The organism is Pantoea sp. WMus005 (genome assembly GCF_013415305.1).
Taxonomy (GTDB): Bacteria; Pseudomonadota; Gammaproteobacteria; order Enterobacterales; family Enterobacteriaceae; genus Pantoea; species Pantoea rara.
Window position 1 is genome coordinate 344909 of record NZ_JACBXU010000004.1, and the last position, 93173, is coordinate 438081.

The following is a 93173-nucleotide window of genomic DNA, read 5'->3' on the forward strand; positions in this document are numbered from 1 at the left end:
TCCCAGAAAGCGCCCTGACGCATTGCCCGCGCCCATCATCACGTCTGCGCCGTAGGTGGAGTCGCTCTGATTGATGGTGAATTTACGTGCCAGAATAATCAGGTAGCCAATCGCCACACCGATCACCAGTCCGGTCGCCAGCGAGGCCGCAAAATTCGCCACCGGAAAGACGATGCCTGCACCCAGCAGCAGGGCCGGAACGCCCAGCCCGACGCCGGTCTGAATTGCCCCGCCGATATCCAGAATGCCCACCAGTGAGCCTTCGATGATGCGGGCGAACAGGAAGCTGGCACCAAAGGCGGCGACCGCGCCGTAGACGCCGGTTTCCATGCCTGCACGCAGCATCGATACAAACGCCACTTCGTTAAACGCGCCAATGCCATAGAGGTAGTACATGTGGGTCCCGGCAAAGACACCAGAGGAGAGCAGGCCAACAAAGATCGGGAAAGACCAGTCGGCGTACCAGAAGCCTTTATTTTCGTTCATCGCATCGCCTCTTATTTACCGCTGACTGAGTTGTGGATCATGTCGAGCCAGCCGGGAATGCCGAGCTGGAAGGACTGCAGCAGCTTCATGTCAAAACCCCGGAAGAAGGCGCTCAGCACAAACAGCAGCACGATGGCGGCCATCATCACTTTGGTGACCCGGTTCCAGCCGCTCTCTTCCACGCCTTTACCGATCAGGATACCCAGCACCAGTCCAGGCACAGCATTGCCCATGATCAGCTGCGCCAGACCGCCAAAAATGGTGGCCCAGAAGCCTGACTTTTTGCCAGCATCAATTGCCGCCAGCCAGAAGATCACTGGCATCACCGTGTTCACCAGCAGGTTTGCGGCGGGCACCAGTACTTTGACCGCCGTAACCTGCAGCGCAGCCGGAACCGCCGAGGCAGTGGAGTTGAGGAAGGCGACCACGATCATGCCGATGATGCCGCAGGCGATGGCCATTTTTTTAGGGTCATGCAGCGTCTCAGCCACATTGCGATTCTTCACCATCAATGCGGCCGCACCCCAGTTTGGAATGATGCGATGATCCACATCCTGCGTGAATGAACCGGCGGCGACAGACGATGCCCAGGCATTGAAAAAGAAGCCAAGACCAAAGGAGAAGTGGGAGGCCGGATCGCCTTCGCACGAGTTCAGCTCGCCCAGTGTACGAAAGGCGCCCATGCCCTGAGTGGTTGGCGCGTGAAACATGCGTGCAGCGCCCGCACCGACGCCAACCCCAACCAGCCCGCCAATAATCAACGACTTAAACAAAATGATTAAAAACATGTTGTTGTACCTTGTTGTCGTTTTTACCCGTCCTGCCTCAGCCGCCCCATTGCCCCGCCTGACTGCCGCGCGATCGCGACAGCTGAGAATCGGGCAGACGGCTGGCTGATATGAACAGGCTCTGTTTTAGGATGCCGCCGTGAACGTCACCTGTTCGGTGTCGAAAACGGTGACGCTGACGGTGATCTCCAGCGTGACACTGAAGTTCCGCCGCTGGCGCGCCAGAAAGAAGAAGAGAAACTTCTCGGTTTTGACGCTCTCCTGCGCGCGCAGCACCCGGACATCCTGAGGTTCAATGCGCAGCAGGATTTTTTGCGTTGCGCGCAGAACCTGGTTCTGCACCCGACTCAGGGCATCGGCGAAGGCTTTCGCTTTGGTGTCGCCTTTGCCCTCGACCGTCACCTGAGTAACGTATTGTTCTTTCATAATCAGCTGCCGTGCTTCTTGTTCCAGGCCTGCACCAGCCGCTCACCTAACTCTTCTTTATCCATAAAGCCGAAGCCCAGCACCGTGGCACCTTCATTAATGGCGGTGACGCCTTCGTCGACAGAGCGCATGCCATGCTTAGCTTTGTAGCCATATTTGTTCTGCGCGGTGATAGCGCCTGCGCCGCCGCTGCCGCAGAACGAGATGCCGAAATCGGCGTTCTCTGCCTTCATCACGTCGCCCAGTTTCATGTCAGCGGCCACACCTGGCACCACGACGGCACGGCCACCCGCTTTTTCGATGCCCGCCGCCACTTTCTGGCCTTTACCTAAACGATCACCAATCACGACTGTTACCATCTTGTGTTCCTCTTTAGTTGTTTGATCGCGCGACTTCAATATGCACTGACAGCAGCCAGGCCTCTTCGCGGGGGAGATTGCCAAACAGATCGACGACCTGCTGTGCCAGCGCGACCGTTTCCGGTGGAATATCCTCGAACAGATCCGCTTCCACTTCCGGCAGCGGCTCGCCGGTCAGCGATCGCGACGCCATGGCACCGACATGCGATTGCAGCATCTGCTGCTGAACCGCATTGGGCTGAATGCCATGCTGCTGATAGATCGCCGCAATCTGCGTCATCACGCTGTCAGCCAGCTGCTGCACTTTCTCCGGTGGCGCTTCATACACCGGGACGCCGTTATTGCTCACCTTGCTACTCCTGTTAAACCGGATAATTCGCGTTAGAAACACATTAACGGTCATCGCCCCGGCTGTGCAGAGTCAACATTTCCAGCAGCAAGTGGAAATTGACGTGAAGGTTGTGCGTCAGATCGCAGGCTGCACACTTAGTGCGACACACGTCGCATAATGCGCAAAATGAGGGATTTATCGGTGTCAGGTGGTGATGTTGTGCGGCGACAGGCGCAGCGCGTTGATATTCAGGGCGCGGTGATAAGCAGAAGTGATGGTAAAAAACCGCCGGTCAGGCTGACCGGCGATCTGATTAACGGAATTTCTTATGGTTGGTATTGCGGATGTCATCAAATTTGGCCGCTTCGCGCTTTGCGCCATCCACGTTGTTGGCTTTCGCCAGCGCGCTGACCACGTCGATCTGTGCAATGAGTGAGTCGAGACCCGCGTGATAATCTTTGACCTGCGCGCTGTCAGCAGGCTGACCTTCCAGCTTATCTGGCGTCGATTTTTTAGCATCCTGCGCCGCGGCACGCATTTTAGTTAACGCCTGCTGCATCTCCTGCGCATCGTCACTTTTCTTGACGATTTTCAGGTTCGCATTCAGCGTGTCCATATCCTGCTCCAGATCCGCCGCATAGAGGCTGACGCTGGAGAACAACAGAGAAGCCGACAACATTGCAATCACATGCTTACGCATCATTACTTCCTTTTTATTGTGATGAAAAAAAAGCAGCCAACAGGCTGCTTCAGGAATCCATCTTATTGTCCCGCTATCTTCATCTCAGGCAGTAACACGGAACCGCACTGGATATTGCTACGGGTTTCAATATCGTCACCAATGGTCACCATGTTGCGCCACATCTCTTTGAGATTTCCGGCGATAGTGACTTCGCTGACCGGGTACTGAATAACGCCATTCTCGACCCAGAAACCAGCAGCCCCGCGTGAGTAATCACCGGTAATGGCGCTGACGCCCTGGCCCATCAGCTCGGTCACCACTAATCCGGTGCCCATCTGCTTCAGCAGCGCCTCAAAGCTGTGGCCCTGACCCGCGATGCGCCAGTTATGGATGCCGCCAGCGTGGCCTGTGCTGGTCAGGCCCAGTTTACGGGCTGAATAGCTGGTCAACAGCCAGGTCTGCAGTACGCCATCTTTAATGATGTCACGCGCCTGAGTCCGCACGCCTTCGCTGTCGAATGGCGTAGAGGCCAGTCCTTTCAGCAGATGCGGCTGTTCATTGATGGTAAGCCACTCCGGCAGAATCTGCTGACCCATTGAATCCAGCAGGAAGGTCGATTTACGGTACACGCTGCCACCGCTGATCGCGCCAACCAGATGACCAAATAAGCCGGTCGCCACTTCAGAAGCAAAAATTACCGGGGCTTTCATGGTCGGCAGTTTACGCGGGGCCAGACGGGAGAGCGTGCGGCGTGCGCACTCTGCACCTACCCATTCCGGGCTTTTCAGATCTTCAAACGCGCGGCCAATGGTATAGGCGTAATCGCGCTCCATGTTGCCATCCTGCTCGGCAATGACGCTGCTGGAGAGCGAGTGACGGCTTGAGCAGTAGCTCTGCAACATACCGTGGCTGTTGCCAAAGACTTTGATGCCGACGTGGCTGTTAAAACTGCCACCTTCGGTGTTAGTAATCCGTTTGTCTGCACGCAGCGACGCCTGTTCCGCCTGTGCCGCCAGTTCAATGGCGCGGTCAGCATCAATCTCCCATGGATGATAAAGATCCAGGTCCGGCGCATCATAGGCCAGCAGCTCCGCGTCGGCCGGGCCAGCAAACGGATCGGGCGAGGTGTAGCGCGCAATATCAATCGCCGCCTGCACGGTACGTTTGATCGCGTCCGGGCTGAGGTCAGTCGATGAGGCGCTGCCTTTACGATTCTGATGATAAACGGTGATGCCCAGCGCACCGTCGCTGTTGAATTCGACGTTTTCCACTTCGCCATAGCGGGTGCTGACCCCAATGCCGGTGGTTTTACTGACGGCCACTTCCGCGCTGTCAGTGCCTGCTTTAGCCAGTTCAAGTGCCTGCGAAATGGCCTGCTCCAGTACTTTTCGCTGTTCTGCAACCTGAGTAGATACGTTCATCGACCTGCCCATAATCTTATATGTGAATGATTTGAGTCTATCAGAGTCAGAGAACAATTTCGCAGTCACCCGATAAACTGGTAGGATTACCCTCTTTTTTTTGGGAGCCCGGAAATGACCAAACAGCCCGATGAGTGGCTCGACGATGTGCCAGATAATGACGAAGAAGAAGATGAAGAGATTATCTGGGTCAGTAAGAGTGAAATTAAACGCGATGCAGAAGAGTTAAAGCGCCTGGGTGCCGAACTGGTTGATCTGGGTAAAAACTCGCTGGACAAAATCCCGCTGGATGAGCGCCTGCGTACCGAAGTTGAACTGGCGCAGCGCATCAAAAAAGAGGGTCGCCGCCGTCAGCTGCAGCTGATCGGTAAACTGCTGCGAGGTATTGATGTGGAGCCGATCCGCGTTGCGCTGGATAAGCTCAATAATCGCCATAACCAGCAGGTTGCGCTGTTCCATAAACTGGAAATGCTGCGCGATCGTCTGATTGAACAGGGCGATGAGGCAATGGGCGACGTGATTGCGCTTTACCCTGAAGCCGATCGTCAGCAGTTGCGCAGCATGATCCGTAACGCGCAGAAAGAGAAAGCGGGCAGCAAGCCGCCGAAGTCTGCCCGTCAGATTTTCCAGTACCTGCGCGAACTGGCCGAAGCGAAGTAATGCCATGGCGGGCAGCCTCGCCCGCCTCCCGGCAGAGCATTTACCGATAGATGTAGAGAATACCGGTGCGCAGCCGCAGCTGGCGTTGACTCGACGTGGCAGACCGTCCGATATCGCCAAAGGTGACGTAAGGCACCCAGACGCGACCGTTGCCAGTCGCATAATCGAACTGTAACGCCTGTTCGTAGTCATCATGTTTACTGGCAAACAGTTTCGCATCCGCGTGCTTATACACCAGCTTATAAGTGGTGGTCAGCCGATCGCTTTTATTCCGCAGATAGAGATCAAATCGGTTGGTAGTACGATGACGGTCAGTATCATAATAATCAATACCACCGGTGCGACATCGATCCTCATGCGCATAATCCGTCAGCTCAAGGCGATATAATTCGCCGACAGACCAGCGGTCATTAATTTTATACCAGGGTGCCACACCAAACGTCCATTCGGTGCGCGAGGAGTTGCCGATAGTCAACGGTGGCCGTCGCCAGCGCTGCGGTCGCGTTAAACAACAACGTGGCACCCGGTAAAAAGGGTAATGACTTATTATTTCCCATAACAACATCCTTATTAGTGGCAATCAGGGCAATGCATTAGCCAGGCTTATTTTATTAACCTGTCGTTAACTTATATTTAAAATTCGCATGAATATAAGATTGCACTTAAATAAACCTGTAAGTGATTCTTTTAACGCCTCAGAATTTATTTAAGCAGCAACTGAGATGATGCTAAAAATAAACAGCAAGAGGGGCCTTTCGGTTTCAGACACTAACAGGAGAAACAGGGCAATAACGGGAAGAGTGAACAGATCGAACTCAAAATATGCTGCATTAATTCAGGGAATAACTTTTAAAAAAAAAAGCGCCCGATGTGGGCGCCCTTGATATCAGGCCAGCCTGTCCAGCAGCTTCTGGTGAATGCCACCAAACCCGCCGTTGCTCATGACCAGAATCGTGTCGCCTGGTTGCGCGGCTTTCGCCACCATCTCTACCAGAGTATCGATATCTGCACTCCAGTGCGCTGGCGGAATACACGCTTCTGCCACGTCTGAAACCTGCCACGGAATATGGTGCGGCTGGAACAGGAAGACTTCATCCGCACGCGCCAGTGACGGCGCCAGATCGTTTTTACTGACACCCATCTTCATCGTGTTGGAGCGGGGCTCCAGCACAGCCAGGATGCGCGCTCTGCCGCCAACTTTGCTGCGCAGAGCCGCCAGCGTCGCCAGAATTGCGGTCGGATGGTGAGCAAAGTCATCATAGACTTTGATGCTGTTAACCTCGCCGCGCAGCTCCAGCCGGCGACGTGCATTGATAAAGGTGTTGAGTGCCTGGCCAGCATCTTCCGGCTTCACACCCACATGCCGCGCGGCAGCAATCGCCATCAATCCATTATGCATGTTGTGTTCGCCAACCAGCGACCAGTTCACTTCCCCGACTTTTTCGCCGTCGAGCCAGATTTCCCAGTGAGACGCATCGTTGGTCAGCTTCTTCGCCTGCCAGCGTCCGTGCTCGCCAACGCTTTCCTGTTCGCTCCAGCAACCCATCGCCATCACCTGTTTGAGGTTAGGATCATGTTCCGGCAACATGATCTTGCCCTGCCCCGGCACGATCCGCACCAGATGATGGAACTGCTTCTGGATCGCCCGCAGATCATCAAAGATGTCGGCGTGATCAAACTCAAGGTTGTTGAGGATCAGGGTGCGTGGGCAGTAATGGACAAACTTGGAACGCTTGTCGAAAAACGCGCAGTCGTACTCATCCGCTTCAATCACGAAGAATGGACTTTTTCCTAATTTTGCCGAGACATCGAAGTTTCCAGGCACACCCCCAATAATGAAGCCGGGTTCAAGGCCGCAGGCCTCGAGAATCCACGCTGCCATGCCTGCTGTGGTGGTTTTGCCGTGGGTTCCGGCCACGGCCAGCACCCAGCGATCGCGCAGCACGAAATCGTGCAGCCATTGCGGGCCAGAGAGGTAAGGAATGTTGCGTTCCAGCACCGCTTCCACACAAGGGTTACCCCGCGTCATCGCATTGCCGATGATGACTAAGTCAGGCTCCGGATCGAGTTGACTGGCATCATAACCTTCTGTTAATTCAATGCCTTGCTGTTCGAGCAGGGTACTCATTGGCGGGTAAACGTTGGCGTCTGAACCGGTCACCTGATGACCAAGTGAACGAGCCAGCATCGCCAGACCGCCCATAAAAGTGCCACAAATCCCGAGGATGTGAATGCGCATAACATGATCCATTACTCAAAAGTTCGGCGCACAGTGTAACGCTGGTCGCAGACGGAAGAAACGGATTAGGACTATGGTTTTTGAAGTTCATTCGGCTAAACTGCGTACGCATCCGTTGGCAGACTGTTACGCGTGCTGCCACTCCATCGAAGATTCAGGGAATGTGTTATGAAAACGTTGGGCGAATTTATCGTCGAGAAGCAGCACGACTTTCCGCACGCCACAGGTGAACTGACGGCGCTGATTTCAGCTATCAAGCTGGGTGCCAAAATTATCCACCGCGACATCAATAAAGCCGGTTTAGTGGATATCCTTGGTGCCAGCGGCGTCGAGAATATTCAGGGTGAGCAGCAGATGAAACTGGATCTGTTTGCTAACGAAAAACTGAAGGCAGCACTGAAAGCACGTGGCATCGTCGCCGGTATCGCTTCTGAGGAAGAAGACGAGTTCGTTATCTTTGAAGGTGAGGAAAACGGTAAGTACGTGGTGTTAATGGATCCACTGGATGGTTCTTCTAACATCGACGTTAACGTTTCCGTCGGCACCATTTTCTCTATTTATCATCGCGTCAGTGAACCTGGCACGCCAGTGGTTGAAGCGGACTTCATGCAGCCGGGCAACAAGCAGGTTGCGGCAGGTTACGTGGTCTACGGCTCATCCACCATGATGGTTTACACCACCGGTGCAGGCGTGCATGCGTTTACTTACGATCCGTCACTGGGTGTGTTCTGCCTCAGTCACGAACGTATGACCTATCCACCAACCGGTTACACCTATTCGATCAACGAAGGTAACTACATTCGTTTCCCGCAGGGTGTGAAGAAATATCTGAAGTTCTGTCAGGAAGAGGATCTGCCAACGCATCGTCCTTATACCTCACGTTACATCGGCTCGCTGGTTGCGGATTTCCATCGTAACCTGCTGAAAGGCGGCATCTACCTCTACCCAAGCACCGCCAGCCATCCTCAGGGTAAGCTGCGTCTGCTGTATGAGTGCAACCCGATGGCGTTCCTGGCCGAGCAGGCGGGGGGTAAAGCCACCGACGGTCAGAAACGTATTCTGGATATTCCACCGGTTACGCTGCATCAGCGTTGCCCGTTCTACTGCGGTAATGAGGCAATGGTGAACGACGTTGAGCGTTTCCTGGCTGAGTTCCCGGATTGCCGCCAGGGTTAATCCGGTAGTGGTATAAAAAGAGATATAAAAAGGGGCGCGATTTCGCGCCCCTTTTGTTTTTACGCCGTCTGTAATCTGAACTGCGCCATGGTTGCCTGAAGCTGGTCGGATTGTGCTTCCAGCGACTGAGTCGCAGCGGTTGCCTGTTCCACCAGCGCGGCGTTCTGCTGCGCCGCCGCATCCATTTGTGTGACGGCCAGATTGACCTGCTCAATGCCACGACTCTGCTCATCGGAGGCCATTGAGATCTCTTTCATCAGTGCCGTAACGCGCATCACTTCGCCAGAAATCTCATCCATGGTTTCCCCGGCGCGCGTCGCCATCTCGGTGCCCTCTTTGACCCGCGACTGCGAATCACTGATCAGCGTGCGGATCTCTTTGGCGGCGTTAGCACTGCGCTGTGCCAGCGTGCGCACTTCATTTGCCACTACCGCAAAACCACGGCCCTGCTCGCCTGCTCGCGCCGCTTCCACGGCAGCGTTGAGCGCCAGGATGTTGGTCTGGAAGGCAATGCCGTCAATCACGCTAAGAATGTCGCCGATGCGATTGGCGCTGTCGGTAATCTCATTCATTTTTTCCATCACGTAGCTGACCACCTCAGCGCCGCGATCGGCGGTCTCAGAGACCGCGCTAGCCAGCTGATTCGCCTGCTGAGCATTCGTGGCGTTAAGGCGCACCGTGGCCGTAAGCTGCTCCATGCTGGCCGCCGTCTGCTCCAGCGAGGCGGCGGACTCTTCGGTGCGCTGCGACAGATTGACGTTACCGGCTGCCAGTTCACGGCTGCCGATGTCTATCTGCATACTCGCTTCGCGCACCTGATTCACCGAAGTGCGCAACGACTGCTGCATCCCGCTCAGGGCATGATTAAGCCGACCCAGCTCATTGTTGCTGGACGGTGGCAGCGCCTGCGACAGATCGCCCGCCGCGATTCGCTCAAGATGGACAATCGCCAGGTTCAGCGGCTGCAGCAGCATCCGGCGCAGAAGTTGCCAGGCGAGCACCAGCAACAGCAGGGTTAACACTCCCGCCACGGCGATCAGGATTTTCATTTTGGTTTCGTTGTAGGCCGCCTCTGCCAGCTGAGCCTGGGTGATCTGATCGGCCAGCTGACTGAAGTCATTGACCGCTTTATCGTAACTGGCCGCCAGTGTCGCCAGGTTGCCTTCCAGCAGCTGGTAATATTCGTCAGTATATTGCTTGTCCAGCGCGTCCATCATCGGTTTGATGCCCTGGTCGAGGTAGGCTTTATAACTGGCTGAAACTGCATCCGCCAGCATTTTGCCGTGCGCCGTCACCGTTCCGGCGTCCACAAAACGCTTCAGGTTTTTCTGCGATGACACCACATCCGCCTGCGACAGTTTTGTGACTGCCGCGCCCTCTTCCAGCATACCAATTTCAATTTTACGTACCGCCAGCGCCGCGTTAGCGCGGGCCCGCATCAGATCCGAATTGCTCTTATACAGACTGTTCAGCTCGATCCCCTGAATGCGGTTGATCACATCCAGCGAGCGATTTCCTTTATTGATTGCCACGATACCCATCAAACTCACCGCCAACAGCAGCAGTGTCATGAATGCCAGCAATGCCAGCAACCCCGTGCGAAGTGATAACTGTTTCATCCTGATAGTTTCCGTATATGTGAAAAGGCGAATTTCAAGCGGCCCTAAAGCGGAGAAATTATCGGCAGTAACGGTCCGAAACTTTAACGCTGATTAGTGTTAACAACTTGATCATCACAGAAACATCCATCAAGCTGATCGCCGCCCTTGCGTTATCCGGAGAAAAGAATGAAACCAGGATTGTTTCTGATGTTGCTCTGCCTCAGCACATCGGCGCTGGCAGAGGACATGCCATCAGACGCCTCGCCTGATCGTTGCCTCAATAATGCCTCGACCACTCTTGCCATGAACCAGTGCTACGCGGCGGCAAACAAGGTCTGGGATCAGGAGATGAATAAGCAGTACAGCAAGCTGATGAAAACACTCTCCGGCGAACCGAAAAACAAACTTCGTGCCGCTCAGCGTGCCTGGCTGCGCTACCGCGACAGCTGGCTTGAGGCGAGCCGCAGTCAGTTTAGTTCTCAGGGAACGCTGGGTAGCGTAGCTCTGAGCGCCCAGAGTCTGAGCCTGGTGCGTAATCAGGCGCTGATGCTGCAGTCATGGGCTGCAGGCAGTTGTGGGAACCCCGATGACTGCTGATCGATAACGGGCTTTTGCACTGGCGGAAGTCAGTGCGTTCAATAACCTTCAGGGAGAAACCATGGCTGCTTACGCCTCGACCCTTATTCTGATCGGCCTCGCCGTACTGAGTTATTTCGTTCACAACAATGCGGTCACCATCTCCATTCTGGTGCTGCTGGCGATTAAAATAACCCCGCTGGCCCGGTTCTTCCCCTATGTCGAAAAACAGGGCATTACCTTAGGCATTATTATTCTTACCGTGGCGGTAATGGCTCCGCTGGCCAGCGGCTCACTGCCCGCCTCCGCTCTGATCAAATCCTTTGCCAACTGGAAGTCGATTGTGGCGATTCTGGTGGGGATTTTTGTGGCCTGGCTGGGCGGTCGTGGCGTGAACTTTATGAGTGTGCAGCCTTCGGTAATCGGGGGGTTGCTGATTGGTACAGTGATTGGGGTGGCGTTCTTCCGGGGCGTGCCGGTAGGGCCACTGATTGCCGCAGGCATTGTTTCGCTGTTGGTAGCGGCGAAGTAACGTTTGGGCGCATTCCGAAACGCCAAAAAGGGGGCATACATTCAGAGTCAGTTGGCTATAATAGCCGACACTCAACATACGACTACTGAAGGAATGCCAGATGAGTTTGAACCAGGTGCCAGCAGGTAAAGACCTGCCAGAAGATATCTACGTTGTCATTGAGATCCCAGCGAACGCTGATCCGATCAAATATGAAGTTGATAAAGAGTCTGGTGCCCTGTTTGTAGACCGTTTCATGTCTACCGCCATGTTCTATCCGTGCAACTACGGCTACATCAACCATACCCTTTCTCTGGATGGTGATCCGGTTGACGTACTGGTTCCGACCCCGTATCCGCTGGTCCCAGGCTCAGTGATCCGCTGCCGTCCGGTTGGCGTGCTGAAAATGACCGACGAGTCTGGCGAAGATGCCAAACTGGTTGCCGTTCCGCACACCAAGCTGTCCAAAGAGTACGATCACATCAAAGATGTGAACGACCTGCCAGAACTGCTGCGTGCACAGATCACCCACTTCTTTGAACACTACAAAGATCTGGAAAAAGGCAAATGGGTGAAAGTGGATGGCTGGGATAACGCCGAAGCCGCCAAAGCTGAAATCATCTCCTCTTACGAGCGCGCACAGAAGAAGTAATTCTGCTGCCGGTTTGTGAGTCGAAAAAAAAACACCGTCCAACTGGACGGTGTTTTTGTTCAGGCCTCTGGCTCCTCATCACGCTTTAGCCAGTCACCACTCATAATGCGCTGGCGTCCTGCCACTGAGCGTTGATAGACATAAAGCCATGCACTGCCAAACGGCGTCTGAGTCAGAAAACGTTTGTACTCTCCCCCTTTGGTGCGAAGCGCATCCAGCTCCGCAAGGGTTGAGGCATCAATGCGGTACACCTCACAATGTACCGCTCCATTGCCCTCTATGACGCCGGGATAATGGCCCAGACTGTAAAGCTCAAAGCCGTCAATCTGGTGATCACCCAGCCACTGCGCATTGGTCATCCAGTGACTGTTTCCCTGTTTGCGCCGTAAACTGCCGTAGACAATTATTCGCATTGCTAAAACTCAAACTGATAGAGCAAATCGAGAGCCTGATCCACACCGGACACGGCTTCCAGATAGAGCTTAGGCATCAGGCGGTAACGCAAGGTTAACGTCGCCAGTGAATCAAATATGCCAACACCGTATTTTACCTGCAGACCCGGTAGCACATAGCCGCTGACCTGCACCTGCTGACTGTCGCCAACACCGGCAGTATCCACGGCGAGATTGCTGACACCGAAGGTCTCCCCGATTTTACCCACAACCTGCCCACTTTGTGCAACCCCTAAGCCAACAAGTGCCGAAGTCAGTGCGTTACTGTCGCCGTCTTTGCCCAATCCCTGACCACGCAGCAGGTAAGAAAGCGCTTCCTGTTGCGACATCGCCGGATCGGAGAAGACTTCCGCTTTCGGTTCATCGGCAAGACCGGTGACGCGCAGACCCGCCGTGACGCCATCTTCCGTCGCATCCGGGTTACGGATGGCTTCCAGATTAACGTAAGGCTGATCCGGCGGACCGGCAAACTGCAGCTCGCCTTTACGCACGATCAGATCCTGACCATAAGCGTGGAAACGACCGGACGGAATGTTGATCTGACCGTTTAAGCCAAGTCCTGACTTATCCTGCACCATTTTCAGATCGCCATTCAGCTTCGCTTTCAGGCCAAACGCAGAGAGCCGCACATCGTTGCCGACGTGGATGACCAGATTACTGTTAATCGGAATCGAGGCAGTTTGCGGTGCAATCGGCTTCAGCTGTTTATCCAGCATCACCTCATCCGACGAGACGCCAGTGGCGCTTTCCGGCACGTCCTGCACCGTGATGCGTGCCCAGGGAATATCGACGCTGCCGTCCAGGTTAAAGGCGGCTGGCGTTGCTTCAAACACCAGATCCGGCGAGACATCCATGCGCACCATCGGCGGCACGGTCACGCGAACCCGGCTGCCCTTCGCTGCAATGCGCGCACGCCAGTTATCAAGCTGGCTCCAGTCTGCGTTACCGCTGAGGTTGATGTTGCCCTGTGCAGTCTGCACCAGCCCGTTCAGCGTGGAGCTCATGCCATTGAACACCAGATTCAGGTTAGCGGCAGTGAGATCGACCGGCATAAAGTTGCCATCCACATCAACCCCCGTCAGGCCAAGCTGACCAAACACCTGCGGCTGCTGTACGCTGCCACCCAGGCGCAGACTGCTGTTCAGGCTGCCTTTGATCTTCTCGCCCTGCATCAGCGCTGGATTGATCATCGCCAGCGAGATATTGCGGATGTTGACGTTACCGCCCAGCGTGCGGCGGTTTTGTGGATCGTCGATCTGCACGTTGCCATCCAGCTGCCCGTTTTTGGCGATGCGGATCAGCCAGTCGAGCTTAGCGCGTCCGTTTTGCAGCGCGGCATTAAGGTTCAGCGTGTCGAAAACGATCGGCAGGCTATTACCCTGCACATCCTGCACCACTTTCACGCCGTTGCCTTTCAGCGCCACGGCGCCGGTCGGCAGGCCACCGTCTGCGGTCCAGTTAACGCGCACGTCGCCGCTGAACAGGCCGCTGAGCTGGGTCGCTTCCGGCATAAATGGCCTGGCCATTGCCAGGTCAAAGCGGTTCAGCACCACATGCGCATGACCTGCCGGACCCGCTTCAACCGGTTCCGGCACACAGAGCTGCGCATTGGGGTTCTGCCAGCAGTGCGGCCCGATGGTCGCCGTCTGGCTACTGTTGAGATAGTCGATGGCCATGGCACGGGTCAGACGCCACTCGCCAACGGGGGTATCAAAGTGGGTATCGTTCAGGGAGCCTTTCCAGCGCCCGGCCTGACGATCAAAGCTGCCGTTCAGCGCCAGCTGACCTGAGACCGGTTTACCCTGCACATTAAGCTTCAGCTGATGCTGATGCTCATTGCCGTCCGCATTCAGCGTTAGCAGACTGATGTTCAGCGCATCCTGCTTCAGTTGCTCGACACGCAGTTGCAGTTTACCCGCCACCTGTTCGCCGGAACGGACGTCGCCATTCAGCGTGACGCGATTAATCTGCATCTGCTGCCAGCGCAGACCACGGGCATTGAGATCGGCCAGCAGCTGCGGTGCCTTCAGGGTGCCACGCGCTTTAATGGTGCCGTTGACGACACCGCCCAGACCTGGCAGCGCATTGTCGAGCTGTGGCGCGTCGATGCTGGCATCAAGATCCAGACTGTCGCCCAGCGCGCCTTTGACATCCAGATGGTTGCGTCCCAGCGCCAGTTTAATGCCCGGCACTGTCCACTGGTTGTAGCTGTTACCGGTCAGGGAGCCATCAGCCGTCACGGCATTCTGCTTCACGTTTCCTTTCAGCTGAAGTTGCGGCACGCTCAGTTGCCAGGTACCACCATACAGGCTGCCGCGGGTAGTGATTTTGCCATCCAGCCGCGCGGGCCAGTCGGGGTACTGTTTAGCCGTATTGATCCCCGCCAGCGTCAGTTCACTGCGCCAGCTGATTGCTTTGCTCCAGTCCACCAGCGCGGTGAGATCGATATTGCCCTGCAGCGCGGCCACGCGCAGGCGATCGAGGCTGAACTGCTCAACGTTGCCTTTACCCGTCAGCGAGAGAGTAGCCGGTGGCACAGATTCGCCCTTCACGGCGGTCTGCAGTGACATCACATAGTCAGTGGCTTTGCCTTTGAACTGATAGTCCAGGTTATCGGCCTGATACTGTATCGGCCCGGTTAATGGCCAGCGCAGCTGCGGACTGGTTAGCTGCAGTGACAGCGGCAGTCCCGCAACCGCCAGCTGGGTCGTCCCATCCAGTTGCGCATTCACCGGACCTGAAAGATTCAGGCCCAGCTTCAGCTCGTCGCGCATCGCGCCATTAAGTTTCAGCGCCAGCTTCTCGCCCTTAATCGGATCGGTATTGACCGTGCCGTTCAGGGAGAAATCGACCGGCCAGTTATCTGCCAGCGTCGCCTGACCGCTACCCTTCAGGTTGCCAAGATTCGAGTCCACTTCCAGCGTCGTCAGTTGCATCTGACGGTCGGCGGTTCTGGCTTTTAACAGTAACCGGCTGACGGAGATATCCGTGTCGCCGGTAATGCGCAGCTGTTCACCCAGAACCTGCTGCACGTCAATATCCAGCGGCAGACGGAAATCGGGCAGTGCAGGCAGCAGCGGTTGTGCAAACATCGCATGCAACGTTTCGCCCAGCGGTTTCTCGTCCGGATGCGGCTGCTGCACTTTCGGATCGACCACCTCGTCATTCACCACTTTCGCCGCTTTCGGCAGCGCAACCAGCAGACTTTGGATGTGAGTCGGGTTCAGCGTCAGCGCGCGATCCTGCCACTGCAGGCCAGTGGTGAAATCGAGCAGCGAGATTGCGGTGTCATCAACTTTGACATTGATATTGTGCAGGCCAAAGTGACGCAGCGTGATGGGGTATGGCGTGCTGAGGTTAGTGCTACCACTCTCCTCTTCCGGCGCGGGCGCGGCAGGCGTCATTTTCTTGCTGTCGACCACTACGCTGATATCGCGCAGGGAGACATCGTTAACGCACACGGAGGAGTGCAGCAGGCAGTTGAGATCTACCGCCAGATGGATTTGCCCGGCATCGACGCTGACGCCTGGCATCTCAAAGCGCAGACCGTTAAGGGTCAGGTTCCGCCAGCCACCCTCAACCTGTTTGATTGACAGGCCAGGCACCCAGCGCGATGCACCTTTCAGCACTAAATGCAGCCCAGGCGTGGTACCAATTAAAAATGCCACGCCGCCCAACAGCACGACCAGAAAGATCAGAATGCCGATCAGGACCTTTTTCCACAGCTTCATAGTTCTGGCCCCAGCCCTACGTAAAATTGTAATCCATGCTCTTCGTCATCCCCGATGGGTCTGGCGATATCAAATTTGATGGGGCCAACCGGTGAAGACCAGCGCACGCCGACGCCCGCACCGGTTTTGACGTTACTTTGTTTGATGTCGTTAACCGCTTCGCCCGAGTCGACAAACACCGCACCCCACCATTTCCCGGTGACGTTGTACTGGTATTCCAGCGATCCGGTGGCGAGTTTTGACGCACCGGTGAGTTTGCCGTCATCATCGCGCGGTGAAATATTTTTGTATTTGTAACCACGAATACTGCGGTCACCACCGGCAAAGAAGCGCAGATCCGGCGGCACTTTTTCGAAGTCGTTGGTTTCGATCCAGCCCAGATTGCCGCGCGCCACAAAGCGATGATTGTCGCCCAGGGTACGGATCCAGACGTTTTGCGCCTGCAGGATCAGGAAGTCGACGTCTGACCCCCAGGTGGTATCAGAGACGTCTGCCGAATAGCGCTGTGAATCACCCCAGGTCGGCATCAGGCCGCCTCGGGAACGGGTGCGGTTTACGCTGACGCCAGGGTAGAGCAGCATAGTGGTGTTGGTCACGCTACCCTGAGTAAAGTGATCCAGGCTCCAGCGCAGGTTGACCGCCTTCTGCCAGCCGCTGCTGCTGTCCCAGTTGCGCGACATTGCAAGTGTCGTGGTGTCCGCTTTGGTGTCGTTGAGGTCGGTGCGCTTCAGGCCGCCGGAGAAGGTGTAGTACTGCTCAAGCGGACTTTTCAGCAGCGGCACTTTGTAGCTGAGATCGACCTGCTGTTCCGGCGCGGAAACGTAGGCGCTGGCCGTCAGGCTGTGGCCGCTGTCGTTGATCCACGGTTTTTTCCAGGTCCCTTTCAGGCGCGGCCCAACGTCTGTGGAGTAGCCCACGCCGGTTTCAATGGTGTTTTCAGTGCGGGGTGACATGACTGCGCTCAGCGGCAGTACTTTGGTCTGTCGTCCCTTGCTGAATTCCGGCGCGACCACCACCGAATTAAACCAGCCGGTCGCGGAGAGGCGGCGGTTCAGCTCGGCTAAATCGCGGGAGCTGTAGTTGTCGCCTTCTTTAAACGGCACCAGATTTTGCAGGTACGCTTCGCGGATCTGCGATCCCTTGAAAGTGACGTCACCAAAGCGATAGCGTTCGCCGCTGTCGTAGTCGATATCCCAGAACGCTTCATGACGTTCAACCGAGACGCCGAGCTGGCTTTTTTTAAAAGTGCCGTCGAAATAGCCGTTACGCAGCGCAAGATTAGAGAAGCCGCTTTTGAATTTGTCATATTGCCCGTGGTTAAGCTGCGTGCCCACTTTGGGCCGTCCCTGCTTCACCCAGGCTTTGTAGTCAGGATCGTTGCGAGCATCGCCTTCGACCACGATGTTACTGCCGCCGATTTTTACCGGTACACCAGGCGTGACATGGGCCAGTAACACCGGTCGTCCACCCTTCGCAGGCGCGGGGCGCGATTCAAAATCGATGGTTGGCTCGTAATAACCGAGTGCACGCAGTCCCTCTTTTATCGCAACAGAGACACGTGCGCGAAACCGGCCATCATTAGAAACCTCATCGTTGCCGATGGTGGAGAGGCGCGCTCTGACATTCTTTTGCAGATCCCCGGTTAAGCCATCTACCTGTAATCGCACGGTCGCCGCCTCAAGGGCGGGCGCGGCAAGCAGCAGGCTCGCCATGCAACAAACATAAAATCGTGGCACCTGTACTCCTGTTAATCATGCCGGCCCCTTTTCCGCGGGGCGCTTATTAATCATCTTTGCCCGCACTACCGCAACGGCAATATCCTCATCATAGCCGCACTTTATGGCAAACGGCGGCACAACGCTGGCATCTAACTCAAATAACCGGGCTATTGTCGGTAAATGGGGTGAACGATACAACTCCTGCGGGAGGGAATGATCAGTCCGATATGACTCACTCAGATAAATCCGAGTCTGTAACTGACCGGTCTGGCGGCTAATGCTCCCTTAAGCAGCGGTTTGTCCTCTGGCGGCGCGATGAGCGCTCCTGCTATAATCGGCCACCACAGGCATCCCGCCTGTTTTCATTTCTGCCCCGACATGTCGTTTGTTGTCGAACTGGCGCAGACATTTTTGGCACGGATAGCTCTGTTTCACGGATAAACCAACTCTGTTTGCGCTTACCCACGCTGCCCAGGCCAAAAATGACAAGTGGATAACCCTTTGGATCTCATATGTTAGATAGCTTACTTGTCATTCTTTTACTGATCGTAATCAGTGCCTTTTTCTCCCTGTCGGAGATCTCGCTGGCGGCCGCCCGTAAGATCAAACTGAAACTGCTGGCCGATGAAGGCAACGTAAATGCGCAGCGTGTGCTGAAAATGCAGGAAACGCCGGGCATGTTCTTCACCGTGGTGCAGATTGGCCTCAACGCCGTCGCCATTCTGGGCGGTATTGTTGGTGACGCGGCCTTTTCACCGGTGTTCAGCGGCCTGTTTAACCGCTTTGTCGCACCAGAGCTGGCTGAACAGCTTAGCTTTATCTGTTCCTTCACCATCGTTACCAGCTTGTTTATCCTGTTTGCTGACTTAACGCCAAAGCGGGTTGGCATGGTCGCCCCGGAAACTATCGCGCTGCGCATCATCAACCCGATGCGTTTCTGTCTGCTGGTGATGCGTCCACTGGTATTTCTGTTTAATGGCCTTGCTAACGTCTTCTTCCGCATTTTCAAGCTGCCGATGGTGCGCAAAGATGACATCACGTCCGATGACATTTACGCGGTGGTGGAAGCCGGTGCACTGGCTGGCGTGCTGCGTAAGCAGGAACATGAGCTGATTGAAAACGTGTTTGAGCTGGAGTCACGTACCGTTCCCTCTTCCATGACCTCGCGCGAAAATATTGTCTGGTTTGATCTTCATGAAGATGAGACCAGCCTTAAAACCAAAATCGCCCAGCATCCTCACTCAAAGTTTCTGGTCTGCAGCGGCGATATCGACCATATCGTCGGCTATGTCGACTCAAAAGAGCTGCTGCTTCGCGTACTGGGTAATCAGAGCATGGCGCTGAACAGCGGCCTGCAGATCCGCTCTGCGCTGATTGTGCCGGACACGCTGACCCTCTCAGAAGCGCTCGAAAGTTTTAAAACCGCAGGCGAAGATTTCGCGGTGATCATGAACGAATATGCACTGGTCGTGGGCATCATTACCCTCAATGACGTAATGACCACACTGATGGGCGACCTGGTCGGTCAGGGCATGGAAGAGCAGATTGTGGCGCGTGATGAGAACTCATGGCTGGTTGAAGGCGGTACGCCGATCGATGACGTGATGCGTGTACTGGATATTGATGATTTCCCGCAGTCAGGCAACTACGAAACCATCGGCGGCTTTATGATGTATATGCTGCGCAAAATTCCGAAACGTACCGATTTTGTGAAGTTTGCGGGCTACAAGTTCGAGGTGGTAGATATTGATAGCTATCGCATCGATCAGCTGCTGGTCACCCGCATTGATGAACGACCGCCGGTGCTGAACATGACGAAAAGCGAAGAAGAGTAGAATGACTAAGGGCGCCATTGGCGCCCTTGTGATTACTTTTAATTACTTGTAATTAGTTGAACTCAAGCTTGAGACGCACGACCTGGCGGTTAATTTCTGACATCACGCTCAGGTGCTGTTTGTCTTTGACGCGCGGGATTAAAACTTTCCCTTTATCGAACTCAAACGCGCCGACGTCCTTGATATACAACCTTCCCTTGAACAGCGTTTTTACATATTTCGCTATTTGCAGCGGATTATAGCGCTGGAAGATCTTCATGCTGTATGACTCCTGTACATTTTTAAAGCACACTTCGCTGTTTCCAAATTTGGTTCCAGCCCATGAAGCGCGAATTCGCGATAACTATAGAACACCCACACCTGTTAGTGTTCCTGAAAGTGATTTTTTTTACTGAATTGACACATCATTACAGAACACTCTGTTATCAGGCTCACACAACACAGTATAAACCTTCGTTGGTTACGGAATTGTGGCGGCCATAACAAACCTGACACCTTTCCAGGACAGGCGCATCATCCCTGCTTACTATTGCAGTAAAATGACTGACTGGTCTGATCACTTAAGGAAAAAAACAATGCGAATAACTCTGGCAGCTGTAGCGTTGTCTCTACTGATACCTGCAAGCGTAATGGCCCATAACCTCAAACAGGATATACGGGTACCGGCCGTTGGCGTGAATGACAAGGGCGAGCTGTTATTGCAGCAGGAGAAGTTTAGCTACAAAAACTGGAATAGCGCGCAGCTCAGCGGAAAAGTGCGCGTGGTGCAGCATATTGCTGGCCGCTCATCCGCGAAAGAGATGAACGCGGCACTGGTAGAGGCGATCAAAGCCGCGAAGCTGCCGCATGATCGCTATCAGACCACCACCATCGTGAACACCGATGATGCGATTCCTGGCACGGGCATGTTTGTGCGCAGCAGCGTCGAGACCAACAAGCAGCAATATCCGTGGTCACAGTTTATTATCGACAGTAAAGGCAATGTGCAGCATGCCTGGCAGCTACAGCCGGGCGGTTCCGCCATTGTGGTGCTGGATAAACAGGGCAAGGTGAAATTTGTGAAGGATGGATCGCTGACGCAGGATGAAGTGACAAAAGTGATGACGCTGGTCACCTCGCTGCTGAAGGAATAATCCTGTATTCCCGGCGGCGAGAGAATTGACCGCCGGGAATACATGCTCAAGCCGGTTTAAAACAGGGAGACGCGGAAACCGGGATTAAGGAAGGATTCGCGCGGCGCGTAGTCCAGGGTTTTGCCTTGCCAGTCATGCACATGTGCACCGGCGGCCATCGCCACGGCATGACCTGCACCGGTATCCCAGATGTTAGTTGGCCCGAAACGGGGATAGAGCTGGGCTTTACCTTCCGCTACCAGGCAGAACTTCAGTGAGGAGCCGGTAGCAACGGTCTGATGTTCACCCAACTGCTTCAGGTACTCTTTCATCTCGTCGTCATCGCCATGTGAGCGGCTCACCACGACCAGCGGAGGACGTGCGTCACGGACATGAATCTGTTCACGCTGACCGCCCTCTTCTTTCCACGCTTTACCCTCTGCCGCGGAGTACATCACGCCCAGCACCGGCGCATAGACCACGCCCATTACCGGCTTCCCCTCTTCAATCAGCGCAATATTGACGGTGAACTCGCCATTACGCTTGATGAACTCTTTGGTGCCATCCAGCGGATCGACCAGCCAGTAGCGCTGCCAGTGCTGACGAACCGCCCAGGCTGGGGGATCTTCCTCTGATAAAACGGGAACATCAGGGGTTAACTTTTTGAGGCCAGCAAGGATCACCTCGTGCGCAGCGATATCCGCAGCGGTCACCGGTGAATCATCCGATTTGTGAGAAACGTCAAGCGGCGCGGCACCGTCATAGACCTGCATAATCGCGTCGCCTGCTTCGCGTGCCAGTTGGCAGATTTGCTCTAACATTTTTCACCTCATTGTGTCTGTCTGCTGCCGGATCAGCTCATCGTCAGATAGTGATATTTTAGCAGTTCCGCCTGAAGTGCCCATCGGAAGGGCCTTCAGCGATTCAATTTATAGAGATATCAATATCATAGTTACCCACTTATCGCCACGCCGACACGCATCGACTTCTGACGTATAAGAATCATCCACTGGCTGATGCACCAAAACGTTATATCCATCACGATTTAAAATGACTATCTGTCATGCTTTTACATTATTTTGAGAGCCTGAATTTAATTTGCAGCAGGAGCAAGCATGTTTAAGCCCGGAATGATGTTACTGGCCCTGAGCGTTTCCGTCGGCACCCAGGCCGCGACGGTGGATTTACGCGTACTGGAAACCACCGATCTGCACAGCAATATGATGGATTTCGACTACTACAAAGACACGCCAACCGAGAAGTTTGGGCTGGTGCGAACCGCAACGCTGATTCACGCCGCACGTCAGGAGGTGAAAAACAGCCTGCTGGTCGATAACGGCGACATCATTCAGGGCAGTCCGCTCGGCGACTACATGGCGGCCAAAGGTTTACGCGAAGGTGAGATCCATCCGGTCTACAAGGCGCTCAATACGCTGGATTACGCTGTGGGCAACCTCGGCAATCATGAATTCAATTATGGCCTTCCCTACCTGAAAAAAGCGCTGGCGGGTGCCCGTTTTCCGTATGTGAACGCTAATGTCATTGATGTGAAGAGCGGCAAACCGCTGTTTACGCCTTACATCATCAAATCCACTTCCGTGGTTGATCGCGAGGGCAAAACGCAGACCCTGAAGATTGGTTATATTGGCTTTGTGCCCCCGCAGATCATGGTGTGGGATAAAGCCAATCTGCAGGGCAAGGTGCGGGTTGATGACATCACCGAAACGGCTCGCCGCTATGTGCCTGAGATGCGCGCGCAGGGTGCCGATCTGATTATCGCTATTCCCCACTCTGGTTTGAGCAGCGAGCCATACCACACGATGGCGGAGAACTCGGTTTACTATCTCAGCCAGGTAGAAGGCATCAGCGCCATCCTGTTTGGTCATGCACATGCGGTCTACCCCAGCAAAGAGTTTGCTGACATCAAGGGGGCAGATATCGCCAACGGCACGCTGAACGGGATTCCGTCAGTCATGCCAGGTATGTGGGGCGATCACCTTGGCGTGGTCGACCTGGTGCTGAACAATGAGGGCGGACGCTGGCAGGTAACCAGCGGCAAAGCAGAGGCGCGGCCCATCTACGATACTGCCGCGAAGAAATCGCTGGCGGCGGAGGATCCGGCGCTGGTAAAAGTGCTGGCTGACGATCACCGCGCCACGCGGGAGTTTGTGGCGAAGCCCATTGGCAAGTCCGCTGACGTGATGTACAGCTATCTGTCACTGGTACAGGACGATCCGACGGTGCAGATCGTCAACAATGCTCAGCGCGCCTACGTGGAGCATTTCATTCAGGGCGATCCGGATCTGGGTCGTCTGCCGGTGCTCTCTGCTGCCGCGCCGTTTAAAGCGGGCGGACGTAAGAACGATCCGGCCAGTTATGTTGAAGTAGAGAAAGGCGCGCTGACCTTCCGCAACGCGGCCGATCTCTATCTCTATCCCAACACCCTGGTGGTGATGAAAGTGACCGGTGCGCAGGTGAAAGAGTGGCTGGAGTGTTCAGCAGGCCAGTTTAACCAGATTGATCCGCACAGCACCAAAACACAGTCGCTGATCAACTGGGATTTCCGCACCTATAACTTCGATGTGATTGATGGGGTGAAATACCAGATCGATGTGACCCAGCCCGCCCGCTACGACGCGGAATGCCAGCTGATCCATCCGGACGCCTCGCGTATCCGTCAGCTCACCTGGCAGGGTAAGCCCATCGATCCGCAGGCGACCTTCCTTGTGGCGACCAATAACTATCGCGCTTACGGCGGTAAGTTTGCCGGCACCGGAGATAAGTACATCGCCTTTGCCTCTCCAGATGAGAACCGTTCGGTGGTAGCTGCTTACATCAGCACGGAAACTAAAGCGCATGGCGCAGTCCAGCCGAAGGCGGACAATAACTGGCGTCTGGCACCGATTACCTCATCCACCCCGCTCGATATTCAGTTTGAAACGGCACCGGGTGATAAAGCGACCGGGTTTATTCAGCAGCATGCGCAATATCCGCTTCAGCCCAAAGGGACAGATGCGATTGGCTTTGCGCTGTGGCAGGTGAATTTACAGCAGAAATAAGGCGGGAGAAAACGCTGCAACCGGGGGGTTGCAGCGCTCGGGTATTACAGAATTTCCAGCAGTTCGACTTCGAACATCAGAGTGCTGAATGGTGGGATAGAGGCACCCGCACCGCGCTCGCCATACGCGAGGTTCTGTGGGATCACCAGTTCCCATTTTGAGCCTACCGGCATCAGGGTCAGTGCTTCAATCCAGCCTGGGATAACGCCGCTAACCGGGAATTCTGCCGGTTCGCCACGGGCAACTGAGCTGTCGAACACGGTGCCGTCGATCAGTTTGCCAGTGTAGTGAACGCGTACGCGATCCTGACGGGATGGGATTGGACCCTCGCCCTGGGTAATCACGCTGAACTGCAGACCTGATTCGGTGCTGCTCACGCCTTCACGCTGCGCATGTTCCTGCAGGAACGCCTGACCTTCTGCGGCCATGGCTTCGGTACGCTCACGACGCACGCCTTCAGCGCGTTCGTGTACTTCACGCAGTGCGCGATGAACCACATCAACCGGTACGGCCGGCGAGTTCCCTTCCAGCGCGTCGCGCAGACCCGCGAGCAGTGCTTCTGGTTGCAGACCCTGCAGACCAGATTCCAGCAACTGCTGGCCAACCTGTAAACCAATACCGTAACTTGCTTGTGCTTCGACGCTGTCGAAAGAAGGGGTCGTCATCTTCGTTCCTTTCACTCTCGGATAAATTCGAACCGGCAGCATAGCAGCGCAGGCCGCTGGCGTAAAATGCCCTGCGTCGCAGATGACTTTTGCGGTTGAAAGAGAAACAATAGAGCCGTCAAATTTATCAATGCTGGCAGGCACTTCGCGCCGGTATTGCCCATACTATAACTATCGATGGGGATCATCCCGTCTGTAGCACCTGAATAAGAGAGCAAACATGGGCCAGATTGCCCCACGACGCCGCAGGATGCGTGCGACACAAATGGTATCCCGGCTGCAGACCTGGCTTGCCGCACGCAGGCCACGGCAGACTGCCGGAGAGGAGGAACCCCGCATGGCTTCAGACACGTCATCCCGCCTGCCGACATGGCTTCAGCGTATCTGGCATTTTACCGACCACATTCGCTGGATGGATCCGCTGCCTGCACCGCACCGACGTGGCATTGTGGCGGCTCTGCTGGTGATGCTGGTGGCGTTTCTCTGGCCTGCCAGCACGCTGCGCTATCCGGTCGAACAGTCGGTGACGCCTTCTGCAGAGAAAGAGGTGCCCATGCAGGCGGATATCTACGAGAACAACAATAGCCGCCAGCCGTCATCCTCACCGTCTCAGCAGACGCCAAAAGCCGATTCTCAGGGCGAGTGGCGTAACCTCACTATCGCCTCCGGACAGACGCTGGCGCAGCTGTTTCGTGATCACAGTCTGCCGGTTAATGATGTGTTTGCGATGGCGCGGGTGGAAGGCAATGATCAGCCGCTCAGCTCTTTGAAAACGGGTCAGCAGGTTAAAATTCGTCAGGATGCGCAGGGGATCGTAACCGGTCTGACAGTCGATGGCGCAAATGGCCCGGTGCTGTTTACACGTCAGCCAGATGGCAGCTTTATTCGCGCGCAGTAACGCGAACAGCGCCTGCAGAAAGGCATAAAACAAAAACGCCGGCACAAGGCCGGCGTTGATGTCGTGCTCAGTTAATCAGAATTAACCAGCAACAACTTTCACGTTCAGTTTAGCGAATACTTCGCTGTGAACCTGGAAGCTTACTTCATGCTCACCGGTAGTGCGCAGAACGCCGTTCGGCAGACGAACTTCGCTCTTAGCAACTTCAACGCCTGCTGCAGTTACTGCATCAGCGATGTCGCGGGTACCGATTGAACCGAACAGTTTACCTTCATCGCCTGCTTTAGACGTGATGGTTACAGTGCCCAGTGCATTGATTTTCTCAGCGCGTGCAGTTGCTGCAGACTGAACGTCAGCCAGTTTGGCTTCCAGTTCAGCACGGCGTGCTTCAAAGAACTCAACGTTTTTCTTGGTAGCAGGAACAGCTTTGCCCTGTGGTACCAGGAAGTTACGAGCGTAGCCCGCTTTAACGTTAACCTGATCACCCAGGGTGCCAAGGTTTGCTACTTTATCAAGCAGAATAACTTGCATTACCTTATCCTCTTAAAGTCGTTAATGGACAGTTGCCGATTACTGATGACGATCAGTGTACGGCAGCAGAGACAGGTAACGCGCACGCTTGATGCAGCGAGCCAACTGACGCTGGTATTTTGCACGAGTACCGGTGATACGGCTCGGGACAATTTTACCGCTTTCGGTAATGTAGTTTTTCAACGTTGCGATGTCTTTGTAATCGATCTCAACAACGCCTTCCGCGGTGAAACGGCAGAACTTGCGACGACGGAAATAACGTGCCATTAGGCTAGTCTCCAGAATCTATCAATTCAATCTGCTCGGCATGGAACACCACTTTGCTCTGGCCATTTCTTGCCTGATGGCAACTAATGAAACCGTCGAGTGTGAGTTGCGTGCCGACCGTTATATGTTGAGTAATCACCTGATGGGCGCTGCCGCTAATAATAACAGGCATACGACACCAGGCTTGCCGGTGAAATCCGGCCTCCTCCTGCACTGAGCGGTGCTCAAGCACGAACTGACAGTGAGGAATTCCTGACGGGCTAACTCTTCGAACCGGTGTCTTGCACACAGTGCCAGACAGGCGAAGTCGATTGACCGTCACGATGGATTACTCTTCAGAATCCCCAGCATCTGACTCATCAGCGGATTCGTTAGCAAAATCTTCGCGACGATCACGACGCTCATCTTTCGCTTTAACCATCGGTGATGCTTCAGTTACCGCGTTTTTAACGCGCATAACCATGCTACGGATAACGGCGTCGTTGAAGCGGAAGTTCGTTTCCAGCTCATCGATCGCTTCCTGCGGCGCTTCAACGTTCATCAGAACGTAATGCGCTTTGTGCAGTTTATTGATCGGGTAAGCCAGCTGACGGCGGCCCCAGTCTTCCAGACGGTGAATCGTGCCTTCAGCACCAGTGATAGCACCAGTGTAACGCTCGATCATGCCAGGAACCTGTTCGCTCTGGTCAGGATGAACCATAAATACGATTTCGTAATGACGCATCGAAATTGCTCCTTACGGATTATTCAGCCTCCTGTCGGGGTCAACCGCGGCCCATGGAAGCAAGGAACGTTATAGGCTGTGTCCCACAAAGGTTCGCTGTGACGAGCGTTTGTGGGACACAGCCTGAGAATGCGGCTGAAAAATTGACGCGTAATCATACCGGCGAAGGTGCCCGAACTCAAGCGCACATTTAAACAAATCGCAGGCGTCGTGCCAGATACCGTCGCTTTTTGTGCTAATGATGGGAATACAGCGGGTTGGGTGGCGAAGATTCAAAAATGCTGACAAAGAGGTTCAGGCAGACGATCTGGCGATAATTTACTCAGTCGCTAAACTGATTAAAGACGTTACGGTTCGCTTAGTGGCGTCGCGCAGAGTGTGTTCCCTGAAGTGAGGAGTCGGGCATGAAAACGTTCGTCATCGCCACTTTACTGGGTCTCTTCCTGTCTCCACCCGCTCTTGCCAGCCATGCTGACTGTGCGCAGCAGATGAGAAGTCACAGCAGCGAAGCGGCATCGGGTTATGTCTACGTTAACCGGCTGGATACGCCGGAAAGAAACCCGGTCAGTGCGCCTGCCAGCGCAGCAGAAAAAGCGTCTGCGTTCTGGTAAGTACCGGTAAGTTTACGGGCGGCAGAGTCCTTCTCCGCCCGTTCATTGTTTATAACTGCTGTTTAAAAAAGCTGACCAGCGCCGTCAGGGCGGATGGCGTGATCTTATGCCCGATCTGTTTTTCTGACAGCGAGGTCAGATGCTGCGCCAGCCCGTTGTCATGCAGCGCCCTCTCCAGCCGTACGCTTTCCGCCCAGGGCACGACCTCATCCGCCTCCCCATGCCACAATAGCAGCGGGCGGTTTGCCAGAGCCTCCAGCCGGTTACAGGGATCGTAGTCCGCCAGCGGTGCCATACGGGCCGCAAACTGCGCTTTCTGCTCAGGCGTGTCGGCCACCAGCGGCGGAAACAGGGACTGACTGAGTTGCATAAAATAGCCCGATCCCATCAGGCAGGCGACGCTCTGGATTTGCGGATAACGCGCCATCGCGCCCAGTGCCGTCATGCCGCCCATCGACGCACCCGCTACCGCGAAACGCCTGTCAGCGATCAAATTGTCTTTATGCAGCGCGGTCTCAAGCAGTGGCAACTCATCAATGTTCTGTTTCAGAATCTCCCAGAAACGGCCCAGGCGTGCATTGGCATCACCGTGATAACGCGCGCCGTGCAGCTCCGCATCCGGCATCACCGCCCGAAATCCCGCCTGCGCCAGCGCGACAGCGAAGTAGGCGTAGACCTCTTTTGATGAGGTAAAGCCGTGATAAAACAACACGGTGGGCAGTGGCTGATGCCGTTGTCCGGCTGGTGTGGCGTGCAGGCATTCGATACCGGCCAGCGTTTCGGTACTGAGTTCAATCATGGTTTCTCCTGAAAAGGGCGAGGCGTGCCGATCAAGTCTACGTTCTGCAGGTTAATTTGCGAAATCCCCCGCTGCGCTTAGTCATCCGACTTAATCCTAAACTTTTTTCGTGCTGTGCCGTTGATCGTGTATGCCCCTAACATGATCAAAGGTAATTTATGAAGCGTCTCTCTCTCAGCGGCCTGAGTCTCGGAGTTAAGCTGTCTGTACTGACGTCTCTCAGCGTAGCGCTGCTGTTGCTGGTACTGACACTGACTCAAAGCCACAACGCCTCGCGCCAGCTGGAAAATCTCGCCATCGATGACATGCACAACCAGGTGCAGGGCATCAGTGAAATGGCCACTATGTTTAACGCCACTCTGACCGAAGAGGTGGCTCACTACACCGATCTCTTTACCAGCTTCCTGCCTAAGCGCTTTAGCCTGGATGAAAGCTCGCGGATCCAGGTCGGAGCCTTTTCAACGCCGGTGCTGCGCGCCGGGTTAAAGACACTGAACCTCGACCAGACTGCAGTTGACGATTTCACCGAACGCACCGCCGCCGTAGCGACCATTTTCGTGCGCTATGGCGATGATTTTATTCGTGTTTCAACCTCACTGAAAAAAGAGGATGGCAGTCGCGCAATCGGTACGCAGCTTGACCGCACCGGTGCCGCCTGGAAAAGCGTTCACCAGGGCGAAGTCTACCGCGGGCTGGCGACGCTGTTCGGCCATCGCTACATCACGCAGTATCAGCCAGTGAAAGATGAGAGTGGCAAAGTCGTTGCCATTCTGTTTGTCGGTGTTGGCATTGATAAACAGTATGCGTTAATGCGTGAAAAAATCCTGGCGCGTCAGCTGGGTGATAGCGGTCACTTCTTTGTGCTCAACGGCACTCCCGGTAAAACCCAGGGCGTGTATCTGTTCGATCGGCACGACGAAGGGAAACGCCCCACCTGGGATGATGCAACGCTGAAACCGCTGCTGACGCAGCCGGAGGGTATGCAGCAGGTGGAGATCAACGGTGAGATGCAGATCCTGGCCTGGCAGCAGTTGCCGGGCTGGAACTGGGTGATCACCGGTGAGGTTAACCGTGACAGCCTGCTGGCTCCGATTACGCATAGCCGTAACCTGTTCCTGATTACCGGACTGGTTCTGGTAATTGTTTTTGCGTTGGGCTTTGTCTGGTACAGCCGTCGGGCGATTACCCGTCCGCTACAGCAGGTGATTCATCTGGCGGAGCAGTATGCCGCCGGCAATCTGCAGGTCCATATGGATACGCATCGTCGCGACGAAGTAGGTCAGCTGATCATTGCGATTAACGGTATTGGCGATGGTCTGGAGAAGATTGTCGGCCAGGTGCGCGGCGCGGCGCAGGAGATCAGCAATGGCACGGACACTATTGCGGCAAGCAGCCATAATATCAGCGAGCAGATCGGGCGTCAGGCCAGCAGTGTGGAGCAGACCTCTGCCAGCATGGAGCAGTTTGGTGCAACGGTTGAACACACCGCCGAAAGCCTGCGTCAGGCGATGTCACTGGTGGCCCAGGCCAGCGATATCGTCAGCCACGGCAGCAAGACGGTGGTGCGCTCAGTCAATACCATGTCAGCTATTAAAGTTTCATCGCAAAGCATTGCAGATATCACGCACGTGATTGAGTCGATCGCCTTCCAGACTAATATTCTGGCGCTGAATGCTGCCGTTGAAGCGGCGCGAGCGGGTGAACAGGGCCGTGGCTTTGCCGTGGTGGCTGCAGAAGTCCGTGCACTGGCACAGCGTTCCGCGCAGGCCGCCAAAGAGATTGATGGACTGATAGCGACCTCTATCAGCCACGTGGCTGAGGGCCATCAGCTCTCCGAGCAGACGCGCGATGCAATGACCGACATTGTGACGCACATCGAGCAGGTGCAGGCGCTGATGGGCGAGATCAACGTGGCGGCGCAGGAGCAGGCTGCAGGCATCGGCCAGGTTAATATTGCGATGAACCAGATCAGCCAGGCAACTCACCAGAACAGCCAACTGGTGGCACAGGCGGAAAACAGCGCACAGAACCTGAGTGATAAAGGGCACCACCTGACCCAGTTGGTCAGCGTATTTAACCTTAAATCCTGACGACCCTCAGAGCGATGGCATACACTTAATGTTTCGTTCTGAATAAGGGTTTTGCTATGCGTTCCGCTTATTTAATGGTGTTCAGCCTGCTGCTGGCAGGCTGTTCCGCGCTTGAAACCACGCCAAAAGCCCCACCTGCGCCAGCACAACAGGCGCAGGAGATTTCACGAGCGCAGAGTGGGGGTTTGCCGAAGCTGGGTAATATTACCGTTAACGTGCACGGCTCACCGGATGATGCCCAGCGTGCCGTTGCCGCTCAGGCCAATCAGGCCGGAGCAGCTTACTATCAGATTGTGATGCTGAGCGAGACGGTCATGCCCGGCTTCTGGTACGCCAGTGCGATTTTGTACGGTGCATCATCTGCCACAGGCGCGGTCCAGTAAGCGATCGTTAATAGCGGCCTCCAGCGGGCGTGAACCACGCTGGTCGAGCCACTGCTGGCACCATGCATCCGCCAGCAGGGGTTCGGCATATTTCAGTAGCTGGGCCCCCATCGCCAGCTGCAGCAGCGTGCGGGTGACCTCGCGCGCCTGCGCTTCAGGAACGTGGCTAAGCCTCAGACGCAGCTGTCGCCAGCGCGTATCGAAATAGCGATTACTCCCTTTCACCGCTTCAAACTCCTGACTCAGCATCTCCGTAACCTCTGCCTGACGGGCAAGCACGCGCAGAACATCAAGACACATCACGTTGCCCGAGCCTTCCCAGATGCTGTTGACCGGCATGTCACGATAGAGACGCGGTAGCTCACTGGCTTCGCAATAGCCGATGCCCCCCAGCACCTCCATCGACTCCGCCACGAACGGCGCACCCGCTTTGCAGATCTCATATTTTGCCGCTGGCGTAAACAGGCGGGCAAAGGTGACCTCATGCGGTTTTGCCGGTTGTGACCAGGCGCGCGCCAGCCGCATCAGCAGCGCGGTCTGTCCCTCCAGCTGCAATGCCTGCTGAGCCAGAACCTGACGCATCAGAGGCTGATCCACCAGATTTTTTCCCATCACCTGACGCTGATGAGCATGCGAGATGGCTACCGAGAAAGCGCGGCGCATCTGACCGTGACTGCCAAGGGCGCAGTCAAAACGCGTCATGCCGCCCATCTTCAGGATCAGCCGCACGCCTTCGCCCTCCTCCCCCAGCAGCCAGCCGGTCGCATCGCGAAACTCCACTTCACAGCTGGCATTGGAGCGATTGCCCAGCTTATCTTTGAGTCGCTCCAGCTGGATGGTGTTGCGTGACCCGTCGGGCAACAGGCGTGGCAGGAAGAAGCAGCTTAACCCGGCGGGCGTCTGAGCCAGCACCAGATGCGCATCGCTCTGTGGTACAGAGAAAAACCATTTATGGCCGGTCAGTCGGTAGGCTTCACCCGCGCCACGCGCGCCCAGCGGTTCGGCGTGCGTAGTGCTGGTGAGCAGATCGCTGCCGCCCTGCTTTTCCGTCATGCCCATCCCAATCAGCAGACCTCGCTTCTGGTCACCAGGCTGTGCATGGGGGTCGTAGCGATCGCTGAGCAGCGGATCGAGCCAGCCCTCAAACGCCGCGGGCAGATAAGTCTGCAGCAGAGGAATGGCCGCGTGCGTCATGGTCACCGGGCAGAGTGTGCCTGCTTCAACCTGCGCATGCAGAATAAAACGGGCAGCGCGCGCCACACTGGCCTGTTCACGAACGGTGGGCTGCCAGCTGAGATTATGCAGGCGACTGGCGCAGACGCCCTGCATCAGCAGATGCCAGGCAGGATGAAAACGGACCTCGTCCATGCGTTCGCCACGGGCGTCGTAGCGCAGCAGCTCGGGCGGCTCAGCATTGGCGAGCCGGCCCAGCTCCAGCGACTCGGCGCTGCCCAGCTGTCGGCCAACCGACGCCAGCCATTCCCGGTCCCACCCTGCGCCTTCGCGTGACAAAGCGTCGCTCAGTGGCGTATCAGACAGGAACAGGTTGCTGTTGCTCAGAGGATGAGGCTGATTAAAAACGGTGTGTGTTGTCCAGGTCATAACCACTCCTCGCGGATGTCACTCAGTAAGTATACCCGTCGTCTTTCAAGCTGCATTTTTGTTGGCTGCGTTCACTCACCCGAATCACTTACTCATGTAAGCTCATCGGGATTCGTTCTCTTGCCGCCTCAATGCAACCCGAAATGCTTTGGGTATATACGAATGACGCGCAGTTATGCCTGGTACAGAAACTAATTTGTGGCGAGGATCACATCGGGAATCAGGCGTTGCGCTGACGCACCGCTTCAAACAGGCAGACGCCGGTCGCGACCGAGACATTCAGCGAAGAGACACTGCCCGCCATCGGAATGCTGATTAACTCATCGCAATGCTCACGGGTAAGACGACGCATGCCTTCCCCTTCCGCACCCATCACCAGCGCCATCGGGCCGGTCATTTTGCTCTGGAAGACAGTATGGTCAGCTTCACCTGCGGTGCCGACCACCCAGATGTTGTACTCCTGCAACAGACGCAGGGTACGCGCCAGGTTAGTGACGCGGATCAATGGCACATTTTCTGCCGCGCCGCTGGCCACTTTTTTGGCGGTGGCATTCAGGGGAGCAGAGCGATCTTTCGGTACGATTATCGCGTGCACACCGGCGGCATCGGCGCTGCGCAGGCAGGCACCCAGGTTGTGTGGATCGGTGACCCCATCCAGTACCAGCAGGAACGGTTTCTCCAGGCTCTGCAGCAGATCCGGCAGGTCGCCTTCCTGATACTGACGACCCGGTTTCACCCGCGCCACGATACCCTGATGCACACCGCCTTCAACCTGGCTGTCGAGCCACTTGCGCTCGGCCAGCTGAATCACAACACCCTGAGCTTCCAGCGCGGCAACCAGAGGTTGCAGGCGACGATCGTCGCGGCCTTTGAGGATAAAGACTTCCTGGAAACGTTGTGGGTCTCGTTCCAGCAGCGCCTGCACGGCATGGATACCAAAAATAATTTCGCTCATCGATCTGCTCAGTGTTTGGAAAAAAATGAATGACCGCCCTTTCTCCTGAGAAAGGGCGGGTGCGCGCATCAGTCAGGCTGCGCCTTTTTTCTGGCGCGCTTCGCCCGGGTGGCGGCGGCGATTTTACGGGTTTTTTCCGAGACGTTTTTACTTTTATTCCCGGTATCCGCAGCGGCGGGCTTGCCTTTGTCACCACGGAACGCAGAATCCGGCTCGAAGTTAGACTTCCTGCTCGCATCACGACGGCGTTTGGTTGGGGCTTTGTCGTCACGCTTCGCCCGGTCACGCGCGGTTTTACCTTCACCACGCACCTGGCGCTGGCTGGAGATCAGAGCAAAGTCGATTTTACGCTCGTCCATGTGGACCGCTTCAACACGCACTTCAACTGTGTCACCCAGACGATAGGTGCGACCACCCGATTCACCGATCAGACGCTGACCTACCGGGTCAAAACGGTAGTAATCGTTGTCGAGCGTCGAAACGTGGACCAGACCGTCGATGAAGAGATCGCTTAAGCGGACAAAGAAGCCAAATCCGGTGACGCTGGAGATGACGCCGTTAAAGACGTTGCCGACCTGATCCTGCATGAAGTCACACTTCAGCCAGTCAGCCACGTCGCGGGTCGCTTCATCCGCGCGGCGCTCGGTCAGGGAACAGTGCAGACCCAGCTGCAGCATCTCCGGCATCTCGTAGTGATAGCCGCCGGTTGCCGTAGTAAGATCTTTGGCATTTTTATCTTTTGGCATCAGGTACTTGATGGCACGCTGTACCAGACCCTTGCCTTCACCCTGCTCTTTCGCGAGCAGATACTTGATAGCGCGGTGCAGCGTCAGATCCGGATAGCGGCGAATCGGCGAAGTAAAGTGCGCATACGACGAAAGCGCCAGACCAAAGTGACCGCGGTTTTCCGGATCGTAAACGGCCTGCTTCATCGAACGCAGCAGCATGGTTTGCAGCATTTCCGCATCAGGACGATCGGCAACCTGCTTCAGCAACGCCGCGTAGTCGATTGGCTGCGGTTTGTTGCCGCCAGGCAGAGTCAGTCCCAGCTCGTTGAGCACGGTACGGAAGCTCTTAATGCTTTCGTCAGTCGGGCGATCGTGATCGCGGAACAGCGCCGGTTCCTGATTTTTCTCAACGAAGCGTGCTGAGGCGATGTTCGCCAGGATCATGCACTCTTCGATCAGTTTGTGGGCGTCATTACGTGACACACGCTCAACACGTTCGATACGGCGCTCGGCGTTGAAGATGAACTTCGCCTCTTCCGTTTCAAACGAAATGCCGCCACGCTCTTCACGTGCAGCTTCCAGCGCATGATAAAGGTTATTCAGCTCTTCAAGGTCTTTGACCAGCGGCGCATACTGCTGGCGCAGCTCTTTGTCGCCCTGCAGGATGTTCCAGACTTTGTTGTAGGTCAGACGCGCATGGGAGTTCATTACCGCTTCGTAGTGCTTAAAGCCGGTCAGTTTACCTTTGGTCGAGATAGTCATCTCGCACACCATACAGAGGCGATCGACCTGCGGGTTAAGTGAACATAAGCCATTCGACAGCACTTCCGGAAGCATCGGCACAACCTGCGACGGGAAGTAAACCGAGGTACCGCGCTGATGCGCTTCGTCATCCAGTGGGGTGCCAGGACGAACGTAATAGCTGACATCCGCGATAGCGACCCAAAGACGCCATCCACCACCGCGCTTCTTCTCACAGTAAACAGCATCATCAAAGTCACGGGCATCTTCACCATCAATGGTGACCAGCGGCAGTTTACGCAGATCGACGCGGCCTTTTTTGGCCTCTTCCGGGACGTCTTCTTTCAGTTTGCTGACCTGAGCTTCCACTTCCGGCGGCCAGGTATGCGGGATTTCATGCGTACGCAGCGCCATATCCACAGCCAGGCTGGTGCCCATATCATCGCCCAGAATCTCAGCGATTTTACCGATCGCTTTGCTGCGGCGGTTCGGACGCTGGACCAGCTCAACCACCACCACAGAACCCATGCGGGCATTCATCGTCTCTTCAGGTGGAATGAGAATGTCAAAACTCAGGCGACTGTCATCCGGTACCACGAAGCCGGCACCGGCATCGGTAAAGTAACGGCCAACGATCTGATTGTTGCGCGGTTCCTGCACGCGGACTACGCGCGCTTCGCGGCGGCCTTTACGATCGGCACCCAACGGCTGCGCCAGAATCACGTCACCGTGCATACAGAATTTCATCTGTTCTGCGGAGAGGTAAAGGTCATCTTTCTGACCTTCTGCCCGCAGGAAGCCGTAGCCATCACGATGGCCAATGACTTTACCGCGCAGGAGATCAAGACGTTCTGGCAGGGCATAACACTGACGGCGGGTGAACACCAGCTGACCATCACGCTCCATGGCGCGAAGGCGGCGACGCAGCGCCTCAAGGTGCTCTTCTTCCTGCAAATTCATCTCTTCAGCCAGCTCTTCACGGCTGGCCGGTTTTTCACGTTTTTCTAGCAGAGCCAGAATAAATTCACGGCTCGGAATAGGGTTTTCGTATTTTTCAGCTTCTCTATCCTGAAAGGGATCTTTTGACATAGCGGTTCCTCCGATGTCATTTAATATTTATTGCCACTGGCGATCTGGACAAGATGATCTCATAAAGTGGTGTATTTCCTTCAACCAGATCGGCCAGGGTATAGTTATCCAGCTCCTGCAAAAATCGCTGCACCGCATCATGTAACGCCTGCTTCAGACGACAGGCTGGCGTGATAGAACAGGAGGCGCAATCCACCAGTTGTAGTGGTTCCATCTTACGTACCACGTCACCAATGACAATCTGACGCGCTGGCATACCCAGACGAATGCCCCCGTTTTTACCCCGCGTGGCAGCGACATAACCCGCCCGGCTCAGCTGATTGATGATTTTGACCATATGATTTCGGGACAAACCATACGTGTTCGTCACTTCCGTAATATTGGTCTGCTGACCTTCAGGCAACGATGCCAGATAAATCAGGGCTCGTAAGCCATAATCAGTAAAACTCGTGAGCTGCACAGTAACCTCAGTGAACCTTCAGGCGTGGCATGACGTTATTCGCCTTACAATTGATGTCAGGACTAAATCGGATCGCCATTCGATTAACTACGATGATAAACCAGAGTCTGATCGGCCGTGCGTTTTTTTGAGCCAGCACAAGGTTTGACAAGCGAAGGGAGATTAAGTGGCATCAAAGAGTGGAAAAACAAAGGCCGGACACTGTCCGGCCTGAATGATTATGCGTCGAACGGGTCGCGCAGAATCATCGTTTCACTACGATCGGGACCGGTTGAGATGATATCAATCGGCACACCTGTTACCTCTTCAACACGCCTGATATAGTCACGCGCGGCCTGAGGTAAACCTTCCAGCGTCTTAACGCCAAACGTTGTCTCGCTCCAGCCTGGCAGGGTTTCATAGATCGGCTCAATGCCTTCCCAGTTCTCTGCTGCCAGTGGCGTAGTGGTGACTTCGCGGCCATCAGGCATACGGTAAGCAACACAGATTTTCACTTCTTTCAGGCCATCCAGCACGTCCAGCTTGGTCATGCAGAAACCTGACAGGGAGTTGATCTGGACCGCGCGGCGAACCGCTACCGCATCCAGCCAGCCGGTACGACGACGACGACCGGTGGTTGCGCCAAACTCATTACCCTGTGCACAGAGGAATTCGCCGGTTTCGTCGAACAGCTCGGTCGGGAACGGGCCTGCGCCAACACGGGTTGAGTATGCTTTAACGATACCCAGCACGTAGTCAACATAACGTGGGCCAATACCTGAACCGGTTGCAACGCCACCTGCGGTAGTGTTGGATGAGGTCACGTACGGATAGGTACCGTGATCGATATCCAGCAGCGTACCCTGCGCGCCTTCGAACATAATCAGATCGCCACGCTTGCGCACGACGTCCAGCAGTTCAGAGACGTCAACCACCATGCCAGTCAGGATGTCAGCGACTTCCATCACATCATTCAGGACTTTATCGAAGTCGACTGCTGGCTCTTTGTAGTACTCCACCAGCTGGAAGTTGTAGAAATCGACAACTTCTTTCAGCTTGGCAGCAAAGGTTTCTTTGTTAAACAGATCGCTGACACGCAATGCACGGCGAGCCACTTTGTCTTCATAAGCAGGGCCGATGCCACGTCCGGTGGTACCAATCGCTTTGGCACCACGGGCACGTTCACGCGCCATATCCATCGCAACGTGATATTGCAGAATCAGCGGACAGGCTTCAGAAATCAGCAGACGTTCGCGTACCGGAATCCCGCGCGCTTCCAGGCCTTTCATCTCTTTCATTAAGGCTTCAGGAGAAAGCACTACGCCGTTACCAATGATGCTGGTGACGTTATCGCGCAGAATGCCAGAAGGGATCAGGTGGAGGACGGTTTTTTCACCGTTGATGACAAGCGTGTGGCCCGCATTGTGGCCGCCTTGATAACGCACAACGTAATTCGCGCGCTCAGTCAGAAGGTCTACAATCTTACCTTTACCTTCGTCACCCCATTGGGTGCCCAGTACGACGACGTTCTTACCCATTTCTCAAAATCACCGATTGCTTAAAAAAGGATTCTACCATCTGATCCCATGGTTTTCAGCACTTTTAGCATACGATTGCGCGCTTTTTTGCCTGAGTTTTGATCACTACAACATGTTGGGGATAATGGTGCGAAGAGGCACAATTTAGCCGGTCCGGCTCCAGGGTTTACAGGTTGCCGTGCAGGCTGAGCATGCAATAAATCACCATGCCAGCGACCACAAGACCGCCACCAAACCGGTGCAGCAGGCGATCGGGTAAGCGGGTCATCGTCAGGATCATGCGTCGCCAGGCGCGTGGCATAAACATCGGTCCCAACCCTTCCAGCACTAATACCAGCGCCAGCGCCATCCAGATGCTTGTTTTCATTCTGCTACCCAAAAAAAAGGCCGACAACATTGTCGGCCCACAGGTTATATCAGTTCTTAACGAGTCGCGTTAGAGGGCGCCTTCATATATCGGAAGAAGTCGCTATCCGGGCTTAACACCATCACATCCTGATTTTCACTGAAGCTGTTTTCATAAGCACGCAGGCTGCGAATAAACGCGTAGAAGTCAGGATCTTTGCTGAACGCATCGGCAAACAACCGCGCCGTTTCCGCATCACCGTCACCGCGTGTAATCAGTGCTTCACGCTGGGCTTCAGCCAGAGTACGCGTGACCTGGTAATCGGCCTGAGCACGCAATTTTTCTGCCTCTTCCTGACCCTGCGAACGCTGGCTACGTGCTACCGCTTCACGCTCAGCACGCATACGGTTGAAGATCGCATCGGACACTTCGGTAGGCAGGTTGATCTGCTTGATACGCACATCCATAACCTGAATACCTAATGCCGCCATACTGTTTGGATTCGGTGCGGGCTCGCTGCTGTTAGTTTCACGCTCTACACGGGCCGCTGCACTGGCAATGGCGTCATCCGCCGCAGGGGTTGCGATTTCATCATCGCTGCCAGCAGAACCGGTGTTCAGCGCGTCACGTACATCCGTAGTCAGGCGACCACGTGAATCCGTTACGATATCTTTCACATCCAGACGACCCATTTCAGAACGTAAGCGGTCACTGAACTTACGTTTCAGCAGCACTTCCGCCTGAGAGACATCACCGCCACCCGTGGCCAGGTAGTAGCGACTGAAGTCACTGATACGCCACTTGATGTAGGAGTCGACGATCAGATCTTTCTTCTCTTTAGTGACGAAGCGATCCGCCTGGTTGTCCATGGTCTGAATGCGTGCATCCAGTGTTTTAACCGTTTCCAGGAATGGGATCTTAAAATGCAGACCCGGCGCAAATACCTGCGGTTTGTTTTCGCCGTCGCGCAGAACTTTCCCGAAGCGCAGGACAATACCTCGCTCCCCTTCCTGCACCACAAACAGCGACGCATAGAGCGCCACCAGCACGACAATGATCAAAAATACTATTGGCTTACGCATCGATTACTCTCTCCCTTCGCGCTGGCTGTCGCTGCGCTGAGCATTTGCCCGACGCTGATCCATGATGTTGTCCGGACTGTATGACGACGTGTCATTGCGGCTGGCGCCGCGATCGGAGATAGCTGGCAGCGAAGAACTGTTACTGCCCTTCTGACCGCTCTGGCCCGGTGCAGCCTGCGTGCCACGCATCAGTTGATCCAGCGGCAGCACCATCAGATTATTACCCCGATCGTTAACCAGTACTTTGCGGGTATGGCTCAGCACACGTTCCATGGTCTCAATATAAAGACGCTCTTTGGTGATTTCAGGCGCGGCTTTATATTCCGGCAGAATCTTGGCGAAACGCGCCACTTCACCCTGCGCTTCCAGAACGGTACGCTCTTTGTACGCACGCGCCTCTTCCAGAATACGTTGCGCACGACCGTTAGCACGCGGCTGAACTTCGTTGGCGTATGCTTCTGCTTCACGGACGTACTGCTCACGGTTTTCGCGTGCAGCAATCGCGTCATCAAACGCAGACTTCACTTCTTCCGGCGGACGGGCAGCCTGGAAGTTGACGTCCACTACCGCGACGCCCATGTCGTAAGGACGAATTGTCTCGTCGATTTCACGCTGGGTTTCGCTACGCACCACGGTACGACCTTCGGTCAGAATGCGGTCCATGGTAGAACGGCCAATCACGCCGCGCAGTGCGCTGTCAGTCGCCTGACGCAGACTGTCATCCGCGCTGGTCACAGCATAGAGATAGCGTTCAGGATCAGTCACACGGTACTGCACGTTCATTTCGACGCGCACGACGTTCTCATCCGATGTCAGCATGACGCCAGAAGCGGCCAGTTCACGCACCGATTCAACGTTAACTGCACGCACCTGATCAATGAACGTCGGCTTCCAGTTCAGGCCCGGTTCGACCAGGTGACTGAACTTACCGAAGCGCGTCACCACGCCACGTTCCGCTTCTTTGATGGTGTAGAAACCGCTTGCAGCCCAGATGACTACAGCAGCAACAGCCACGATGCCAACAATTTTGCCACCACTGCCGGAGCCGCGCTGACCGTTGTCGCTCTGTTTGCCACCGCCCAGTCCACCAAGCTTCTTGCTCAGCTTACGGAAGATATCATCCAGATCAGGAGGCCCGGATTCCCGTCCTCCCTTATTCCCCCCAGAGTTGCCGCCTTGATTATTGCTGCTTCCCCACGGGTCGCGGTCCTGTCCGTTATTTCCGGGCTGATTCCACGCCATGTTTCTACTCCATTTATTGTAATTACGATTTACCCGTCACCTTTCAGGCCGTTGCTGCGTTGGCTGCGTTCACGCATCCCGGTCACTTACAGGGGTAAGCTCCCGGTAATGTATTTAATTGCAGCCTTGCTAAAACCTGAAATCTTTTGGGTAAGTTGGATTGGGAAATATCAAACAATGTAACTGGTCAGCGACGGTTCCTGCTTACATAACCGCATCCATTCAATGATGGGCATACGTATCTGCAATCCTACACTGCCATCTTCTTCATTCCACTCTTTCTCAATCGCCTGCAACTGATAGAAACGGCTGCGAAGACGCCCCGCTTCGGGTGGCAGACGTAACTCGTGCTGGGCAATTTCACCCGCCAGACGCTCAGAGAGCGCCTGCCATAGCAACGGAACGCCAACGCCGGTCTGGGCGGAAAGCCAGACGCGAATTGGCAGGTTCTCTTCGTTACGATCGATACGCGGTTCGAATCCGTCGAGCATATCGATTTTATTCATTACCAGTAACGTCGGGATTTCATCCGCTTCAATCTCTTCCAGAACGGCATCAACGGCTGCAATATTTTCTGTGACGCGAAGGTCAGCACCATCGATCACGTGCATTAACAGCGTCGCCTGACGTGTCTCCTGCAGCGTGGCTTTAAAAGCGGCAACAAGGTCGTGAGGAAGATGACGAATAAAGCCGACCGTGTCCGCCAGCACCACGTCTCCGACATCGGCAACATTCAGACGGCGTAGTGTGGGATCGAGTGTCGCAAACAGCTGGTCTGCGGCAAAGACGTTGGCAGAGGTCATGGCGTTAAAAAGGGTCGACTTACCGGCATTGGTGTAACCCACCAGTGAAACCGTTGGCACATCCGCTTTGGCACGAGACTGACGTCCCTGTTCACGCTGTTTCTCAACCCGCTCAAGACGAGACAAAATCTGGCTGATACGTCCGCGCAACAGGCGGCGGTCTGTTTCCAGCTGCGTTTCACCCGGACCACGCAAACCGATACCGCCTTTCTGGCGTTCAAGGTGAGTCCAGCCACGCACCAGACGTGTTGCAAGATGGCGCAGCTGTGCCAGCTCAACCTGCAATTTACCTTCATGGGTACGTGCGCGTTGGGCAAAGATATCCAGGATTAAACCGGTCCGATCAATGACCCGGCATTCGCACAGGCGCTCAAGGTTTCTTTCCTGAGCGGGCGTAAGGGCATGATCGAATAATACGACCGATGCTCCAGTTGTTTTTACCGCATCGGCAATTTCAACGGCCTTTCCTTCACCGACAAAATACTTGGGATGTGGCGCTTTACGGCTGCCAGTAACCACTTGCAGCGCCTCAACGCCAGCAGAAGAGACCAGGGTTTCGAACTCCTGTAAATCTTCGACTTCTTTGTCTTGGGAGAACCAGATGTGTACCAGTACGGCCTGCTCACCGGCTTCATAACGGTCAAACAAGCTATAACCTCGCTAAATAAAAGACCAGGACGGAAAACCTCTGTTCTCCGTTCCTGGCTGTACGGTGACGCGTTATTCTGCGTTATCACCGTCTTGTTGTGGCTGTGGCTGCGCAGATGTGTTGCTGCCGCCATGATGATAATTGTTGCTGCCGCCACCGGTATTATTGCTATGGTGAGAAACCGGGCGCGAAGGAACAACGGTAGAAATGGCGTGCTTATAAACCATCTGACTTACCGTGTTTTTCAGCAAAATGACGAACTGATCAAATGACTCAATCTGACCCTGCAGCTTAATACCGTTAACCAGATAAATCGAAACCGGAACACGTTCACGACGCAGTGCGTTCAAAAACGGGTCTTGTAATGATTGCCCCTTAGCCATTATATCTTTTCCTTATATGCTTGTTGTTTGTTGCTAGTAGAACCTATGGTTCGAAAAAAACTGCGTAAAAATTTGCGCACGATAACCCATCAATTGTACACAATCACCCATGCTTCGCACTAAGAACCTGTAACACTGTATCACGCGCCAGCCGGGGCTCGTCACTGTCAAGCCAGTGAACATTTTCCCAACCGCGTAACCAGGTCATCTGTCGCTTAGCAAGTTGCCGGGTTGCGCAAATTCCACGATAAACCATCTCGCTGTAATCAATTTCGCCCGATAAATAAGACCACATCTGACGATAGCCAACACAACGAATGGAAGGCATGTCCGTATGCAAATCACCTCGTGCAAAAAGGGCCCGAGACTCCGCTTCAAATCCTGACGCCAACATCTGCTCAAAACGCAACGCGATGCGCTGATGCAGCAATTCACGGCTCGCGGGGGCGATGGCAAACTGTTGCACGTCATAGGGTAACGCTTCACCGGATGTTTTTGTCAGTTCCGTTAAAGTTTTACCCGAAATAAAAAAAACTTCCAGTGCTCGCGAAAGTCTCTGCGGATCATTCGGATGAATGCGACTACCGGCAACCGGGTCGATTTCACACAGCTGGCGGTGTAAAGCATCCCAGCCTTTTTCACGCGCCGTTTGCTCTATCTGCTGACGAACGTCGGGATCGGCCGAGGGCAACGGCGACAATCCTTCAAGTAACGCCTTGAAGTAGAGCATGGTTCCACCAACAAGCAACGGTATTCGTCCGGCTTCAACGATCTCCGCCATTTCTGCTAAAGCATCCCGACGGAACTCCGCTGCCGAATAGGCTTCTGCGGGATCGCGGATGTCGAGCAGACGATGGGGCGCCACTGCTAACTCCTCAGCCGACGGTTTCGCCGTGCCAATATCCATCTGACGATAGATTAAGGCAGAATCAACGCTGATTAGTTCCACTGGTAATTGCTTACGCAACTCTATGGCTAAAGCCGTCTTGCCAGAAGCCGTGGGTCCCATCAAAAAAATAGCCTTTGGCCGGCCAGCCTGGTTTAGTTCACTCATGCTTCAACGCGTTGACCGCGCTCTCAATCTCTATGGGCTGTAATAAGCCTGAAGGCGGCGATTTAAGTAGCTGTGGGCAAAGCCGTTCAAGCTCTGCCAGCAGGTTGATCGCCTGTGAGTGATTCCAGTCGGAGGACTCTGTTTCCTGACGCCGCGCCAGCCACTGGGCCAGTTGCGTCGCAGAGTTCTCCTGCTGCCGGGCGAGATAGCCTAACAGCTCAGGAATCAAGATTTGTAAATTTTGTGTTCGTAACGGTAAAGGCACCGCGCGTAAGGTCACGTGGTCCCCTTCGATCTGAATGTCGATGCCCATCTGATTGAGCAGGCTGCTATTTTCTTTACCCGCCTGGCGTTCATCCAGGGCGACTTTCAGCCGTACCGGAATCAGCAGCGGCTGCGGTTTAAGCCCCTCTTCACCCGGTTCAAGCTGCGCCTGTTTCAGCCAGCGCGCCGCAACCGGCAGCGCCATCAGCATTAATGTCTGATCCTGCTCCAGTAGTGCATAGTGGCTATGTAGAACAGTCAGTACCCGGCCAAAACTCTGGGCATGTGCGGGCAGCGGCGAAGGTTTTTCGGCCGGACGCGGAGCTGGCTCGCGGGCTTTTATAGGCGCTGTCGGGCTGGCAGGCGTCTTCAATAGTTGCTGATAAACCGCGCCTTCACGCTGGCGATAAACATTCTCTTTGTTCTGCCAGGCGGGCGCCGCTGCGGGCTGCGTTTCACGGGCGGACGCTGAGGGTTTTCGCTCACTGGCGGATGCCGCAGGCTGTGCAAAATGGTTTCCCCCGGCTGCCTGACGATTTTCAGGCTGCCAGCGCGGCGCGGTTTCTTCGGCCTGCAGCGCGGGCAAGGTGGGTGCCGCCATCGCCTGAAGGGCGCTGACCACACCCTGATAAATAAAATCATGTACCAGGCGTGACTGATGAAACCGCACTTCATGTTTGGCCGGGTGAACGTTGACATCCACCTGATGCGGATCGATTTCCAGATAGAGCACGTAAGCGGGCTGCTGGTCATCCTGAAGCTGGGTCTGGAATGCCTGGCGGATAGCGTGGTTGATCAGCTTATCGCGCATCATCCGGCCATTGACGTAGCAATACTGCAAATCGGTGACCTGACGCGAACCGGCGGGATCGGCGACCCAGCCGCGCAGCGAGAGGTCATCATGCTGCCAGTCGATTCGCAGCGCATGCTGCATAAAAGTGGTGCCGCAAATCGCCGCCAGTCGCCGTTCGCGCTGGCTCTCTTCGCTGACGGCACGATACTGCCGCATCATCTTGCCGTTATGGCTCAGCGAAATCGCGACGTCAAAACGCGCCAGTGCAATACGACGAATGACTTCATCAATATGACCGAATTCAGTTTTCTCAGTGCGCATAAATTTGCGGCGTGCTGGCGTGTTATAAAAGAGGTCCAGCACTTCCAGCGTGGTACCACAGGGATGCGCCGCTGGTTTGACCGTCACCGTCATGTCACGCCCTTCCGCATAGGCCTGCCAGGCTTCCGTTTGATCGGCGGTCCGTGAAGTTAAAGTCAGGCGGGAGACAGAACTGATACTGGCCAGCGCTTCGCCGCGAAAACCCAGGCTCATAATCGCTTCAAGGTCATCGAGAGAGGCTATTTTACTGGTAGCGTGTCGGGCCAGTGCCATCGACAGCTCGCTTTTCACGATGCCGCAGCCGTTATCACGGATGCGGATAAGCTTTGCGCCACCCTTTTCAATATCCACGTCAATGCGGTTCGCACCCGCATCCAGGCTGTTCTCCACCAGCTCTTTGACAACCGATGCAGGACGCTCAACCACTTCACCCGCCGCAATCTGGTTTGCCAACTGGGGCGGTAAAATTTGAATCGGCATGGTTTTCCTTTTAGCTGGCAGCCCGGCACAGCGGCCGGGCAAACAATCAGGATGCAGGAATTTTCAGGTTCTGCCCCAACATGACGTTGGTCGACTTCAGGTTATTGGTCTGCATAATCGCTTTCGGGCTGACGCCATAGTGTGCGGCAATACCGGTCAGTGAATCACCTACCACAACTTTATGGCGCACCATACCGCGTGGCGTGGCGCGCGTAGTACGACTGGCAGACGCGCTGGCCGGCACTTTCAGCCGCTGTCCGACCCAGACCACATCCCGCTTCAGCGTGTTCATTTCACGCAGCGTGTCCATGCTGACGCCATATTTCGCGGCAATGCCGGAAAGTGTCTCACCGCGCGTCACCGTATGACGTTGGGTCACACCGGTATATTGCGTTACCCCGGTTGCCGGGTTACTGGCGACGCTGACCACTGGCGACGAGTCCAGCGGCCGGTTTTCCTCCTTTGGGATGGATTGTAGCGGGTGCGCCAGGAAATAAGTGCGCAGACCTCTGTAGATCGACTGCGCAATCTTATCCTGGTGTGCGCTACTGCCAAGCAGTCGCTCCTCCGAGGAATTACTGATAAAACCGGTTTCCACCAGCAATGAAGGGATATCTGGCGAACGCAGCACGCCAAGACTGGCATGCTCAGGCAGACGTTTATGCAGCGACGTTACGCCGCGCAGCTGCTGCAAGACTTTCTGGGCGATGTCATAACCAACCCGCTGCGAATGACCAAACTGAAGGTCCAGTACCGCCTGGCTGAGGTAAGGGTCAGCCTGACTGTTCGCCAGCAGGTCTCCTGCGCCGCCCAGCAGCTCTGACTGTTTCTCTTTTTGCTCAAGCCAGTTAGCCATCTCGTTATTCGCGCGACGATTGGATAATACCCAGACCGATGCACCGGTCGCCGCATGGCTCGGCGCGGCGTCAGCGTGAATCGATACCAGCACGTTGGCATTGGCTTTACGCGCTACATCAGAGCGGCCCATAACCGAAATAAAATAGTCGCCATCTCGCGTCAGCACGCCTTTGAACATCGGATCGTTATTCAGCAACACCCGCAGTTTACGGGCAATCGCGATAGTGACGTTCTTCTCTTTCAGGCCGCGCTGCCCGATAGCGCCAGGATCCTGACCACCATGTCCGGCATCAATCGCCACAATCACGGTGTCATTCTGGCTGACGGCACGGCCAGGACGTACAGTACTGGCCGTGCTGGTCACAGATGTCACTGGATTTGAATTAAACGGGTTAACCGCATCGGCGCTCGGGGTCGGCACGCGTGCCGGGGCCGTGACCGACGCAGGCACACTGCGCGTAATAGCAGGTGCCTTGCCGGTAATGGTGAAGACCACACTGTAGCTATTGCCATTGCGCTGCGTGACCGCCCGGGTTTTGCCCGCCTGTGTCAGTTCAAACACCAGGCGCACACTCTGCTTATCTTTAGGGGTGCTGGTACGAATCCGCTTTACGATATTTTCGCCGCTGAAATTAAGCGGCAGCCCCTGAACCACACCACTCTGTCGCACATCAAGTACGACACGATTCGGGTTGTGCAGGGGGAAGAAGGCGTAGACAGGCTGTCCGGCAAAGTTCAGGGTGATCGTGGCCTGACTGTCGCCGTTCGCGACTTTGATATCGGATAGGGTGGCAGCAAAAAGTGGCGTACTAACCAGAAGTAACAGGGATACCAGCGCTATTTTCATCCGTGACATCATGCCTGATCCTTGCCCTGACCAACTTGTTCCAGCCATTGCTGGCCCGACGGAGATTGTGCCGCCAGCTCCGCCTCACGCGCCTCACCCACATAACGCAGCGTTAAGGTGAGATCCGGCGGCGGCAGAAAACCTGCACCCTGCTGTGGCCATTCCACCAGACAGAGAGCATCACCGCTGAAGTAATCACGGATACCCATGAATTCGAGCTCTTCAGGATCGGCAAGGCGATAGAGGTCAAAGTGATAAAGCGTACGGTCGTTCAGCGTGTACGGCTCAACCAGGGTGTAAGTCGGGCTTTTGACGTTACCCTGATGGCCCAGCGCCTGCAGAAAGCCGCGGCTGAAGGTGGTTTTACCCGCCCCCAGATCACCATAGAGATAAATCACTGCCGCAGTGCCACAGGCGCGCGCCAGTTGAGCGCCCAAACTGAGCGTAGCCGCCTCATCGGGCAAAGAAATAACACAGGTCTTCATGCTTCTTTATTCATCTCAGGATTAACAAACTGCCACAGCAGATCCAGTAAATCAGTTGCGAGCATACCGCGTGTACCGCGTTCTGCAGCCACCGCATCGGCCGCTGCACCATGAGCCACGCAGCCCGCGCAGGCCGCATCAAACAGCGTCAGTTTCTGACCCACCAGCGAGGCGATAATTCCACTCAGGAGATCACCCATCCCGCCAGAAGCCATACCGGCATTGCCCACATCTGCAAAGGCCATTTCGCCCTGCTCGCTGGCAATCAGCGTCCCCGCACCTTTCAGTACCACGACGCCACCATAACGCTGCGCCAATGTCTGCGCTGCATGTAAGCGGTCACTCTCAATTTCACTGGTCTCGATATTCAGCAAACGCGCCGCTTCGCCAGGATGCGGCGTAATAATGCGATTCTGACGTTTCTCAGCACTGATTGCCAGTAGGTTAAGCGCATCCGCGTCCCAAAGCATCGGCTTTTCACTGACCGCAACCCGCTTCAGCGCCCGCTTTCCCCATTCGCGCTGACCCAGACCTGGCCCGATTGCGATTACATCGGCCCACTCCAGCGCCTCAGTCAGTCGTTCATCGGTTAGTTCATCAACCATAATTTCGGGCCGGGCGGTCAGAATCGGAATAATATTATCTTTGTGAGTAAGTACTCGCACCAGTCCACTGCCGCTGCGCAGAGCCGCTTCAGCGGTCATTCGTACTGCACCCGCGGTACCGGTATCGCCCCCTACTACCAGCAATCGGCCATGACTTCCCTTGTGCGAGGTCGGTTTACGCGGTTTAAGCCAGCGGGTTAATGCGCTGGCATCATAACGCGCGATGGGCGCCGCTTCCCCCGCCAGAAAAGCAGCTAGCCCGAGATCGGCATAGTAGAGCCTTCCAATAAAGTCTCGCGCCTTGCCGGTGATCTGACCCGGTTTCAGTGCGACCACACTCAGCGTATGGCTGGCATTAATCACTTCGCCGGGCGCAGTGCCGTTGCGGGCTGATAAGCCGGAAGGCATATCAATGGCAAGTATCGGTGCCGCATGGGCGTTAGCCTGCTGGATCAGCGTGGCATAAGGTTCTGCGGGTGCACGATTGCTGCCAGTTCCCAGCAATGCATCGATAATCACATCGATCTGCTCTGGCCAGGCCGCATTGGCCGCATGAATTTCACCGCCCGCATCCAGCCATGCCTCCCGCGCGCGCTGCGCCTCTTCTGGCAACGCTTTTTCACTTTCACACGCCAGCAGCGTCACGGTTTTGCCCGCCGCCTGCCCCAGCCTCGCCAGCACATAGCCATCGCCACCGTTGTTGCCCTGTCCGCACAGAATCAGCCAGTGGCTGGATTCTGGCCAGTGCGCAGTCAGATGCTCGTAAGCGGCCTGCCCGGCACGCAGCATCAGTTCATACAGCGTCACCCCGAGCGTATCGGCCCCCTGTTGCTCAAGCTGCGCCACGGCCTGCGCAGGCCAGACAGAATATGGTAAACTGCGGCTGTTTTTCTTCAAATCCTGGTCACTCATGTCATACCCTCTCGATCTTCATCAACTCGCGCAACAGATTAAACAGTGGGGATTGGATCTCGGCTTTCAGCAGGTCGGCATCACCGATACCGATCTCAGTGCAGAAGAGCCGCGCCTGCAGGCGTGGCTGGAAAAGCAGTATCATGGCGAGATGGAGTGGATGGCGCGACACGGTATGATGCGGGCGCGTCCTCATGAGCTGCTACCCGGCACGCTGCGCGTCATCAGCGTTCGCATGAACTACCTTCCGGCCAAAGCCGCCTTCGCCAGTACGCTTAAAAATCCCCAGCTGGGCTATGTCAGCCGTTATGCATTAGGTCGTGATTACCACAAAGTATTACGCAATCGACTGAAAAAGCTTGGAGAAATGATCCAGCAGCACTGTGGCGAGCTGAATTTTCGGCCGTTTGTTGATTCGGCACCGCTGCTTGAGCGACCGCTGGCGGCCAAAGCAGGACTCGGCTGGACCGGTAAACATTCGCTGATACTGAATCGGGAAGCAGGCTCATGGTTTTTCCTTGGCGAACTGCTGATCGACATTCCGCTGCCGGTAGACACACCGCAGCAGGAGCAGTGTGGCCGCTGTGTCGCCTGCATGACCATCTGCCCCACCAGCGCTATCGTTGAGCCTTACGTTGTCGATGCCCGTCGCTGTATCTCCTATCTCACCATTGAGCTGGAAGGTGCTATCCCGGAAGAGTTTCGTCCGCTGATGGGCAACCGGATTTATGGCTGTGATGACTGCCAGCTCATCTGTCCATGGAATCGCTATGGACAACTTAGTGACGAAAGTGACTTTTCACCGCGAGCTGCGTTACATGCGCCCGAGCTGGTCGATCTGTTTCAATGGGATGAAGCGAAGTTTTTACGCATTACTGAAGGCTCAGCGATTCGCCGCATTGGTCATTTACGCTGGCTGCGTAATATTGCCGTTGCGCTGGGTAATGCGTCCTGGTCGCCCGAAATCGTTCAGGTGTTAGAACAACGACTGGGTGAGAGCGAACTACTGGATGAACATATTCTGTGGGCAATCACTCAGCAGCAGCAGAAACGCGAGCAACTCGTGGTTGAAGTGCAGCCTGCCCAGCAGAAGCGGCTGGTTCGTGCAGTAGAGAAAGGTTTGCCGCGTGATGCGTGATTGACCAGCCATGATGCGTATTATCGTTTTCCACATGCTGTGAATAAAAATAAAAAGCTGTTGTCATTCAACTGCAACAACGCTGATTTCGCTGCAAAATAACAAATTGAAATATTTTCATAGATATAAATATCAACAACTTATGTAAAAGTTGTGTTTATTTAATAATGAGGCTATCGCTTCGGTTAGAGTACAAAGCTGTGGATAACTCTGTTCAAAAGCAATTTACAGATCGCCGTAACAGGCACTGAGAATGGGGTATCGTGCTGTGGATAACCTTCAGGAAACAATCAAAAATCACGCGACGTAAAACAGCCGTAAAACGGACTGAAACAGGGGTGATGTTAAAACTGGAGCGGGAAACGAGACTCGAACTCGCGACCCCGACCTTGGCAAGGTCGTGCTCTACCAACTGAGCTATTCCCGCATAGAAGGGCACTACTAAATCAAAACTGGAGCGGGAAACGAGACTCGAACTCGCGACCCCGACCTTGGCAAGGTCGTGCTCTACCAACTGAGCTATTCCCGCAAAGAGGTTACTGCTGCTTAAACTTTAAAACTGGAGCGGGAAACGAGACTCGAACTCGCGACCCCGACCTTGGCAAGGTCGTGCTCTACCAACTGAGCTATTCCCGCGCCTTGTACCGTTAATAAATTCTTCACCGGTACGGGGTGCGCATTATACGAGAAATCGTTGCTGCTGCAAGCGTCTGAAAGCAAAAATTTTCGCTTTCAGCGCGTTTGATGATTAAAGCAGCAAACTGATGGTTTCATGCGCACCCACTGCTCTCTAAAGCTGCAAAAAGTGCTCGCGGTAGTATGCCAGTTCCGCCACTGATTCACGGATATCGTCCAGCGCCTGATGCGTGCCGCCTTTTTTGAAGCCAGGCAGGATATCCGGTTTCCAGCGACGAGCCAGCTCTTTCAGTGTACTGACATCAAGGTAGCGATAGTGAAAATAGGCTTCCAGCTCAGGCATGTACTTAAACAGGAAGCGGCGATCCTGCCCGATGCTGTTGCCACAAATAGGCGATGTGTTGGCCGGAACCCACTGTTTCAGAAACTCAATGGTCGCCAGCTCTGCTGCACGGTCGTCAATCTTACTCTCCTTCACCCGCGCAACCAGACCGCTGTTGGTATGGGTGCGGACGTTCCACTCATCCATCAACGCCAGCTGCGCATCGGACTGATGAACGGCCATGACCGGCCCTTCCGCCAGAATGTTCAGGTTGGCGTCCGTCACCAGGGTCGCAATCTCAATAATGCGATCGTGCGTCGGATCAAGTCCGGTCATCTCAAGATCAATCCAGATTAGATTCTGCTCATTTCCAGTAGCCATGCTGTTTCCTGCGGTTGCTGTAGTCGTCATTCACAATGAATAAGGTGTATCATAGTCGTTTTGCCCAGCCGGGCGAAATCTGGCTAATGCTGTGAGGGTGAGTGAGTAAAAATAAACTGTCGAAAGGCCAACAACGTCGCGTAAGCGCTAACCACGATCGCCGTCTCACCCAACGCAGAGAGCGTCCGGAAGCGGATGACAACCTGTTTGGTGAAGCTGCAGATGGAGTCGTTGTCAGTCGTTTTGGCATGCATGCTGATGTTGAGGATAGCGCAGGCGTCGCCCACCGCTGCAATATCCGCCGTACTATCCGTTCGCTGGTGACTGGCGACCGGGTGATGTGGCGTCCGGCCACCAGCGGCGGCAAAGGCATTGTTGAAGCGGTGCATGAGCGCACCAGCGTGTTAACCCGCCCCGATTTCTACGACGGTGTGAAGCCGATGGCGGCAAATATCGATCAGATCATTGTCGTGTCGGCAATCCTGCCGGAACTGTCGCTGAACATCATCGATCGCTATCTGGTTGCCAGCGAGACGCTGGACATTGAGCCGTTGCTGGTACTGAACAAAACTGATCTGCTGGATGATAAGGCGCGCGCTTTTGTCGACCAGCAGATGGATATCTATCGCGATATTGGTTATCGCGTGGTGATGGTGTCCAGCCGGGCGAAAAACGGTTTGGACGATCTGAAAGCGGCGTTAACTGACCGAGTGAGTATCTTTGCCGGTCAGTCTGGTGTCGGTAAGTCGAGTCTGCTGAATGCCCTGCTCGGCTTCGACAAAGAAGAGCAGGTCGCGATTCTGACCAATGAGGTGTCGGACGGCTCAGGCTTAGGCCAGCACACGACCACTGCATCGCGCCTGTATCACTTCCCGGACGGCGGCGACGTGATTGATTCTCCTGGCGTGCGTGAGTTTGGTTTGTGGCATCTGGAGCCGGAACAGGTTACCCGCGGGTTTGTCGAATTCCGTGCATACCTGGGCGATTGCAAATTCCGTGATTGTAAACACGGCAGCGATCCTGGCTGTGCCATTCGTGAAGCGGTCGAACAGGGAAAAATTAACCGGTCCCGTTTCGATAATTACCACCGTATCCTGGAGAGCATGGCGCAGGTAAAAACGCGTAAAAATTTCCCTGATGGTGAAAGTTAATCGGTATAACCGCGTCTGAACAGATAAGCCGGTACATTTTGCGAAGTGCATTCCAGTCGCGCGTCCAGACCGTGCAGCGTGCCGGAAATCGGGTATAGTCGCCATCTGAACGGGGCGCTGCTACAATCCGCCCCCTTTTTTACAACGTCCTGAAATAGCCAGGAGGCTAAGGTGTTTGATCGTTTAAAACTCGGCTTGAATCATATTCTCCCGAAGAAATGGCTGACTGAACTTGCCGGTTGGGGCGCCAGTCGCCGCGGTGGTTGGTTGACCAAACTGGTCATTGACATCTTTGTCTGGTTTTACAAAGTCGACATGGCGGAAGCACGCAAACCCGATACCGCCAGCTATCGCACCTTTAATGACTTTTTTGTCCGTCCACTGAAAGATGATGCGCGTCCGGTAGATGCCGACGCCAGCCTCATCGCCCTGCCCGCAGATGGTGCTATCAGCCAGCTCGGTCACATTGAAGGCGATCAGATTTTCCAGGCAAAAGGCCATCATTACACCATCGATGCGTTGCTGGCGGGTGATGAGCAGATGGCGGCCCGGTTTGTTGAGGGTGAGTTCGTCACCACCTATCTGGCACCGCGTGATTATCACCGCGTCCATATGCCGTGCAACGGTATCCTGCGTGAGATGATTTATGTGCCTGGCGACCTCTACTCCGTCAACCCGCTGACCGCGCGTAATATTCCTAACCTGTTCGCCCGTAACGAGCGCGTTATCTGCTACTTCGAAACCGACATCGGGCCGATGGTGCAGATCCTTGTAGGCGCTACCATTGTCGGCAGCATTGAAACCGTCTGGGCTGGCACCATCACGCCGCCACGTGAAGGTGTGATCAAACGCTGGCACTATCCGGCAGCGGATGATGAAGGCGCAGTGGTGCTGCTGAAAGGCCAGGAAATGGGCCGCTTTAAACTCGGCTCTACCGTCATCAACCTGTTTGCTCCGGGCCGGGTCAAGCTGGCTGAAAGCCTGGAAGCCGAAAGCAAAACCCGTCTGGGTCAACCGCTGGCGATTGTGCTACCGGTCGAAACAAACATTTCCGGCGTCATCGTCGATTAAATTGAGTGTCCTCTGTGCGTTCGATTCTCCTCCTGCTGCTGAGCCTGTGGCTCAGCAGCCCGGCCTTTGCGGCCAGCCTTCCTGATGCCAGCCAGCTCAAACAGCAGCTGGAAGAGGTAAAATCTGCCAAAAGCTCACCGTCTCAGGCTGAGCAGATCCAGACGATTGAAGCCGCCTTAAACTTCCTTTCTGAACGTGATGAATCGCTGGAACGCGCGGCGCAATATCAGCAGGTCATTGATGACTTCCCGCGTCTGGCGCGCGAACTGCGTCAGCAGATTGCTGCACTCAGTGACAGCGGCAAAACCGTGCGCAACAACATGAGCAGCGCCGAGCTGGATCAGGAGATCCTGCAGGTCAGCAGCCAGTTACTGGAAGAGGGTCGTCAGGCGCGGCAGGAGCAGGATCGCGCGCGGGAAATCAGTGATTCTCTATCGCAGTTGCCACAGCAGCAGACTGAAGCTCGCCGGGCGATGACGGAGAGTGAACGCCGGCTGCAGGGTGTCAGCAGCAGTTCGCCACAGGGGCAGCTGCAACTGGCGGCGCGTCAGGCAGAAAGCGCTGCGAATAAAGCACTCGTCGATGAACTTGAGCTCGCTCAGCTCTCCGCCAACAACCGACAGGAACTGGCGCGGATGCGGGCTGAAGCCCACCAGCGTAAAGCGACGCAGCTCGATAACTATCTGCAGGCGCTACGCAACCAGCTCAACGATCAGCGGCAACGTGAAGCGGAAGTCGCACTGGCTCGCACCGAGCAGCTGGCAGAAAACAGTGGCGATCTGCCGCCAGAGATTAGCGATCAGTTTCGGGTTAACCGCGAACTCTCTGTTGCCCTGAATCAGCAGGCACAGCGCATGGATCTGGTGGCGTCGCAGCAGCGGCTGGCCACCAACCAGATTATTCAGGTCCGTCAGGCGCTCTCTACCCTGCGTGAACAGTCGCAGTGGCTGGGTGCCTCTAATCTGCTGGGTGAGGCGCTACGAGCGCAGGTCGCGCGTCTGCCGGAGATGCCCAAGTCGCAGCAGATTGATAATGAGATGGCACAGCTTCGCGTGCAGCGTCTCAATTATGAAGATCTGCTGGAACGCCAGGAGATGCTGCGCAAGGGGCGGCAGGCCGATGGTCAGCCCTTCACCGCAGACCAGAAGCGTATTCTTGATGCGCAGCTACGCACACAGAGGGAACTGCTCAATTCGTTGATCTCCGGCTGTGACACGTTGATTCTGGAGATCACCAAGCTTAAGGTTGGCAACACGCAGTTGCAGGATGCGCTGACAGAAGTCAAAGAGGCGACGCACCGCTATCTGTTCTGGACCGCCGACGTTAACCCGATTGGTTTAAGTTATCCGCTGGATCTGGCCAAAGATCTTTCCCGTCTGCTGTCGCTGGATACGCTGGGACAACTCGGCAAAGCGATGGCAATGATGTTCACCAGCCGTAACTCGGTGCTGCCGATTATTGGTGCGTTGCTGCTGGTCGGCTTCAGCATCAGTTCGCGCCGCCACTTCAACGCTTTCCTTGACCGTTCCGCCAGCAAAGTCGGCAAGGTCACTCAGGATCGTTTCCGCCTGACTATTCGTACCCTGTTCTGGTCGATCCTGGTGGCACTGCCGCTGCCGGTATTATGGGGTGCGCTGGGTTATGGCCTGCAAAACGCCTGGCCCTACCCTATCGCCGTAGCGATTGGCGATGGCATTACCGCCACGCTGCCGCTGCTGTGGGCGTTTATGATTAGCGCTGCCTTTGCCCGTCCTAATGGCCTGTTCATTGTGCATTTCCGCTGGCCGCAGAATCGGGTGGCGCGCGCCATGCGCTACTACTCGCTGAGCATCGGATTGATTGTGCCGCTGATTATGCTGCTGATCGCCTTTGGCAATCTGGAAGATCGGCAGTTCTCCTCATCGCTGGGCCGTCTCTGTTTCATCCTGATCTGCGGGGCAATCAGCATTGTTACCGTCAGCCTGAAGCGTTCCGGGATTCCGCTCTACCTTGATAAAGAGGGGAATGGCGAGAACATGGTGAACCGGATGCTGTGGAACCTGATGATCGCCATGCCGCTGATGGCTGCCCTTGCCTCCGCCGTGGGCTATCTGGCTACCGCGCAGGCGCTGCTGGCGCGACTGGAAACCTCCGTCGCCATCTGGTTCCTGCTGCTGGTTATCTATCACATTATCCGGCGCTGGATGCTGATTCAGCGTCGCCGTCTTGGCTTTGATCGCGCCCGTCAGCGCCGGGCCGACATGCTGGCTAACCGTGCGCGCAGTGAAGAAGAGAAAGAGCAAGGCTCTCTGAACACTGACGCGATTGAAATTGAAGAGCCGGTGATTGACCTGGATGCAATCAGTGCACAGTCGCTGCGGCTGGTGCGCTCTATCCTGATGCTGATCGCCCTGGTCTCCGTGATTGTGCTGTGGTCCGAAATCCATTCGGCCTTTGGCTTCCTGGAGAATATTCAGCTGTGGGATGTCAGTACCTCCGTGCAGGGCGTGGAATCTATTCAGCCCATCACCCTGGGGTCGGTGCTGATCGCCATTCTGGTGTTTATTATTACCACCCAGCTGGTACGCAATATGCCCGCGCTGCTTGAGCTGGCGCTACTGCAGCATCTTAATCTGACGCCCGGTACCGGTTACGCCATCACGACCCTGACTAAATATCTGCTGCTGCTGATTGGCGGGCTGATTGGTTTTTCAATGATTGGTATTGAGTGGTCGAAGCTGCAGTGGCTGGTTGCCGCACTGGGTGTGGGACTGGGGTTTGGTTTGCAGGAAATTTTTGCCAACTTTATCTCCGGTCTGATTATCCTGTTCGAAAAGCCGATTCGTATCGGCGATACCGTGACGATCCGCGACCTGACCGGTAGCATCACGCGGATTAACACCCGCGCGACCACCATTACAGACTGGGACCGCAAAGAGATCATCGTGCCTAACAAGGCCTTTATCACCGAGCAGTTTATCAACTGGTCGCTGTCCGATTCCGTGACGCGCGTGGTGCTGACCATTCCGGCTCCCGCGAAAGTGAGCAGTGAACAGGTCACCACCATTCTAATTCAGGCGGCTGAACGCTGCAGCTATGTCCTGGACACGCCGCAACCGGAAGCCTTCCTGGTCGATCTGCAGCAGGGGATTCAGCTGTTTGAACTCCGTGTGCATGCCGCTGAGATGGGACACCGTATGCCGCTGCGTCACGAGCTGCATCAGTTGATTCTGAGCGGATTTGATCAGCACGGTATCGAGATGCCGTTCCCGCCTTTCCAGATGCGTATGGAGACCCTGGGCAAGAAGCTGCCTGCCAGCAACGGTACGCCCGCAGCCCGCGCCTACAAATCTGGCGGCCTGTAATGCAAAACGCCCGGCAAAGCCGGGCGTTATTTCAAGTCTGAGCCATCAGTTACTGCTTAACGAACTCTTCGCCCTGAGCGATATCTTTCTTCAGCGTATCCAGCATGCCTGACAGCGCCTGCTGTTCGAAAGCGCTGAGCGTTCCAATCGGCTTGCGCTCAGCAATCCCGTTTTTACCCAGCAGCAGTGGCTGTGAGAAGAAGCGGGCATGTTCACCCTCACCTTCCACGTAAGCACACTCCACCACATTGGCCTCACCCTTCAGCGCACGAACCAGTGATAAACCGAAACGAGCGGCTGCCTGGCCCATCGACAGCGTGGCCGAACCGCCACCCGCTTTGGCTTCCACTACTTCGGTGCCGGCATTCTGAATGCGTTTGGTCAAATCGGCGACTTCCTGCTCGCTGAAGCTGACGCCTTTTACCTGCGATAGCAGCGGCAGAATGGTCACGCCAGAGTGGCCGCCAATCACAGGAACTTCTACCTGATCAGGTTGCTTTCCTTTCAGCGCCGCTACGAACGTATTGGCGCGGATGATATCCAGCGTAGTCACGCCGAACAGACGGTTTTTGTCGTAGACGCCATGCTTTTTCAGCACTTCTGCTGCGATGGCAACGGTGGTATTGACTGGATTGGTAATGACACCAATCAACGCCTTAGGCGCCGTGGTAGCGACCTGTTCGATCAGGTTGCGCACAATGCCCGCATTAACGTTAAACAGATCAGCACGATCCATACCCGGTTTACGTGCAACGCCTGCGGAAATCAGTACCACATCGGCACCCTGTAAAGCGGGTGTTGCGTCTTCTCCACTGAACCCCTCAATAGCCACTGCAGTAGGAATATGGCTGAGGTCAACGGCAACGCCTGGTGTAACCGGTGCGATGTCATACAGTGAGAGTTCTGAACCTGCGGGAAGCTGGGTTTTGAGCAGAAGTGCGAGCGCCTGGCCTATGCCGCCAGCGGCACCGAGAACGGCAACTTTCATTCTTAACTCCTTATTAAGGTGGGGCAGAGATGGGCCGAAATTCTATCTGTGTCAGACCTTAATCAACTGCTCAGGCGATGATAAATATCCGCTGTTAATTCTACGTGTTTTCACACTTAATCGCCGGATTCAAAAGTTACTTATCATTGCGCCTGAATGACCGACAACTTTGCCGTCGTCAGACAGAGAACGGCTACGAGCGTTTTCTGTTGATATTTCTGTTACTACACCACCAATAATATAACAACTTTGCAACCTTCGCCTTCCGGCGCTGTGACGGGGGTTTTGGTCTGAGCGGATTTATTTGCTATTATCGCCGCCCGCTGGCCGCCCAAACTCTGCTCACCAATCGACCGATTGCATAAAAATGCATTTAAATGCATAATCACCACTCTGCCGCAGGCGGCTGCGCGGTTATTCTCTCTATTTATTGGTAACCTATGCGAAACCCATCGAAACAAGACGATCTGATCAAGGCTTTCAAAGCTTTATTAAAAGAAGAAAAATTCAGTTCCCAGGGCGAAATTGTTCAGGCACTTCAGGATGAAGGCTTTGAAAATATTAATCAGTCCAAAGTCTCGCGGATGCTGACCAAGTTTGGCGCGGTGCGCACCCGTAATGCCAGAATGGAGATGGTTTATTGCCTGCCCGCCGAGTTGGGTGTGCCGACCACCACCAGCCCGTTAAAAAACCTGGTACTGGATATCGACTACAACGATGCACTGGTCGTGATTCATACCAGTCCGGGTGCAGCACAGCTGATTGCTCGTATGCTGGATTCGCTGGGTAAGTCACACGGAATACTTGGCACCATTGCTGGTGATGACACGATTTTTATCACGCGTGCGCGCGACTTCACGGTTAAGCAGCTTCACAGCGCGATCCTCAACCTGTTTGAACAGGAACTCTGATCGCTGACTGACGGCCTGCTTTCACGCGCCAGGTCGTCAGTGTGTTCTCGTCCCTCAGCTTTGCGTCACTCTGCATCGCTGATTAGTCATTAATAAGCCTGCTTTCATGCATCTGACCATTGGTGAGATCGGTTACTCTGCTTAACCTTCTGCGCTATTTTACACTGCTTTACATCACTGATCCGGCACCATTGCCCGGATCCAGATCAAACTCCAGTCCGATACACTCTCTACTTTCGCACTAAACGTTAAAGTGATCTATCTCACTGTTTTTTTGATTAAAAACAGACCAAAGGCTATTTTTTATACTGCTTTTATAACGTTAAGTTATTAAAAGTAGCCATAAGGATAAGGAATCACGAGAAAACATTATTAGCGGGGTATTAATTTCTATAGTTATTAGTTCTATACTTCTTTTCGTGATGCAAATCACACTAACTAAAAAGATAAAAATAGACGACGAGGAAATACCTATGAACATTAAAACTACCATCGCTGCTTTTAGCATTCTCTCTGCCCTATCATTTGGTGCTGTGGCAGCAGAATCTATCGATGCTTCTCAGGCACAGGATCTGCAGGCTGTCGGCACCATCAGTGTCAGCGGCGTATCTGGTTCACCCATGGATATAAAGCAGAAACTCAGCGATAAAGCCGATCAACAGGGCGCAAAAGCCTATCGCGTGATTGAGGCTTATAACAACGGCAATTATCACGCTACCGCCGCACTGTACAACTAAGATCTGGCCCATTAATGCCATCGGCTCTCTGTCTGACGCGCCTTTTTCGCTCCGGAGAGCTGAAGTAAACATTTCAGGAGATTTGACCATGAAAATGAAATTAGCGATTGCCGCACTGAGTCTGGCATCCCTGTTCTCAGTAGGCGCCAGTGCCGCAAGCCTGGTATCCAATGAACAGGCACAGGGTCTGCAGCCAATGAATCAGACTATCAGCATTGGTGGCCGTAACGGCGACCAGACGCATATCCGTCAGGTGCTGTCAGAGAAAGCTGATGCACAGGGCGCAAGCCATTATCGCATCATCGAAAACAACCAGGACAACACCTGGCATGTTACCGCTGAGCTTTATAAATAATTAACCGTCATCACGCCTGAATGGCGCATGACAAATATCGACGACCCGCCTTTACGAATAACCGCAGGTTGTTGAACGTATTGAGGAGATAACCATGAATATCAAAACAACCATCGCTACAGTCAGTCTGCTTTCCGTTATGGCGTTCGGCGCATCAGCCGCACAACTGGTAACCGGCGATCAGACTCAGAACCTGCAGCCTGCGGGCACCGTAAGCATCAGTGGAATCGCTGGAGCACCAATGGATTACCGTGCTGAGCTTTCACAGAAAGCGGATGAACAGGGTGCCAGCGCCTATAAAGTGATCGAAGCACGCACCGGCGACAACTATCACATCACTGCACAGCTTTATAAATAATTCCTCGTCAGATTTATGACGAACCCTTTGGCCCCGCTCGCCGGGGCCTTTTTTCATCTGACGTTTTATCTGACATTAAAGTGCAGCCGACCCTCCAGTTCTTCTTCCGCTTCGTCAAATAACAGAATAAGCGCGCCATAGCGCCGTCGTTGTCCCCTGCCCAGATTGACGAACTCAATCTCCAGCGGCATAGGTAATAGATCGCCCGTCACCACGTCCCATAATCCATCCAGATCACAGATGCGGCGCTCCTCCAGCGCAAATCGCTCGGCAAACTGGCGGAAGAAATGGGCCTGGTCGACAATTTCATTAAAATCAAAGCGCTCGATTTTCATGCTGACGGCTCCCATGCTCCGTCTACGGGCGACCTTCGCCGCCCGACTGTGTCCGCTAGCTCAAACCGCCTAAGTGCAGCGTTTTGACCTCCAGATACTCTTCCATCCCGAGTACCGAACCTTCGCGGCCCAGACCCGACTCTTTCACACCACCAAACGGTGCCAGCTCGGTTGAAACAGCACATTCGTTAATGCCGATCATGCCGCTTTCCAGCGCAGCCGAAACGCGGAACACCCGTTGCAGATTCTGGGTATAGAAGTAAGCGGCGAGGCCGAATGGTGTATCGTTGGCGCGGCGGATCACGTCATCTTCATCATCAAAGCGAAAGCAGGCGGCCACCGGTCCAAAGGTCTCTTCCTGGGCAAGCTGCATGCCTTCGTGCGCCTCGGTAATCACGGTCGGTTGCCAGAAATTGCCGCCCAGCGCATGTCGCTCGCCACCCGCCAGCAATTTTCCGCCTTTGGCTACCGCGTCTTTAACATGCTGCTCAACCTTTTCCACCGCCGACGCTTCAATCAATGGACCGACAATCACACCTTCGTCCATGCCGTTGCCGACCTTCAGCTTATTGACTTCGGCAGCCAGTTGCTGAGTGAAACGATCATAGACAGCATTGTGAATGTAGAAGCGGTTCACGCTGACGCACACCTGGCCCGCATTACGAAATTTGTTGGCAATCGCACCCTGAACGGCGGCATCAATGTCAGCATCATCGAAAACGATGTACGGGGCATTCCCGCCTAATTCCATCGACACTTTTTTCATGGTTTCAGCAGCATTACGCATTAACAGCTTGCCGACCTGGGTGGAGCCAGTGAACGAGATTTTACGCACTGCTTTACTGGCCATGATCGCATCACTGATGGCATGGGTGTCACCTGCCACCGCGTTTAATACACCATCAGGTACGCCCGCCTGCTTTGCCAGCGCCAGCAGGGCAAAGGCGGAAAGTGGCGTGTTATTAGCCGGTTTAATAATGCCGGTACAGCCCGCTGCCAGGGCTGGACCCAGTTTGCGGGTCAGCATTGCCATCGGGAAATTCCACGGCGTGATAGCAGCGACAACGCCAATGGGCTCACGGGTTGCCAGAATCCGGGAACCCGCTTTTGCGGGCGGAATAATTTCACCATTGGCCCGTTTCGCCTGTTCAGCAAACCACTGAATGAAACTGGCGGCGTACTCAACTTCCCCTTCCGCCTCTTTCAGGGGCTTACCCTGTTCGGTCGTCATCAGCTGTCCCAGCCAGCGCTTGTTTTCAATGATCAGCTGATACCAGCGAGTAAGAATTTCAGCGCGTGCTTTTGCGGTCTGCGCTCGCCACGCGGGAAAGGCGCATTCTGCGGCGGCGATAGCCTGTTCTGTTTCAACTCTACCGGCTTTTGCCACCTGCGCAATCACTTCACCGGTTGCCGGATTGGTCACGTCAAAGGTGGAGGCCGCCTGATGCCACTGACCAGCCGCTAAATAGCCGGTCTTGAACAGTTCGCTCTCTTGCAGTGATTTCATTGATTCGCTCCTGTCAGTTTTGCTCTTCCGTCTGGAGAGTATAGTTGGCAAAAGCGACAGATTTAGTGATGGGCGGGGATTGTGCAGGCCGCTGCAGGTCGCAGCGGCCAGATTCAGATTTGGATGAGCGTGTTCTGGTACTTATCCAGCATCATCGCCAGTCTTTTTACTGGTTCCGTTACGCTGACAGGCGCCTCGTAATGGGCCAGTTTTTCCTGATAGACATCCAGCTCTTTCAGCAAACGCTCAAAGTAGTAACGCCGTTTGTCGTCGCTGCTGGCCGAGATCACCCGGTCTGCGGTGTAACGAAGCTGCCGATGATAAGCAGAGAGATCAGCGTTAACCGGTACTTCTGCATCGCGTAACCGCTGATGACCGATGATTAGCGTCAGGGCGATGCGATATTTATTGATGTCGCCCGGAAACAGGTTGAGCAGCAGAAACAATTGCTGATAGAGCGCCGGCAGATGGTTTTCACGCCGACGCGCCTGATTGGTGGTCATGGCCGAGACCGCGGCATACATAAAACGGTTCAGCAGTTTGCGGCCGGTGCGCGCCTTCGATTTATCACGAATCAGCAGGATGACCATCATCGCCACAAAGCAGCCGATAACCTGACCGAGCACGTTGTCGAGAAAGACGTTAAACCGGAACTGCATCGGGTTATCAAGCACCAGCACGTTGAGGGTACCAATTAACGCGCCCAGCGTGCCAAGCTGACGCCGCTGAATGAAGATGCCGCCGACAAAACCCAGTATGCCGATGGCAATGCAGAGCAGCAGTGCGCTCTGCTGCGTCGCGGGCAGGACATACATAAAGTAGAGCGCCCCCAGCGGAACCGCGACCGTCATGCCGTAGAGAAAATCCTTTGCCATCATCAGCGGGTTGGGCATGCGCATCGCCAGCGCGGTAATAACAGCCAGCATCACCATACAGCCGCTGCCAGACGTCCAGCCCGTGTAGAGCCAGAAAAGTGAGCCCAGCGCGGTGGCAACGAAGGTGCGAATGCCGTTGATCATCGCATGATGAGTTTCGGCGGAACGCGCCTGAATCACCACTTCACGCTGCAGGATCTCCTCTTCCAGCGAGGTAATCCGGCTATTGCTTTTGATCCCTTTAAGCAGCAGCAGATATTCAGTGGCAGTGCCCACCCAGCTGGCTAGCGTGACCGGCGTTGACTTGTCACTGGCACCCATTACCCGCCGCATTACTTTCATCCGCTTATGCACCTCTTCAATGGTCGACGCTGGCTTTTCAACCATCAACCGATACTGTGGCGGAATGTAATCAGGACGGGAATTCTGGATCAGGAAGGTTTCGGCGGCCTGCGTAATCAGCGTCAGCGACAGAGTATTAAGCATCTGCAAGCGGCGGTTGCTATTCTTCCAGCGTGACGATTCCATCATTAGCTGGCTGCGCATGCTGTTCAGTGCCGTGGTACGCCGTACCAGCGCGCTCCAGGCTTTATCGACCTCGTCTTTATCACCGTGTGCGACGCAGAGTTGCAGCAGCTGATAGTGAGCCACCAGCAATGAATCAACTTCCGCGTCGATGACTTTTTTAATCGAACGAGGCGAGAAGATCATGTCGGCCAGAATGGCACACAAAATGCCGAGTACGATTTCACTGCAACGTTCTACCGCATATTGGGGCACCAGCGTCAGACCGCCGCTGGCGTTGGCTGTCACCACAATGATCAGTGCGGTGTAGCCCGCCAGTCCCAGCGCGTAGGAGTTTTCCACCTTAATCAGCGAAGAGAGCCAGACGCAGAGTCCTGCCCAGATGCAGCACAGCAGCAACATCACGACAGGCGCACGAACGGTGGCGATCATGATAGTCAGTGCGGCGATACAGCCGATAAATGTCCCGATAATACGCAACACACCGCGATAGCGCAGCGCCCCTGAATAGGGATCGCCACCGGCCGCAAATGCGGTGCCACCCGCCACGATCCCGGCGGTCATCACTGCCCAGCGTGGCGTTTCAAGGTTAAGATGAAAGCCGACCATCAGCGCTAATACCAGCGCAAAGGTGAGCTTTACCGGGAACCGCAGGAACTGGATCATATCGCCCTCTTAACCAAACTCACGCAGGCGATTAAACAGACGGATCATCGGTGAAACATGCTCAGGCTGACGATCGGCCTGACCGGTGATGACCACCGTTGCCGTGGTTCCCGCCGGGAAGCGATTGCCGGGCTGCTGATCAAGCCGGATGCGGACCGGGACACGCTGTGCCAGACGGACCCACTCCAGATTGGAATCTACCGTTGCCATCCCTTTGTTGTCGACTGAGCTGCTGCTGTTGGTCACACCCGCTGCCACACTGTCGACGGTGCCACGCAACACAATGTTGCTACCGAGCGGTGTCACTTCCGCGCGGAAGCCCTTCTCCACACCGTGCAGTTTGGTCTCTTCCAGGTAAGCCAGCACATAGAAAGAGTGCTGCTGAACCAGCGCCACCGCCACAGAACCACGGGTAATAAACTCACCCTGGTAGACATTGAGGTTGGTGACCCAGCCGTCGGATGGCGCTTTAACGGTGGTACGTTCAAGGTCGATCGCGGCCAGATCGCGTGTTGCCACCGATTTCGCCAGCTGATGCTCGCTGGTTTGCAGATCGTTGTTAGATTGCTCGATCGCCTCGCGGGACATCGCTGAGGTGCCAAGCTGATTACGGCGTCCGGCTTCGCGACGTTTCTCACTCACCAGCGCCTGATAGTATTCAACATCCGCCTGAGCCTGATCGAGCGCTTTCTGGTAGCGCGGCCGATCAACGACAAACAGCGTATCGCCCTTCTTCACCAGTTGGTTGTCGTGTACCGGAACCTCGGTAATCAGGCCGGTAACGTCAGGCGAGATCGCCACCACGTCAGCCGCAAAACGCGCATCACGGGTCCAGGGGGATTCGGTATAGAACACCCAGGCGCGGAAGATGATAACCACGGCGATGATGACCAGCAGAATGGTGATCGCGTAGCGCGCGATTTTTCTTATGAGTGCTTTCACTTCAACCTCAGACTAATAAACGGGAGACAAGGTAAAACACACAGCAGTAAAGCGCTGTATTAAAAAGTGCCGGATGCCAGACAAGATCGTAGATACCGCTCGGCGTCAGCACGCGTTTCACTAACCAGAACAGCATCAGTGAAAGAATAAGTTCGATGAAAACGGGCGGAAAAGAGAGCCCAAACATGACAAATACCGGAAGCACACTCATCACAAATCCTTAGTTCGACCTTGCCGGGATACTTCGTTGCCTCTTCAGATGTCGCAGGGAAACCCTCTGGCAGCGCTATGCGAACCACGGATGGCTTAATAATAGCGTATCATCGAAGGGTATCAGGCGGTGAAGAATCACCGGGAAATACCCCGGCGCGCTTATAATAACGTGCCTGACTATACGTTTTCTACAGAATGTGATCTAAATCACTTTTAAGCCAGAGTAAACAATGGAACGACTAAAAGGCATGTCTGTCTTTGCCAGAGTGGTTGAGCTGGGCTCATTTACCGCGGCGGCACGTCAGCTTCATCTGAGCGTCTCATCGATTAGCCAGATCGTCGCCAAACTGGAAGATGCATTGCAGGTTAAACTGCTGAACCGCAGTACCCGCAGTATCGGGCTAACCGAAGCGGGTAAAATCTATTATCAGGGCTGCCGTCGTATGCTGGCGGAAGCGACGCAGGTGCATGAACAACTCTACGCGTTTAACAATACGCCGATTGGCGTATTGCGAATTGGCAGCTCATCAACCATGGCGCAGAATGTATTAGCCGGTATGACCAGCGACATGTTGCGGGAATATCCCGGACTGAGTGTGAATCTTGTCACCGGTGTTCCGGCACCGGATCTGATTGCGGATGGTCTGGATCTGGTGATTCGGGTGGGCGCATTAAAAGACTCCAGCCTCTTTTCGCGTCGCCTTGGCGCGATGCCGATGGTGGTGTGCGCCGCAAGAAGCTATCTGGCACAGCATGGCACGCCGGAGAAGCCAGGCGATATCGATAATTTTTCCTGGCTGGAATATAGCGTAAGGCCCGACAACAATTTTGAGTTGATTGCGCCGGAAGGTCTGGTGACCCGCCTGGCACCGCAGGGACGTTTCGTGACCAATGATTCGCTGACGCTGATCCGCTGGCTGAAGTCTGGCAATGGCATCGCCTATGTGCCGATGATGTGGGTGATTGAGGAGATCACCGCAGGCGAGATCGATATCCTGTTTCCGCAATATCAGTCCGATCCACGGCCGGTTTATGCACTCTATACCGAGAAGGATAAGTTACCGCTTAAAGTGCAGGTCTGTATTGATTATCTGACCGGCTATTTTGAGCAAGTGGCTGAACAGTATCAGCAGCACCGTAAAAGCTAACAACCCGCCAGGCGGCGGGTTGTTGAGGTCACATCAGGCGGTGCCGCCGATGGTCAGTTTATCCAGCTTCAGGGTGGGCTGACCCACGCCGACCGGCAGGCTCTGGCCCTCTTTACCGCAGACGCCCACGCCTTTATCCAGCGCCAGGTCATTACCTACCATCGAGATCTGCTGCATCGCTTCAATGCCGGAGCCAATCAGCGTGGCGCCTTTGACCGGTTTGGTGATTTTGCCATTCTCAATCAGATAAGCCTCTGAGGTTGAGAAGACAAATTTGCCGGAGGTGATATCTACCTGACCGCCACCAAAGTTCGGCGCATATATACCGTATTCAACGCTTTCAATAATATCCTGTGGCGAGGATTTGCCTGCCAGCATATAGGTGTTGGTCATGCGGGGCATCGGCAGATGCGCGTAGGATTCACGACGTCCGTTACCGGTCGGACTGACGCCCATCAGGCGCGCGTTCAGCTTGTCCTGCATATACCCTTTCAGCACACCATTCTCAATCAGCATGTTGTACTGGCCGGGAACGCCTTCATCATCCACCGCAAGTGAACCGCGCAGCCCTTCAAGGGTGCCGTCATCCACCACGGTACAGAGTTCAGATGCAACCTGCTGACCGATTTTACCGCTGAATACCGAGGTGCCACGGCGGTTGAAGTCGCCTTCCAGACCGTGACCCACCGCTTCATGCAGCAGGACGCCAGGCCAGCCCGCGCCCAGCACCACCGGCAATGCGCCAGCAGGTGCCGCTACGGCAGAGAGGTTAACCAGCGCCATACGTACCGCTTCACGCGCCCATGCGTCAGCGCGCACTTCGCCATTTTCATCTTCAAGGAAGAATGCATAACCGGTACGTGCGCCACCGCCGCTTGCGCCGCGTTCACGCTTGCCCTGATCTTCAACCTGAACGCTGATAGAGAGCCGAACCAGCGGACGAACGTCAGCCGCCAGTGTACCGTCAGTCGCGGCCACCAGTACCTGCTCGTAAACGCCGGTCAGGCTGGCATTAACTTCCTGTACGCGCGGGTCAGCCGCACGGGCCACTTTATCAACGCGATGCAGCAGGGCAATTTTATCTTCACGCGTCAGGCTGCTCAGCGGATCGACCGCCGAATAGAGCGAACGGTTCATCACAGCAGACAGCGTGTGTGCCTTGCCATTTCCCTGTTCGCGAACGATGCTGCGTGCCGCTTCAGAAGAGAGACGCAGCGCATTCAGTGTGATCTGGTCTGCATAGGCGAAGCCGGTCTTTTCACCGCTGACCGCGCGCACACCTACACCCTGATCGATATGGTATGAGCCATCTTTAATAATTTTGTCTTCCAGCACCCAGGATTCGTGAAAGCTGGACTGAAAGTAGAGATCGGCATAATCCAGACGACGTTCTGAAAGCTGCCCTAACAGGGAAAATAGGTCCTGCTGATTAATGCCGTTAGCAGTCAGTAACTGCTCACTTACCAGGTTCAGAGTCATCGTTTCTCACTCATTATGTGCTCAGATAATCATAGCCTGCGGTAATTCCGGTACGGCGTCAAATTCACTTGTTGACTGTTTCACGTGGTTTACGCAGCACTTCATTGATTTCCGGTTTATCCAGCGGGCCACTGATGTGATAACGCAGCAGCGATATCCTGTTCCACAGGGGGCTCAGAACTTTACTGGCGGCAAACACCGCCGCGCCAATCACCGGATTAATGGCAAAGGCCGTTGCCACACCAACGGAGGCGGATATTTCAGGGGCGACCACCGCTTCCATATCGATCTGACGCTTCACCAGGTCGAGATTCCCCTGCATCGCGATGTCCGCTTCCAGCCCATCCACCAGCAGGTTGTCGGTGCGCATCATGCCGTTTTCGATCCAGGCGGTGCCGTTAATCGAATCGAAATAGAACGAGTTGGTGAAGGTGTCGCTGAAGTCGAAGCGCAGCTTGCGCAGCAGCGCATCAAAGCTTACCAGCCGCAGGATTTTCCCCGCCGTACCGGTATTTACATCCGCAATCTGGCCTTTGCCAAAGTGGGTCTTCAGGGTGCCGCTCAGCGTCTCTGCCGAAGGCTGCCAGGGCGCAGAGCGCCAGTGCAGGTCGTAAGCAATATCAAATGGCGCATCGCGCAGCGGCGTGTTGACGCCAAACCAGTTGGTCGCGTTATTGATATTCGGCCCCTTAAGCGTGCCCTTCAGCGAGGTGCGCTGATCTTCAGGACGATTGATCCACTCACCGTTGATTTTCAGCTGCGAACTGCCGGTATCCACTTTTCCGTTAGTAAGCGCTAACGTATCTCCTTTAGGTTGCAGCGTAGCGGATACCTGACCATATTTCTGCCCCAGCACCCAGCACTCTTTGCAGCGCAACTGCAGGGCGGGCCACTGGCTGAAATTAATGCTGGTGGCTTGCTGAGGAGGCGCTTTGCCGCCTTTTCCTGCATCGTTATCCCACTGCGGATTGTAGTAGAGGTAATCCAGGTTCACCTGCCAGGGCGCTTTAGGTGCCATTGCCAGCGCACCACGCAGCTCTTTCGCATTGACGCTGACCTGCCCGTTGCCGCCTGAACTCTGAGCCAGTGTTGCTTCAACCTCATGCCATTGCTGTCCGGCCAGCGTGACTGCCGGGCTGCGAAGAGTGATGTTACCCGGCAGCGTGACGCCACCGGTCTTGAAATCACTGCCGCCGCCTGACTCCTGCGCCCCTGCAGAGCCTCCGGCAGCCATCATCGCCACCCAGGCCTCGCCATCCAGCGCAGGCAGGTTCAACACCATGCCGGGATGGTCGGGCAGAGCAGGCGTTTTCCGTACATCATTCAGCCAGATGCCACGGTCAACACGCAACTCAGGCTCAAGCAACCAGCGACTGTTAAACCGATGATTTGCATCGACGCTGCCACTGAGATCGAAATGGGTCAGGTCGCCGCTGGCCTGAATAGCGACCGGCATTGCCTCACCGGCTTTCTTATCGAGCGGTGCAGGTAAGTGACTACTTACTTCTTTAGCATTGCCGTTCAGCGTCACGTCATAACGCGCCCCGCCATGATGGGGCAAGGTGATATTCACGTCGCCCTGCCAGGGGAGATGTCCGCTCAGCTGCTTACTGACAGCGGCCGGGATCTCGCTGATTTTAGCGGGTTGCCAGTCGCCCTGAAGTTTGACGTTCACGCCAAAGTCGTCCGGGTTCTCTTTGGTGCTGAAACGGACACCCATCGGCTGACCAAACCAGTTTGCCCGCAGATCCTCACTGGCCAGATTGCCGTTATCGTAACGGAAGCGGCCTGAAAGGTTATTGATCGTGGTTTTTAACGGTTTGATAAACAGAGAATTATTGTTCAAATCAACATTGCCACGGGCATGTACCTGCTGGCCATCCAGCGGAATATCCAGGTTCAGGTGACCACCGACGCGGCCTTTAATTTCCAGTTGCTCCAGCGCAGCACCCAATGAAGGTTTTAGCGGCGTCTGATCGAAATAGTCAGCGATCTGCTGGCCTTCACCACTGATATCCCCATCAATAATCAGTTTTTCTTTCAGATAGTCGGGAATCACCGCGGTAACGTTGCGCGCGTCTACCTCGCCCAGTTGGGCCACCGGCGCTTTCATCCACAGACCGTCGTTCAGGAAATTGAGGTCGATATCAAGATTGCTTAACGCTGGCCATTTGGGCTGAAATGCATAGGTCGCCTGACGAAGCGGCACCCAGACCTGGAACATGCCATCATTGTGCTTGAACGGGAACAGCGCCGGGTTACCGGCAAACAGCAGCGTGGCGTTGTCCACCTTGCCGCCCTTCACTGCCCCACTCAGATAATGCGTCAGACTGTTACCCAGCAGTGGCACCGGGAAGTAGCGCCAGGCATCGCCCGCATCGGTCAGCCGGATACCGGCCAGAATATCCAGACGAGGCTCACCGCCACTATTCTGCTGGTAGCTGAAGTCGCCGCGCGCCCAGAGCGACCGCGCTTCAAGGTCAAGATTTTCGCCTGCCAGCGTGAGACCATGTTCATCATTCAGCCAGCGCACTGCACCGGTCACCCGCTTAATCTCTAATGGGGCCTGGAACATATCGCCATAGGGAACGGTCGCCGCACCCATATCCACTGTGACCTGACCATTGCTCAGGCTACCGCGCGCTTCGCCGCTTAAATGGCTGATACCCGGCAACAGTTTCCAGTGTTGCCAGCTGAAATCACGCCACTTCACCTGAACGCGGGTTTTTTCAGGCTGCTGTAACGGAATATCCAGCGCCAGGCCATCAATAGTGCCTTGTGGCTGCAGCGTCTGCCAGTTTTCAAACAGCGCCGGAGAGAGCGGCGCAAACAGCGGAATGATGGGCGCAATATGACCCAATACCAGCTGTGTAGCGCGAACCCGGACTTCCTGCTGACCATCCGGCCCCAGCATCTGCTTATCTTCAGGACGCCATAACAAAGAGAAGTGGCCGGCGGGCCAGGACTGGCCGTCGGTGCTGAGCCGGGTCTGCGGCACATTGACCACCCAGCCATTCTGAAAACGTGAGAGGTGCGCGGTCAGCCCATCGACCTCAATGTGGTGTCGTCCGGTTTCGCCCTGCCAGCTGGCTCCGCCTTTACGCAGCAGCAGGTCTCCGGCATAGATGTCACCATCGCGCAGGTTGACCCAGGCTGCCAGGCTGAAGCGGGCGCTGTCCAGCCGGGTATTATCGCGCACCCAGCGGCCCAGCCACGGACGCATATCGACATCGTCGGCCTGCATCCAGATACGACCATCATTGAGTAAACCGTTGCTGTCGTTGAGATCGAGTCTTACCTGCACCACGCCATGCTGGCCGGTAAAGCTCGACAGACTGACTTCGCCTTCGGCCCGGTGGCGATTATTTTCATTGACCCAGGTGAGTCGCGGGATCGCCAGCTCAGCATGCTGGCCGGATGGGGTGCGGAAACGGATAGTGCTGTCACGCAGGTCGAAGTGGTCAAACTGCCGCAGGAAGAGTTCGTTAATCTGTGCCGGACGGAAGCTGTTTTTCTCTTTGTCGTTGTCGAGTAAGGGACGATTGGTGTCGAGATGCAACTGCCAGAAGGTCAGGTCGCGGAACTGCCAGCGCCAGTGCAGCAGGGATTGCCAGACGTCGAGCGCCAGATTGATGCGGTTAATCGTGAGTTTGCCGTTCTCATGCAGATCGACGCTAAGATCGCGAACCTGCAGGGTTGGGCCAAAATTCTCCCATTTTCCCTCTAACTGACTGGCGTTAACCGGCACTCCCGTGCTGTCGGAGATGAATTGCAGAAGGTTGCTGCGATAGCTGTCGAGATGCGGCATCACCAGACGCAATCCGCTGACCAGCAGCGCGACAATCACAATGATTGCCGCGACCAGCAGTAACAAAATCCTCGGCAACTGCCTCACTCACGCCTCTCCTTGTGTTCCGTAAACGACGGATAGTTGGTTCTTATACCCGACCGTCTTCAGATAAAAGCGTTAAAACGCGCATTTTATCCCAAACAAGGGCGATTTTTCAGCCCGATATCCGAAGAAACCGGTGTCGGGCTGGCGTTACATCATCACCACGTCGAATTGCTCCTGAGTGTAGAGCGCTTCGACATGAACTTTAACCTGTTTGCCGACAAAGATTTCCACTTCAGCCAGTGCATGAGACTCGTCGGTTTTTAACGCCTCACCGACTGTCGGTGAAACATAGACCAGAAAACGGTCAGAATCATAGGCGTGGTGAACCCGGACAATCTCGCGCATGATTTCATAGCAGACTGTTTCAACCGTTTTCAGCGTGCCGCGCCCTTTGCAGACCGGGCAATCCTGGCACAGTACGTGCTCAATGCTTTCACGGGTACGCTTACGCGTCATCTCCACCAGACCCAGCGCCGAGAAACCATTAATACCGGTTTTGACCCGATCTTTACTGAGCGCGCTTTCCAGCGAATGCAGTACACGACGCCGATGGTCTTCATTGCTCATGTCAATGAAGTCGATAATAATGATGCCCCCCAGATTACGCAGTCGCAGCTGACGCGCGATCGCCTGAGTGGCCTCAACATTGGTATTAAAGATCGTTTCATCCAGATTGCGATGGCCGACAAACGCACCGGTGTTGATATCAATGGTCGTCATCGCTTCGGTCTGGTCGATGATCAGATATCCGCCTGACTTTAGTTCAACTTTGCGATCCAGCGAACGCTGAATCTCGTTTTCGACGTCAAACAGGTCGAAAATAGGCTGTTTACCGTTGTAGAGCTCCAGCTTATCGGCCATCTCCGGGATATATTCACCGGTAAATTCCACCAGCATGTCGCAGGTCAGACGCGAGTCGACCCGGATGCGATCCAGCGCGGCACCTGCAAAATCACGCAGAATACGCTGGGCCAGTGCCAGCTCGCCGTAGAGCAGGCAGCGGGTCTGGTTGCGCTTTTTACGCTCGCTGACTTTGGTCCAGAGACGTTTGAGAAAAGCGGCGTCCTGCGCCAGCTCCTCTTCTCCAATTCCCTCTGCGGCGGTGCGGATGATAAAGCCGCCGAGGTCGTCGCAGTAATCAGCCACCACGGCTTTAAGCCGATCGCGCTCTTTCTCACTCTCAATACGCTGAGAAACACCGACATGCGATGCGCCCGGCATAAAGACCAGGTAACGCGAAGGCAGGGTAATGTCTGTGGTCAGCCGGGCACCTTTAGTGCCCAGCGGATCTTTGACAACCTGAACGACCAGATCCTGTCCCTGACGTACCAGCTCAGCGATATCACGCACGATGAAGTTTTTCTTTTCGTCACCCGCTACACATTCAGTATGCGGCATGATGTCAGAGGCGTGCAGAAAGGCTGCTTTTTCCAGACCGATATCGACAAAGGCGGCCTGCATGCCGGGCAGAACACGACTTACGCGTCCTTTGTAAATATTGCCAACAATACCGCGCCGCGCTTCACGCTCAATATGTATTTCCTGAAGGATGCCGCCGTCGATATAGGCAACACGTGTTTCAGAAGGCGTGACATTAACCAGTAATTCAGCCGTCATGTTGACCTCTTACAGCACGCAGTGACTGGAAATGGCTGATCAGCTCCGCTGTCTCAACCAGAGGTAATCCGACCACTGCATGGTAGCTTCCATTAATTTTGCGGACAAAGTTTCCTCCCCTGCCCTGAATACCGTATGCACCCGCTTTATCCATCGGTTCGCCGGTAGCGATATAGTCGTCGATGTCGGTCTGAGTTAAGGTGCGGAATGTCACATCAGTGGTCACGACGCAATCCAGCGCCTGCTGGCTGTCGGCCAGCGCCACTGCCGTCATCACCTGATGCGTATGACCGGAAAGTTTACGCAGCATCGCGTGGGCGTGGGCGTTATCACGCGGTTTTTCCAGCACTTCGCCATTCAGCACCACAATGGTATCCGCGCCCAGCACCGGCAGATCCTGCGCGGCCAGTCTGACACCCGCCTGCGCTTTGTCATTCGCCAGACGGCGGACATAGTTCTCCGCCGCTTCATTTGGCTGACGTTGCTCTTCCACGTCAGTCACGATGCGCTCAAAGGTCAGGCCAAGTTGAGTTAACAGCTCACGACGACGCGGTGAACCGGAAGCAAGATAGAGGGTTACCATAAATTTCCTTATTGAACAGCGAACTGACGACGAATTTTTCTCATTAATAAGAATAGCCAGGGCCAGAGAATACCGTCGACGACACTACTCCAGAAAATTTCAGGTCGGAAAGAAACATTGATTACCAGGAATTCTGCCCAGAAGACAATCACATCCATCGCCAGTGACAGCACCATAACCATTAACGCTTGCTGCCACAACGCTAAGTTGCGGAATAACTGGAACTTAAAGGCAATCAGGTAGGCGATAATACTGAGCGCCAGCGCACGTACACCGAGTGTGGACCCGGCGATCAGATCCATGATGGCACCCAGGACGAATCCGGTACCGACATTCACCCGATGTGGCAGTGCGAGCACCCAATAGATGAGGATCAACAGCAGCCATGAGGGCCGGAACATATAAATTTCTTCCGGCCAGGGCATGATCTGCAGGACTAACGCAACCAGGAAAGAGAGCCAGATGACCCAACGTCCCTGGCTACGATATCGACTCAAGGCTGGCCCCCGCGTGAACGCGAGGTGCTGCTCTGTCCGCTGCTGCTACTGGCTGACGGCGCAGGGGGTCCCATCTGAGCGGCAGGCGCTGGCGGGCCCATTTCACCGGCAGGCGGTAAGACCTGCGGCATCATTTGCATCAGACGCTCATTCGCGACGCGATGAACTTCATCCTGCGGCAGTGGCATATCGCCATTACGATCGGCCCCCCACAGCAACAGCAGGTACCGCAGACGCTGCAGACCAGCGGTAGGATGCGCCTGAATCACCGTATAAGCACGCTGAGTATCCACTTTCACAGAGGAGACCACGCCCACCGGATAACCTTCAGGGAAACGCCCTCCAATACCAGAAGTCACCAGCACATCGCCGACACGAATGTCTGTATTACCCGGCAGATGCTCAAGCTGGAGATCTTCAGTACAGCCGTTACCGGCGGCAATCACACGAATGTCATTACGCAGCACCTGAATCGGCAGGGCATGAGACGCATCACAGATTAGCAGAACGCGGCTGGTGAGTTGCCCGACGGCGATGACCTGACCCACTACGCCCTTATCACTGATGACCGGCTGACCTTCATAGACACCGTTAACGCTGCCCTTGTCGATCACAACCTGGTCGGTATAAGGATCGGTGCCGGTGGAGATCACCTGTGTCACCATCTTTTGCTCATCCTGACGCAGCGGTGAACCCAGCAGTTCACGCAGACGTGCGTTTTCCTGCTTATATTGCCCCAGCATTAGCAGGTTACTGTTTTTCAGGAAGAGTTCACGACGTAACGCTTTGTTTTCCTGCTCCAGTTGCTGACGTGATGCCAGCGACTCAGACACGCCATCCAGCAGCTGACGTGGCCCATTGGCCAGGAAGTAAAACGGACTGACCGACGTATCCAGATAGTTGCGTATTTGGGTAAAAGAACCCACACGACTGTCGGCAATGATGATGGCAATCGCCACAATGACCGCCAAAAAAAGACGCAACTGCAGGGAAGGCCCCCTGCTAAAAATCGGCTTCATATAATCTGCGTGATCCTCGACAACAGGAGAGGAAGCGACGGTAAAAACCGTGCTTCCCTGGGCTGAACGCACTGTACCGGCACAGATATCGCCGGTTCACATGCCGCTCCCTCGCATGATCATTGCGTTCTCAGCCGGTTGAGGCAATTATTCTTCGCTGAACAAATCGCCGCCATGCATGTCGATCATTTCCAGCGCCTTGCCGCCACCGCGAGCCACACAGGTCAGCGGATCTTCAGCAACCACAACAGGGATACCTGTCTCTTCCATCAGCAGGCGATCCAGGTTGCGCAGTAACGCACCACCACCGGTCAGCACCATGCCGCGCTCTGAGATATCAGAAGCCAGCTCTGGCGGACACTGCTCAAGGGCAACCATCACCGCGCTAACGATGCCGGTTAACGGCTCCTGCAGCGCTTCGAGAATTTCGTTGGAGTTCAGCGTGAAGCCACGCGGTACACCTTCGGCCAGATTACGGCCACGGACTTCAATTTCACGGACTTCGTCACCCGGATAGGCTGAACCGATCTCATGCTTGATACGTTCTGCGGTCGCTTCGCCGATCAGTGAACCGTAGTTACGACGCACATAATTAATAATAGCTTCATCAAAGCGATCGCCACCAATACGTACAGATGAAGAGTAGACCACACCGTTAAGGGAGATCACGGCCACTTCTGTCGTACCGCCACCGATATCGACGACCATAGAACCGGTCGCTTCAGAAACAGGCAGACCTGCACCAATGGCTGCAGCCATCGGCTCTTCAATCAGGAAGACTTCACGCGCACCTGCGCCCTGAGCGGATTCACGAATTGCACGGCGCTCTACCTGCGTGGCCCCGACCGGTACGCAGACCAGCACACGTGGGCTGGGACGCATAAAGCTGTTGCTGTGAACCTGCTTAATGAAGTGTTGCAGCATCTTTTCGGTTACGAAAAAGTCAGCGATAACGCCATCTTTCATCGGACGGATAGCTGCAATGTTGCCTGGCGTACGGCCAAGCATCTGTTTGGCGTCATGACCCACGGCCGCGACACTTTTCGGCGAACCTGCACGGTCCTGACGAATAGCCACCACGGAAGGCTCGTTCAGCACGATGCCCTGTCCTTTTACGTAAATCAGGGTATTCGCGGTACCCAGGTCAATGGACAAGTCGTTGGAAAACATGCCACGAAATTTTTTAAACATCTAAGGGATAATCCTGCAAGCTGGGGGCGGAAAATAAAATCCGCTTACTTTACCAACCACACGAAGCTGCCACAAGGCGCAAAAACGTTCTGCTTCGGTGAAAAAAGAGGCCTGATTGCGTTTAAGTCATCTGAACCAGCGATCCACAACGGCAGAATGGCGACCAGACGCCATCAGCACTGCATTTCAGGCGATTTCCCTTCGTCCTGCCCGACATAAAATCTAACATTTCCGGCAGCAGTGTCAGGGGTACAGATGCGGCTAAACATTAAAAAAAACCGCAAATTTCTGTCAGTCCGACGTAAATTCATTAAATACGGTAACGTTGAGAATACTTCTTCACGCTACTGTTAACCGGAAGCGAAGGCGCAAAAAAGTCGCCCTGCCCGCCTGCAACACCCAGCGCGACTAATGTCTGCCACTCCGCTTTTGTGCGTACTCCGGTAGCAAACACCTGAATGCCTGTACACTTACAGACTTCCAGCAGACTCTGCACGAACAGCTGATTTTCAGTCCGGCGCTCAATGTTGCGCACCAGACCGGCATCAAGTTTGATCAGTTCCAGCGGTAGCTGCCGTATATAGGCGCTGCTGACCACGGTCAGACCTGCCTGATTTACCGCCACCCGACAGCCAAACGCTTTAAGTGCGCGGAATACTGGCGCTAAACGGTTGATGTGTTGACAAACATCTGCCTCGGCAAGTTCAAATAAAAATCGTTTTCTTTGTGATTTAGGGCACTGCAGCAACATGTTCTGCAGCCAGAGTACAAATGAACGGTGCAGCAGCGAGTTTATCGTCACCGGGATTACCAGCGTCTCTTCAGGCCAGAGTTCAGAGAGTGCCGCAATGCGAGTCATGAGCTGGCGGTCCCAGGCATCGGCCATACCGAGCTGCTGAACCAGCGGCATATATTCAGCAGCGAGCACTTCTTTATCGCCATCAAAGATGCGGGTCAGCATCACCCGATGCTGAACTTTACCTTCAATATTAACAGCAGGTTTATGGTAGAGCCGTGGACCGCCCCGGCTAAGCGTGTTCTCAAGCAGGGTTCGCCAGCGCACACTTCCCCGTCCGGCATCCTGAGGATTTCCGGCACCATTGGTCCAGTTGTTGCCACCCAGCAGTGCAGCACGTCGCGTGGCCATTTCGGCATTTTCCATCACCTGCGGTACGGTCTGTCCGCTGTGCCAGGCACTGATACCGATATGGATCAGATCATCGCGATTCACCATGCGCATCGGTGGCAGAGAATCGACGGCATTAATCAGCTGATCGGCGATGCTGTTAGCCTCTTTGAGGCTGCGATGCGGCAGCAACACAGTAAAATCACTACGGAAATAGCGTGCCAGTAAGGCGCCGGGATAGCGCAGCACAAAGGTGGAGAGCATGTTGACGAAATTAAACAGGTATTCCTCCACCAGCCCTGGCTCCAGCGAATCCTTCAGCGTGTCCAGATCGGGCAGGCGCACCATCATCACCACACCGTGAGTGCCGACATCCTCCTGATCCTCCAGCAGGGTGGCGAGTTGGTTATCAAAGAAGAGCCGGTTATTGAGTCCGGTGCGGCCATCCTGCGCGGCAAAGGTACGGATCAGCGTGTCGATACGCAGACGCTGTTCGCCCGCTTCCTGCAAATCCGACAGCAGGACATCCATCGCGCGGCTCGCCCTGGGTGGCCACTCATCCACACCCCGTTTCGGTACGACCCCGCGCTCCCCGTTGATAACCGCCTCTGCCCGCACCTCAAGATGCTCCATGCCACGCCATTGACGACTGAGCCAGTGATGCATCATCAGCAGCACCAGACTCATCACCAGCATGACGGTAAACAGGATACCCAGCGTATAGGTTCCGGTGATAGAACGCAGCCAGGTTTTGGCAGGATCAAGAGTGACGACCCGCAGCTGCAAACCCGTCTGATGCATCAAAGGCACATCGACCTGGAGAAAACGATTGGGCTCGTCTTCCAGCATCTGATTTTCGTGTCGGGAAAGTGTGAGAAACGTTTGTTTGCCGTTGTGAAGGGAAATCTGCTCGGCATTCATTATCGGCATCATGCGTGTGAGCCAATTATGCAGCTCTGCCGGCGTCTCGGTAAACATCGCCTGATCGACCTCAGTCGCCAGCACCTGCGCCCGATGTTCAACCCGCTGATGACTGAACCAGAAAATACTGAATGCGCAGCCAGCCAGCATTAATGACATTGCCAGCAAGCTTAAAAAGGTAATAAACGCAGATAATTTTGTGGTTAATCGCATCCCTGTGCCTGTATTACTGCGGTGATAACCGGATCACCCAACCTTGTACCGTCAGCCTGACGAAAACGCGAGCAAAATAGCATAATTTGCCGCTGCCGACAGTGCCCGGACGCATGAAGCCGAAGTATATCCCTGAGATATCATCACTGACGTTGATCGCAGTACTTTTCGGTGCATTCTCATCGCACCGGTCAGCCAGGAAATTTCACATTTTCACAGCGAAACTGGCTGATATCAGCGATAGTCATCATGCTGGATGATGACATCCTGTCTGGAGAAGCCCAATGAAACGCATACCCCATCTGACTGAAGCCGACGTAACGCCGGAAAGCATCTTTAATATGAAGCGCCGCCAGGTGCTAAAAACGCTGGGACTGAGCGCTGCGGCGATGGGTATGCCGGGCGTGGCGAATGCCGATATCCTCAGCTGGTTCAAAGGCAATGACCGTCCACCTGCGCCAGCAGGCCGGGCGCTGGACTTTACCAAACCAGCGCAATATCAGGCTGATCTGACCTTAACGCCTGCGGATAAAGTCTCAGGCTATAACAACTTCTATGAGTTCGGCCTGGATAAGGCTGATCCAGCGGCTAATGCAGGTACGCTTAAAACTGAACCCTGGAAACTGACCATTGATGGCGAAGTAGCTAAGCCCGTAACGCTGGATATGGATGACATCTTTAAACGGTTTGCGATGGAGCAGCGGATCTATCGCATGCGCTGCGTGGAAGCCTGGTCGATGGTGGTGCCCTGGATAGGCTTTGAGCTGAATAAGCTTCTTTCTCTGGCGGAACCCACCAGCAAAGCGCGCTTTGTTGCTTTCCAGACGCTGTACGACCCGGAGCAGATGCCCGGCCAGAAAGATCGCTTTATTGGCGGCGGACTCAACTATCCCTATGTAGAAGGTCTGCGGATGGATGAAGCGATGCACCCGCTGACGATACTCACTACCGGCGTCTATGGCAAAGCGCTGCCGCCGCAGAATGGCGCGCCGATTCGTCTGACGGTGCCGTGGAAGTATGGCTTCAAAGGCATTAAGTCGATTGTCAAAATCACGCTGACCGACAAACAGCCACCAACAACCTGGAACCAGATTGCTGCCGACGAGTATGGCTTTTATGCCAATGTGAATCCGCACGTCAATCACCCACGCTGGTCGCAGGCGACAGAGCGGTTTATTGGCCCCGGCGGCAGTCTGAAGGTCGAGCGTCAGCCGACACTGCTGTTTAACGGCTATGCCGAACAAGTGGCGTCGCTCTACCGTGGCATGGATTTACGGGAGAATTACTAAGTGGTCCGCCTGTCGATAAAACAGATCACATGGCTTAAGGTGATTCTGCATCTGGCGGCCCTGTTGCCGCTGGTTTATCTCGTTCTTGCGGCGATGCAGGGTGGCCTGAGTGCGGATCCGGCAAAAGATATTCAGCATTTTACCGGCCGCATGGCGCTGAAACTGCTGCTGGGGACGCTTCTGGTTTCACCGCTGGCACGCTACGGCAGGCAGCCGCTTCTCATCCGCACCCGCCGTCTGCTTGGCGTCTGGACGTTTGTCTGGGCTTCCATTCATCTGCTGAGCTATTACCTGCTGGAGCTGGGCGCTGACAACCTGCGTCTGCTGGGCAGCGAGCTACTCTCTCGTCCCTATCTGACGCTGGGAATTATCAGCTGGCTGATATTACTGGCCCTGGCGGTAACCTCGTTCCAGCGCGCTCAGCGCAAGCTCGGTAAGCGCTGGCAAACCCTGCACAACGCGGTCTATCTTGTCGCGATCCTGGTACCGATTCACTATATCTGGTCAGTGAAAATCCTGTCACCCCAGCCCCTTATCTATGCCCTGCTTGCTGCGATACTGTTAGCGTGGCGTTACAAAAAATTCCTCAAATGGTGGCCCCGCTAGGGCTTGCCCCGTTGTTTTCCTCTGCTGTTTTCTGCTAAAAGATGTGGCCCGCAGGCCACATCCGATCATCTTCGCAGATAAGACCAGTATTTTGCTGCGAAATGACACGAAACGGATATAATGCCCGGCTTTATTGCTCGTCGGGTCTTCTTTTTCACCCTGAAAGGTGACAAATGAAGATTCGCAAGGTATTTTACGCGATGCCTCAATGATTGCGGGAGATGGCAGCACGATGGCGCATAAATTACATATTCTGCTTTTAAACGGGCCCAACCTTAACCTGTTGGGGACACGTGAGCCTGAGAAGTATGGTCATACTACGCTGCGTCAGATTGTGGACGATTTGACACGTCAGGCAGACCAGTTGAATGTGGAGTTGAGCCACCTGCAGACCAATGCTGAATTTCAGCTGATTGATCGCATTCATGAGGCCAAAGGCAATGTGGATTACATCATCATTAATCCTGCCGCGTTTACCCATACCAGTGTTGCACTACGTGATGCCCTGCTGGCGGTAGAAATACCGTTTATCGAGGTTCATCTCTCAAATGTGCATGCCCGCGAGCCCTTCCGCCATCACTCCTATCTTTCTGATGTTTCTGCTGGCGTGATCTGTGGGCTTGGCGCTGACGGCTACACATGGGCTTTACAAACGGCAGTAAAACGCCTGTCTCAATCTCATTAATCAAACTGAGTACGGAACCCCCACTCATGGATATTCGTAAAATTAAAAAACTGATCGAACTGGTTGAAGAGTCTGGCATTTCTGAGCTGGAAATCTCCGAAGGTGAAGAGTCCGTTCGCATCAGCCGCGCACCTGTAAACACAGGTTATCCGATGATGCAGCAGGCTTACGCTGCGCCAGCTCCACAGCCCGCTCTGGCGACAGCTGTTGCCCCTGTAGCAGCGGTTGCCGAAGCGGCACCGGCTGAGATCAGTGGTCACATCGTGCGTTCACCGATGGTAGGGACCTTCTACCGTACGCCGAGCCCGGATGCGAAAGCCTTTGTGGAAGTCGGCCAGAAAGTGAATGCTGGCGATACATTGTGCATCGTCGAAGCCATGAAAATGATGAACCAGATCGAAGCTGACAAATCAGGCGTGGTGAAAGCTATCCTGGTTGAAAGCGGTCAGCCGGTCGAATTTGACGAGCCACTGGTTATCATCGAGTAACGGGGCAGATCATGCTGGATAAAATTGTTATTGCTAACCGTGGTGAGATCGCACTGCGCATTCTTCGTGCCTGTAAAGAACTGGGCATCAAGACTGTTGCGGTTCACTCAAGCGCGGATCGTGACCTGAAGCACGTGCTGCTGGCAGACGAAACCGTCTGCATCGGACCGGCGCAGTCAGTTAAAAGTTACCTCAACATCCCGGCGCTGATCTCTGCTGCAGAGATTACCGGCGCGGTGGCGATTCACCCAGGCTACGGCTTCCTCTCTGAGAATGCCGATTTTGCTGAGCAGGTTGAACGTTCTGGCTTTATCTTCATCGGCCCGAAAGCAGACACCATTCGCCTGATGGGCGACAAGGTCTCTGCAATCAATGCGATGAAGAAAGCAGGCGTTCCGACCGTACCGGGATCGGACGGCTCGCTGACCGATGATATGGAAAAAAACCGTGCTTTTGCTAAGCGCATCGGTTATCCGGTCATCATCAAAGCGTCTGGCGGCGGCGGCGGTCGTGGTATGCGCGTAGTGCGCGGCGACAAAGATCTGGAAGAATCCATCAACATGACGAAAGCGGAAGCCAAAGCCGCTTTCAACAACGACATGGTTTACATGGAGAAGTATCTGGAGAATCCGCGCCACATCGAGATTCAGGTACTCGCTGACGGTCAGGGCAACGCGATCTATCTGGGCGAACGTGACTGCTCCATGCAGCGTCGTCACCAGAAAGTTGTCGAAGAAGCGCCAGGCCCAGGCATCACCGAAGAGCAGCGTCGCTTTATCGGCAATCGCTGCTCCCAGGCCTGTATTGAAATTGGCTATCGCGGCGCAGGTACCTTTGAATTCCTGTACGAAAACGGTGAGTTCTACTTCATTGAGATGAACACCCGTATTCAGGTAGAACACCCAGTGACCGAGATGATCACCGGTGTGGATCTGATCAAAGAACAGCTGCGCATTGCTGCGGGTCAGCCATTGTCGATCAAACAGGAAGATGTGATCATTCGCGGACATGCGGTTGAGTGCCGTATCAACGCCGAAGATCCGGTGACCTTCCTGCCAAGCCCGGGTAAAATCACTCGTTTCCACGCGCCAGGCGGTTTTGGCGTGCGCTGGGAGTCGCACATTTACTCCGGCTACACTGTGCCGCCTTATTATGATTCCATGATCGGTAAACTGATCACTTATGGCGAATCACGCGACGTGGCTATCGCCCGCATGAAAAATGCGCTGGCGGAACTGATCATCGACGGTATCAAAACCAACGTTGAACTGCAGATGAAGATCATGTCCGACGAAAACTTCCAGCACGGTGGAACTAATATCCACTATCTGGAGAAAAAACTCGGCTTGCACGAGAAGTAATCGCAACGCTGAGTCAGTCAGAGGCCGGTTAATCCGGCCTTTTTCTATTGCCGCTGGCGTTAAGGTTGAATCATGGACGCTCGTTTTATACAGGCTCATAAAGAGGCGCGCTGGTCGCTCTATCTCACCCTGCTCTGGCTCGCTGCCTGGGGTCTTTCTGCCTGGCTGGGTGGCAGTGAAATCGGGCTCACCGGCCTGCCACGCTGGTTTGAACTCTCCTGCCTGTTTGCTCCCTTGTTGTTCATTTTCCTGTGCTGGATGATGGTGCGGGTCATTTTCCGCGACATGCCGCTGGAGGATAAAAGTGAACAGTGAAATTATCCTGCCGTTACTGATTTATCTGGTTGTGATTACCGCGCTGTCGATATTTGCGGTCCGTAAAAGACGTGAAGGCAGTTTCCTGACTGAATATTTCCTTGGCAGCCGCTCCATGGGCGGGTTTGTGCTGGCGATGACGCTCACTACCACCTATATCAGCGCCAGCTCGTTTATTGGTGGTCCCGGTGCCGCCTACAAATATGGGCTGGGATGGGTATTGCTGGCGATGGTGCAGGTGCCCGCCGTCTGGCTCTCACTGGGTGTATTAGGGAAAAAGTTTGCCATTCTGGCGCGTAAGCATAATGCGGTGACGCTGAATGACATGCTCTACGCCCGCTATCAGAGCCCGCTGCTGATCTGGCTGGCGAGCCTGAGCCTGCTAATTGCCTTTATTGGTGCCATGACGGTGCAGTTTATTGGCGGTGCGCGGCTGCTCGAAACCGCCGCAGGCATTCCGTATGACACAGGATTGCTGATTTTCGGCGGCACTATCGCGCTCTACACCGCTTTCGGCGGATTCCGTGCCAGCGTACTCAATGACGCAATGCAGGGCATTGTGATGCTGATTGGCACCTTTCTGCTGCTCTTCGCGGTGATCCATCAGGCTGGTGGCCTGAGCACGGCGGTGCAAAAACTGCATGACATTGATCCTGCTCTGCTGTCGCCACAGGGACCGGGCGAGATTATTACGCCGACCTTCCTCAGTTCGTTTGTCGTGCTGGTCTGCTTTGGGGTGATTGGCTTGCCACATACGGCAGTGCGCTGCATCTCTTACAGAGACAGTAAAGCCGTTCATCGGGCCATCATTCTGGGCACCATCGTGGTAGTGATTTTGATGCTGGGGATGCATCTGGCGGGCGCGCTGGGCCGCGCGATACTGCCGAATCTGACCGTTCCGGATAGTATCATTCCGACCCTGATGATTACTGTTCTGCCGCCGTTAGCGGCCGGGCTCTTCCTGGCGGCCCCGATGGCCGCGATCATGTCGACCATCAATGCCCAACTGTTACAGGCTTCGGCCACGCTGATCAAAGATCTCTATCTGCGAGTCGCTCCGCAACAGCTGGAAAATGAGACGCGGCTGCGGCTGTTATCTGGCACCATTACCTTCGCACTGGGTATTCTGCTGCTGATTGCGGCATGGAATCCGCCCGATATGATTGTCTGGCTTAACCTGCTGGCATTTGGCGGCCTTGAGGCGGTTTTCCTCTGGCCGCTGGTACTGGGCCTCTACTGGGAACGCGCTAATGCCGCAGGCGCCATCACCGGCATGGTGGTGGGTGGAGGCTGCTACGCTTTTATGGCGAGCCTTAACCTGCAGATTCTGGGTTTTCACCCCATCGTGCCCTCACTGCTTTTGAGCCTGCTGGCATTTTTAGTGGGCAACCTGTTTGGACGCGCGCCGCAATCGGTCGACGCGCCGCAACACTGACGGAAAGAGAGACGTTATGCCGTGGATTCAAATCAAAATTAACAGCTCAGGTGCACACGCGGAGACGCTGAGCGATGCGCTGATGGACATCGGTGCGGTTTCAGTGACCTTCCAGGATACCCATGACACGCCGGTATATGAGCCGCTGCCTGGTGAAACGCGCCTGTGGGGCGATACCGATGTCATCGGACTGTTTGATGCAGAAACTGACATGGCCGTTATTATCGCCGAACTGGAACAACATCCGCTGCTGGGCGCAGGTTTTCGTCACCGGATCGAGCAGATCGAAGATAAAGACTGGGAGCGCGAATGGATGGAAAACTTCCACCCGATGCGCTTCGGTGAACGTCTCTGGATCTGTCCAAGCTGGCGTGATGTACCGGATCCTGATGCCGTCAACGTGATGCTCGATCCGGGCCTGGCGTTTGGAACCGGCACCCATCCTACCACCTCACTCTGCCTCACCTGGCTTGATGGGCTGGATCTGAAAGGCAAAACGGTGATCGATTTCGGCTGCGGCTCTGGGATCCTGGCGATCGCCGCGCTTAAACTCGGCGCATCTCAGGCGATCGGCATTGATATCGATCCGCAGGCGATTCAGGCCAGCCGGGATAATGCTGAGCGCAATGGCGTCTCTGATCGCCTGTCCCTCTACCTGCCCCACCAGCAACCCGACAATCTGCAGGCTGATGTGGTGGTCGCTAATATTCTGGCCGGTCCGCTTCGTGAACTGGCCCCTCTGATCGGCGTACTGCCAAAGTCTGGTGGTCACCTGGGCCTCTCCGGTGTGTTAGAGAGCCAGGCGGAGAGCGTCTGCGAAGCGTATGCCAGCGAGTTCACGCTCGACCCGGTGGCGGTTAAAGAGGAGTGGTGCCGGATTACCGGGATTAAATCCTGAATTTAGCGCCTGACTGCCCTTCTGATATCGCTCTCGCCGGTACAAAGTGCCTTCACAGAACATTAAGCCAGCCTGTAGCGTAAGCTGCGGGCTTTCACGATATGAAATGGATGCTTGTATCGTTAATCACGGCATGTGACGTTTTTTATCTGGCTAATCGACGTACTTTTCTTGAAAAACTTTTGTTCACAATTTAAGCATAAATTACTAATTCATTGATATATAAGATTAATAATTAAGAGACACAATCATCACCCGGATATCATTGATCTTTCTTGCTGATTGTTCAAAGTTTGGCCTTTCATCTTCCAGCAAAAATGCGTAATATACGCCGCCTTGCAGACACAGTATGGCTCTTCTGACTTCATGCGTATTGGAAACCTCCAGCTGAGAAATCGACTGATTGCAGCACCGATGGCCGGTATTACCGACAGGCCGTTCAGGGCGCTGTGTCATGAAATGGGTGCAGGCATGGCAGTTTCTGAGATGTTGTCTTCTAACCCGGAAGTCTGGGCTAGTGACAAATCCCGATTACGCATGGTTCACAGTGATGAGCCAGGCATTCGCGCCGTGCAAATTGCCGGTTGCGATCCCAGTGAAATGGCGCAAGCCGCACGCATTAATGTTGAGGCTGGTGCACAGGTCATCGACATTAATATGGGATGCCCTGCCAAGAAGGTTAACCGCAAGATGGCGGGTTCAGCCTTGCTGCAATATCCCACCGTGGTGGAGTCAATTCTCTCCGCAGTGGTTAATGCAGTGAATGTGCCGGTTACGCTGAAAATTCGTACTGGCTGGGATCCTGAAAACAGGAACTGTGTCGCGATTGCCCAATTGGCTGAACGCTGCGGTATACAGGCTCTGACGATACATGGTCGCACTCGTGCCTGCCTGTTCAACGGAGAAGCTGAATATGACAGCATTCGGACAGTTAAGCAGAGTGTTTCCATTCCGATTATCGCGAATGGAGACATAACTGACCCGCATAAAGCCAGAGCGGTGCTCGACTATACAGGGGCCGATGCTCTGATGATAGGACGCGCTGCTCAGGGAAGACCGTGGATCTTCCGGGAAATCCAGCATTATCTGGACACTGGGGAGTTGCTTGCCCCGCTGCCGATGGCAGAGGTCAAGCGCTTGCTTGTTTCGCATATACGTGAGCTGCACGACTTTTACGGTTCAGGCAAGGGATACCGTATAGCGCGAAAGCACGTCTCCTGGTATCTGCAGGAGCACGCCCCGAATGACCAGTTTCGGCGCACATTCAACGCCATTGAGGATGCCAGCGAACAGCTGGAGGCGTTGGAGGCATACTTCGAAAATCTTGCGTAACGAAATAAAGAGCTGAAAGAACTATGTTCGAACAACGCGTAAATTCTGACGTACTGACCGTTTCTACCGTTAACTCACAGGATCAGGTAACTCAAAAACCTTTGCGTGATTCGGTTAAACAGGCACTGAAGAACTATTTTGCTCAACTGAATGGTCAGGATGTGAGCGACCTGTATGAGCTGGTTTTGGCTGAAGTCGAGCAGCCTCTGTTGGACATGGTGATGCAGTATACCCGTGGCAACCAGACACGTGCTGCCCTGATGATGGGTATCAACCGCGGTACGCTGCGTAAGAAATTGAAAAAATACGGCATGAACTGATTTTTAGTTCGGTCTGTTAATTACGCCAGCCTTCGGGCTGGCGTTTTTATTTGTGCAACGCTGCACAGAAACGGTAAAAGTGGTGAAACAGTTGCCTTCTATATGGTAACTATAGTTGCAATCGCTGACGTGATATTTCGCCCTCTCGCTTTAGTCCGCTCTGATTTGACTTAATGCTTGTCCTCTCTCTCGCCTCGCTGAACATCCCACCACTGCTGGGCATGTGACTTTCTGCGCATTAAATAGCAACGCAATCTCTTCATACATTTCTGCCTGAGCGAGCGCTCACACTGCTTATATATAGTGAAACTATTTGCACTAAATGTGATCGGGTCGACTCGCTTTGCTTCCTTTTGGTGCGCCATATTAGCGGAACTTTCTAAGTGCTTCTGATTATTAACCGTTCTTTCATAAGAATTCAGGATTCTGCGAACCTGGCATCAGCTTTGCAGAGTCGTGGATGGCTGACTGCCACAGACAGGAAAAAACGCACATCAAAGTGCGCAAACATAACAATACGATCCCGCCACACAGGATGCTTTATGAAAAAGATGATGCTCTCTACGCTGATCGCCGCCGCCTCGCTGGCTGGCATTGCTCAGCAAGCTCACGCAGGTACCACACTGGATGCGATAAAGAAAAAAGGTTTTGTTCAATGTGGTATCAGTGATGGCCTGCCGGGCTTCTCCTATGCAGATGCTGGCGGCAAGTTCACTGGTATCGATGTGGATGTGTGTCGTGCGACAGCTGCGGCTGTGTTTGGCGATGCCACCAAAGTGAAATATACCCCGCTGACTGCGAAAGAGCGTTTTACCGCCCTGCAGTCAGGCGAAGTGGATGTACTTTCACGTAATACCACCTGGACTTCATCGCGCGATGGCGGCATGGGCTTCCTGTTTGCGGGCGTGAACTATTACGACGGTATCGGCTTCCTGACTCACCAGAAAGCCGGTCTGAAAAGTGCGAAAGAGCTGGATGGTGCGACTGTCTGTATTCAGGCGGGTACCGATACCGAACTGAACGTGGCGGACTTCTTTAAAGCCAACAAAATGCAATACACGCCGGTGACCTTTGACCGCTCTGATGAATCCGCTAAAGCGCTGGATAGCGGCCGCTGCGATACGCTGGCGTCTGACCAGTCTCAGCTCTACGCATTGCGCATTAAGCTCGGCAAACCCGATGAGTTTATCGTCCTGCCAGAAGTGATCTCTAAAGAGCCGCTGGGACCGCTGGTGCGTCGTGGTGATGATGACTGGTTTACCATCGTCAAATGGTCACTCTACGCCATGCTGAATGCGGAAGAGATGGGTATCAACTCGAAGAATGTTGACCAGATGACAGCCAAGCCAACCAATCCAGATATGGCACATTTCCTGGGCGCCGAAGGTGATTTTGGTAAAGATCTGAAGCTGGATAACAAGTGGGCCTTCAACATCGTCAAGCAGGTAGGTAACTATCAGGAAAGCTTTGACCGTAACGTCGGTAAAGACAGTGCACTGAAAATCGCACGTGGTCAGAATGCGTTGTGGAACCAGGGCGGAATTCAGTACGCACCACCGGTACGTTAACAGACCTCACCAATCGGGCACCGTATTCTGCGGTGCCCTACCCCAGCTTTCGCATTGAGGTTTCGACATGTCACAACGCCCCACCGTGAAAAGGGATTTTTCATTTGGTAATCCCACGGTTCGCGCCTGGATTTATCAGCTCATAGCCGTCGTCGCTGTGCTTGGTGTGGTGGGTTATCTCGTGCATAACACCATCATCAACCTTGCCAATCGCGGCATTACATCGGGATTTGGATTTCTTGAACGTACTGCTGGTTTCGGCATCGTTCAGCATCTTATCGAGTACACAGAAGGAGATACCTACGCGCGTGTGTTTCTGGTCGGATTAACCAACACGCTGCTGGTCTCTGCACTCTGTATTGTTTTCGCGTCGATTCTCGGATTCGCGGTCGGTCTTGCCCGCCTTTCTGACAACTGGCTGCTGCGGAAACTGTCGAATATCTATATTGAAACCTTCCGTAATATCCCGCCACTGCTTCAGATCTTCTTCTGGTACTTCGCGGTTTTACGCAATCTGCCCGGCCCACGTCAGGCGCTGAATGCGTTCGATCTGGCCTATGTCAGCAATCGTGGGCTCTATGTTCCGTGGCCAACCTATGCACCGGGCAGCTGGGCGTTTGTTATCGCCCTGTTTCTGGTCGTGGCAGTGAGCTATGGGCTGTACCGCTTTAACCGACAGCACCAGTTAAAAACCGGCGAGTTACGTCGCACCTGGCCCGCTGCCATTGGGATGCTGATTCTTTTTCCTTTACTGGCGCATCTTGGGTTTGGCGCAGCTATGCACTGGGATGTGCCACAACTGCATGGGTTCAATTTCCGTGGCGGCTCGGTGATGATTCCGGAGCTGGCGGCACTGACGCTGGCACTGTCGATCTATACCTCATCGTTTATCGCTGAAGTGATTCGTTCAGGGATTCAGTCGGTGCCGTATGGTCAGCATGAAGCCGCACGATCGCTGGGTCTGCCTAATCCGGTTACGCTGCGTCAGGTCATTATTCCTCAGGCCATGCGCGTCATTATTCCGCCGCTGACCAGCCAGTATCTGAACATCGTGAAGAACTCCTCACTGGCCGCCGCTATCGGTTATCCCGATATGGTGTCGTTGTTTGCCGGGTCGGTACTGAATCAGACCGGTCAGGCGATCGAGACGATTGCAATTACGATGGGTGTTTACCTGATTATCAGTCTGGTGATATCGATGCTTATGAACTTCTACAACCGCAAAATTGCGCTGGTTGAGCGTTAAGAGAACGGGATAACTATGTCTGTGACTACGCATGAAACACCCCCCATCCCGACGACTCCTGTCAGTCGCGCCTGGCTTTGGGCTCGTAAAAATCTGTTTTCCAGCTGGTTTAACACCTTACTGACGCTGTTTTGCATCTGGGTAATCTGGCACGTCATTCCGCCCGCGCTGAACTGGCTGGTCTTTCAGGCGAACTGGATTGGCACCACGCGTGCTGATTGCACCAAAGAGGGTGCCTGTTGGGTCTTTATCCATGCGCGTTTCGGCCAGTTCATGTATGGGCTTTATCCGCATGAGCTGCGCTGGCGTATTAACCTGGCGCTGGTGATTGGCCTGCTGTCGATTGTACCGATGTTCCTGAAGAGCCTGCCGTATCGTGGACGCTACATTGCGGCCTGGGCTGTCATCTATCCGGTGATTGTCTGGTTCCTGTTATATGGCGGGTATCTGGGGCTGGAGCGTGTCGAAACACGTCAGTGGGGCGGATTAACGCTGACGCTGATCATTGCGTCGGTGGGTATTGCCGGCGCGCTGCCGTTAGGTATTTTGCTGGCGCTTGCCCGTCGCTCACGTATGCCGGTGGTCCGCACCTTGTCGATTATCTTTATCGAGTTCTGGCGTGGCGTGCCGCTGATTACTGTGCTGTTTATGTCATCCGTGATGCTGCCGCTCTTTATGTCTGAAGGCACCAGCATCGACAAGCTGGTACGGGCACTGGTGGGCGTTATTCTGTTCCAGTCCGCCTATGTGGCCGAAGTGGTTCGCGGTGGCCTGCAGGCACTACCAAAAGGTCAGTATGAAGCGGCCGAGTCTCTGGCGCTGGGCTACTGGAAGACGCAGATGCTGGTGATCCTGCCGCAGGCGCTGAAACTTACCATCCCCGGTCTGGTTAACACTATCATTGCACTATTCAAAGATACCAGCCTGGTCATCATCATTGGTCTTTTCGATCTGTTCAGCAGCGTCCAGCAGGCAACGGTTGATCCGACCTGGCTGGGTATGTCGACTGAAGGTTATGTCTTTGCTGCGCTGGTCTATTGGATCTTTTGTTTTAGCATGTCGCGCTACAGCCAGTATCTGGAAAAGCGCTTTCACACCGGGCGTACATCGCACTGAGGTTTTACATGACTGACTCTATGACACATTCTTCCGACGCGTTGATGATCTCCCTTGAGAACGTGAATAAATGGTACGGGCAGTTCCACGTACTGAAAGACATCAACCTGCAGGTTAAACCCCGTGAGCGCATCGTGTTGTGCGGACCCTCCGGCTCCGGCAAATCGACGACGATCCGCTGTATCAACCATCTGGAAGAGCATCAGCAGGGCCGCATTGTTGTTGACGGTATCCACCTTAACGATGACGTTCGTAACATTGAACGCGTTCGTACCGAAGTCGGCATGGTATTCCAGCACTTCAATCTTTTCCCGCATCTGACCGTATTGCAGAACTGTACGCTGGCACCTTCCTGGGTGAGGAAGATCCCTAAGAAAGAAGCGGATGAGCTGGCTATGCACTATCTGGAACGCGTGCGTATTGCTGAGCATGCACACAAGTTTCCAGGTCAGCTTTCTGGCGGACAGCAGCAACGTGTCGCCATAGCTCGCTCACTCTGTATGAAGCCTAAAATTATGCTGTTTGATGAGCCAACATCAGCGTTGGATCCTGAGATGGTTAAAGAGGTGCTGGATACGATGATTGGTCTGGCTGAGGATGGGATGACTATGCTATGCGTCACTCACGAGATGGGCTTTGCCCGAACGGTGGCTGACCGGGTGATCTTTATGGATCGGGGTGAGATCGTTGAAGTTGCGCCACCGCAGGAGTTCTTTGCGAATCCTAAATCAGAGCGTACCCGGGCGTTTTTATCGCAGGTTATTCATTGATTATCGACTCAGCTATATTACTACCCGGCCTGGTGCCGGGTTTTTTATGGCTTTAAAGCCAGGTTCAATCAGCTGACTGAGCCGGCGTCCGGATAAATCCACTGGAAACCGGTCTGATATGAGGGGGTTTTTATAGCGAATTATTGAATTGCTATAACGAAAAAAGCCCTTCGCATACGCGAAGGGCTCTCTCTTATTTGATGCCTGGCAGTTCCCTACTCTCGCATGGGGAGACCCCACACTACCATCGGCGCTACGGCGTTTCACTTCTGAGTTCGGCATGGGGTCAGGTGGGACCACCGCGCTACAGCCGCCAGGCAAATTCTTTTATTTACCGAACTCGTGTCTTAACTGGTGCTGATACCCAGAGTCGAACTGGGGACCTCACCCTTACCAAGGGTGCGCTCTACCAACTGAGCCATATCAGCGCACTAAATTTGATGCCTGGCAGTTCCCTACTCTCGCATGGGGAGGCCCCACACTACCATCGGCGCTACGGCGTTTCACTTCTGAGTTCGGCATGGGGTCAGGTGGGACCACCGCGCTAAAGCCGCCAGGCAAATTCTGTCTCCGCGCCGCCCGTTAAGGCCGCGCAGATGTA

At 54.7% G+C, this 93173-nt stretch carries 86 protein-coding genes, 4 tRNA genes and 2 rRNA genes (1 of these 92 cut by a window edge); 35 read left to right on the forward strand and 57 right to left on the reverse strand.

Features of this window, described 5'->3' with window-relative positions:
* The 7 genes from HZZ01_RS16465 to pmbA all read right to left on the reverse strand — a co-directional run.
* Positions 1-486, reverse strand: the 5' portion of a protein-coding gene (locus HZZ01_RS16465; protein ID WP_010256482.1) for a DUF4310 family protein. Its footprint begins 156 nt before the window's first position; 486 of the gene's 642 nt are visible here — the first part of the coding sequence; its start codon is at positions 484-486; its stop codon lies beyond the left edge, outside the window.
* Between the two features lie 11 nt (positions 487-497).
* Positions 498-1274, reverse strand: coding sequence for a DUF4311 domain-containing protein (locus tag HZZ01_RS16470; RefSeq protein WP_179898635.1), 777 nt, complete (start codon positions 1272-1274; stop codon positions 498-500).
* Between the two features lie 126 nt (positions 1275-1400).
* A complete protein-coding gene (locus HZZ01_RS16475; protein ID WP_179898636.1) occupies positions 1401-1700 on the reverse strand; it encodes a DUF4312 family protein in 300 nt (99 codons plus the stop codon).
* A gap of 2 nt (positions 1701-1702) precedes the next feature.
* Positions 1703-2059, reverse strand: coding sequence for an SFCGS family glycine-rich protein (locus tag HZZ01_RS16480; protein WP_010256477.1), 357 nt, complete (start codon positions 2057-2059; stop codon positions 1703-1705).
* Positions 2060-2072: 13 nt separating this feature from the next.
* Positions 2073-2408, reverse strand: a complete 336-nt coding sequence (locus HZZ01_RS16485; RefSeq protein ID WP_179898637.1) for a glycine dehydrogenase — start codon at positions 2406-2408, stop codon at positions 2073-2075.
* Positions 2409-2703: 295 nt separating this feature from the next.
* The gene (gene cybC, locus HZZ01_RS16490; RefSeq protein ID WP_179898698.1) at positions 2704-3090 is read right to left on the reverse strand and encodes a cytochrome b562; all 387 of its coding nucleotides are present in this window, start codon (positions 3088-3090) and stop codon (positions 2704-2706) included.
* Between the two features lie 62 nt (positions 3091-3152).
* On the reverse strand, positions 3153-4493 hold the full coding sequence (gene pmbA / locus HZZ01_RS16495; RefSeq protein WP_370463491.1) for a metalloprotease PmbA: 1341 nt from the start codon (positions 4491-4493) through the stop codon (positions 3153-3155).
* Positions 4494-4607: 114 nt separating this feature from the next.
* On the opposite strand from pmbA, the gene yjgA reads away from it, so the two are divergent.
* A complete protein-coding gene (yjgA, locus tag HZZ01_RS16500; protein WP_179898639.1) occupies positions 4608-5153 on the forward strand; it encodes a ribosome biogenesis factor YjgA in 546 nt (181 codons plus the stop codon).
* A gap of 40 nt (positions 5154-5193) precedes the next feature.
* On the opposite strand, the gene HZZ01_RS16505 is transcribed toward yjgA, so the two are convergent.
* Positions 5194-5628, reverse strand: a complete 435-nt coding sequence (locus HZZ01_RS16505) for an oligogalacturonate-specific porin KdgM family protein (RefSeq protein WP_255434280.1) — start codon at positions 5626-5628, stop codon at positions 5194-5196.
* 411 nt (positions 5629-6039) lie between these two features.
* Positions 6040-7392, reverse strand: a complete 1353-nt coding sequence (gene mpl, locus HZZ01_RS16510; protein WP_179898640.1) for a UDP-N-acetylmuramate:L-alanyl-gamma-D-glutamyl-meso-diaminopimelate ligase — start codon at positions 7390-7392, stop codon at positions 6040-6042.
* 168 nt (positions 7393-7560) lie between these two features.
* On the opposite strand from mpl, the gene fbp reads away from it, so the two are divergent.
* Entirely contained in the window at positions 7561-8568 is a 1008-nt protein-coding gene (gene fbp, locus HZZ01_RS16515; protein WP_179898641.1) for a class 1 fructose-bisphosphatase, read from the forward strand.
* Positions 8569-8627: 59 nt separating this feature from the next.
* Here the strand turns inward: fbp and HZZ01_RS16520 are convergent, their stop codons facing one another.
* Positions 8628-10187 (reverse strand): methyl-accepting chemotaxis protein, encoded by a 1560-nt coding sequence (locus HZZ01_RS16520; RefSeq protein WP_179898642.1) that lies wholly within the window; start codon positions 10185-10187, stop codon positions 8628-8630.
* Positions 10188-10355: 168 nt separating this feature from the next.
* On the opposite strand from HZZ01_RS16520, the gene HZZ01_RS16525 reads away from it, so the two are divergent.
* From HZZ01_RS16525 to ppa, 3 genes are all read left to right on the forward strand, one after another.
* Positions 10356-10766 (forward strand): lysozyme inhibitor LprI family protein, encoded by a 411-nt coding sequence (locus tag HZZ01_RS16525; protein ID WP_179898643.1) that lies wholly within the window; start codon positions 10356-10358, stop codon positions 10764-10766.
* A gap of 61 nt (positions 10767-10827) precedes the next feature.
* Positions 10828-11277: a DUF441 domain-containing protein gene (locus tag HZZ01_RS16530; protein ID WP_179898644.1), complete on the forward strand. Its 450-nt coding sequence runs from the start codon at positions 10828-10830 to the stop codon at positions 11275-11277.
* 100 nt (positions 11278-11377) lie between these two features.
* Positions 11378-11908, forward strand: coding sequence for an inorganic diphosphatase (gene ppa, locus HZZ01_RS16535; protein WP_003855519.1), 531 nt, complete (start codon positions 11378-11380; stop codon positions 11906-11908).
* 59 nt (positions 11909-11967) lie between these two features.
* Here ppa and HZZ01_RS16540 read toward each other — a convergent pair whose 3' ends face one another.
* From HZZ01_RS16540 to HZZ01_RS16550, 3 genes are read right to left on the reverse strand one after another with little or no spacing between them, the layout of a single operon-like run.
* Complete coding sequence (locus HZZ01_RS16540) at positions 11968-12321, reverse strand: gamma-glutamylcyclotransferase (RefSeq protein WP_179898645.1); 354 nt, start codon at positions 12319-12321, stop codon at positions 11968-11970.
* 2 nt (positions 12322-12323) lie between these two features.
* Positions 12324-16091 (reverse strand): translocation/assembly module TamB domain-containing protein, encoded by a 3768-nt coding sequence (locus HZZ01_RS16545; RefSeq protein WP_179898646.1) that lies wholly within the window; start codon positions 16089-16091, stop codon positions 12324-12326.
* Positions 16088-17803, reverse strand: coding sequence for an autotransporter assembly complex family protein (locus HZZ01_RS16550; protein ID WP_179898699.1), 1716 nt, complete (start codon positions 17801-17803; stop codon positions 16088-16090). The genes HZZ01_RS16545 and HZZ01_RS16550 overlap by 4 nt, the downstream gene beginning before the upstream one ends.
* A gap of 518 nt (positions 17804-18321) precedes the next feature.
* Here HZZ01_RS16550 and HZZ01_RS16555 point away from each other — a divergent pair.
* Entirely contained in the window at positions 18322-19644 is a 1323-nt protein-coding gene (locus HZZ01_RS16555; protein ID WP_179898647.1) for a hemolysin family protein, read from the forward strand.
* 52 nt (positions 19645-19696) lie between these two features.
* On the opposite strand, the gene HZZ01_RS16560 is transcribed toward HZZ01_RS16555, so the two are convergent.
* Entirely contained in the window at positions 19697-19903 is a 207-nt protein-coding gene (locus HZZ01_RS16560) for a DUF1107 domain-containing protein (protein ID WP_003855513.1), read from the reverse strand.
* Between the two features lie 316 nt (positions 19904-20219).
* Between HZZ01_RS16560 and HZZ01_RS16565 the strand changes: the two genes are divergently transcribed.
* The gene (locus tag HZZ01_RS16565) at positions 20220-20777 is read left to right on the forward strand and encodes a YtfJ family protein (RefSeq protein ID WP_179898648.1); all 558 of its coding nucleotides are present in this window, start codon (positions 20220-20222) and stop codon (positions 20775-20777) included.
* A 56-nt stretch (positions 20778-20833) separates the two neighbouring features.
* Here HZZ01_RS16565 and cysQ read toward each other — a convergent pair whose 3' ends face one another.
* Positions 20834-21577, reverse strand: a complete 744-nt coding sequence (gene cysQ, locus HZZ01_RS16570; RefSeq protein ID WP_179898649.1) for a 3'(2'),5'-bisphosphate nucleotidase CysQ — start codon at positions 21575-21577, stop codon at positions 20834-20836.
* Between the two features lie 294 nt (positions 21578-21871).
* On the opposite strand from cysQ, the gene HZZ01_RS16575 reads away from it, so the two are divergent.
* A complete protein-coding gene (locus HZZ01_RS16575; RefSeq protein WP_179898650.1) occupies positions 21872-23815 on the forward strand; it encodes a bifunctional 2',3'-cyclic-nucleotide 2'-phosphodiesterase/3'-nucleotidase in 1944 nt (647 codons plus the stop codon).
* 44 nt (positions 23816-23859) lie between these two features.
* Here HZZ01_RS16575 and fklB read toward each other — a convergent pair whose 3' ends face one another.
* Positions 23860-24480: an FKBP-type peptidyl-prolyl cis-trans isomerase gene (gene fklB / locus HZZ01_RS16580; RefSeq protein WP_090966197.1), complete on the reverse strand. Its 621-nt coding sequence runs from the start codon at positions 24478-24480 to the stop codon at positions 23860-23862.
* A gap of 220 nt (positions 24481-24700) precedes the next feature.
* Here fklB and HZZ01_RS16585 point away from each other — a divergent pair, with 220 nt between their 5' ends.
* The gene (locus HZZ01_RS16585; protein WP_304622176.1) at positions 24701-25378 is read left to right on the forward strand and encodes a LysM-like peptidoglycan-binding domain-containing protein; all 678 of its coding nucleotides are present in this window, start codon (positions 24701-24703) and stop codon (positions 25376-25378) included.
* An 81-nt stretch (positions 25379-25459) separates the two neighbouring features.
* On the opposite strand, the gene rplI is transcribed toward HZZ01_RS16585, so the two are convergent.
* From rplI to rpsF, 4 genes are read right to left on the reverse strand one after another with little or no spacing between them, the layout of a single operon-like run.
* Positions 25460-25909 carry a 50S ribosomal protein L9 gene (gene rplI, locus HZZ01_RS16590; protein ID WP_003855506.1) on the reverse strand — a complete coding sequence of 150 codons (450 nt, stop codon included), beginning with the start codon at positions 25907-25909 and terminating at the stop codon, positions 25460-25462.
* A gap of 39 nt (positions 25910-25948) precedes the next feature.
* On the reverse strand, positions 25949-26176 hold the full coding sequence (gene rpsR / locus HZZ01_RS16595; protein WP_002210155.1) for a 30S ribosomal protein S18: 228 nt from the start codon (positions 26174-26176) through the stop codon (positions 25949-25951).
* Between the two features lie 4 nt (positions 26177-26180).
* Positions 26181-26498, reverse strand: a complete 318-nt coding sequence (gene priB, locus HZZ01_RS16600; protein WP_010256154.1) for a primosomal replication protein N — start codon at positions 26496-26498, stop codon at positions 26181-26183.
* Between the two features lie 6 nt (positions 26499-26504).
* Positions 26505-26900 (reverse strand): 30S ribosomal protein S6, encoded by a 396-nt coding sequence (gene rpsF, locus HZZ01_RS16605; RefSeq protein ID WP_003855334.1) that lies wholly within the window; start codon positions 26898-26900, stop codon positions 26505-26507.
* 404 nt (positions 26901-27304) lie between these two features.
* Here rpsF and HZZ01_RS16610 point away from each other — a divergent pair, with 404 nt between their 5' ends.
* The gene (locus HZZ01_RS16610) at positions 27305-27511 is read left to right on the forward strand and encodes a hypothetical protein (protein WP_136197721.1); all 207 of its coding nucleotides are present in this window, start codon (positions 27305-27307) and stop codon (positions 27509-27511) included.
* A 49-nt stretch (positions 27512-27560) separates the two neighbouring features.
* Here the strand turns inward: HZZ01_RS16610 and yjfP are convergent, their stop codons facing one another.
* On the reverse strand, positions 27561-28310 hold the full coding sequence (gene yjfP, locus HZZ01_RS16615) for an esterase (protein WP_179898652.1): 750 nt from the start codon (positions 28308-28310) through the stop codon (positions 27561-27563).
* A 158-nt stretch (positions 28311-28468) separates the two neighbouring features.
* On the opposite strand from yjfP, the gene HZZ01_RS16620 reads away from it, so the two are divergent.
* On the forward strand, positions 28469-30400 hold the full coding sequence (locus HZZ01_RS16620) for a methyl-accepting chemotaxis protein (RefSeq protein ID WP_179898653.1): 1932 nt from the start codon (positions 28469-28471) through the stop codon (positions 30398-30400).
* Between the two features lie 56 nt (positions 30401-30456).
* On the forward strand, positions 30457-30783 hold the full coding sequence (bsmA, locus tag HZZ01_RS16625) for a biofilm peroxide resistance protein BsmA (RefSeq protein WP_179898654.1): 327 nt from the start codon (positions 30457-30459) through the stop codon (positions 30781-30783).
* Here the strand turns inward: bsmA and HZZ01_RS16630 are convergent.
* The 15 genes from HZZ01_RS16630 to nnr form a co-directional block, all read right to left on the reverse strand.
* Positions 30757-32385, reverse strand: coding sequence for an isovaleryl-CoA dehydrogenase (locus tag HZZ01_RS16630; RefSeq protein ID WP_179898655.1), 1629 nt, complete (start codon positions 32383-32385; stop codon positions 30757-30759). The two genes, bsmA and HZZ01_RS16630, sit on opposite strands and share 27 nt — an antisense overlap.
* Before the next feature lie 220 nt (positions 32386-32605).
* Positions 32606-33340, reverse strand: coding sequence for a 23S rRNA (guanosine(2251)-2'-O)-methyltransferase RlmB (rlmB, locus tag HZZ01_RS16635; protein WP_179898656.1), 735 nt, complete (start codon positions 33338-33340; stop codon positions 32606-32608).
* A gap of 68 nt (positions 33341-33408) precedes the next feature.
* A complete protein-coding gene (gene rnr, locus HZZ01_RS16640) occupies positions 33409-35898 on the reverse strand; it encodes a ribonuclease R (RefSeq protein WP_179898657.1) in 2490 nt (829 codons plus the stop codon).
* Positions 35899-35914: 16 nt separating this feature from the next.
* Positions 35915-36358 (reverse strand): nitric oxide-sensing transcriptional repressor NsrR, encoded by a 444-nt coding sequence (nsrR, locus tag HZZ01_RS16645; RefSeq protein ID WP_003855325.1) that lies wholly within the window; start codon positions 36356-36358, stop codon positions 35915-35917.
* Between the two features lie 218 nt (positions 36359-36576).
* A complete protein-coding gene (locus HZZ01_RS16650) occupies positions 36577-37875 on the reverse strand; it encodes an adenylosuccinate synthase (protein WP_179898658.1) in 1299 nt (432 codons plus the stop codon).
* A gap of 166 nt (positions 37876-38041) precedes the next feature.
* Positions 38042-38242 carry a DUF2065 domain-containing protein gene (locus HZZ01_RS16655; protein WP_010256126.1) on the reverse strand — a complete coding sequence of 67 codons (201 nt, stop codon included), beginning with the start codon at positions 38240-38242 and terminating at the stop codon, positions 38042-38044.
* 56 nt (positions 38243-38298) lie between these two features.
* On the reverse strand, positions 38299-39303 hold the full coding sequence (hflC, locus tag HZZ01_RS16660; protein ID WP_003855319.1) for a protease modulator HflC: 1005 nt from the start codon (positions 39301-39303) through the stop codon (positions 38299-38301).
* A gap of 3 nt (positions 39304-39306) precedes the next feature.
* Positions 39307-40545 (reverse strand): FtsH protease activity modulator HflK, encoded by a 1239-nt coding sequence (hflK, locus tag HZZ01_RS16665; protein WP_179898659.1) that lies wholly within the window; start codon positions 40543-40545, stop codon positions 39307-39309.
* Between the two features lie 170 nt (positions 40546-40715).
* Positions 40716-41996: a ribosome rescue GTPase HflX gene (gene hflX / locus HZZ01_RS16670; RefSeq protein ID WP_179898660.1), complete on the reverse strand. Its 1281-nt coding sequence runs from the start codon at positions 41994-41996 to the stop codon at positions 40716-40718.
* A gap of 72 nt (positions 41997-42068) precedes the next feature.
* Entirely contained in the window at positions 42069-42380 is a 312-nt protein-coding gene (gene hfq, locus HZZ01_RS16675; protein ID WP_009087468.1) for an RNA chaperone Hfq, read from the reverse strand.
* A gap of 103 nt (positions 42381-42483) precedes the next feature.
* Entirely contained in the window at positions 42484-43434 is a 951-nt protein-coding gene (miaA, locus tag HZZ01_RS16680; protein ID WP_179898661.1) for a tRNA (adenosine(37)-N6)-dimethylallyltransferase MiaA, read from the reverse strand.
* Complete coding sequence (gene mutL / locus HZZ01_RS16685) at positions 43427-45292, reverse strand: DNA mismatch repair endonuclease MutL (RefSeq protein WP_179898662.1); 1866 nt, start codon at positions 45290-45292, stop codon at positions 43427-43429. The genes miaA and mutL overlap by 8 nt, the downstream gene beginning before the upstream one ends.
* Positions 45293-45338: 46 nt before the next feature.
* A complete protein-coding gene (gene amiB / locus HZZ01_RS16690; protein WP_179898663.1) occupies positions 45339-47009 on the reverse strand; it encodes an N-acetylmuramoyl-L-alanine amidase AmiB in 1671 nt (556 codons plus the stop codon).
* Positions 47006-47482, reverse strand: a complete 477-nt coding sequence (gene tsaE, locus HZZ01_RS16695; RefSeq protein ID WP_179898664.1) for a tRNA (adenosine(37)-N6)-threonylcarbamoyltransferase complex ATPase subunit type 1 TsaE — start codon at positions 47480-47482, stop codon at positions 47006-47008. The genes amiB and tsaE overlap by 4 nt, the downstream gene beginning before the upstream one ends.
* Positions 47479-48999: a bifunctional ADP-dependent NAD(P)H-hydrate dehydratase/NAD(P)H-hydrate epimerase gene (nnr, locus tag HZZ01_RS16700; RefSeq protein ID WP_179898665.1), complete on the reverse strand. Its 1521-nt coding sequence runs from the start codon at positions 48997-48999 to the stop codon at positions 47479-47481. Before nnr ends, tsaE begins: the two co-directional genes overlap by 4 nt.
* Here nnr and queG point away from each other — a divergent pair.
* Positions 48998-50137, forward strand: a complete 1140-nt coding sequence (gene queG, locus HZZ01_RS16705; protein ID WP_179898666.1) for a tRNA epoxyqueuosine(34) reductase QueG — start codon at positions 48998-49000, stop codon at positions 50135-50137. The genes nnr and queG overlap by 2 nt on opposite strands.
* Before the next feature lie 351 nt (positions 50138-50488).
* On the opposite strand, the gene HZZ01_RS16710 is transcribed toward queG, so the two are convergent.
* The 4 genes from HZZ01_RS16710 to orn form a co-directional block, all read right to left on the reverse strand.
* Positions 50489-50564: transfer RNA gene (locus HZZ01_RS16710), tRNA-Gly, on the reverse strand.
* A 26-nt stretch (positions 50565-50590) separates the two neighbouring features.
* Positions 50591-50666: transfer RNA gene (locus tag HZZ01_RS16715), tRNA-Gly, on the reverse strand.
* Positions 50667-50697: 31 nt separating this feature from the next.
* Positions 50698-50773 (reverse strand) — tRNA-Gly (locus tag HZZ01_RS16720).
* Positions 50774-50927: 154 nt separating this feature from the next.
* Positions 50928-51476: an oligoribonuclease gene (gene orn, locus HZZ01_RS16725; RefSeq protein WP_090966237.1), complete on the reverse strand. Its 549-nt coding sequence runs from the start codon at positions 51474-51476 to the stop codon at positions 50928-50930.
* Between the two features lie 101 nt (positions 51477-51577).
* On the opposite strand from orn, the gene rsgA reads away from it, so the two are divergent.
* From rsgA to mscM, 3 genes are all read left to right on the forward strand, one after another.
* Complete coding sequence (gene rsgA, locus HZZ01_RS16730; protein WP_179898667.1) at positions 51578-52627, forward strand: small ribosomal subunit biogenesis GTPase RsgA; 1050 nt, start codon at positions 51578-51580, stop codon at positions 52625-52627.
* A gap of 171 nt (positions 52628-52798) precedes the next feature.
* Complete coding sequence (gene asd, locus HZZ01_RS16735) at positions 52799-53698, forward strand: archaetidylserine decarboxylase (protein WP_179898668.1); 900 nt, start codon at positions 52799-52801, stop codon at positions 53696-53698.
* Between the two features lie 14 nt (positions 53699-53712).
* Positions 53713-57042: a miniconductance mechanosensitive channel MscM gene (mscM, locus tag HZZ01_RS16740; protein WP_179898669.1), complete on the forward strand. Its 3330-nt coding sequence runs from the start codon at positions 53713-53715 to the stop codon at positions 57040-57042.
* Positions 57043-57091: 49 nt separating this feature from the next.
* Here the strand turns inward: mscM and mdh are convergent, their stop codons facing one another.
* Positions 57092-58030 (reverse strand): malate dehydrogenase, encoded by a 939-nt coding sequence (mdh, locus tag HZZ01_RS16745; protein WP_136197256.1) that lies wholly within the window; start codon positions 58028-58030, stop codon positions 57092-57094.
* Between the two features lie 440 nt (positions 58031-58470).
* Here mdh and argR point away from each other — a divergent pair, with 440 nt between their 5' ends.
* From argR to yhcN (HZZ01_RS16765), 4 genes are all read left to right on the forward strand, one after another.
* Entirely contained in the window at positions 58471-58941 is a 471-nt protein-coding gene (gene argR, locus HZZ01_RS16750; RefSeq protein ID WP_179898670.1) for a transcriptional regulator ArgR, read from the forward strand.
* A gap of 473 nt (positions 58942-59414) precedes the next feature.
* Complete coding sequence (gene yhcN, locus HZZ01_RS16755; protein ID WP_179898671.1) at positions 59415-59678, forward strand: peroxide/acid stress response protein YhcN; 264 nt, start codon at positions 59415-59417, stop codon at positions 59676-59678.
* An 88-nt stretch (positions 59679-59766) separates the two neighbouring features.
* Positions 59767-60033 carry a YdgH/BhsA/McbA-like domain containing protein gene (locus tag HZZ01_RS16760; RefSeq protein WP_013359194.1) on the forward strand — a complete coding sequence of 89 codons (267 nt, stop codon included), beginning with the start codon at positions 59767-59769 and terminating at the stop codon, positions 60031-60033.
* A gap of 94 nt (positions 60034-60127) precedes the next feature.
* Positions 60128-60391: a peroxide/acid stress response protein YhcN gene (gene yhcN, locus HZZ01_RS16765; RefSeq protein WP_179898672.1), complete on the forward strand. Its 264-nt coding sequence runs from the start codon at positions 60128-60130 to the stop codon at positions 60389-60391.
* A 65-nt stretch (positions 60392-60456) separates the two neighbouring features.
* On the opposite strand, the gene HZZ01_RS16770 is transcribed toward yhcN (HZZ01_RS16765), so the two are convergent.
* From HZZ01_RS16770 to aaeX, 5 genes are all read right to left on the reverse strand, one after another.
* Positions 60457-60726, reverse strand: a complete 270-nt coding sequence (locus tag HZZ01_RS16770) for a barstar family protein (RefSeq protein ID WP_090966317.1) — start codon at positions 60724-60726, stop codon at positions 60457-60459.
* Positions 60727-60781: 55 nt separating this feature from the next.
* A complete protein-coding gene (locus HZZ01_RS16775; protein ID WP_179898673.1) occupies positions 60782-62233 on the reverse strand; it encodes an NAD-dependent succinate-semialdehyde dehydrogenase in 1452 nt (483 codons plus the stop codon).
* A 113-nt stretch (positions 62234-62346) separates the two neighbouring features.
* Complete coding sequence (gene aaeB / locus HZZ01_RS16780) at positions 62347-64299, reverse strand: p-hydroxybenzoic acid efflux pump subunit AaeB (RefSeq protein WP_179898674.1); 1953 nt, start codon at positions 64297-64299, stop codon at positions 62347-62349.
* 9 nt (positions 64300-64308) lie between these two features.
* A complete protein-coding gene (aaeA, locus tag HZZ01_RS16785; RefSeq protein ID WP_179898675.1) occupies positions 64309-65241 on the reverse strand; it encodes a p-hydroxybenzoic acid efflux pump subunit AaeA in 933 nt (310 codons plus the stop codon).
* A 7-nt stretch (positions 65242-65248) separates the two neighbouring features.
* A complete protein-coding gene (aaeX, locus tag HZZ01_RS16790) occupies positions 65249-65452 on the reverse strand; it encodes a p-hydroxybenzoic acid efflux pump operon protein AaeX (protein ID WP_009087501.1) in 204 nt (67 codons plus the stop codon).
* A 232-nt stretch (positions 65453-65684) separates the two neighbouring features.
* Between aaeX and aaeR the strand changes: the two genes are divergently transcribed.
* Positions 65685-66602: an HTH-type transcriptional activator AaeR gene (gene aaeR / locus HZZ01_RS16795; RefSeq protein ID WP_179898676.1), complete on the forward strand. Its 918-nt coding sequence runs from the start codon at positions 65685-65687 to the stop codon at positions 66600-66602.
* 33 nt (positions 66603-66635) lie between these two features.
* Here aaeR and tldD read toward each other — a convergent pair whose 3' ends face one another.
* From tldD to csrD, 8 genes are all read right to left on the reverse strand, one after another.
* Positions 66636-68081: a metalloprotease TldD gene (gene tldD, locus HZZ01_RS16800; protein ID WP_136196652.1), complete on the reverse strand. Its 1446-nt coding sequence runs from the start codon at positions 68079-68081 to the stop codon at positions 66636-66638.
* A gap of 64 nt (positions 68082-68145) precedes the next feature.
* A complete protein-coding gene (gene yhdP, locus HZZ01_RS16805; RefSeq protein ID WP_179898677.1) occupies positions 68146-71976 on the reverse strand; it encodes an AsmA2 domain-containing protein YhdP in 3831 nt (1276 codons plus the stop codon).
* 147 nt (positions 71977-72123) lie between these two features.
* Positions 72124-73593, reverse strand: coding sequence for a ribonuclease G (rng, locus tag HZZ01_RS16810; protein WP_098052256.1), 1470 nt, complete (start codon positions 73591-73593; stop codon positions 72124-72126).
* Positions 73583-74176: a nucleoside triphosphate pyrophosphatase gene (locus HZZ01_RS16815; protein ID WP_179898678.1), complete on the reverse strand. Its 594-nt coding sequence runs from the start codon at positions 74174-74176 to the stop codon at positions 73583-73585. The genes rng and HZZ01_RS16815 overlap by 11 nt, the downstream gene beginning before the upstream one ends.
* An 8-nt stretch (positions 74177-74184) precedes the next feature.
* A complete protein-coding gene (gene mreD / locus HZZ01_RS16820; protein ID WP_090966267.1) occupies positions 74185-74673 on the reverse strand; it encodes a rod shape-determining protein MreD in 489 nt (162 codons plus the stop codon).
* Positions 74670-75692 (reverse strand): rod shape-determining protein MreC, encoded by a 1023-nt coding sequence (gene mreC / locus HZZ01_RS16825; protein ID WP_179898679.1) that lies wholly within the window; start codon positions 75690-75692, stop codon positions 74670-74672. Before mreC ends, mreD begins: the two co-directional genes overlap by 4 nt.
* A 147-nt stretch (positions 75693-75839) precedes the next feature.
* Entirely contained in the window at positions 75840-76883 is a 1044-nt protein-coding gene (mreB, locus tag HZZ01_RS16830; RefSeq protein WP_003855260.1) for a rod shape-determining protein MreB, read from the reverse strand.
* A gap of 310 nt (positions 76884-77193) precedes the next feature.
* Entirely contained in the window at positions 77194-79143 is a 1950-nt protein-coding gene (gene csrD, locus HZZ01_RS16835) for an RNase E specificity factor CsrD (protein ID WP_179898680.1), read from the reverse strand.
* Between the two features lie 284 nt (positions 79144-79427).
* On the opposite strand from csrD, the gene msrP reads away from it, so the two are divergent.
* From msrP to HZZ01_RS16905, 14 genes are all read left to right on the forward strand, one after another.
* A complete protein-coding gene (gene msrP, locus HZZ01_RS16840; protein WP_179898681.1) occupies positions 79428-80432 on the forward strand; it encodes a protein-methionine-sulfoxide reductase catalytic subunit MsrP in 1005 nt (334 codons plus the stop codon).
* Positions 80433-81038 carry a protein-methionine-sulfoxide reductase heme-binding subunit MsrQ gene (gene msrQ / locus HZZ01_RS16845; RefSeq protein WP_179898682.1) on the forward strand — a complete coding sequence of 202 codons (606 nt, stop codon included), beginning with the start codon at positions 80433-80435 and terminating at the stop codon, positions 81036-81038.
* Positions 81039-81270: 232 nt separating this feature from the next.
* A complete protein-coding gene (aroQ, locus tag HZZ01_RS16850) occupies positions 81271-81723 on the forward strand; it encodes a type II 3-dehydroquinate dehydratase (protein ID WP_179898700.1) in 453 nt (150 codons plus the stop codon).
* 26 nt (positions 81724-81749) lie between these two features.
* Positions 81750-82211 (forward strand): acetyl-CoA carboxylase biotin carboxyl carrier protein, encoded by a 462-nt coding sequence (gene accB, locus HZZ01_RS16855; RefSeq protein WP_090966277.1) that lies wholly within the window; start codon positions 81750-81752, stop codon positions 82209-82211.
* Between the two features lie 11 nt (positions 82212-82222).
* Positions 82223-83572: an acetyl-CoA carboxylase biotin carboxylase subunit gene (accC, locus tag HZZ01_RS16860; protein ID WP_136196658.1), complete on the forward strand. Its 1350-nt coding sequence runs from the start codon at positions 82223-82225 to the stop codon at positions 83570-83572.
* Positions 83573-83644: 72 nt separating this feature from the next.
* On the forward strand, positions 83645-83887 hold the full coding sequence (locus HZZ01_RS16865) for a YhdT family protein (protein WP_179898683.1): 243 nt from the start codon (positions 83645-83647) through the stop codon (positions 83885-83887).
* Entirely contained in the window at positions 83877-85322 is a 1446-nt protein-coding gene (panF, locus tag HZZ01_RS16870) for a sodium/pantothenate symporter (RefSeq protein ID WP_179898684.1), read from the forward strand. Before HZZ01_RS16865 ends, panF begins: the two co-directional genes overlap by 11 nt.
* Positions 85323-85338: 16 nt before the next feature.
* Positions 85339-86220, forward strand: coding sequence for a 50S ribosomal protein L11 methyltransferase (prmA, locus tag HZZ01_RS16875; RefSeq protein ID WP_179898685.1), 882 nt, complete (start codon positions 85339-85341; stop codon positions 86218-86220).
* Between the two features lie 366 nt (positions 86221-86586).
* The gene (dusB, locus tag HZZ01_RS16880; RefSeq protein ID WP_008925814.1) at positions 86587-87552 is read left to right on the forward strand and encodes a tRNA dihydrouridine synthase DusB; all 966 of its coding nucleotides are present in this window, start codon (positions 86587-86589) and stop codon (positions 87550-87552) included.
* Between the two features lie 23 nt (positions 87553-87575).
* On the forward strand, positions 87576-87872 hold the full coding sequence (gene fis / locus HZZ01_RS16885; RefSeq protein ID WP_003855228.1) for a DNA-binding transcriptional regulator Fis: 297 nt from the start codon (positions 87576-87578) through the stop codon (positions 87870-87872).
* A 542-nt stretch (positions 87873-88414) separates the two neighbouring features.
* Positions 88415-89440, forward strand: coding sequence for an amino acid ABC transporter substrate-binding protein (locus tag HZZ01_RS16890; RefSeq protein WP_179898686.1), 1026 nt, complete (start codon positions 88415-88417; stop codon positions 89438-89440).
* Positions 89441-89507: 67 nt separating this feature from the next.
* Entirely contained in the window at positions 89508-90686 is a 1179-nt protein-coding gene (locus HZZ01_RS16895; protein ID WP_179898687.1) for an amino acid ABC transporter permease, read from the forward strand.
* Positions 90687-90701: 15 nt separating this feature from the next.
* Positions 90702-91802, forward strand: coding sequence for an amino acid ABC transporter permease (locus HZZ01_RS16900; protein WP_179898688.1), 1101 nt, complete (start codon positions 90702-90704; stop codon positions 91800-91802).
* 8 nt (positions 91803-91810) lie between these two features.
* On the forward strand, positions 91811-92572 hold the full coding sequence (locus HZZ01_RS16905) for an amino acid ABC transporter ATP-binding protein (RefSeq protein ID WP_090966293.1): 762 nt from the start codon (positions 91811-91813) through the stop codon (positions 92570-92572).
* 202 nt (positions 92573-92774) lie between these two features.
* On the opposite strand, the gene rrf (HZZ01_RS16910) is transcribed toward HZZ01_RS16905, so the two are convergent.
* The 3 genes from rrf (HZZ01_RS16910) to rrf (HZZ01_RS16920) form a co-directional block, all read right to left on the reverse strand.
* A 5S ribosomal RNA gene (gene rrf / locus HZZ01_RS16910) occupies positions 92775-92890 on the reverse strand.
* A gap of 34 nt (positions 92891-92924) precedes the next feature.
* Positions 92925-93000 (reverse strand) — tRNA-Thr (locus tag HZZ01_RS16915).
* 14 nt (positions 93001-93014) lie between these two features.
* Positions 93015-93130: ribosomal RNA gene (gene rrf / locus HZZ01_RS16920) — 5S ribosomal RNA — on the reverse strand.
* Between the last annotated feature and the right edge of the window lie 43 nt (positions 93131-93173).

What these genes read in the sequence shown, in the direction of transcription:
- aaeR (WP_179898676.1), top strand. Translation starts at nt 65,685, where the DNA reads ATGGAACGACTAAAAGGCATGTCTGTCTTTGCCAGAGTGGTTGAGCTG.
- yjgA (WP_179898639.1), top strand. Translation starts at nt 4,608, where the DNA reads ATGACCAAACAGCCCGATGAGTGGCTCGACGATGTGCCAGATAATGAC.
- fklB (WP_090966197.1), bottom strand. Translation starts at nt 24,480, where the DNA reads ATGACGACCCCTTCTTTCGACAGCGTCGAAGCACAAGCAAGTTACGGT.
- HZZ01_RS16585 (WP_304622176.1), top strand. Translation starts at nt 24,701, where the DNA reads ATGGGCCAGATTGCCCCACGACGCCGCAGGATGCGTGCGACACAAATG.
- tsaE (WP_179898664.1), bottom strand. Translation starts at nt 47,482, where the DNA reads ATGAAGACCTGTGTTATTTCTTTGCCCGATGAGGCGGCTACGCTCAGT.
- HZZ01_RS16770 (WP_090966317.1), bottom strand. Translation starts at nt 60,726, where the DNA reads ATGAAAATCGAGCGCTTTGATTTTAATGAAATTGTCGACCAGGCCCAT.
- rplI (WP_003855506.1), bottom strand. Translation starts at nt 25,909, where the DNA reads ATGCAAGTTATTCTGCTTGATAAAGTAGCAAACCTTGGCACCCTGGGT.
- aaeX (WP_009087501.1), bottom strand. Translation starts at nt 65,452, where the DNA reads ATGAGTGTGCTTCCGGTATTTGTCATGTTTGGGCTCTCTTTTCCGCCC.
- HZZ01_RS16480 (WP_010256477.1), bottom strand. Translation starts at nt 2,059, where the DNA reads ATGGTAACAGTCGTGATTGGTGATCGTTTAGGTAAAGGCCAGAAAGTG.
- amiB (WP_179898663.1), bottom strand. Translation starts at nt 47,009, where the DNA reads ATGATGTCACGGATGAAAATAGCGCTGGTATCCCTGTTACTTCTGGTT.
- cysQ (WP_179898649.1), bottom strand. Translation starts at nt 21,577, where the DNA reads ATGTTAGAGCAAATCTGCCAACTGGCACGCGAAGCAGGCGACGCGATT.
- rnr (WP_179898657.1), bottom strand. Translation starts at nt 35,898, where the DNA reads ATGTCAAAAGATCCCTTTCAGGATAGAGAAGCTGAAAAATACGAAAAC.
- HZZ01_RS16890 (WP_179898686.1), top strand. Translation starts at nt 88,415, where the DNA reads ATGAAAAAGATGATGCTCTCTACGCTGATCGCCGCCGCCTCGCTGGCT.
- HZZ01_RS16565 (WP_179898648.1), top strand. Translation starts at nt 20,220, where the DNA reads ATGCGAATAACTCTGGCAGCTGTAGCGTTGTCTCTACTGATACCTGCA.
- HZZ01_RS16540 (WP_179898645.1), bottom strand. Translation starts at nt 12,321, where the DNA reads ATGCGAATAATTGTCTACGGCAGTTTACGGCGCAAACAGGGAAACAGT.
- yhcN (WP_179898672.1), top strand. Translation starts at nt 60,128, where the DNA reads ATGAATATCAAAACAACCATCGCTACAGTCAGTCTGCTTTCCGTTATG.
- HZZ01_RS16555 (WP_179898647.1), top strand. Translation starts at nt 18,322, where the DNA reads ATGTTAGATAGCTTACTTGTCATTCTTTTACTGATCGTAATCAGTGCC.
- HZZ01_RS16475 (WP_179898636.1), bottom strand. Translation starts at nt 1,700, where the DNA reads ATGAAAGAACAATACGTTACTCAGGTGACGGTCGAGGGCAAAGGCGAC.
- ppa (WP_003855519.1), top strand. Translation starts at nt 11,378, where the DNA reads ATGAGTTTGAACCAGGTGCCAGCAGGTAAAGACCTGCCAGAAGATATC.
- aroQ (WP_179898700.1), top strand. Translation starts at nt 81,271, where the DNA reads ATGGCGCATAAATTACATATTCTGCTTTTAAACGGGCCCAACCTTAAC.
- nnr (WP_179898665.1), bottom strand. Translation starts at nt 48,999, where the DNA reads ATGAGTGACCAGGATTTGAAGAAAAACAGCCGCAGTTTACCATATTCT.
- hfq (WP_009087468.1), bottom strand. Translation starts at nt 42,380, where the DNA reads ATGGCTAAGGGGCAATCATTACAAGACCCGTTTTTGAACGCACTGCGT.
- rpsR (WP_002210155.1), bottom strand. Translation starts at nt 26,176, where the DNA reads ATGGCACGTTATTTCCGTCGTCGCAAGTTCTGCCGTTTCACCGCGGAA.
- HZZ01_RS16815 (WP_179898678.1), bottom strand. Translation starts at nt 74,176, where the DNA reads ATGGTAACCCTCTATCTTGCTTCCGGTTCACCGCGTCGTCGTGAGCTG.
- HZZ01_RS16630 (WP_179898655.1), bottom strand. Translation starts at nt 32,385, where the DNA reads ATGACCTGGACAACACACACCGTTTTTAATCAGCCTCATCCTCTGAGC.
- HZZ01_RS16530 (WP_179898644.1), top strand. Translation starts at nt 10,828, where the DNA reads ATGGCTGCTTACGCCTCGACCCTTATTCTGATCGGCCTCGCCGTACTG.
- hflC (WP_003855319.1), bottom strand. Translation starts at nt 39,303, where the DNA reads ATGCGTAAGCCAATAGTATTTTTGATCATTGTCGTGCTGGTGGCGCTC.
- HZZ01_RS16525 (WP_179898643.1), top strand. Translation starts at nt 10,356, where the DNA reads ATGAAACCAGGATTGTTTCTGATGTTGCTCTGCCTCAGCACATCGGCG.
- HZZ01_RS16610 (WP_136197721.1), top strand. Translation starts at nt 27,305, where the DNA reads ATGAAAACGTTCGTCATCGCCACTTTACTGGGTCTCTTCCTGTCTCCA.
- HZZ01_RS16905 (WP_090966293.1), top strand. Translation starts at nt 91,811, where the DNA reads ATGACTGACTCTATGACACATTCTTCCGACGCGTTGATGATCTCCCTT.
- fbp (WP_179898641.1), top strand. Translation starts at nt 7,561, where the DNA reads ATGAAAACGTTGGGCGAATTTATCGTCGAGAAGCAGCACGACTTTCCG.
- cybC (WP_179898698.1), bottom strand. Translation starts at nt 3,090, where the DNA reads ATGCGTAAGCATGTGATTGCAATGTTGTCGGCTTCTCTGTTGTTCTCC.
- fis (WP_003855228.1), top strand. Translation starts at nt 87,576, where the DNA reads ATGTTCGAACAACGCGTAAATTCTGACGTACTGACCGTTTCTACCGTT.
- hflK (WP_179898659.1), bottom strand. Translation starts at nt 40,545, where the DNA reads ATGGCGTGGAATCAGCCCGGAAATAACGGACAGGACCGCGACCCGTGG.
- tldD (WP_136196652.1), bottom strand. Translation starts at nt 68,081, where the DNA reads ATGACTCTGAACCTGGTAAGTGAGCAGTTACTGACTGCTAACGGCATT.
- csrD (WP_179898680.1), bottom strand. Translation starts at nt 79,143, where the DNA reads ATGCGATTAACCACAAAATTATCTGCGTTTATTACCTTTTTAAGCTTG.
- HZZ01_RS16550 (WP_179898699.1), bottom strand. Translation starts at nt 17,803, where the DNA reads ATGGCGAGCCTGCTGCTTGCCGCGCCCGCCCTTGAGGCGGCGACCGTG.
- mdh (WP_136197256.1), bottom strand. Translation starts at nt 58,030, where the DNA reads ATGAAAGTTGCCGTTCTCGGTGCCGCTGGCGGCATAGGCCAGGCGCTC.
- HZZ01_RS16760 (WP_013359194.1), top strand. Translation starts at nt 59,767, where the DNA reads ATGAAAATGAAATTAGCGATTGCCGCACTGAGTCTGGCATCCCTGTTC.
- HZZ01_RS16560 (WP_003855513.1), bottom strand. Translation starts at nt 19,903, where the DNA reads ATGAAGATCTTCCAGCGCTATAATCCGCTGCAAATAGCGAAATATGTA.
- yjfP (WP_179898652.1), bottom strand. Translation starts at nt 28,310, where the DNA reads ATGATTGAACTCAGTACCGAAACGCTGGCCGGTATCGAATGCCTGCAC.
- orn (WP_090966237.1), bottom strand. Translation starts at nt 51,476, where the DNA reads ATGGCTACTGGAAATGAGCAGAATCTAATCTGGATTGATCTTGAGATG.
- bsmA (WP_179898654.1), top strand. Translation starts at nt 30,457, where the DNA reads ATGCGTTCCGCTTATTTAATGGTGTTCAGCCTGCTGCTGGCAGGCTGT.
- HZZ01_RS16895 (WP_179898687.1), top strand. Translation starts at nt 89,508, where the DNA reads ATGTCACAACGCCCCACCGTGAAAAGGGATTTTTCATTTGGTAATCCC.
- yhcN (WP_179898671.1), top strand. Translation starts at nt 59,415, where the DNA reads ATGAACATTAAAACTACCATCGCTGCTTTTAGCATTCTCTCTGCCCTA.
- mreB (WP_003855260.1), bottom strand. Translation starts at nt 76,883, where the DNA reads ATGTTTAAAAAATTTCGTGGCATGTTTTCCAACGACTTGTCCATTGAC.
- mreC (WP_179898679.1), bottom strand. Translation starts at nt 75,692, where the DNA reads ATGAAGCCGATTTTTAGCAGGGGGCCTTCCCTGCAGTTGCGTCTTTTT.
- dusB (WP_008925814.1), top strand. Translation starts at nt 86,587, where the DNA reads ATGCGTATTGGAAACCTCCAGCTGAGAAATCGACTGATTGCAGCACCG.
- rng (WP_098052256.1), bottom strand. Translation starts at nt 73,593, where the DNA reads ATGACGGCTGAATTACTGGTTAATGTCACGCCTTCTGAAACACGTGTT.
- rlmB (WP_179898656.1), bottom strand. Translation starts at nt 33,340, where the DNA reads ATGAGCGAAATTATTTTTGGTATCCATGCCGTGCAGGCGCTGCTGGAA.
- HZZ01_RS16520 (WP_179898642.1), bottom strand. Translation starts at nt 10,187, where the DNA reads ATGAAACAGTTATCACTTCGCACGGGGTTGCTGGCATTGCTGGCATTC.
- pmbA (WP_370463491.1), bottom strand. Translation starts at nt 4,493, where the DNA reads ATGAACGTATCTACTCAGGTTGCAGAACAGCGAAAAGTACTGGAGCAG.
- HZZ01_RS16620 (WP_179898653.1), top strand. Translation starts at nt 28,469, where the DNA reads ATGAAGCGTCTCTCTCTCAGCGGCCTGAGTCTCGGAGTTAAGCTGTCT.
- accC (WP_136196658.1), top strand. Translation starts at nt 82,223, where the DNA reads ATGCTGGATAAAATTGTTATTGCTAACCGTGGTGAGATCGCACTGCGC.
- HZZ01_RS16650 (WP_179898658.1), bottom strand. Translation starts at nt 37,875, where the DNA reads ATGGGTAAGAACGTCGTCGTACTGGGCACCCAATGGGGTGACGAAGGT.
- argR (WP_179898670.1), top strand. Translation starts at nt 58,471, where the DNA reads ATGCGAAACCCATCGAAACAAGACGATCTGATCAAGGCTTTCAAAGCT.
- HZZ01_RS16865 (WP_179898683.1), top strand. Translation starts at nt 83,645, where the DNA reads ATGGACGCTCGTTTTATACAGGCTCATAAAGAGGCGCGCTGGTCGCTC.
- accB (WP_090966277.1), top strand. Translation starts at nt 81,750, where the DNA reads ATGGATATTCGTAAAATTAAAAAACTGATCGAACTGGTTGAAGAGTCT.
- rpsF (WP_003855334.1), bottom strand. Translation starts at nt 26,900, where the DNA reads ATGCGTCATTACGAAATCGTATTTATGGTTCATCCTGACCAGAGCGAA.
- HZZ01_RS16775 (WP_179898673.1), bottom strand. Translation starts at nt 62,233, where the DNA reads ATGAAATCACTGCAAGAGAGCGAACTGTTCAAGACCGGCTATTTAGCG.
- HZZ01_RS16655 (WP_010256126.1), bottom strand. Translation starts at nt 38,242, where the DNA reads ATGAAAACAAGCATCTGGATGGCGCTGGCGCTGGTATTAGTGCTGGAA.
- aaeB (WP_179898674.1), bottom strand. Translation starts at nt 64,299, where the DNA reads ATGATCCAGTTCCTGCGGTTCCCGGTAAAGCTCACCTTTGCGCTGGTA.
- HZZ01_RS16575 (WP_179898650.1), top strand. Translation starts at nt 21,872, where the DNA reads ATGTTTAAGCCCGGAATGATGTTACTGGCCCTGAGCGTTTCCGTCGGC.
- HZZ01_RS16900 (WP_179898688.1), top strand. Translation starts at nt 90,702, where the DNA reads ATGTCTGTGACTACGCATGAAACACCCCCCATCCCGACGACTCCTGTC.
- miaA (WP_179898661.1), bottom strand. Translation starts at nt 43,434, where the DNA reads ATGAGTGAACTAAACCAGGCTGGCCGGCCAAAGGCTATTTTTTTGATG.
- mpl (WP_179898640.1), bottom strand. Translation starts at nt 7,392, where the DNA reads ATGCGCATTCACATCCTCGGGATTTGTGGCACTTTTATGGGCGGTCTG.
- HZZ01_RS16545 (WP_179898646.1), bottom strand. Translation starts at nt 16,091, where the DNA reads ATGAAGCTGTGGAAAAAGGTCCTGATCGGCATTCTGATCTTTCTGGTC.
- HZZ01_RS16470 (WP_179898635.1), bottom strand. Translation starts at nt 1,274, where the DNA reads ATGTTTTTAATCATTTTGTTTAAGTCGTTGATTATTGGCGGGCTGGTT.
- queG (WP_179898666.1), top strand. Translation starts at nt 48,998, where the DNA reads ATGTCATACCCTCTCGATCTTCATCAACTCGCGCAACAGATTAAACAG.
- msrP (WP_179898681.1), top strand. Translation starts at nt 79,428, where the DNA reads ATGAAACGCATACCCCATCTGACTGAAGCCGACGTAACGCCGGAAAGC.
- mutL (WP_179898662.1), bottom strand. Translation starts at nt 45,292, where the DNA reads ATGCCGATTCAAATTTTACCGCCCCAGTTGGCAAACCAGATTGCGGCG.
- prmA (WP_179898685.1), top strand. Translation starts at nt 85,339, where the DNA reads ATGCCGTGGATTCAAATCAAAATTAACAGCTCAGGTGCACACGCGGAG.